This is a genomic window from Algoriphagus resistens, assembly GCF_001442615.1.
GTDB lineage: Bacteria > Bacteroidota > Bacteroidia > Cytophagales > Cyclobacteriaceae > Algoriphagus > Algoriphagus resistens.
Map to the genome: position 1 here is coordinate 1 of NZ_LMXN01000004.1, position 115,343 is coordinate 115,343.

General features: G+C 41.9%; 88 protein-coding genes, 4 tRNA genes, 1 other RNA gene and 2 pseudogenes (1 of these 95 running past the window's edge). 42 read left to right on the top strand and 53 right to left on the bottom strand.

The window, feature by feature from the left end; genetic code table 11:
- Window positions 1–143: 143 nt before the first annotated feature.
- The gene (locus AS141_RS08585; RefSeq protein ID WP_317043019.1) at window positions 144–758 is read right to left on the bottom strand and encodes a tetratricopeptide repeat protein; all 615 of its coding nucleotides are present in this window, start codon (window positions 756–758) and stop codon (window positions 144–146) included.
- Window positions 759–1,013: 255 nt separating this feature from the next.
- On the opposite strand from AS141_RS08585, the gene AS141_RS08590 reads away from it, so the two are divergent.
- The 5 genes from AS141_RS08590 to AS141_RS25955 all read left to right on the top strand — a co-directional run bounded on the left by AS141_RS08590 (window position 1,014) and on the right by AS141_RS25955 (window position 1,719).
- A tRNA-Lys gene (locus tag AS141_RS08590) sits at window positions 1,014–1,086 on the top strand.
- 67 nt (window positions 1,087–1,153) lie between these two features.
- A tRNA-Pro gene (locus AS141_RS08595) sits at window positions 1,154–1,227 on the top strand.
- Between the two features lie 50 nt (window positions 1,228–1,277).
- Window positions 1,278–1,351: transfer RNA gene (locus AS141_RS08600), tRNA-Arg, on the top strand.
- Between the two features lie 47 nt (window positions 1,352–1,398).
- Window positions 1,399–1,471, top strand: a tRNA-Lys gene (locus tag AS141_RS08605).
- Window positions 1,472–1,527: 56 nt separating this feature from the next.
- A complete protein-coding gene (locus tag AS141_RS25955) occupies window positions 1,528–1,719 on the top strand; it encodes a GIY-YIG nuclease family protein (RefSeq protein ID WP_157243414.1) in 192 nt (63 codons plus the stop codon).
- A 353-nt stretch (window positions 1,720–2,072) separates the two neighbouring features.
- Here the strand turns inward: AS141_RS25955 and AS141_RS08610 are convergent, their stop codons facing one another.
- The 3 genes from AS141_RS08610 to AS141_RS08620 all read right to left on the bottom strand — a co-directional run bounded on the left by AS141_RS08610 (window position 2,073) and on the right by AS141_RS08620 (window position 4,878).
- Window positions 2,073–2,426, bottom strand: coding sequence for a hypothetical protein (locus AS141_RS08610; protein WP_057937609.1), 354 nt, complete (start codon window positions 2,424–2,426; stop codon window positions 2,073–2,075).
- A 112-nt stretch (window positions 2,427–2,538) separates the two neighbouring features.
- Window positions 2,539–3,678: an ATP-binding protein gene (locus AS141_RS08615; protein ID WP_232424852.1), complete on the bottom strand. Its 1,140-nt coding sequence runs from the start codon at window positions 3,676–3,678 to the stop codon at window positions 2,539–2,541.
- Between the two features lie 396 nt (window positions 3,679–4,074).
- A complete protein-coding gene (locus AS141_RS08620; protein WP_057937255.1) occupies window positions 4,075–4,878 on the bottom strand; it encodes a LytR/AlgR family response regulator transcription factor in 804 nt (267 codons plus the stop codon).
- Between the two features lie 295 nt (window positions 4,879–5,173).
- Between AS141_RS08620 and AS141_RS08625 the strand changes: the two genes are divergently transcribed.
- Window positions 5,174–5,632, top strand: a complete 459-nt coding sequence (locus AS141_RS08625; protein WP_057937256.1) for a hypothetical protein — start codon at window positions 5,174–5,176, stop codon at window positions 5,630–5,632.
- Between the two features lie 195 nt (window positions 5,633–5,827).
- Here the strand turns inward: AS141_RS08625 and AS141_RS08630 are convergent, their stop codons facing one another.
- A complete protein-coding gene (locus AS141_RS08630; RefSeq protein WP_057937257.1) occupies window positions 5,828–7,990 on the bottom strand; it encodes a glutamine synthetase III family protein in 2,163 nt (720 codons plus the stop codon).
- A 232-nt stretch (window positions 7,991–8,222) separates the two neighbouring features.
- On the opposite strand from AS141_RS08630, the gene mtaB reads away from it, so the two are divergent.
- The 4 genes from mtaB (at window position 8,223) to AS141_RS08650 (ending at window position 13,279) form a co-directional block, all read left to right on the top strand.
- Window positions 8,223–9,542, top strand: a complete 1,320-nt coding sequence (gene mtaB / locus AS141_RS08635; protein ID WP_057937258.1) for a tRNA (N(6)-L-threonylcarbamoyladenosine(37)-C(2))-methylthiotransferase MtaB — start codon at window positions 8,223–8,225, stop codon at window positions 9,540–9,542.
- Window positions 9,543–9,602: 60 nt separating this feature from the next.
- Window positions 9,603–9,956: a DUF805 domain-containing protein gene (locus AS141_RS08640; protein WP_057937259.1), complete on the top strand. Its 354-nt coding sequence runs from the start codon at window positions 9,603–9,605 to the stop codon at window positions 9,954–9,956.
- A 164-nt stretch (window positions 9,957–10,120) separates the two neighbouring features.
- Entirely contained in the window at window positions 10,121–12,133 is a 2,013-nt protein-coding gene (locus AS141_RS08645; protein ID WP_057937260.1) for an alpha-amylase family glycosyl hydrolase, read from the top strand.
- Window positions 12,134–12,334: 201 nt separating this feature from the next.
- Window positions 12,335–13,279 (top strand): succinylglutamate desuccinylase/aspartoacylase domain-containing protein, encoded by a 945-nt coding sequence (locus AS141_RS08650; protein ID WP_057937261.1) that lies wholly within the window; start codon window positions 12,335–12,337, stop codon window positions 13,277–13,279.
- A gap of 144 nt (window positions 13,280–13,423) precedes the next feature.
- On the opposite strand, the gene AS141_RS08655 is transcribed toward AS141_RS08650, so the two are convergent.
- The 11 genes from AS141_RS08655 to AS141_RS08705 all read right to left on the bottom strand — a co-directional run bounded on the left by AS141_RS08655 (window position 13,424) and on the right by AS141_RS08705 (window position 28,243).
- Window positions 13,424–14,467, bottom strand: coding sequence for an ATP-grasp domain-containing protein (locus AS141_RS08655; RefSeq protein WP_057937262.1), 1,044 nt, complete (start codon window positions 14,465–14,467; stop codon window positions 13,424–13,426).
- 49 nt (window positions 14,468–14,516) lie between these two features.
- The gene (locus tag AS141_RS08660) at window positions 14,517–16,352 is read right to left on the bottom strand and encodes a flavohemoglobin expression-modulating QEGLA motif protein (RefSeq protein ID WP_057937263.1); all 1,836 of its coding nucleotides are present in this window, start codon (window positions 16,350–16,352) and stop codon (window positions 14,517–14,519) included.
- Window positions 16,352–16,645: a hypothetical protein gene (locus AS141_RS08665; RefSeq protein WP_057937264.1), complete on the bottom strand. Its 294-nt coding sequence runs from the start codon at window positions 16,643–16,645 to the stop codon at window positions 16,352–16,354. The genes AS141_RS08660 and AS141_RS08665 overlap by 1 nt, the downstream gene beginning before the upstream one ends.
- Window positions 16,646–16,859: 214 nt before the next feature.
- Entirely contained in the window at window positions 16,860–18,170 is a 1,311-nt protein-coding gene (locus AS141_RS08670; RefSeq protein WP_057937265.1) for a peptidoglycan DD-metalloendopeptidase family protein, read from the bottom strand.
- Window positions 18,171–18,260: 90 nt separating this feature from the next.
- Window positions 18,261–20,402 (bottom strand): catalase, encoded by a 2,142-nt coding sequence (locus tag AS141_RS08675; RefSeq protein WP_057937266.1) that lies wholly within the window; start codon window positions 20,400–20,402, stop codon window positions 18,261–18,263.
- Between the two features lie 406 nt (window positions 20,403–20,808).
- Entirely contained in the window at window positions 20,809–21,210 is a 402-nt protein-coding gene (locus tag AS141_RS08680; RefSeq protein ID WP_057937267.1) for a hypothetical protein, read from the bottom strand.
- Between the two features lie 196 nt (window positions 21,211–21,406).
- Complete coding sequence (locus tag AS141_RS08685) at window positions 21,407–22,621, bottom strand: AI-2E family transporter (protein WP_057937268.1); 1,215 nt, start codon at window positions 22,619–22,621, stop codon at window positions 21,407–21,409.
- Window positions 22,622–22,683: 62 nt separating this feature from the next.
- Entirely contained in the window at window positions 22,684–23,964 is a 1,281-nt protein-coding gene (locus tag AS141_RS08690; protein ID WP_057937610.1) for a PQQ-dependent sugar dehydrogenase, read from the bottom strand.
- 180 nt (window positions 23,965–24,144) lie between these two features.
- Window positions 24,145–26,568: a DNA ligase D gene (gene ligD / locus AS141_RS08695; protein WP_057937269.1), complete on the bottom strand. Its 2,424-nt coding sequence runs from the start codon at window positions 26,566–26,568 to the stop codon at window positions 24,145–24,147.
- The gene (gene ku / locus AS141_RS08700) at window positions 26,568–27,338 is read right to left on the bottom strand and encodes a non-homologous end joining protein Ku (RefSeq protein ID WP_057937270.1); all 771 of its coding nucleotides are present in this window, start codon (window positions 27,336–27,338) and stop codon (window positions 26,568–26,570) included. Before ku ends, ligD begins: the two co-directional genes overlap by 1 nt.
- Entirely contained in the window at window positions 27,335–28,243 is a 909-nt protein-coding gene (locus AS141_RS08705) for a diacylglycerol/lipid kinase family protein (RefSeq protein ID WP_057937271.1), read from the bottom strand. The genes ku and AS141_RS08705 overlap by 4 nt, the downstream gene beginning before the upstream one ends.
- A gap of 65 nt (window positions 28,244–28,308) precedes the next feature.
- Here AS141_RS08705 and surE point away from each other — a divergent pair, with 65 nt between their 5' ends.
- The 5 genes and pseudogenes from surE to AS141_RS27035 all read left to right on the top strand — a co-directional run bounded on the left by surE (window position 28,309) and on the right by AS141_RS27035 (window position 34,417).
- The gene (gene surE, locus AS141_RS08710; protein ID WP_057937272.1) at window positions 28,309–29,046 is read left to right on the top strand and encodes a 5'/3'-nucleotidase SurE; all 738 of its coding nucleotides are present in this window, start codon (window positions 28,309–28,311) and stop codon (window positions 29,044–29,046) included.
- Between the two features lie 329 nt (window positions 29,047–29,375).
- Window positions 29,376–30,359, top strand: coding sequence for a 2,3-diaminopropionate biosynthesis protein SbnA (gene sbnA / locus AS141_RS08715; RefSeq protein ID WP_057937273.1), 984 nt, complete (start codon window positions 29,376–29,378; stop codon window positions 30,357–30,359).
- Between the two features lie 33 nt (window positions 30,360–30,392).
- A complete protein-coding gene (locus tag AS141_RS08720; protein WP_057937274.1) occupies window positions 30,393–32,204 on the top strand; it encodes an FAD/NAD(P)-binding protein in 1,812 nt (603 codons plus the stop codon).
- A complete protein-coding gene (locus AS141_RS08725) occupies window positions 32,204–33,643 on the top strand; it encodes a type III PLP-dependent enzyme domain-containing protein (RefSeq protein ID WP_057937275.1) in 1,440 nt (479 codons plus the stop codon). The genes AS141_RS08720 and AS141_RS08725 overlap by 1 nt, the downstream gene beginning before the upstream one ends.
- A gap of 11 nt (window positions 33,644–33,654) precedes the next feature.
- Window positions 33,655–34,417: pseudogene (locus AS141_RS27035) on the top strand (DUF3891 family protein).
- Between the two features lie 3 nt (window positions 34,418–34,420).
- Here AS141_RS27035 and AS141_RS08740 read toward each other — a convergent pair.
- The 4 genes from AS141_RS08740 to AS141_RS08755 form a co-directional block, all read right to left on the bottom strand.
- On the bottom strand, window positions 34,421–35,884 hold the full coding sequence (locus AS141_RS08740) for a RagB/SusD family nutrient uptake outer membrane protein (protein WP_057937278.1): 1,464 nt from the start codon (window positions 35,882–35,884) through the stop codon (window positions 34,421–34,423).
- Window positions 35,885–35,902: 18 nt separating this feature from the next.
- Window positions 35,903–38,971, bottom strand: a complete 3,069-nt coding sequence (locus AS141_RS08745) for a SusC/RagA family TonB-linked outer membrane protein (protein WP_082632235.1) — start codon at window positions 38,969–38,971, stop codon at window positions 35,903–35,905.
- 254 nt (window positions 38,972–39,225) lie between these two features.
- A complete protein-coding gene (locus tag AS141_RS08750; RefSeq protein ID WP_057937279.1) occupies window positions 39,226–40,074 on the bottom strand; it encodes an SDR family oxidoreductase in 849 nt (282 codons plus the stop codon).
- 32 nt (window positions 40,075–40,106) lie between these two features.
- Complete coding sequence (locus AS141_RS08755; RefSeq protein ID WP_057937280.1) at window positions 40,107–40,355, bottom strand: DUF7218 family protein; 249 nt, start codon at window positions 40,353–40,355, stop codon at window positions 40,107–40,109.
- Window positions 40,356–40,562: 207 nt separating this feature from the next.
- On the opposite strand from AS141_RS08755, the gene mscL reads away from it, so the two are divergent.
- Window positions 40,563–41,021 carry a large conductance mechanosensitive channel protein MscL gene (mscL, locus tag AS141_RS08760; protein ID WP_057937281.1) on the top strand — a complete coding sequence of 153 codons (459 nt, stop codon included), beginning with the start codon at window positions 40,563–40,565 and terminating at the stop codon, window positions 41,019–41,021.
- Between the two features lie 85 nt (window positions 41,022–41,106).
- On the opposite strand, the gene AS141_RS08765 is transcribed toward mscL, so the two are convergent.
- From AS141_RS08765 to lpxK, 4 genes are all read right to left on the bottom strand, one after another.
- Window positions 41,107–42,351, bottom strand: coding sequence for an ABC transporter permease (locus AS141_RS08765; protein WP_057937282.1), 1,245 nt, complete (start codon window positions 42,349–42,351; stop codon window positions 41,107–41,109).
- Between the two features lie 106 nt (window positions 42,352–42,457).
- Window positions 42,458–43,069, bottom strand: coding sequence for a tRNA-(ms[2]io[6]A)-hydroxylase (gene miaE, locus AS141_RS08770; RefSeq protein ID WP_198293517.1), 612 nt, complete (start codon window positions 43,067–43,069; stop codon window positions 42,458–42,460).
- A gap of 2 nt (window positions 43,070–43,071) precedes the next feature.
- Window positions 43,072–45,015 carry a putative porin gene (locus AS141_RS08775; protein ID WP_057937283.1) on the bottom strand — a complete coding sequence of 648 codons (1,944 nt, stop codon included), beginning with the start codon at window positions 45,013–45,015 and terminating at the stop codon, window positions 43,072–43,074.
- On the bottom strand, window positions 45,016–46,071 hold the full coding sequence (lpxK, locus tag AS141_RS08780) for a tetraacyldisaccharide 4'-kinase (RefSeq protein ID WP_057937284.1): 1,056 nt from the start codon (window positions 46,069–46,071) through the stop codon (window positions 45,016–45,018).
- Between the two features lie 39 nt (window positions 46,072–46,110).
- Between lpxK and AS141_RS08785 the strand changes: the two genes are divergently transcribed.
- From AS141_RS08785 to AS141_RS08795, 3 genes are all read left to right on the top strand, one after another.
- Window positions 46,111–47,211 (top strand): Nif3-like dinuclear metal center hexameric protein, encoded by a 1,101-nt coding sequence (locus tag AS141_RS08785; RefSeq protein ID WP_057937285.1) that lies wholly within the window; start codon window positions 46,111–46,113, stop codon window positions 47,209–47,211.
- Window positions 47,212–47,214: 3 nt separating this feature from the next.
- On the top strand, window positions 47,215–47,991 hold the full coding sequence (locus AS141_RS08790) for a zinc ribbon domain-containing protein (RefSeq protein WP_057937286.1): 777 nt from the start codon (window positions 47,215–47,217) through the stop codon (window positions 47,989–47,991).
- Between the two features lie 112 nt (window positions 47,992–48,103).
- A complete protein-coding gene (locus AS141_RS08795) occupies window positions 48,104–48,520 on the top strand; it encodes a hypothetical protein (protein WP_057937287.1) in 417 nt (138 codons plus the stop codon).
- On the opposite strand, the gene AS141_RS08800 is transcribed toward AS141_RS08795, so the two are convergent.
- Window positions 48,504–49,127, bottom strand: a complete 624-nt coding sequence (locus AS141_RS08800; RefSeq protein WP_057937288.1) for a histidine phosphatase family protein — start codon at window positions 49,125–49,127, stop codon at window positions 48,504–48,506. The two genes, AS141_RS08795 and AS141_RS08800, sit on opposite strands and share 17 nt — an antisense overlap.
- Before the next feature lie 52 nt (window positions 49,128–49,179).
- On the opposite strand from AS141_RS08800, the gene AS141_RS08805 reads away from it, so the two are divergent.
- The 3 genes from AS141_RS08805 to menD are packed head-to-tail and all read left to right on the top strand — an operon-like array spanning window position 49,180 to window position 52,498.
- Window positions 49,180–49,602, top strand: a complete 423-nt coding sequence (locus AS141_RS08805; protein WP_057937289.1) for a hotdog fold thioesterase — start codon at window positions 49,180–49,182, stop codon at window positions 49,600–49,602.
- A complete protein-coding gene (locus AS141_RS08810; protein WP_057937290.1) occupies window positions 49,602–50,819 on the top strand; it encodes a chorismate-binding protein in 1,218 nt (405 codons plus the stop codon). The genes AS141_RS08805 and AS141_RS08810 overlap by 1 nt, the downstream gene beginning before the upstream one ends.
- Window positions 50,816–52,498 (top strand): 2-succinyl-5-enolpyruvyl-6-hydroxy-3-cyclohexene-1-carboxylic-acid synthase, encoded by a 1,683-nt coding sequence (gene menD, locus AS141_RS08815; RefSeq protein WP_057937291.1) that lies wholly within the window; start codon window positions 50,816–50,818, stop codon window positions 52,496–52,498. Before AS141_RS08810 ends, menD begins: the two co-directional genes overlap by 4 nt.
- Here the strand turns inward: menD and AS141_RS08820 are convergent.
- From AS141_RS08820 to AS141_RS08830, 3 genes are all read right to left on the bottom strand, one after another.
- Window positions 52,476–53,249 carry a helix-turn-helix domain-containing protein gene (locus AS141_RS08820; protein ID WP_157243415.1) on the bottom strand — a complete coding sequence of 258 codons (774 nt, stop codon included), beginning with the start codon at window positions 53,247–53,249 and terminating at the stop codon, window positions 52,476–52,478. The two genes, menD and AS141_RS08820, sit on opposite strands and share 23 nt — an antisense overlap.
- 207 nt (window positions 53,250–53,456) lie before the next feature.
- Window positions 53,457–53,972, bottom strand: coding sequence for a VanZ family protein (locus AS141_RS08825; RefSeq protein WP_082632254.1), 516 nt, complete (start codon window positions 53,970–53,972; stop codon window positions 53,457–53,459).
- 74 nt (window positions 53,973–54,046) lie between these two features.
- Window positions 54,047–54,913: a LysR family transcriptional regulator gene (locus AS141_RS08830; RefSeq protein WP_057937294.1), complete on the bottom strand. Its 867-nt coding sequence runs from the start codon at window positions 54,911–54,913 to the stop codon at window positions 54,047–54,049.
- A 100-nt stretch (window positions 54,914–55,013) separates the two neighbouring features.
- On the opposite strand from AS141_RS08830, the gene hutH reads away from it, so the two are divergent.
- The 4 genes from hutH to AS141_RS08850 all read left to right on the top strand — a co-directional run bounded on the left by hutH (window position 55,014) and on the right by AS141_RS08850 (window position 61,903).
- A complete protein-coding gene (gene hutH, locus AS141_RS08835; RefSeq protein ID WP_057937612.1) occupies window positions 55,014–56,579 on the top strand; it encodes a histidine ammonia-lyase in 1,566 nt (521 codons plus the stop codon).
- Window positions 56,580–56,611: 32 nt separating this feature from the next.
- Window positions 56,612–57,862, top strand: a complete 1,251-nt coding sequence (hutI, locus tag AS141_RS08840) for an imidazolonepropionase (protein ID WP_057937295.1) — start codon at window positions 56,612–56,614, stop codon at window positions 57,860–57,862.
- Between the two features lie 65 nt (window positions 57,863–57,927).
- Window positions 57,928–59,931, top strand: a complete 2,004-nt coding sequence (locus AS141_RS08845; RefSeq protein WP_057937296.1) for a urocanate hydratase — start codon at window positions 57,928–57,930, stop codon at window positions 59,929–59,931.
- A gap of 733 nt (window positions 59,932–60,664) precedes the next feature.
- Entirely contained in the window at window positions 60,665–61,903 is a 1,239-nt protein-coding gene (locus AS141_RS08850) for a DUF1080 domain-containing protein (protein ID WP_262480996.1), read from the top strand.
- A 266-nt stretch (window positions 61,904–62,169) separates the two neighbouring features.
- Here the strand turns inward: AS141_RS08850 and AS141_RS08855 are convergent, their stop codons facing one another.
- Window positions 62,170–62,784, bottom strand: a complete 615-nt coding sequence (locus AS141_RS08855; protein ID WP_057937298.1) for a Uma2 family endonuclease — start codon at window positions 62,782–62,784, stop codon at window positions 62,170–62,172.
- Window positions 62,785–62,907: 123 nt separating this feature from the next.
- Here AS141_RS08855 and hutG point away from each other — a divergent pair, with 123 nt between their 5' ends.
- The 3 genes from hutG (at window position 62,908) to AS141_RS08870 (ending at window position 66,208) form a co-directional block, all read left to right on the top strand.
- On the top strand, window positions 62,908–63,870 hold the full coding sequence (gene hutG, locus AS141_RS08860) for a formimidoylglutamase (protein ID WP_057937299.1): 963 nt from the start codon (window positions 62,908–62,910) through the stop codon (window positions 63,868–63,870).
- Between the two features lie 35 nt (window positions 63,871–63,905).
- Window positions 63,906–65,099 carry a 6-bladed beta-propeller gene (locus AS141_RS08865; protein ID WP_057937300.1) on the top strand — a complete coding sequence of 398 codons (1,194 nt, stop codon included), beginning with the start codon at window positions 63,906–63,908 and terminating at the stop codon, window positions 65,097–65,099.
- A gap of 116 nt (window positions 65,100–65,215) precedes the next feature.
- Window positions 65,216–66,208 carry an SMP-30/gluconolactonase/LRE family protein gene (locus AS141_RS08870; protein ID WP_057937301.1) on the top strand — a complete coding sequence of 331 codons (993 nt, stop codon included), beginning with the start codon at window positions 65,216–65,218 and terminating at the stop codon, window positions 66,206–66,208.
- 449 nt (window positions 66,209–66,657) lie between these two features.
- On the opposite strand, the gene AS141_RS08875 is transcribed toward AS141_RS08870, so the two are convergent.
- The 3 genes from AS141_RS08875 to AS141_RS08885 all read right to left on the bottom strand — a co-directional run bounded on the left by AS141_RS08875 (window position 66,658) and on the right by AS141_RS08885 (window position 73,487).
- Window positions 66,658–67,878 (bottom strand): cupin domain-containing protein, encoded by a 1,221-nt coding sequence (locus tag AS141_RS08875; RefSeq protein WP_057937302.1) that lies wholly within the window; start codon window positions 67,876–67,878, stop codon window positions 66,658–66,660.
- 64 nt (window positions 67,879–67,942) lie between these two features.
- Window positions 67,943–70,189: an outer membrane protein assembly factor BamB family protein gene (locus AS141_RS08880; protein WP_057937303.1), complete on the bottom strand. Its 2,247-nt coding sequence runs from the start codon at window positions 70,187–70,189 to the stop codon at window positions 67,943–67,945.
- 349 nt (window positions 70,190–70,538) lie between these two features.
- Window positions 70,539–73,487, bottom strand: a complete 2,949-nt coding sequence (locus AS141_RS08885) for an FAD-binding and (Fe-S)-binding domain-containing protein (protein ID WP_057937304.1) — start codon at window positions 73,485–73,487, stop codon at window positions 70,539–70,541.
- A gap of 209 nt (window positions 73,488–73,696) precedes the next feature.
- On the opposite strand from AS141_RS08885, the gene AS141_RS08890 reads away from it, so the two are divergent.
- Both AS141_RS08890 and AS141_RS08895 read left to right on the top strand, forming a co-directional pair.
- Window positions 73,697–74,467: a YdcF family protein gene (locus tag AS141_RS08890; protein ID WP_057937305.1), complete on the top strand. Its 771-nt coding sequence runs from the start codon at window positions 73,697–73,699 to the stop codon at window positions 74,465–74,467.
- 25 nt (window positions 74,468–74,492) lie between these two features.
- Window positions 74,493–75,377 (top strand): DUF72 domain-containing protein, encoded by an 885-nt coding sequence (locus tag AS141_RS08895; protein ID WP_057937306.1) that lies wholly within the window; start codon window positions 74,493–74,495, stop codon window positions 75,375–75,377.
- Between the two features lie 210 nt (window positions 75,378–75,587).
- Here AS141_RS08895 and AS141_RS08900 read toward each other — a convergent pair whose 3' ends face one another.
- From AS141_RS08900 to AS141_RS08915, 4 genes are all read right to left on the bottom strand, one after another.
- Window positions 75,588–76,889, bottom strand: coding sequence for a type II toxin-antitoxin system HipA family toxin (locus AS141_RS08900; protein WP_057937307.1), 1,302 nt, complete (start codon window positions 76,887–76,889; stop codon window positions 75,588–75,590).
- Window positions 76,883–77,218 (bottom strand): helix-turn-helix domain-containing protein, encoded by a 336-nt coding sequence (locus AS141_RS08905; RefSeq protein ID WP_057937308.1) that lies wholly within the window; start codon window positions 77,216–77,218, stop codon window positions 76,883–76,885. The genes AS141_RS08900 and AS141_RS08905 overlap by 7 nt, the downstream gene beginning before the upstream one ends.
- Before the next feature lie 166 nt (window positions 77,219–77,384).
- Entirely contained in the window at window positions 77,385–81,254 is a 3,870-nt protein-coding gene (locus tag AS141_RS08910; RefSeq protein ID WP_057937309.1) for an AAA domain-containing protein, read from the bottom strand.
- On the bottom strand, window positions 81,255–82,076 hold the full coding sequence (locus AS141_RS08915) for an SDR family oxidoreductase (protein ID WP_057937310.1): 822 nt from the start codon (window positions 82,074–82,076) through the stop codon (window positions 81,255–81,257).
- Window positions 82,077–82,331: 255 nt separating this feature from the next.
- Between AS141_RS08915 and rlmD the strand changes: the two genes are divergently transcribed.
- Together rlmD and AS141_RS08925 are read left to right on the top strand one after the other, a co-directional pair.
- Complete coding sequence (gene rlmD / locus AS141_RS08920) at window positions 82,332–83,738, top strand: 23S rRNA (uracil(1939)-C(5))-methyltransferase RlmD (protein WP_057937311.1); 1,407 nt, start codon at window positions 82,332–82,334, stop codon at window positions 83,736–83,738.
- Complete coding sequence (locus AS141_RS08925; protein ID WP_057937312.1) at window positions 83,735–84,112, top strand: hypothetical protein; 378 nt, start codon at window positions 83,735–83,737, stop codon at window positions 84,110–84,112. The genes rlmD and AS141_RS08925 overlap by 4 nt, the downstream gene beginning before the upstream one ends.
- An 82-nt stretch (window positions 84,113–84,194) precedes the next feature.
- Here AS141_RS08925 and AS141_RS08930 read toward each other — a convergent pair whose 3' ends face one another.
- Window positions 84,195–85,487, bottom strand: a complete 1,293-nt coding sequence (locus tag AS141_RS08930) for an aminopeptidase P family protein (protein ID WP_057937313.1) — start codon at window positions 85,485–85,487, stop codon at window positions 84,195–84,197.
- Between the two features lie 380 nt (window positions 85,488–85,867).
- Between AS141_RS08930 and AS141_RS08935 the strand changes: the two genes are divergently transcribed.
- The 4 genes from AS141_RS08935 (at window position 85,868) to AS141_RS08950 (ending at window position 90,414) form a co-directional block, all read left to right on the top strand.
- Window positions 85,868–87,097: a M16 family metallopeptidase gene (locus AS141_RS08935; protein WP_057937314.1), complete on the top strand. Its 1,230-nt coding sequence runs from the start codon at window positions 85,868–85,870 to the stop codon at window positions 87,095–87,097.
- A gap of 2 nt (window positions 87,098–87,099) precedes the next feature.
- The gene (locus AS141_RS08940; RefSeq protein WP_057937315.1) at window positions 87,100–87,744 is read left to right on the top strand and encodes an O-methyltransferase; all 645 of its coding nucleotides are present in this window, start codon (window positions 87,100–87,102) and stop codon (window positions 87,742–87,744) included.
- 66 nt (window positions 87,745–87,810) lie between these two features.
- Entirely contained in the window at window positions 87,811–89,397 is a 1,587-nt protein-coding gene (locus AS141_RS08945; RefSeq protein WP_057937316.1) for a lytic transglycosylase domain-containing protein, read from the top strand.
- A gap of 24 nt (window positions 89,398–89,421) precedes the next feature.
- Window positions 89,422–90,414: a DUF3078 domain-containing protein gene (locus AS141_RS08950; RefSeq protein ID WP_057937317.1), complete on the top strand. Its 993-nt coding sequence runs from the start codon at window positions 89,422–89,424 to the stop codon at window positions 90,412–90,414.
- Here the strand turns inward: AS141_RS08950 and AS141_RS08955 are convergent.
- Complete coding sequence (locus AS141_RS08955) at window positions 90,411–90,866, bottom strand: hypothetical protein (RefSeq protein ID WP_057937318.1); 456 nt, start codon at window positions 90,864–90,866, stop codon at window positions 90,411–90,413. The two genes, AS141_RS08950 and AS141_RS08955, sit on opposite strands and share 4 nt — an antisense overlap.
- 119 nt (window positions 90,867–90,985) lie before the next feature.
- Window positions 90,986–92,131, bottom strand: coding sequence for a DNA polymerase III subunit gamma/tau (locus tag AS141_RS08960; RefSeq protein WP_057937319.1), 1,146 nt, complete (start codon window positions 92,129–92,131; stop codon window positions 90,986–90,988).
- Between the two features lie 183 nt (window positions 92,132–92,314).
- Here AS141_RS08960 and ssrA point away from each other — a divergent pair.
- Window positions 92,315–92,716, top strand: a transfer-messenger RNA (tmRNA) gene (ssrA, locus tag AS141_RS25960).
- Window positions 92,717–92,779: 63 nt separating this feature from the next.
- Here ssrA and AS141_RS08965 read toward each other — a convergent pair.
- The 12 genes from AS141_RS08965 to AS141_RS09015 all read right to left on the bottom strand — a co-directional run bounded on the left by AS141_RS08965 (window position 92,780) and on the right by AS141_RS09015 (window position 108,990).
- Window positions 92,780–94,213: a recombinase family protein gene (locus AS141_RS08965; RefSeq protein ID WP_157243417.1), complete on the bottom strand. Its 1,434-nt coding sequence runs from the start codon at window positions 94,211–94,213 to the stop codon at window positions 92,780–92,782.
- Window positions 94,214–94,487: 274 nt separating this feature from the next.
- A complete protein-coding gene (locus tag AS141_RS25965) occupies window positions 94,488–94,679 on the bottom strand; it encodes a JAB domain-containing protein (RefSeq protein WP_232424853.1) in 192 nt (63 codons plus the stop codon).
- 169 nt (window positions 94,680–94,848) lie between these two features.
- Window positions 94,849–96,255 carry a kinetochore Spc7 family protein gene (locus AS141_RS08970; protein ID WP_057937321.1) on the bottom strand — a complete coding sequence of 469 codons (1,407 nt, stop codon included), beginning with the start codon at window positions 96,253–96,255 and terminating at the stop codon, window positions 94,849–94,851.
- Window positions 96,255–96,854 carry a hypothetical protein gene (locus tag AS141_RS08975; RefSeq protein ID WP_057937322.1) on the bottom strand — a complete coding sequence of 200 codons (600 nt, stop codon included), beginning with the start codon at window positions 96,852–96,854 and terminating at the stop codon, window positions 96,255–96,257. The genes AS141_RS08970 and AS141_RS08975 overlap by 1 nt, the downstream gene beginning before the upstream one ends.
- Window positions 96,855–97,319: 465 nt before the next feature.
- Window positions 97,320–97,721 carry a hypothetical protein gene (locus AS141_RS08980; protein ID WP_057937323.1) on the bottom strand — a complete coding sequence of 134 codons (402 nt, stop codon included), beginning with the start codon at window positions 97,719–97,721 and terminating at the stop codon, window positions 97,320–97,322.
- A gap of 154 nt (window positions 97,722–97,875) precedes the next feature.
- Window positions 97,876–98,292, bottom strand: a complete 417-nt coding sequence (locus AS141_RS08985) for a hypothetical protein (protein WP_057937324.1) — start codon at window positions 98,290–98,292, stop codon at window positions 97,876–97,878.
- Complete coding sequence (locus AS141_RS08990) at window positions 98,292–102,926, bottom strand: DUF6443 domain-containing protein (protein WP_057937325.1); 4,635 nt, start codon at window positions 102,924–102,926, stop codon at window positions 98,292–98,294. Before AS141_RS08990 ends, AS141_RS08985 begins: the two co-directional genes overlap by 1 nt.
- A gap of 8 nt (window positions 102,927–102,934) precedes the next feature.
- Complete coding sequence (locus tag AS141_RS08995; RefSeq protein WP_057937326.1) at window positions 102,935–103,381, bottom strand: hypothetical protein; 447 nt, start codon at window positions 103,379–103,381, stop codon at window positions 102,935–102,937.
- A 6-nt stretch (window positions 103,382–103,387) separates the two neighbouring features.
- On the bottom strand, window positions 103,388–106,459 hold the full coding sequence (locus tag AS141_RS09000; RefSeq protein WP_057937327.1) for a hypothetical protein: 3,072 nt from the start codon (window positions 106,457–106,459) through the stop codon (window positions 103,388–103,390).
- A gap of 1 nt (window position 106,460) precedes the next feature.
- Window positions 106,461–107,219 carry a hypothetical protein gene (locus tag AS141_RS09005; RefSeq protein WP_057937328.1) on the bottom strand — a complete coding sequence of 253 codons (759 nt, stop codon included), beginning with the start codon at window positions 107,217–107,219 and terminating at the stop codon, window positions 106,461–106,463.
- The gene (locus AS141_RS09010) at window positions 107,216–108,115 is read right to left on the bottom strand and encodes a hypothetical protein (RefSeq protein ID WP_057937329.1); all 900 of its coding nucleotides are present in this window, start codon (window positions 108,113–108,115) and stop codon (window positions 107,216–107,218) included. The genes AS141_RS09005 and AS141_RS09010 overlap by 4 nt, the downstream gene beginning before the upstream one ends.
- An 11-nt stretch (window positions 108,116–108,126) precedes the next feature.
- The gene (locus tag AS141_RS09015; protein ID WP_057937330.1) at window positions 108,127–108,990 is read right to left on the bottom strand and encodes a hypothetical protein; all 864 of its coding nucleotides are present in this window, start codon (window positions 108,988–108,990) and stop codon (window positions 108,127–108,129) included.
- Between the two features lie 367 nt (window positions 108,991–109,357).
- Here AS141_RS09015 and AS141_RS09020 point away from each other — a divergent pair, with 367 nt between their 5' ends.
- Both AS141_RS09020 and AS141_RS09025 read left to right on the top strand, forming a co-directional pair.
- Complete coding sequence (locus AS141_RS09020) at window positions 109,358–109,675, top strand: helix-turn-helix domain-containing protein (protein WP_057937331.1); 318 nt, start codon at window positions 109,358–109,360, stop codon at window positions 109,673–109,675.
- A gap of 85 nt (window positions 109,676–109,760) precedes the next feature.
- Window positions 109,761–110,693, top strand: coding sequence for an IS3 family transposase (locus tag AS141_RS09025; protein ID WP_057937332.1), 933 nt, complete (start codon window positions 109,761–109,763; stop codon window positions 110,691–110,693).
- A 1,270-nt stretch (window positions 110,694–111,963) separates the two neighbouring features.
- Here AS141_RS09025 and AS141_RS09030 read toward each other — a convergent pair.
- On the bottom strand, window positions 111,964–113,154 hold the full coding sequence (locus AS141_RS09030; protein ID WP_057937333.1) for an ATP-binding protein: 1,191 nt from the start codon (window positions 113,152–113,154) through the stop codon (window positions 111,964–111,966).
- 411 nt (window positions 113,155–113,565) lie between these two features.
- Between AS141_RS09030 and AS141_RS09035 the strand changes: the two are divergent.
- Window positions 113,566–113,859: pseudogene (locus tag AS141_RS09035) on the top strand (IS110 family transposase); the annotation flags it as partial.
- 603 nt (window positions 113,860–114,462) lie between these two features.
- Window positions 114,463–114,741: a hypothetical protein gene (locus AS141_RS09040; protein ID WP_157243418.1), complete on the top strand. Its 279-nt coding sequence runs from the start codon at window positions 114,463–114,465 to the stop codon at window positions 114,739–114,741.
- 187 nt (window positions 114,742–114,928) lie between these two features.
- On the opposite strand, the gene AS141_RS09045 is transcribed toward AS141_RS09040, so the two are convergent.
- Window positions 114,929–115,343: the end of an alkaline phosphatase gene (locus AS141_RS09045; protein ID WP_232424854.1), read on the bottom strand. Its footprint extends 1,304 nt past the window's final position; the window shows 415 of its 1,719 coding nt (coding positions 1,305–1,719); its start codon lies off the right edge, out of view; it ends in the stop codon at window positions 114,929–114,931.

The following is a 115,343-nucleotide window of genomic DNA, read 5'->3' on the forward strand; positions in this document are numbered from 1 at the left end:
AACATCTTAACCCAAGGTATAAAGGCATGGTCTGGTTGCGGGATACAATCGGACCCAAAACAAAAACGGGATGAGGCGTTGCCATTGGGCGAGTCTATGACCCCTGAAGCCCCACCCATCGGCTCCTGCTGTGGGTGGGAAGTTCACAGCCTTGTAACATCTTCTTTTTTGATGTAGGCGCTTTTATCTTTCCACTCGACTTCATACCAGATATCTTTAGAAGACTTGATCCGCACGCGGTGTCCAGGCTCCACCATATCCACTAGTTCACCACCTGCTGTAGGCTTAGTTACGATGAAAGTAGGGCTACTGGTGACAAGCGCTGTAGGAGGTCCGTTCAGGAAGTTATTAGCTACAAATACCAAAAAGAGAAGTAAGATTGTTGGCCAGAATGTTTGGGTCTTTCCTGATTTTCTACCCATGATCCAACTAGTGACGATAGACAGTACCAGAAAGAAGGCTAACACGCCTACGATATAGTCCTGATATTCTGTCAGGAATAGTACAAACCGTTGTCCATCGCTTACCTCATACCCTACAAGGGAACTCTGTCCAGTTAGACTTTTAATCTTGGTAATCGCTTGGGGATTGGGAGCCAGATCATAGTATTTACTCAGGTAAAGGGTAGCTCGTTCATTATCCCCTATCCCCTCCGCTATGAAGGCCATTTTCAGCAGCATTGCTGGTGAATAAATCCCAGATTGGTAGTTAGAATCGTAGATTTCCATTGCCTCTTTGTAGCTTCTGCTATTAAACAAAGAATCTGCTTTTTCAAGAGCAATTACATCTGCTTGACAATGAATACTTTGTAGAGATATCGATAAAAATATCAAAAGTTTTGTAAGAAAGATTGATTTCACGTTTGGCATTTAAAATTTGTCCCCTTATTTTTGCAGTCCAATTACGGCAATGATCTGGCAAAAAGCAAGGCTAGGAAGTCAATTTGAAAGGTTTTAAGCCACTATTTAGTGGTTAAAGTTTCTGAAATATTTCAACGTAATTCAGTGTAATATGATTCCGTAGCTCAGCTGGTAGAGCAATACACTTTTAATGTATGGGTCCTGGGTTCGAGCCCCAGCGGGATCACGAGATGACACCAATATAATTTGGTAAATCAAAACTTTAACTTGTAAGGAGTTAAAAAAGAAAGTTTCGGGGTGTAGCGTAGCCCGGTATCGCGCCACATTTGGGATGTGGAGGTCGTAGGTTCGAATCCTGCCACCCCGACTTTATTATTGTTAGTTTTGGAGCAATTTCATCTTTCACTAATTTATCCAGGTCCTGTAGCTCAACTGGATAGAGCAACTGCCTTCTAAGCAGTAGGTTTCAGGTTCGAGTCCTGACAGGATCACTACTCAAAAGCGGAATCACGTTCCGCTTTTTATTTTACCAAGTACCGATTCCGTAGCTCAGCTGGTAGAGCAATACACTTTTAATGTATGGGTCCTGGGTTCGAGCCCCAGCGGGATCACAAGAAAGCAGTCCAAAACGGGCTGCTTTTCTTATTTTTATACCATCTTTACTCAGATGGCTACAATGTATAATTTGCAGTCTGAAAGACTTGCCAAGTATTATGTAGGTACGTGCATTGACCTTGACCGCAGATTATATGAACGTAACATCGGTCACTCCAAATTCTCCTCCACAGGAATCCCTTGGAAACTGGTTTACCTTGAGAATTTTGACGATCTGATTAATGCCAAACGTAGAGAATTCTAGATTAAAAAGTGAAAGATGAAAAGCAATCAGAAACTTTCGACCCTCTTCTGACTATTCAAGGCCAAGGCAACCAAGGAAGGCAAAGCGCCGATTTTTGTCTGAATTACCATCGATGATATCGGCTGTGCACTAAGGGAATACAGGGAACGGATGAAAGATTACACACTACCTTACGTACCGTTCAGTATACGGCGGTTCCTTGCTTTTACTCCTCGAAGGGAGTGATTGGTGTTGTTTTCAGTTATCCTCTTTGGAATCACTCTTATCTATCCTTCGGATTCCATCCTATTCTTTTGATAAGAAGCCTCGGTTTCGAGCATCTGACCCTCACTTTATTTCTCGGTAACTTTCATTTACTGCCAGACCGCAAGGTTCGGGCCTTCCCAGAACAACCCGTGATCCGGTGCTTCGCCCTCTGCTGACTCCTCACGACTAGTTTTACCCCGTGTTTCTACGCGTCCATGAGGCCTCCCGTGGTAAGACAGCCCACTTTCACTCCATGTCCCCGCCTCATTTACACTCCGATGTCCATATAATCTTTGGACTTCGACTTTTGATGCAGCCTCATCCCATAGGATATGCCTGATGAGGTTCGTGTTCCTCAGGGCAGAGTTTTGCCGCCGGCTTCCTTCAGATTCCACCCCACGATGGACACCCTTGCCTTGGGCTAGTGGTTGACGATTAAACTCCCCACAATGGACTTTCACCACCTAGCTGTGCCATGCACGGCACACATCTTAGAGCCCGGAGCCCCTGGTTCCGGGCTCTTTTTTATTTCAGTCCTAATTCTACTTCATAAGGAGGCAGTCGTATTGTAGCTTAACTCAGCCCTACAAAATCCCTAAAATTATCTCTTGCTATAACCTGAATGTCGGCATTATAGGCATCTACAAAGCTGGATGGAATTTTTATCTTGGCTTTAGGATTCCATTTAAATTCATACCCAACTATCTTTCCGTCCCGCTCTTCGACATAATCTATTTCTTGTTGGCTTTTTGTGCGCCAAAAATAACGATTGACAAATTGTCGATGATAACTTTGGGTCTTTAATCGTTCAGTTATCAAAAAATTCTCCCATAACACTCCCACATCATTCCGGAGTTCAATCGGATTGAAGTTTTGAATGAGTGCATTACGAATCCCATTGTCATAAAAATATATTTTATGATTAGTCTTTATTTCATTGCGTAAATTTCTACTAAATGTAGTTAGGGGATAGATGATATAGGATAATTCTAATAACCGAATATAATTGGATACCGTATTCTTATCAACACCTGTCAGTTGAGCGACTTCATTAAAACTTACTTCACTACCAAGTTGAAAAGCCAATGCCCGAAGGATTTTTTCCAGTGCTTCTGGCTTTTTCAGATTACCCAATGCCAGAATATCCCTAAACAAGTAACTTTGTGTGATTTCATTTAAACTTTCAATTTCCCCGCCCCGGTTATTGATTACATCCGGATAAAATCCAAAAACAAGACGTGCATTCAAATCACTCGATGCAGTGAGGAAGTCACGGGATTTTTCATATTCTTCGTATGATATCGGATATAAAAAATACTCTCGTTTTCTCCCGGTTAGTGACTCGCTGGTCTGACTACGTAACTCAAAGGCCGAAGAACCACTAATAATCAGTTGTACATCTTTTATTTGATCGTGAATAATTTTAGCGGTCAGTCCTATATTTTCTATTCGCTGGGCTTCATCGATAAAAACGATCTTTGCCTGACCTATAATTGTTTCCAACTGAATGGTACTAGGATTCGTTAAATTGGACCGGACTACCGGATCATCCCCATCAAGAAAAAGGAAATCATGGCCCCTTAGTACTTCTTTGACAAGCGTTGTTTTACCGACCTGCCTTGGACCGACAAGAACAATCATCTTACCTTTAAATAGGTTTTCGGACAATGTTTTTTTGAGTATTCGGTCAATCATAATTGCAATTTTACTCACCAAATATACGTCTTTTTGGTGATTTTACTCACCAAAAAGACTGATTTTCGGTGATCAAACTCATCAAAAAATATAAAGTGCCGTAAAAATCAGACCTACTATTGGAAAATTTTAACTGCATTTCATGCTAAATTGAACGATAGCCAGGAAGAAGCCGGATTGGTTAAGGGTCAGAATTAGGAAAGCATCAGATTTTGATAAATCGAGATTGTATGCTCATTGATGAATTATTGAGAAAACAGGAGTTGCTTTTTGTACCTGCTGATTCACAAAAAAGCAATCCAAATTGGCTGATTTTCTTATTTTAACCTATTGATAATACGCTACATCCTCTTTTCCTACCAAACTAAACAAGCTATTTCGGAGATGACCACAGTTCTTTTCTACCTGCATGGATCACGGTAAACCGAGCACCTTGTATACTTCCTTTTTGTAGGACCTCCCAATTGGAATTGAGTACTTTTCCAGTATAATCTGATTGTGTTGAATAGTTTTGATTCTGTCCAGCGCAACCAAATAAGATTTATGAACGCGAATTAGTTTGTTTTCTCCGAGTAGGGTTTCGGTATTTTTTAAAGAACCCTTGACTATTATCTGGTCATCCTCAGTATAGATGATAGCGTAATCCTTTAGTCCCTTTATATGAGTAATAGAGTCCAGATCTGTCATTACCTTTTTGGTGCCAGTTTTCAAAAATACCTGTCTTTCTTGCCCTTCGTTCTCAAAAGCCTCAGTAGAATTACTATTGGCTCCTATTGCACGTCTTTCCTCATAGCGATCCAGACTGAGTTTGAGCCCAGTACTGAGTATCAAATACCAAAGTGTAGTAACAAAATTATAGGGAAAAGCACTCCAAAAATCCCTGCTCCTGATATCCCCTATCACAAAGCCATATAGATAAATATCATAGAGATTTTGTAGGCTCACATACATTCCAAGTGAAGCGAGAAGCAAAAGAGCGTATTTGGGATATTCCCCGTTTCTGAAAAAACGCGGAATTAGGACATTTAGGTGTAAATACACAAGGGAAATCAGTAGAATCATCCGTACTACCACGCAGGCAACAAAATGCTCAGTAAGCTGAAACTTCAGAATAAGGTATCGTCTGTCGTAAAGGAAAATCAGCGTGACGATTGCCCAAAACAGCAGATGGAAGGCATTGCGGGGAATAGGTTGTTTATTGGTAGGGTTCAGATACATTCTTATAGCTGGAGCTTTTGGTATCAATTACGAATAAATACTTTTCCCACATACAAGGAATAGACCAACTGCTGATAATATAGACCAACGGAAAGGTTCCGTGGAATTCCCGAAAATCTAAAACCCAAGCAATTGGTCTACTAATTCACAACTGTCCTTCACTTTTGGATTCCAATCCCGTAAATCTGAAAAAGGAAACTTCCCCAAAAGGATCAAGGGCAAGCATAAGGCTTTGAAAGGTCTAGTACAAGTTAAAAAATACCAATTACAATTACTCACTTAAACAAATTACAACATGAAAACAATGAAGCTAAAATCCAACATGAACAGCATTCTGATAATGTTGGTAGTAGGATTTTCTACTATGGCCTTTTCGCCAAAACTAGGACTGGACAGTTATGAGATTTATCTTAATGATAAGCTTATCATGAAACAGTATGTAAATCAACCTCTGAACCTTCGTACACTGCAACTGGAAAAGACAGCCATGGAAGACGACCAGCTGTGGATCCGATATACCCATTGTACTATAAAAAAAGGGTCGGGCAGTAATAGGGTCCTTTTATTAAAAGATGACAAGGGACATTTACTCACACAATGGAAATTTGCTAACACTGGCACTGAGAACAAGCCAATGAACGTTTCCGTAGCAGCATTACTTAAGTTGGAAAAGGAGCATAAAGACCATCAAATCAGCCTCTATTACAAATCAGCTGAATTGCCAAAAGCAGAAATGCTGGCGTATCTACGTTAACATCCCTCTTTTATTTTCAAAAAGTCAGGCCAGGCAAAATACGGCTGAAACCAGCTACTCGGAGAAAATATAAACCATAGGTATATCCGGCAGGCTACCCCATCAAAAAACCGAGGAAGAAAATCTCCCTCGGCCTCAGGTTTATGCTTTTAAACCTGTCAGTCTATTTGATGACCTGTCAGATGTAGAAAAAACTTATCTAAGAAAAAGCATTTCTCTGTACTTCACCAATGGCCATGATTCATCATCCACCAGAAGCTCCAATTTGTCCACAGCGTAGCGGATTTTATCAAAGTAAGCTTCTTTGACATCAGTCTGGTAGCCCTTGGCCATTTTCACAATATCTTCCTCTTTGTTAAGTTTCTTACGGGCCTCCACCATTGCAGTGATATTGGACTTCAAAGACTCTATGTGCTTAGATACTTCTTTGATCGTCTCTACTGCTGCGGTATTATCCAATCCTAGCCCTTTCAGGCCATTTGCATTTTGGATGATTTTGTTTTGGTATAGAATAGCAGTTGGGATGATATGATTCAATGCCAAATCTCCCATCACACGGCCTTCAATCTGAATTTTCTTAATAAAGCTCTCAAGCATGATCTCATGGCGGGCATGAACTTCAATGCCGTTCATTACATTATGTCTTTCGAAAAGCTCTTTTGTGGCTTTATTAGCATACACGTCCAAAGCGGACGGAGTTGATTTCAAGTTGGACAAACCTCTTTTTTGTGCTTCTGCTGCCCACTCGTCAGAGTATCCATCACCTTCAAAGCGAACCTTCTTGCTATCCTTGATATATTTTCTCAATACATTGACGATCGCAATTTTCTTCTCTTTGCCTGCGTTCATTTCCTTCTCAATGTCCTTGGTCATTTCTGCCAATACATCCGCCACGATCACGTTCAATACAGTCATTGGTCCCGCTACGTTAGCCTGCGAGCCTACTGCACGGAATTCAAATTTGTTACCTGTGAAAGCAAACGGGGAAGTTCTGTTTCTGTCGGTGTTGTCAAGGATGATCTCAGGAATCTTGGAGATACCCAATTTCATATACATGTTGTCACCCTTCTCGATTTTGATGTTCCCGTTTTTCTCAAGCTCATTCAAAACCTCGGTAAGTGTAGCTCCCAAGAATACAGAGATAATAGCCGGAGGAGCTTCATTAGCTCCAAGGCGGTGATCATTACCCGCAGAAGCAATACTTGCTCTTAATAGATCGGAGTGATCATAGACAGCTTTAATAGTCGCTACCAAGAACGTAAGGAATTGAAGATTTTCTCTTGCGGAATTGCTTGGCTGGAAAAGGTTGACTCCTGTATCGGTGATCAAAGACCAGTTATTGTGTTTACCGCTGCCGTTTACTCCTGCAAATGGCTTTTCATGAAGAAGTACTTTCAAATCGTGTCTTTCAGCAACTTTGTCCATCACATCCATCAACAGCTGATTGTGATCAGTTGCTTTGTTGATTTCTTCAAACAAAGGAGCAACTTCAAACTGGCCTGGGGCAACTTCGTTATGTCTGGTCATAACAGGAATACCAAGCTTAAGTGCTTCGTTCTCGAAGTCGACCATAAAATCCTTCACCCGAGTAGGAATAGAACCGAAATAGTGGTCATCCAATTGCTGACCTCTAGCTGGGCTATGTCCATAAACAGTTCTCCCTCCCATTACCAGATCTGGTCTTGCTGCGAAAAGCGCTTTATCGATCACAAAATACTCCTGCTCTACACCTAGAGAAGGCTGTACTTTGCGTACATTTCTGTCAAATAACTGGCAGATATTTACTGCTGCATCATTGATTGCTTCAATTGATTTCAACAATGGAGTTTTGTAATCCAATGCTTCTCCTGTATAGGAAACGAAGATAGTAGGTATACAAAGGGTGTTTTCGAAGATGAAAATCGGAGATGTAGGATCCCAAGCCGTGTATCCTCTAGCTTCAAAAGTTGAGCGGATACCGCCATTTGGGAAAGATGACGCATCCGGTTCTTGCTGTACAAGGGCGCTACCTTTGAACTTCTCCAAACCTCCCAATGCATCAAAAAACGAATCATGCTTCTCTGCCGTAGAGCCTGTAAGTGGCTGAAACCAGTGCGTATAATGTGTTACTCCTTTGGACAATGCCCAAGTTTTTACAGCTGAGGCTACTTCTTCGGCAGTTGCAGCATCAATCTTGGTTCCTTTATCAATCGCTTCCATAACTCTTTTATAAGCTGAAGGAGCCAAAGACACTTTCATTTGAGCTGTGCCAAATGTGTTGGTACCAAAAAAGTCTGAGATTTTGTTGGATGGTGCTTTAACAGTTACTCGCTGTCTTGTTTGCACCATTGCTAAGGCTTGTTGTCTGAGTGTTGCCATTTCTACAATATGTGGTTTAAAATTATACACACAAAAATAGAAAAATATGTATTCGAAAATGCTTTAGACTAATTTTTGACCTCTTTTTTCGAAAAAATTACACTTTTTTCAATAAATCATGGTAAAAAGGCACCGTTTTCAGGAAAATTTAGTGAATTCAGAGAGAAAATTGGAGAATTGAAAACAAGCGAAGATTAATTACCTTTGCAATCTCATTGTCAGAAGCGTAATTGTGAAAAAAGTAGCCTTTTATACACTAGGGTGTAAGCTAAATTTCTCTGAAACCTCCACTATCAGTCGCCAATTTGAAGAAAAGGGCTATTTGAAAGTCGATTTCCAGGAAAATCCCGACATTTTCATTATCAATACCTGCTCGGTTACCGAGAATGCGGATAAGAAGTGTAAGAAGATTGTAAAGGAGGCCAAAAGAATATCCCCAAATTCCTATGTAACTATAATAGGATGCTATGCTCAGTTAAAACCTAAAGAAATTTCAGAAATAGTAGGTGTGGATGCTGTCCTTGGTGCTGCTGAGAAATTCCGGCTGATTGAACTTCTGGATGATTTTGCCAAAGCCCAAGAAACAAAAGTCCTGGCTTCTGAGATCCAGGAAGCAACTGTCTTCAATAATGCCTATTCTATCAATGATCGCACAAGAACATTCCTGAAAGTTCAGGATGGCTGCAATTACGGTTGTGCATTCTGTACCATTCCCCTGGCACGTGGCAAGAGCCGAAGCAACACAATAGAAAGTGTATTGCAGTCTGCCCGCGAGATTGCCGCAACAGATGTCAAGGAGATCGTATTGACAGGCGTAAACATCGGTGATTTTGGAATTGTAGATGGCAAGAGAAATGAGCGATTTGCGGATTTAGTTTATGCGCTTGACGAGGTAGAAGGTATAAATCGACTGAGGATTTCTTCCATTGAGCCCAACTTGCTCACCAACGAGATCATCAGCTTCGCTGCCCAATCCAAGAGATTTGTACCGCATTTTCATGTCCCTCTTCAATCTGGCTCCAACACCATTTTAAGAAAAATGGGCAGAAGATACCTTCGTGAGCTGTATGTAGATAGAGTGACCAAAATCAAAACGCTCATGCCACATGCTTGCATAGGGGTAGATGTAATTGTGGGCTTCCCCGGCGAGACAGATGAGCTTTTTCTAGAGACTTATAATTTCTTGAATGAGCTTGATGTTTCTTACCTGCACGTATTTACTTATTCAGAAAGAGCCAATACCAGAGCGGCAGAAATGGACGGGATTGTTCCTATTAAAAAAAGAAATGAGCGCTCAAAAATGCTCCGGATTCTCTCGGAGAAAAAGAGAAGGAAATTCTATACTGAGAACCTTGGAAAAACCTTCACCGTCCTATTCGAAGAAGATATACAAGATGGTAAAATCCATGGCTTCACAGAAAACTACATACGTGTCGCTGCCAAGTATGACCCCATGCTGATCAATGAATTAAAATCAGCAACCCTTGATCAGATCAATGATAAAGGAAATGTAGAAGTGCTGGAACCTGAAATGGTCTACGACAAGCATTAAACAGAATAAAATTTTATCTCTGGAATTTAAACAACTTTTTAGCCGGATCGTTACTGTGTTATGGGCTCTTTATTTAAACCAGAGGGAAGAATCACCAGAAGAATGTATCTGGTGATGTTTATTGTATTTTACTTTATCAATATCCTGTGCCTGATGTTGCTTTGGGATAGTTTCCAAACACAGTCATGGGCAATTTTTTACGGAGCCGGAACAGCCCTCATTGCATCCATATGCATCTTGTTAATCCAAGCAATCAAAAGACTTCACGATATAGGCATGGATTGGAAATATGCACTTTATTTGCTGATACCTCCACCTGTCAATTTTATAGGGTTTATCTGGCTGGCTGCAAAAAAAGGGCAAGAAGGAGTTAATAAATATGGCCCTGATCCAAGAAAAACCGATCTCTTTTAAAATTTTCAAAAATTAATTTGCCATACTATGGGCTATACCACCAACGAAACAACTTTTTGCCTGACGCTTTTTTATTATTGACATAGGATAGACGGGAAACTCTAAAGTTTCGGGAATTATCCCCATCATTTTTCTAAATTCAAATCGGATAAAAAAAACTACTGGTGGAAGATTCAAATAAAATCGCTTTAGTTCGTCAAGAACCCTGGCTTGCTCAATACGAACCCCAAATCCAGCGAAGGTTTAATCGTTATAGGGAGGCTCTAAGAGAAATCGAGGATTTCAGCGGTAATATCATCGAATATGCCTCTGTCCATACGTATTACGGGATACATTTTGAATCCTGGAGAAAAGGCTGGGTATATCGTGAATGGGCTCCGGCAGCGAAGCAACTCTATTTAGTAGGTGAATTCAATGACTGGAACAGAAGCTCTCATCCCATGAAAAAAAGTCCACGCGGAGACTGGGAGATTTTTCTGCCCTTTGAGCAATACAAAGACACCTTTATACATGCTAGCAAGGTAAAAGTTCATGTGGTGACTGAAAACAGCGCTTTGGACAGAATTCCTGCTTATATCCGGAGAGTTGTCCAAGATGAGCTAACCCATGACGTGGCGGGCCAACTTTGGTTTGTCAAAGATTTTCAATGGACAGACGGCTCCTTTACTACAGAGAATAGCCTGAAACAACCCCTCATTTATGAATGCCATATTGGAATGTCTCAGGAAAAATTCGGGGTTGGCACCTATAAAGAATTCGAAGAACTTACACTTCCAAGAATTAAAGCTGCCGGATATAATACCATCCAGCTCATGGCCGTAATGGAACACCCGTATTATGGATCCTTCGGCTATCATGTTTCCAATTTCTTTGCACCTACCTCACGATTCGGAACTCCGGAAGAATTAAAATCCCTGATCAATAAAGCACACGAAACAGGACTTGCAGTAGTCATGGACATTGTGCATTCCCATGCGATCAAAAATATCAATGAAGGGCTGAATGAGTTTGACGGGAGTGATAATCAATACTTTCATCCGGGGGAGAAGGGTTATCATGAAGCCTGGGATTCCAAAGTTTTCGATTATGCCAAACGTGAAGTACAGCAGTTTTTACTTTCAAATATCCGCTATTGGTTGGAAGAATTCCATTTTGACGGTTTCCGATTTGATGGGGTGACCTCTATTATGTATTCCCATCATGGTCTCTTCATGGATTTTGACTCCGTAGATTTGTATTTCGATCAAAATGTGGATGAGGATGCGATTTTGTATCTACAACTGGCAAATACATTAATTCATCAGCTCAAACCCAAGCGCATATCCATCGCCGAAGATATGAGTGGCATGCCTGGACTGGCCAGGCCGATTGCAGAAGGGGGAGTAGGATTTGACTTCCGGATGGCAATGGGAGTACCGGACTTTTGGATCAAAACGCTGAAACATAAACAAGATGAGGAGTGGGATATGTTTGAACTGTGGCATCAGCTGACCAACCGGCCGGCAGCCGAGCGATCCATAGGCTATGCAGAAAGTCACGACCAAGCTCTGGTAGGTGACCAGACACTAGCTTTCCGACTCATGGATAAGGAAATGTACTTTTCCATGTCTCTGCTTCAGCAAAACCTGATTGTAGATCGTGGAATCGCTCTCCATAAACTGATCCGGTTGATCACACTTACACTAGGCGGTGAGGGCTATCTGAATTTTATTGGGAATGAGTTTGGCCACCCAGACTGGGTAGATTTTCCCAGAGAGGGAAATGACTGGAGCTATCAGTATGCCCGGAGGCAATGGTCACTGGTCGATGACCCATTGCTAAGATACGGACACTTAGGCGCTTGGGACCATGCTATCATCAAGCTTGCAAACGACTACCAACTCCTCTCTTCCGCTCCCGCAGATCAGCTCCATCTTGATCCTGACAAAAAAATCCTTGCCTATGAGCGGGCTGGATTGGTTTTCATCTTTTCCTTCCACCCTACCGAGTCATTTTTTGGATTGCCTGTGCGCATCAAAGAAGCAGGTAAATACAAAATCTTACTGAATTCCGACCAGAAGGATTTCAGTGGTTTCGAGCGGCTTGATCAACGCATAATTTATCCTGCAGATGAGCATCATTGCGTCAACTTATATTTGCCTAACCGAACCGCGATTGTACTTAAGAAAGTGACATGAGGCCTTAAGCCTCCAACCTCATATTGAGGAAAATTGCTCTCACTTATAAACAAAAAACTCTTTTTAGAACAAAGCACAAAATCGTTCGGCTGAATTAATCAGCGTTCACTCTTCCAAAAACGGCATTTTTTTCCATTCTGACTTTCTATTTCTCATGGTATAAAGTTTGGCTATGTCAAGTCACCCCTAACTGATATTGCCATGAAAAAGAAAAGTGAAAGACTAGCGAAAGAAACCCTTACCAGGGTAATCGGTGAATACCCCGCGGAACCAAACAATCAAACCCCCGGTCCTTACCTGCTGGTAAGTGGGGGAATACATGGAAATGAGCCAAGTGGCGTCTTGGCCTTGCAGCGCGTTTTCAGAAAACTTCAAACGACGGAACCTCTACTGAAAGGTAAAATAGTAGGTGTAGCCGGGAATATTGTTGCCTTAAAAAAAGGAGTCCGTCTTATTGACAGGGATCTTAATAGAATCTGCACATTGGATAATGAAAAGCAACTGAAAGCAGGAAAGAAGATGGACTTCCATGAGGCTTCTGAGTTTAATGAATTGTTAAAAATCGTAGAAAAGCTCGAAAACGAAGAATTTAATACATCTTTCCATTTCATGGATTTGCACACCACATCCTCAACTACTGCTCCGTATATCAGTGTAAATCGTAACGAAAGCAGTTTTAAATTTGCCAAGCAGATGCCCTTGCCGGTAGTAAAGGGGATTGAGAAATACATTCCGGGACACTTCGACCATTATCAGACACTCAAAGGTCACATTGGTTTTACCATGGAAGCTGGACAGCATGACGATCCTACATCAGTAGATTACCACGAAGCCGCGATCTGGGTGATTTTGGTGGATACTGGAATGCTGGAAAAATCAGCCATACCTTATAAAGATTATTATAAGACACTGGAAAGTGCCTCACCCACTAATGACAATTTTGAGGTGATTTACAGACAGGAAATCAGTGAAGATCATTACTTCAGAATGGATCCAGGCTATGCAAATTTCACCAAAATCAACAAGGGGCAGCGATTGGCCTGCCTTGATGGAGAAACAATCAAATCAGATACTAGTGGGCGTGTGTTCCTTCCATTGTATCAGAATCAAGGCTCGGACGGTTTTTTTATAGTCAAACCTGTATGAAATTTTGTATGGCTACCGGCAATGATGCCAGTAACCTGAATTCCATATCAAAAAAAGGCTGTCTTCTATACTGTACCAAGAATATCTGACACTTTATGGCCCTAGTCTATGGAAGCAGCCTCTATTTTGTTTTCCGACGAATGCTTACAGATTTAGAGTTGCCAAAAAAGCATTGGGAAGTTTTCCGTCATACTGCTTTTGATATTCTACTTTTCTTTCCAGAGCACGTATTATTTCAGCACCAAAATCCACACCTTCAAGCCTATTCATGGCATTGATAGCACCTGGGCTGTCTAGATTAAGCTCCATGATTTTGTCCCCCACAATATCAATCCCTGCCAGAAACATCCCATCCTGCACCAATTTTGGTCCGACTATATCGCATAACATCCTTACTTCATCGGTAATCTCGGCATGAATAGCTTCACCTCCTGTGTGCAGGTTACTTCTGATATCGTTATCATTTTTGCGATTGACTGCAGCTACTTTTCCCTTTATTTCCAGGATTTTACCATTCATCATGATCACTCGTATATCTCCGTTTTTTGCCGCAGGCAAGTATTGCTGGGCGATCACAAAACCATACCGGTTGATTGTTTCCACGATTTGGTTAAGGTTCTTATCATTGTCAACTAAAAAAACATCCTTGCCACCAGAACCCTGAAGTGGCTTCAGCACAACTTTCCTTTTTTCTTTTTTATAGAACTCCTTGATTTCTTCTGCGTCCCGGCTTATGATGGTTCTTGGCCTTACTGTTTCCGGAAAATGCTGGAAGTACATCTTATTAAAAGAAGACATCAAAGCATAAGGATCATTCACTACAAGAACTCCATTTGCCAAAGCAATCTGACCGAAGACCATCCCCGCAGTCTGTGCCCATGCTCTCTCACCAAACTCTTCACAGGGATTGCTCCTCAGAAAAAGCACATCCAGGTCATCAGAGGAAATATGTATACGTTCAATTTCGGGACTGTGAATAGCTTCAATATATTTATCCAAATTGCGGAACTTCGTTTTAGGGGCTTTCACAGCAATAGCCCCCATTTTACCATCTTCCAGATAGCATAGTTGGCCTACACTGATGATATATACCTCATGCTCTCTGCGGAGGGCTGCTGAAGACAGCATTGTGGTACTGTATCCTGCCGTCTCGGTTTCTATTTGATTTACTACAAATCCAATTTTCATTTTTGTGGTGATTAGTGTTAATAGCCAGCTGGCTAGTTCGGATAAATGGTTAATTGGCTAGTTCGGGTAAGGTGAGTCCTTCCTTTAGTTTTTTCAACCGGTCTTGGGCAAAGTCTGTTTTAAAATAGTGTGGAGTAAGAGGAGAAGGTTTTATGATGTCACGAATACGGAGTTCCTGGATCAATGGAATATGTTTGAATCCAATCTTTCCTACGTATAAGGGCTCCAGCTCCCCCCCGCTTTGTAAATAATCGATCAGCTTAATCAGTCCCCTTAAATAAATAATATCTTTAGTACATCCACCGCCTTGGTAGGCTCTGGCAGTGATCTGGAAGGCCTGTTCAGGCAGTGCGTCATAATCCGAGGTGAGTGTATGATAAGTTTCTTCAAAACTCATCCCTTCGGTCACTGCTCTACCGGCAATTACCCTTGCTGCCAGCGTGCGAAGCCTATTATTGGTCAATCCTCCTACCAGATATTCTGCTAGTACAGCCAAGCCTTCCTGCAACTCATCATAACCTGCAAAACCGCTGCTCATCTGGCCAAAAGACTGCATTTGGCCATTATAAAATGTGAGTACGTGGGTTCCTATTTCATGGTGGACAAGAGCATTGATACGCTTCTTTGGGATTTTAAAGCTTGATCCTATATAGAGCTGGCCCCTAGACACGAGCATTCCTACGATATCATTTTTTACTTCAACCTTTGCCTTTAATTGAGGATATACTGTCCTATATTCTTTTATTTCGTCGGTACATATTTTTGCCATTTCGTAAGCCTCCACATACTCTGCATCCTCGAAATTATCCGGTGGCAGCGTTTTCAACAGGAGTTTAGCCGTCTCATGAAGCTCCACCCCAGGAGAACTATACAATCGTATACTACTGTACATGAAATTCTTGGTCCCCCGTTCCTTTAGCATCGTAATTTGCTTTTCCAGCTCCTCCCGTTTTTCAGTATAGAGAAAAGAAAGTGTAGGATCTTCAATGCTTCTAATATCAATTTGAAAAAGCTCTTCTTTCAGACGATCCGGGTCGATGGGCAAATTTCGGTAAAGGAATTTCGGGTTTTTACGGTGCCTGTTAGCTATAAATTCTTCCTTTGCCTGCATGGTATTGATCGGGGAAATAAGTAGAAGAAATTGGTATTTAGCTTCAATTTCTGAAAGTCGGCGATCTACTTCCCACACTTTTTCATCTACAGTGATGCTACCCAGGCGCTGATAATTCTGAATATCAAAGGATGTCTGCACCCGGATAAATTCATATACTGCCTTTCTCAATAGGCTTGAAAAGGCAATCTTGAATTCTTTGAATACCATGTAATAAAATTCTTTCTTGGCCTTATTCTGGAAAAAAGGTGGAATCTCAAGCCCCATCAAAAATATACCCGCTTCTTGGCATTGCTTTAAAGTCAGGAAGTCAACGAGATGATCGGGGTGGCGAATTATACTCTCTTTTACTTGCACATCCAGCTCCTGGTGAGTATCACAAAACTTCTGTAAACCTGATTTTAGTGCTTTTACGGTATTGGGAGCTTTATCTTTGGCAGTTTTGATTACAAATGAGTTACTCTCTTGTTTCCCTATCCAAACCTCAAGAAGCATCACCGAGCCATACTCCTCTGCAAGTTCTTTCGTTAGCTCTTTTGCTAGTAGGGCGATGTCAGAATTGAAATCCGTGCTGAATTCTGTAATCAGATAGGATGACTCCATTCTTACCAGATCTGGGACTTTGAAGTGATCTTGTTTTTCTTTCCTATAGATCAAAAGAAAAGGCAGCCTTCTTTCTATCCTCAGCCGGCTTTTTTTTCCAAGTGAAAGATCAAGCATTTTCCCTGTCTTTAGGGCCTCAGTGAGTGCTTCCTTCGTCTTTTTGTCTATCATTACTTTTCCTCTTCATCCGCGTTACTGTAGAAATTATTTTCCTCGTCTTCTGACCCGATTCTTTCCTGCTCATCATCCAACTCGCTCCCAGGCACATCCAAATCATCCCCGGTGAAATCTACCTTCCTTTTTCTCTCCAGAAGTTGCTCGTCATCTCCTCCATCATCGCTTAGATTGGCATCTCTTGGCCCGAGAGCTTCCAGATCTTCCTTGGTGACTTTAGCTTCACTGGCAAGGTCCTTCGTAGATTTTTCATCGGTAGCTTTGCTATTCTGTGGCTTAGTAGTTTCCATGGTGTTATTCGTTTAGTTAGGCTTATTATAAAAGGCAATCGAAATGCCTTTAATTGATTTAAGCCTATTAAAAAATCTGAAACAGTCTGATAAGGCAAATAGCCGGGCTTTATTCGTATTGAAAAGATTTAAAGCAAACTTGGCAGCTGAGCCTTAGCTATAGCTGAGTAGAAATATTCCCAATCTGTGTAAGGAAATAGTATCTTCTGGTTTTCTAAAAATTGCCCCTCTTTAAAAACAATAAATTCTCATCCCGGTCCTGAATCATCTCATATTCTTGTGCCGAGCCAAGTTTACTAAAATTCTCCAACTGTATCAGCAATGAATCTAGGACAAATGGATTTGGAGAGGTATAAGCATACACTGTCGAGCTGGCCATCGGGCTGGCCTCAGGCTGTGAAAGTAAACTTTGGGAAAGATACCCATTTATCCCTTCTACAGTTTGTACCTGAACCCAATCAAAAGTAGCTGCTGATACATAAACCAGGGCATTTGCATCTAGCTTTGATATCACTTCTGATTTAGTCGTAGGAAGTCTTCTTAAATTTGCCTGGGATACATTCACTTTCATTACCGGGGGGAATTCCCTCTCGGGAAGTTCTGAAACAACCTCAAATTCAGTTTGAATGGCGGGATAAGGATTGATCGCTCCATGTTGATATATACCAAAGTGCAAATGTGGGGCAGTAGTTCTGGCATTCCCCGAGTTTCCGACCAATCCCAATGTATCTCCAGGATTTACCCGCTGCAGGTTGCTCACGAGTTGACTGTCCAAATGAGCAAAATATAGATTCCAGTTACGCTCTCTATCTCTTACCCACACCTGTTTCCCTCCCAGTCCCCGATTACGAACAGCCGTAACTACACCATCCACAGGAGCCAGCACCGGGGTGCCCCTTGCTGCAAAAATATCCACTCCTTCATGCGATCTTCTTCCAGCATCCCGCGCATCCCCCCAGACACTCTGGATAGCCCTGCTGTTTTTTCCCTGGACAGGAAATACAGCATAAGTTGCAGTACCATATATTCTGACCTGAAAGTTGCCTTCTCCAAGCAGCTCAGGCTGGATTCTGAGTAGGTATCCGCCGGTTTTTTCCGCTTCGAACTTCACAGAATCATTTTGTATTGCATAGGACTTCAGCTCCTCCCATGCTGGTCCATCCAGTAGGTCAACAATTAACTCGCTACTGTCTTTTGCCTGCCATTGGACCAGAATAGTAATGGAAGCGCCCTGCTCCAGCTGGAATCTCCAGGCTTTGGCCTCTATACTTTTAGACTTAAAACTCCCCTGAATAGCTATGGGAATCTCCAGATCAGCAGCGTTAAGTATCGCCTTACCTGCAGCGCTATGCCATTCTTCACCGATTTTGGTTGCCGCAATTCCCGAATTCTCCAAGGTGCTTAGGTACTGAGTTCTGGCAGAACTGGATTTAAAAATTCTAAGAGTCTGATTGTTGCAGGAAGAAACCAACAGCACTAGGACGGATAAAACAACCAGAGGAAATGCTGATGGGTTTCTTTTCATTGTTTCGAATGGGATTGTGTTCCTTGCTGCTAGCTTAATTTTAAGTAAAATATGCAGGCAAAATCAACGTGTGAAATTGCCTGCCAGTAGTTAAACAGGAATTCTCGTGGCATCCTCTCTCTCCCAAATCCTATGCTGGGCAACCCCCTCAATAAACGCTGCTGCATTCTGATCAAAAAGAACCCCTTTCGGATTGGCGTTCTTAGAAGCATAGGTCATATCCCAAAGTTGCTCTCCACCTCCGTTGACAGCGATATACTTGTAATGCTTATAGGCTTCATCCACGAAGCGGATTGCATCAGGATTTTTATGCAATGTCTCCATACTCTTAGCTCCACCGGGTATAAACACTGCATCAAACAGCACAGATGAAGTGGTCAACAGACTATGATCGACTTTAATTGCTGAGCCATTGGAATCTGCGATAGATCCTGCGTGTGCGCTGATGATTTTCACCTGGCCCCCTTCCTTTTCTATGGCATTTTTAAAGCCTTCAAATGACTCGGCATCCACACCGTCATTCGCCAGGGCAGCAATCATCCTGCCTTTGATTCCTTTGCCGGGTCTTGCCATAAGGCTTAGTGCTGGAGATTTTTCTACAGATGGGCTGACATCAATAGGCTGATAATCTTTAGGGTCAGCATCTGCAGGAAAACTATGATTCAAAGGCTCTTTTGGTGTATTTATCGGATTGATTCCGAGTCCTTCAGCGACAGCTTTCGCCAACTCATTGTTGATATACATAAGCATACCTACCATTCGCTCCCTGATTTCCTCACTCTTCACCTTTCCCAGCTCGAACCGAAGGGCGGAGATAATATGATCTTGTTCCATTTCAGTCTGGCTTTCAAAGAAGAGTTTAGCCTGGCTAAAGTGATCCATAAAGCTTCTGCTTCTCTTCCTTATCTTATGCCCTTCGATTTTTTCATGATGCGAGACAAAACCCCCTTCAGACATTTTTGCCTGAAATGGACATCCTCCACCTATATTATTCGGATGGTAGCTACTTTGTCCAGTATTGATCGTCTGCCGCATGTGTCCTCCCCGTTGATTGTTATGAACTGGAGCGATTGGTCTATTGATCGGAATTTCCGCAAAATTGGGACCTCCCAATCGGGAAAGTTGCGTATCAGTATAGGAAAATAATCTTCCCTGAAGAAGCGGATCATTAGTAAAGTCTATTCCAGGAACCAGATGTCCAGGATGAAATGCGATCTGCTCCGTCTCTGCGAAGAAGTTGGTGGGGTTTCTATCAAGGACCAGCTTACCGACCAGCTTCACAGGTACAAGTTCCTCGGGGATGATTTTGGTTGCATCCAGTAGATCAAAGTCAAATTTATGTTCATCCTGTTCAGGCACTAGCTGCACACCCAGCTCCCACTCCGGAAAGTTTCCGCTTTCAATTGCATTCCAAAGATCCCTTCTGTGGAAATCGGGATCCTGCCCAGAGATTTTTTGGGCTTCATCCCAGGTGACAGAATGGGTTCCTGCCACAGGCTTCCAGTGAAACTTCACGAAAAATGATTCATTCTTTTTATTGATAAAGCGGAATGTATGCACGCCAAAGCCTTCCATCATACTGAAACTGCGGGGCAATGCGCGATCACTCATCACCCACATAATCATATGCATGCTTTCTGGCATCAGGGATATAAAATCCCAAAACGTATCGTGTGCAGAAGCTGCCTGAGGAATTTCGTTGTGCTGCTCTGGTTTTACCGCATGGATCAGGTCGGGAAATTTCATTGCGTCCTGGATGAAAAAGACCGGAATGTTGTTACCTACCAAATCGTAATTCCCCTCCTCTGTATAGAATTTCACAGCAAATCCTCTTACATCCCGCGCTAGGTCAGTTGATCCTTTGAATCCAGCCACAGTACTGAATCTGGTGAATACAGGGGTTTTCTTCCCCTTTTCACTAAGAAAGCCAGCTTGGGTGAATTCTGAAAAGTCTCCGTATGATTCAAAATACCCATGCGCTCCAGCACCCCGGGCATGGACTATTCTCTCTGGGATTCGCTCATGGTCGAAATGTGTCATTTTCTCGCGAAAATGAAAATCTTCCATCAATGTCGGCCCCCGCTCCCCGGCAAGAAGGGAATTTTGATCATCGTTGATTCTCATCCCCTGGTTGGTGGTCATAGCTTCCCCGCTACCATCCTCAGTATTCATGTAGAGGTCATCGGTTTTTGGGTTTTCAGCGTTCCTTTCAGCTTTTTCTTTTTCAGTCATGATACAGTGGTTTTAGTGGTTGTGTTACCAAAAGCAACTAAAAACATTCCAAGCCTCAGTTTGTACGGATTAAATCCTTGACAGAACACAAATCGAAGAAATGCATAGCAGTTGAAAAAAATAAATGGCTGACAAGGACCTGCCACATAGGTCGCCATAACAGCGATTCAGGACAATCAGGGCACAAGAAGATTTCGACAAACAGTCCAGCAAATACTTCCTTCCGATTACCAGATAGGATAACCCTTATGAAAAATCAGTTGCCGAAGTCGGTAAATCTTATCATCATGATTCACTAAACTGTCTCGCAAATTCCTCATAATGAGGTCAAAAATTCAATAGACTATCCGATTGATTTGCAAAAAAAGGATGGCACAAGGATCTCCCTCCCCCATCCTTTCCTATATTAATTCTCAGATTTGCGTTTACCTTCTTCATCATAAGTAAAGGTCTGGTTTGGACTTCCCGGTATTCTGAATTCAAGTTCGTAATACGTGATATTATTTTCCACAAATCTTCTTTTGACAACTATACTATCCGGATGAATATCACTGGTCTTTTCGATTACAGTAACCAATTCCTGTGGCAAATTAATAGAATCTGTAGGACTGATAATCACCGGTATCCTTGAACCATCCGTCAATCTCATACTTGTGTCCGTGCCCGCCTTCATCTTTTCCTCTATAGAGGTAGACTCTTCAACTTCCATTGTACCCTCATCGGTGATGCTTCCATATTCCTTTTTTTCGTTACAGGCTATTATCACCGAGGACAAGGCCAATGCAATTAAAATTAGTTGATTTTTCATAATTGGTTGATTTAATTGAATAGGTTGATATTCATTTGATAAACAAAATCCAACCCAAATCTCTTCAACCCCTGCCTTATCAGGCCGCTGAGCGGATCAGGGTTCTTTTTCAGTTGGTTTTTCAAAGAAACCTTAACTGACCCCTTACAAATCTCCCCGGTTTGAGGAATTTCCCCCGCTGTTTATTGCTGATAATTTACCTATTACTGATTTTATCCCATAGTCTCTCACCCCATTTGCTAAGGAAGTTTTGTTCATCTGCGCCCTTTATATCCTCCTCGCCTAGGGCATAGCCCAGTGGGTGAAGTGCCGGAGTTGCGTCAAAAACAATCTTGGAAATACCTGCAATCGGGATACTCAAGATCATTCCGGCTACACCCCAAATCGAGCCACCTACAACTACTACCATAATGGTAACCAGTGGATTGAGCTCTACCTTACTTCCTACTACATAGGGTTCCAGAATATAACTTTCCACGAACTGGGCTACTCCAAAAGTCAGGGTGACTCCTACAAGCCCCCATAATTCAGCACCTGCAAATACAGCCATAATCAATGAAAGTCCGTAACCAATTATATTTCCTACATAGGGGATAAGGGAAAGAACAGCAGCAATTAAGCTAATGAGAATGGCATTTTCTATCCCGGAAATGGACAGACCAATGCTATAAATGATTGCCAAAAAAGCTATCAATGTCAATCTTCCTACAATGAAATTCAGAGCCAGATCGATGGAATGGTTCATGACCTCTTCGGCTTCTTTTCTATTGCCAATACTAAAGAACTTTAAAATAGAACGCTTCACCTTGTTCCTGTACAGCAGCATGAAAAAAAGATAAATCAATGTAAGCGCAGCATTGCCAAGAAAGCCAAAGAAGTTCTTTAAGATCATGCCTATTTCTTGCGAGGCATTAGAAACCAGTTTTTTAGGCGAAGATCCTTGGGATGTAAAATTTCCAGTTGTATCGGACTTTTTATTTGACGCTTCCGTACTCCCACTTTCTTCAGAATTGTCAGAGCTGTTGGCTGCTTGAGGATAAAGCATCATAAATTGCTGCTGAAAATCCAGCCCTGTTTTATCTGAAATCACTTGCTGCATCTCTTCCAGTTTCGGCTTCATTTTTTCTTTAATTTCCGGCCAGCGCCCGGAAATATTCGAAACCTGTGCAGATAGGATCACAAAAAAAGATGCAAAAACCAGTAAACTTAATAGCACACTTAAAAAAGCAGCTCCCCCCCGGGATAGCTTCCAACTTTCTAATTTCCTGCAAAGTGGTATGCAAATTAGAGTCAAAAGAATTGCAACTGCGACAGGTTTTAAAAAGCCAGCTGCTTGCATGGCACCTAAAACAAAAAAATAAGTGCCTAAAACCAGAAGCGTTATAAGTATAAGAATTTCTTTTGACTTCATTTCTTAGTTATAAATCCAATACAGCTCTCTTTTCCAGTAATCTTCAAGTAATACAGGTTTTTCTAATTGCCCGCATAAGCAATTTTCCATAGCGTGTTTCCGCTGTCATCATTGACCAAAAGTGAGCCATCAGGCAAAACCGAGACGTCCACTGGTCGTCCATATACTTCCGAACTTTCCGCATCAGATACAAATCCCGTAAGAAAGTCCTGTGGTTCACCGGCAGGTTTCCCATTCTCAAATGGCACAAAAAGCACCTTATAACCAGAAAGCTTTCTACGGTTCCATGAGCCATGTTGTCCCACAAAAGCGCCGTTTTTATATTCCTCAGGAAAGGTAGATCCATCGTAGAATGTCAGCCCCAATGAAGCGGTATGACTTCCAACCGGGACATCGGGAACAATCGCTTTTTCTACCAGTTCAGGAGCTTCCCCTTCCATCCTTGGATCTTCGATCTGTCCAAAATAGGAATAGGGCCAGCCATAAAAACCACTCTTTTTCACACTGGTAATGTAATCAGGTACCAGATCATCTCCCAATTCGTCACGTTCATTGACAGCAGTCCAAAGCTCCTTAGTAGTGGGATTCCAGGACATCCCTACTGGATTTCTGAGGCCATTTGCATAGATAACTTCACCAGACCCGTCAGGATTGACTTCCAATATTCCAGCTCTTCTATGCTCTTCTTCCATGCCATACTCCGCATTGTTGCTCGCTGATCCTACAGAAATATAAATCTTGGTTCCGTCTTCATTGGCGATCAGATTTCTTGTCCAGTGATTATTATATCCACCAGCAGGCAGATCAACTATCTTCTCCCCTTCCCCATCAAGCTTCAACTGTCCTTCCTGATAGGAAAACCTATATAATCCATCTGTATTCGCTATATAGAAATAGTCGTCCAATATGAGCATACCATAAGGACTGTTTAAACCTTCTTTGAAAACTTCACGGGATTCATATTCCCCGTTTTTATCCTCGTCCCTGAACATGGTGATTCGATCCGCACTTCCTTTTGTGTCGCTTTCGACTACGAAAATATCCCCATTGGGTCCCACATAGGTATTTCGGGGATTATCCAGATTCTCTGCAAATTTGGTAACTGTAAACCCAGCAGGGGCAGTAGGCATTTTACCTTCTGGCCAGTCCACGATTTTGCTATGGTTCTTCACTGATTCCGAAGAATATGGTGCAGGCAAGATTAGTTCACCGATTGCCGTCTGCACAGTATCGGCACTGGTTTGGGAAATCTCTTCTTTCTCTTCCTTAGATACTTTTTGCTGACAGGAAGCTATACTTATTGTTGCCATCAACAGAAACGGCAGTGTAATTTTAGTATTCATGGTGGGTTTGGTTTGATTTTCGGAGTCAAAAAGATCAATCATGCAGCCAAAAAGGGTACCGGCGAATAGTGCGCTTTAAAGACGTGCAAAAGCACCTTTAATCATTAAGAAAATCACCCCCTTTTTTGCACATGTGAAAATTTATTCCCAATTCGGGTTGTGAATCCTACGGCCCAGAAACTAGCTATCCAACCTTTCAACTGCTTTTTCAATTGAAATTCCTCTGCCGAGAATCTCTGTAAAAAGATCAGGGTACTTTTTAATTCTATCCTTGACCGTAAATATGGTGAAGTCATTCTTATCGAGTTTGCCATTCACTTCCTTCCATAACAACGGAGTGGAAACAGTGGCTCCCGGCTTAGGACGTACGCAATAGACAGCAGCAAGTGTCTGTCCTGGACGATTTTGCAGATAATCCAGATAGATTCTTCCTTTTCTGGCTTTGAGCGGTCTTTCCATCGTGGTGAGCTTTGGCAACCGCTCCTGGATGATTGTGCACAAAAGCCTACAAAAATCCCTCCCTTCCCCAAATGTATAATTTGCTCCCAACGGAATGTATATGTGAAGCCCGCTTGAACCTGAGGTTTTGCAGTACCCCTCCACCCTGATATCACTTAGGAGTTGATGGAAAGCCTGAGCAACTTCTATCACTTCTTTAAAATTGTTCTTGTCTGAAGGATCCAGATCCACAACGATGTAATCGGGCCTATCCAATGAACTGATTCTCGCGTTCCACGGGTTTAGTTCTATGCAACCAAGATTTGCCATATAAATCAGTGTGGCCTCATTTTGACAAAGCATGTAATCAATGTCCTTCTCAGAAGATTCTGAGAAGATGCCAGTAGTCTCAATCCAATCAGGGTAACCTTCAGGTGTATCTTTTTGGTAGAACCCATCTTTGTCGATGCCATTGGGGTGACGGTGGAGATTTTGCGGACGGTCTTTCAGGAAGGGCAAAATGTATTCGGAGATCGAAATATAATAGTCGATCAAATCGTATTTGGTGATCCCTTCCTTCGGCCAAAGTGGCTTCTCCAGATTACTTACTGGAACATTGATTCCATCAATTTCGAGGGAATTAGCTGAACTTCGGCTGGATTCTCCCAGGGTTTCAGGGCTTTCGATTTTTAAATCCTGAGGAAACTTATCATTTCGCAGACTCTTGAAAACGGGCTGACGAAGTCGTTTGTTTTCAGTCCATTCCGCAAAGGCCACTTCTGCTACCAGCACTGGATGTAGCCACACAGCCTTCCTTCCATTGAGGTTGATTTTGTCAGTAAAAGGTGAGTTTGTCTTCCTAATTTTATCAAACTGAGAAATTAATTCCCGTTGGTTTTTAATAGAAAAACCTGTACCACAATTCCCCACATAAATCAATTCTCCCTTTTGATGCAATCCCAAAATCAAAGACCCAAAAGGCCGGTTCTCTGATTTGGTGTAGCCGCAGATGATTGTTTCTATACTTTCCTGTGTCTTGAATTTCATCCAAACTTCCGTCCGAGCGCCTGGGTAATAGAAAGAATCAGCTTTCTTTCCGATGATTCCTTCCAGCCCTTTCTGTTTCACTTCTTCGAAAAAAGCTTTTCCCCCTCCCACTATATGCTCACTATAACGTATGTGGGGCAACCCCTTGACCAAGGTTTGGAGTAACTCTTTTCGTTCTTCCAGCTTGAAATGAACAGTACTATGGCCATCCAAATAGAGTAAATCAAAAACCACATAAACCAGCTCCCCTTTGGGGTCATCTGAATAATGCTGTAGCCATTGGAAATTTGAAATACCGTTCTCATCCAAACTCACCACTTCCCCATCGAGAATAGCACTTTTGGGAAGTTGCTTTAAGCTTTCAATAAGCGTAGGATACGTATCAGAATAATCCACCCCTGTACGGGAATAGAGTGCAGTGGAACTGGAGGAGTGGTTACAAATCATCCTATAGCCATCCCATTTGATCTCATAAAGCCAGTTTTTGGAAGGACTGAACTTCAAATCTTTACTCGAGGAAGCCAGCATAGGCGACACTTGATGTTTCAACGTAACTGCCCTTCCAGGTTTGGTTCTCTCCTCTGCTTTGGTCTCACCCAGATGAAGATTTGCATCATATTCCATGTCTGTGGCAAACTCATCCTTCTTTTTGATCAAAAGCCACTGGGGCTGCTTGCCTTCAAACCGGGTTCTGACCAAAGCAAAATCCCCCCTTAACTTGGTTCCGAAGAACGTTATCTTCAGGTCTCCTTCTTCAAACATCTTAAGGGCAGCGTCCTTGCTGTCCGACATGGGTTCATAAGTTCCCGAATCCCAAATGGCCATTTCCCCTGCTCCATAATTTCCCTTGGGAATGGTTCCCTGGAAGTCCAGGTATTTGAGAGGATGATCTTCTGTCTGCACTGCCAGTCGTTTATCTCCCGCGTTCAGTGAAGGTCCTTTGGGTACGGCCCAGCTTTTCAGCACCCCGTCCATTTCCAGTCTTAAATCGAAATGGAGGCGGCTTGCATCATGGCGTTGCACTACAAACCGAAGTTTACCTACTTGCTGACCAAGGTCACCTCTGGGTTCATTTGTTTTCTTGAAATCACGTTTCTTATTGTATTCTTCCAATGCCATCACGATGCTTTTTTACGTTTTTCCAAACTTGCCTTTAACTGGGCCATCAGATCTTTGGCAGGCGTATCCTTGGGCTCAAACTTCTTGACAACAGCCTTCTTTCCTTTTGATTTTGCCTTTATCACTTTCATTAGTTGCTTAGTATACTGGTCTTTATACTTCGAGGGGTCAAATTTTTCGCTGTATTGGCTGATGAGGGACTGCGCCATTTCCACTTCTTTTTTAGTGGCTTTGGAACTGGAAATTTTTAGCTCTGAAGGACTCCGGATTTCATCCGAAAACCTGATGACATGTAGAACCAATGCATTTTCATACACCCCGATCAGACTGAGGTTTTCTTTTTGGCGCATCACAAAGGTGGCCAGCCCCAGTTTATTTGTCTTTTTCAATGCATCGCGCAAAAGATTATAAGCCTTGCCACCTCCCTTCTGGGGTTCAAGGAAATAGGGTTTTTTAAACAACATATCTGCAACATCTGCTTCATCCACAAAAGCTTCGATTTCCACGACCTTGCTTTTTTTGGCATTTGCCTGGTCAAAATCCTCGTCATCCAGAATAATGTATCTGTCGTCAATTCTATAGCCTTTGACTATGTCCTTCCATTCCACCTCCTTGCCGGATTTCTCATTTATGCGCTGATACCGGATCCTGGCATGATCTTTCGAATCGAGCATATCCAGATCTATCCTTCTGCTTTGGGAAGCTGAATACATTTTGATCGGGATATTGACCAATCCAAAACCTAAGGAGCCATTCCATATTGATTTCATGATTTGTTGGATTTAGAGTTATTGTTTTTCAAAATCTTCAACTGATGCTCTGCCAATGAAATCTTCACTGTTGGAATTTCTTCATAGAGCGTCTGATGTTCAAACAATTCATCATCCACGTGAAAAGGCAGATGGGTCGAGATCTCGATTTTTTTGGCTTTGATAGTTTTAAAAGGACTAGGTATCTGGCTCTTTTTTTGAGCCTTCAGAAATTCTTTCAATACTTTCTTTTGATCTTCCTTGATCAGCATCACGTCCAGGAAATCATCACTATGATCAGCAGTTGGCGCCAATTCAAGCTGAGGCCCCAACTGTTTTGTATTCATGATTTCTATCCAGATGTATTCACCTGAATAGTCTTTTTTGTCCAGCTCTATTCTGTAAGAATGTACAGGAAGTTCATTTTCAAGCTTGATCAGGTTTTTGATTCCAAAATCGACCTTTTTATCTTCATTGCCTTTCATTTTCTTGTTCCTGTCCTTCCGAAGCAGCAATGCTGTGAATATCCCCCAGCCTATGCCTTCCACAAACCACCCCTTTCCTTCTTTGGTTTTATATTCACCTATGCTGAGGTATCGATATTCTTTTTTCCGGTACTGGTCCACTATGTTCTTGTAATAATCTGTCAGATCCAGACTTCCTGCGATATTATTGGCATTACCAAAAGGAAGAATTGCTATGGGACATTTGGTATCATGCAGCTGTAACAACGTCTTTTCCACCGTGCCATCGCCTCCTGCGACCATAATCAGGTCGTAACTTAGTTCCAGCACTTTTTCATACCCATCTTCCTTACAATTTTGGGCAAGCACACTCGCGCCTTGCTTTTCAAGTGATTTTGTAATCCTGGTTAGCGGAAATTCTTCATTTCCGGCTTTTGGGTTATAGAGCAATATGATCTTCATGAGGTATATGGTATAAAAGTCCTGCCTGCTATTTGCATGCTAAAAGGAAACCAAACTGACTAATTATGAATATTTTGATCACAAATGACGACGGGGTCTATAGTCCGGGGATTTTAGAGTTGGCCGAAGTTGCTGCTGAATTTGGTGATGTGCGTATCGTAGCTCCGGACGTAGAACAATCTTCCATGGGACATGCCGTGACTGCCACCCGACCCCTATCTTACCGTAAAACTAAGATTGGAGATTTCAATGCCTATCGCGTAAATGGAACTCCGGCTGATTGTGTCTCCTTGGGGAGCTTTCATTGGGAGAAAGTAGATGCAGTACTTTCCGGTATCAACTTAGGGCCAAATCTTGGCAACTCTATGTGGCACTCCGGGACTCTGGCTGGCGCAAAACAAGCTGCTTTGCTGGGAATAAAGGGTATTGCACTAAGCACTCCCACCCAAAAGGAGGAATATAATTTTTCCCATATCAGGCCTTATGCAAGAGAAGTGGTCTCCTACTTACTTGGTCAAGAAGGCCCTAAACTAGTGAATGTGAATTTCCCTTTTAAGCCTAAAGGAATCACTTGGACACGGCAGTCTGTCCGTCAATACGATGGGCTTGTAAAGCCTTCAGAAGATCCAATGGGCAGAAAGCATTTTTGGTTTACGGTTGTACCTCTGGAACCTGCTGAAGAAGGCACTGATCGATATGCGATAGAAAATAATCTGGTCTCCCTTACACCTTTACGATTGGATCTGACAGATGAATCCCAGCTCGTCAAACTTTCTGGGATGAATATTTTTAAGGGAAAATGACACACAATGGGTGGGGTGAATTTTTCCTAGATGTTGTACAGAATTCTACAATTAGCAGGAAGCCTTCTCGCCCTCACTTCCATTTAAGCTCTTTCCCAAAGAAATACGAAAATTCCGGAACATATCAGGAGAAAGCCTTCAAAATCCGCAGTAAAAATCTATCCCGATGAATTTTCAGCCGTAAGTAAGAAAAACCAGGTCCCTCATCAAGCCTTGATTTTGCCACTTGAAAAAATGAAAACTGCAAGCAAATGACCTGACCACGGAAGGGGGAAAGATTGCAGGTTCGGTTTTAGTACTCACAGGCAGAACAGTCAACCAATTCTTATATGACCAATACACATCAGCCTTGGTATTCCAGAATTTTGGATACAGTAGGACATACTCCATTAGTTAGATTAAACAGGTTATTTTCAGAAAGCCATCAGCGGATTTTTGCAAAAATGGAATCCTTTAATCCGGGAGGAAGTATCAAAGACCGCACGGCCTTACAGCTTATTACCCATGCGATGGAAAACGGAAAACTGAAGGAAGGTGATACTGTCGTAGAGTCCAGCTCTGGGAATATGGCTATTGGACTGGCACAAACCTGCAAGTATTTCGGCCTAAAGCTCGAAGTAGTAGTTGATCCAATGATCAATAACCAGAATATAAAAATCATAAAGGCTTATGGCGGGAGAATCAATTTCGTAGATTCTCCGGCACAGAAAGGAGGTTACCTGCAAGCCAGACTTGACAGAGTTCAAGAAATACTGGCCTCAAACCCTAGAAGCTTCTGGACAAACCAATATGGCAATAATCAAAATCCTGCCACCCATAGGCAAACCATGCATGAAATAGTAAAAGACTTAGGCGAAGCCCCTGATTATCTTTTTGCTGCCACCAGCACCTGCGGAACACTGATGGGATGCGCTGAATACATTAAGAAACATGGCCTGAAAACCAAGGTAATCGCAGTAGATGCTGAAGGAAGCGTGATTTTCGGAACGTCCGCCGGTGATCGCAAAATCCCAGGTCATGGAGCAGGCAGAGCATCCCAATTCCTCGACAAAGAGCTAATTCATTCCTATGTCAAAATAGATGACCAGGAATGCATAAAGGGATGCCATAAACTACTTGATTCTGAAGCGATTCTATGTGGCGGATCTTCAGGGGCAGTTGTTTATGCCTGTCAAAAGCTGATTTCCTCCATTCCCTATGGTGCAACCATTGCTATGATATTATGCGACCGTGGGGAAAGATACCTCGATACGATATACAATGAGGACTGGGTAAAAAAAAATATCACTACCTGTGAGACAGTTCTGATTTAAACTCGGACTGACGCTGGAATAAAATACATCAAAATGACCGAAAAGACTGTATTAGATAAAATCGCATTCATTGGCCTTGGCCCTAAAGGGTTATATGGATTGGAACGATTGCTTGCAAATTTAGCTATGCTTAAAGATGCTTATCCGGTCGAGATCCATTTGTTTAATAAATCAGATTCTTTTGGCGCGGGAGATATTTATAATCCAGACCAGCCTTCTTACCTATTAATGAACTATGCGAATGGATTCATAAATATGTGGCCTGAAGAAGAGCCAAAACCCATAGTTTCACAACCCCAATCTTTTGTAGACTGGTTAAAAACCCATTCCGAAGAATTCCCGGAAGCAAATACCAGTACTTATTCTTCCCGCGCCACAGTGGGCAGGTATCTTTCTGAAGGATTTGAAGATCTTCTCAGAAGATGCCCCAGTGAAGTATCTATCCTAACGCATGTAGGTGAGGTGACTGCTATTCAGAAACATGGGGACACATATAATCTTCTATTCCGAAATTCTGCCGCAGCATTAAAAAGTGAAATCCAGGGCTTCCGAACTATTCTGATCGCCACTGGCCATCCTTGTGTCAATGATCCGGAATCACTTTTCCGCCGCAATCATGTGGATTTCATATATCCTGTAAATCGGAGACTTAAAAATATTCCACCGGGCGTAAAAGTAGCCATCAAAGGAATGGGACTGACTTTCATTGATGCCGTTTTGGCGTTGACAGAAGGTAGAAAAGGCAAATTCGATGTAGATGAAAACGGAAGTATATCCTATACCAAATCGGGTTTTGAACCTGGCAGAATCTATCCATTTTCAAAATCGGGTTTGTCTATGATCCCCCGCGGAAATACCGGAGACATCCTCCCTTACAAGCCATTTTATTTTCGGGAAGAATCCTTAGAGTCTATAGCTCCCTTAGATGGCAAATACGATTTTGAGAAACAGCTTTTGCCGCTAATCGAAAAGGAATTTACGACAGTATATTACAGCAAAAAGTTCAGTGAAAATGGTCAGAAGCTTTTCCTATACAAAGATTTCATGCTAGTAGAATCACAGATTAAACGCTTCCATAAACTTTTCCCAAAAACTGAACGATTTGATTTCCACAGTTTTCTGGAAAAACCATTTTCACAGACAAACCTACATTCTGACACACTTGGATTTATTCAGAAAGGTATTCACGAAGCGGAGATCGGTGTGAATCAAAGTGCTTTTGCTGCAGTAGCAGATCTATGGAGACATCTCAGTGTTTTTTTTAATGAACTCTACAAATTCGGGGGACTAACGCCCCAATCCCAACAGGTCTTTCTCGAAAAATATGCAGGTCATTTGAATAGAACCTCCTATGGTCCACCGATTCTAACCATGAAAAAAATACTCGCTCTGGCAGAAGCTGGAATAATTGATTTCTCCTTCTCTAAAAACCCTCAGATTTCCACAGCTGACACCTTCTCTCTGAAAATAAATGGACAGAAAACTATGTCAGTTGAGTATATGGTGGATGCCAGAATACCTAAGGTTCAACTGCATCCTTGTGCGGGGGAATTATATAAAAACATGCTGGCAGAACAGCTCATATTTCCCTATGTAAACAAACAGGAAGGGCATTTGGATTTTAGACCTGGGTGCCCTGCAATCAATGAAAAAGGACATCCAGTAGACGAAACCGGGATGGCAAATGAAGCAATCACCTTTGCAGGCACGCCTACTGAAGGACTCACCTACGATAATGATACCCTGTCCAGAAAAAGGAATGATTTCGTCAGTAACTGGGCGAAAGAGCTGATGCAGCCTATGATATCCTTACAGTCAGAACCCCGATTCAACCCTACCTATTGATGATGACCAACCTACCTACACTGACCCCAATTACATCGCTATGGATGCATCAACTCATGGGGGATAAGAGCATTTTGAATGCACTGGTACACAAGTATGGCTCTCCAGTGAACATTCACCATACCGACTCGATGGAGGAAAACTACAATTCTTACTATAACGTTTTTGCAGAACTTGAGCTCAAACACAAGATTTTCTTTGCCAGAAAAGCCAACAAGACCAAAGTCGTGACCCAAAAGGCTTACGCCTTAGGAATGGGGATAGATACAGCCAGCCTGCAAGAATACACCCAGTGCCTGGATATGGGGATTCCCGCTTCAGCGTTGATCGTAACAGCCGCCGTAAAAAACAGGAGGCTCGTAGAAAAGGCAGTGCACCATGGCAGCTTACTCATTTTGGACAATAAAGATGAGTGCGAATTGGTGCAGGCAGTTGCGCAAGAGCAACATAAGAAGGCAATAGTCGGCTTTCGGATAAGCGGGTTCTTTCTGAATGAAAAAAGACTGTATAGCAGATTCGGATTTGATTTGTTGGCTATTACTGAATTCATCACTGCCAATTTAATAGAATCAGATAACTATAAGCTATTGGAATATCACGGACTCCACTTCCACTTGAACGGATATTCCATTGAAGAGCGGAAATTTGCTTTAACGCAGTGCCTGGCATTTGCACAGCTTCTCTCCAAAAAGGGTTTAAGAACAGATTTCATAGACATCGGAGGCGGAATCCTGATGAATTATTTGAAAAATAAAGCTGAATGGGACCATTTCAACCTGCAGCTCCGCAAAGCAATCGGCGAAAAAACCACAGAGATAACATTCGAAAACCAAGGTCTGGGGCTGGAAGTAGTGAACGGAGTCCTACAGGGAGAATTGAAAACATATCCATTCTGGAGCCCTGTTACCAAAGGGAATTTCGTACGCAAAATCCTCAGCCATCAAACTCACACTGGAGAAACGCTAGGGGATATTTCCAAAAAACTTGGCATAGAAATCCGTATAGAGCCCGGCAGATCCCTACTGGACCAAGTAGGGCTAACGATAGCCAAAGTAGCCTTCCGCAAGCTGGACTCCAGAGATAACTGGCTGGTAGGGTTGGAAATGAATATGACGCAGCTGCTGAGTGGAAGCGCCGATTTTCTGGTGGATCCGGTTGTTCTATACCAGGAACAGGATTTTGAAGGAGAACCTGTAGCTGTATTCTTTACCGGGGCATACTGTCTGGAACGGGATATCATTTTGAAACGAAAAATCGCATTGCCAAAGCTTCCCAAAATCGGAGACTTAGTGATATTCATCAATACAGCCGGGTACATGATGCATTTTTTCGAGTCAAGTGCCCACCTTTTTCCACTGGCTACCAACCTGGTCTGGAATCGAACTGTAGAAAACGGAAAAATAGATTTAGCTCATTTTCAGAATGACGAAAACCTCTAAATGGCTCCAAAATGATAGTTAGTCCAATTGACAAAGGCTGGAAAATATACTTTCATAAAGCACATGCGCTACTGGCTATGAATATAGGACTTGCCTTAGACCGCAGCCTGTGGCCACTCCCAAAATATTGGGCTGCAGGAATTGAGAGCATCGGAGAGCATGACAACAACCAGCCAAAATGGAATGCCCGGGATAATCTCACTGAATCGGGAGCCCCGCTTGATTATCGCGAAAGGCAAAAAGTAAACTTAGACCAAGCCAATTCGGTACTTGAAAGTGTCAAATACAAATCGAGTTTTATGGTGTTAATGGTTTCGGCTCATTTCCAGAAACTATATGGTGATTCCAAGGAGCTGAAAGTCCAGAAGTTTTTGGAGCAACTGAATACCTCTTGCAATAAAATCATACAAAATCATGGATTTCAAAAAAAAAGTAGCACAGTGCTATCAATTTCTTAGATTCTGTGATGATCTCTCGCTTGCTTTATGTCAAAATGATTTCGAAAATCACAAAGAATCTTTGCAAATCGACCCCGTTTGTGGACAGCAAAAGATTTGCCTAACCCAATTGCCCAATGGGGAATTTGAGCTTGATCCTTGGCTTTTTGATGAAGAGAAGAAAGAATTTTATGCTGAATATTATGCCACCGATACGGATTTTTATAGTGAAGATGAAGAGCTTAGAAATGATCTTGATTTACTTCAACCAATGGAAAAAAAATTCGTGTTTACCAAAAAAGGGCATAGCGCTATGCCCTTTTTTCCTGAAAACTGACACTCAATAGCCTGGGTTCTGGTCACTTGGACTCATCGCTTCATTGAAATTGAGCTCTTCCAATGGTATAGGCCATAAATAATGTTTTTCAGAAATCGTAATTCCTTTATTTCGCATTACAAATTCTTCTGCTCTTCCCGTTCTTTTCAAATCCAGCCAACGCTTGCCTTCAAATTGGGTTTCGTAGGCTTTTTCCTGTAGAATCAAATCTAGAAAATCATCTATAGTCAGCTCTCCCATTTCAAAGTCCATTTCTGATTCCATCATCGGGTCCAGCCCAAATGCTCGGCGATGAACCTGGTTGACCGCTTCCAGATTATCTACAGTCAGCCCATCTACACGGGCGGAGGCTTCTGCATAGATGAGCAACAGTTCTGGATATCGGTAAACAGGAAGGTCATTTCCTGCACCAGTATTATCTACTGCTTGGGATTCAGCATATTTTCCATTAACAATAGTTGAATCTCCCAAACCAAAATCGACAATTTGCCAAAGTCCTTTTCTTAAATCGCCATCCTCCCATTCTTTGTGAAAAGGATTAGTAGCATCTCCGTAGTGGGCATAAGCTCCCCCAAAATTGTAAAGCCCGGTGCTCGGATGGTTTAGAATCCACGGAAGACCATTCCCTTGACCTGTCTGTCTGGCAAATTTGAATGAAAATATTTCCTCGCTGGAAGAGATCAAAGCAGCTCCGAAAATCTTTTCCCGTATGTCATCCGCGGAAGAAATTTCCACCAATTGAAATTCCCCACCATCCATGACTTCCTGAGCTTTCATTTTTGCCATTTCATAGTCTTCTAGCTGAAGATAAACATCCGCCAACAGGGTTTTCGCTGACCATTGAGTAGGTCTACCAGATTCTGCAGCAGAAGAAGGAAGATACATTTCTGCATCTGCCAGATCAGCTAAGATTAAACCATAGACTTCAACTGGACTACTTTTAGGCACATCCTTTTCCTCTATATTTAGCTCAGTACGAAGAGGCACCCCACCCCAGTTTCTCACCAGATCAAAGTAAGTGAGCGCTCTAAGAAATTTAGCCTCCGCAGCATAACTGTTTATTTCCTCTTCTGTCAGTATTTCACTAAGTGGTGCCTTTTGAATGACAATATTGGCATTTCGGATACCTTGGTAGAAGCTATTCCACCTTTCGGCAGCAGTATTTATATTCGTGGGATTGAACCCATCAAAGTCATTATACTGAGCGCGGCTTCCCCTTCCATATCCCCAGTCTGTGTGTGCACTTAGAACTGCTACCTGTTCTGATCTCACCATCCGCAATGGGAAATAAATGGCGTTTGTAGCTGCATCAAAATCGGATTTGCTTTGGTAGAAATTCTCTGTAACAATTGTTTTAGGCTCTTCTTCCAACAGATCGCTACAAGAACTCACTAAACCCCCAACAGCTAAAACACCGGCTATCAGAAGTTTTGAATTTAGTAATCTATAGTTTTTTAACGTTTTCATGGCTTAGTTCTTTGAGGGTTAAAAAGTCGCGTTTAGACCTATGGTATAAGACTTCGGAATCGGATAGCTGAAGTGGTCAATTCCCATCCTATTATCCGCCCCTTTGCTGTTTACTTCAGGATCCCACCAGGAGTAATTGGTGAAAGTCAGCAGATTCTGACCACTGGCATAGACTCTGAGACTTTGAAGAAATTTACCCTGGGAGTTTTTTAGAGGGAAATTATAGGCCAATAGCACGTTTTTTAGTCTTAAGTAAGAGCCATCTTCAACAAATCTATCAGACACACGGGCAGTAGCACTTCTACTGATCCTTGGGTATTTTGCATCTGTATTTTGTGGAGTCCAGTGATCAAGTAGCACGTCTTCTGGCATATTCAACCCCTGTCCATAATCCATTGTGCTTGAGATCGCGCTTACATTCATGATATCGTTCCCTTTGCTTCCCTGAAAGAAAAGATCCAGTTGGAATCCTTTGAAACTCATGTTGGAATTGAAGCCATAGATAAAGTCCGGATTAGGATTACCGATGTAAGTTTTGTCATCCTCTGAGATTTCCCCATCGTTGTTCAGATCTTTGTATTTAATAGCCCCGGTTTCGGTATAACCATCTTCCTGATATCCCCAAAACTGTCCCAAAGGTCTTCCTTCTTCCATTATTGAAAAATTATCAGCAACTGTGATCACATTGATGAAATTGGTAAGGATAGGTTGTCCTTCATTCAGGCTCAATACCCTATTTCGGTTGAAAGAGATATTCCCATCCACGCTCCACCGGAAATCTGAGTTTAGAACTTGGGCAAATAGACTTAACTCTACCCCTTTATTTTCTATGGAACCCACATTATCTATTGTCGTCGTGTAGCCAAAAGAACTAGGTAGACGGACTGTACTTAGTAAATCATCGGTGGTTTTAATATAATAATCCGCTCCTAACACAACACGGTCCTGCCAAAGTCCCAAATCCAAACCGAGATCAAATTGCTCGGTAGTCTCCCACTTCAAATCCCCTGGAAGTGTGGAGCCTGGTGCAAGAAAATTATATAACTCATCTCCGAAGACAGTATATCCCGGAAATAGCCTGTTTAACGTAGCATATGGATCAATCGCCTGTGATCCCGTAAGCCCCCAACTTGAGCGGATTTTCAACGTGGAAACAACTTCCTGGCTTTTCATAAATTCCTCTTCAGATACTTTCCAGGCGATGGCTCCAGATGGAAAATAACCCCACTTATTTCCTTCACTATATCTAGAAGATCCATCAGCCCGGAAAGATGCTGTCAGGAGGTATTTATTGGCAAAACCATAATTCACTCTTCCCAAATATGAAAACAAAACTGAATTTGAATAGCCAGAGGTAGGGATGCCTGGTGTCTCCGCAGCACCAAGATTGTCTGTCTGGTAAAGATCACTCAGGAATCCTGCACCACTTCCCGCCAGAAACTTAGTGGTAAAATCCTGGTATGTCAGCCCTGCCAATACATTTAAATCATGCTTTTCATTGAAGACCTTTGCATAGGTAATTGTATTCTCATTCAGCCGACTAACATACTGACTGGTGGTAATACTTGCGTTCCCATTACTATTGATGAAGTTTCTGCTCCTGTAGTTATCTGTTCTGTCATCACGGTTTTCAATACCACCAGATACTTTGATCGTGAGCTCTGGTATTGGATTGTAGCTAATAGCAGCATTGGCCAAAACCACATTTGCCGTGACCACTGATGATTGTTCATTGATAAAATAAAGTGGGTTAACCAAATCCGGTGAGATGAAAGGAAAATCATCTGTTAGATTATTTATAGTACCATCAGAAGTATAGGGGGCTGAAAGCGGGGAAGCTACTAATGCAGCACCGATCATGCTCGCACCTCTTGAGCCACCTTCGCTATCCCTTCTTGCTGTGACTAATTTGCTTAGTGTACTGTTAAAATCGACACTGAATTTGTCACTGATTTTGTGGTTAACATTGGATCTGATCGAGTATCTGTCATAATCAGAGCCCTTGATAATACCATCTTGCTGAAAGATACTTCCCCCAACCAAAAATTGGGTATTCTCACCTCCCCCAGAGATACTAAGTGATGTATTTTTGATCGGAGCTTGTTGGAAAACTTCATCCTGCCAATCCGTCCCTTCTCCAAAACCACTGACTTCAGCATCTGTAAAATAAGGTTCCAGCCCATCATTTTCAGCTTGAATATTCATCAGCTGAGCATATTGGCTTCCATTCATCAGGTCCAGTTTTTCTCTCAATGTCTGCACACTATACGCAGCATCAAACTCCACTACTGTTCCAGCCCCGCTACCACTTTTGGTTGTGATTAATACTACACCATTTGCACCTCTGGAGCCGTAAATTGCTGTAGCCGACGCATCTTTAAGAATTTCAATACTTGCTATATCTGAGTTATTCAGGTTGGTAGGATTTCCGGAGAAAGGGAAACCATCAATCACATAAAGTGGATCATTATCTCCCTGAATAGAATTTGCTCCCCGGATTCTGACCGAGACACCACCTCCCGGAGAACCATTATTCTGGATTACCTGAACACCGGGGGCACGCCCATTTAGCGATTGGAGCACATTGGAGGTGGGAAAAGCATTCAATTCACCTGAATTTACCTGGGCCACAGAACCGGTAAGATCTGCTCTGCGGGCAGAGCCATACCCAATCACTACCACCTCATCCAATTCTTGATCATCGCTGGACAGTATCACATCTAGAGTAGTCTGGTTTCCAAGCTCTACTTCTTTGGACTGAAAGCCCAAAAATGAAAATACCAGCACGACTCCGTCCTGGTCTGCTGGTATTGGTATGCTATAGTTTCCCGAATCGTCAGAGATAGCTCCTGTATCTGTTCCTTTAATCTGTACTGTTGCTCCAGGTAAAGGGCTTCCATCTGAATCTTTAATTGTACCTGTAACAACTCCCTCTGAGGACTCGGCAGAAGGAGGGGGGATTGTATCTCGCGTAGGCACAGTGTCTTGGAGATAACGTGGCGGATTGCTTTCTGCTAGCGTTTCAAGGGAAAGTCCTATTCCCAACGAAATACTAACCAGGATAATGAAGGTTGGAATCTTTTTCATAGTTGGTTGGTCAAAATGAAACAATTGTGGGGTATTGTGCCATTTTTAAGATCAACTACTATTCCAGTATTACGCCTAAACTATAGGTGCCCCTGATTCCTTCAATTAACAGTTTTTACCGTAGAGCAGGATTAAAATCTGATAATTGCCAACTTACCCAGTTCCCGTCAAATCATCAGTATGTGGATTATTGACCTCATACTGTCCTTATCAAAGCCTGGAACACACGAAGGATCACCCCAGGGATTTTTCCACTATCCTCCGATTATTTCTCCACCATTTACATGGATAAACTGACCAGTGATATAAGAACTGTCTTCACCCGCCAAGAAAACATAGGCAGGAGCTACCTCACTGGGTTGACCCGCTCTCTGCAAAGCAGTGTCTTGGCCAAACTTGGTAACATCATCAAACGTGGCAGGAATCAAGGGAGTCCATATAGGCCCGGGCGCCACTCCATTTACGCGTATTTTATCCTTGGCTAACATCAACGCTAAGGAGCGGGTAAAACCTACAATTGCTCCTTTGGTACTGGCATAATCCACCAAATGCTCACTGCCCCGATAGGTGGTCACCGAACTGGTATTGATTATAGTATCTCCTTCTTTGAAATGTGGAACAGCCAATTTTGCCATATGGAAATATGCGAAAATATTTGTCTCGAAAGTCTCGTGAAGCTGCTTTGTAGTGATGGATGCCAGCTCATTTTTGGGAAACTGAACAGCTGCATTGTTTACCAAAATATTTATCCCGCCCAATTCCTTCACACACTGGTTTAGTGCCTTTTTGCAAAAGCTCTCCGACTTGAGGTCACCTTCGATAAGCAAGCATTTTCTCCCTTCCTGTACTACCATCTTTTTTGTGTCCTCTGCATCCTTATCTTCACTGAGGTAAATTATAGCCACATCCGCTCCCTCACGGGCAAAATGGACTGCGACACTTCTACCGATACCGCTATCTCCTCCCGTAATAAGTGCTACTTTATTTTTCAGTTTTCCGCTGCCCTTATATCCCTTTCGGATCACTTCCGGAACTGGTTTCATTTTACTTTGCCTACCGGGCAGGGACTGCTTCTGGTCTTCAAATTCAGTTGGTCGTTTCATGGTGTAAGTGGTTTAGTCAGGTAAGATTTAACTCAGGAATTTCTCAAAGCAGAGATCAGCTCTTTCTTCGTCATTTTGCTACGTCCCCCGATTCCTACTTCTTTGGCTTTGTCATATAATTCCTGTTTTGATCTGTCTTCGTAGTCTTCCGCTTTGCCGCCTTTTTTGCCCGAATCGGGAGTATTTGCAATACGGGCAGCCTTGGTTTTACTCATTCCATCTTTGCGTAGTGCCTCGTATTTTTCATCATTTTTGATCTGTGGGCCATGGTCTTTTGTCATGATTTCTACAGTTTAAAGTTATATAATGTGTTTTTTTGGATGTCTCAAAGCCACTTTGCAAATTGGCTTTTGCTCTGGCATTCAAGTATCCATCCTATTTTAACTCATAAAAAATGCCGAAATCAGCAAGTCGCTTTCGCGGAATCAAACTGATTTTGGCAGCTCAATTGATCAAAGGTTAAGTTCTGGCTTATAGTATAAACAGGTATGAAAATCAAATTGATTCAGGAATTCAAGGAGTTCGCAGTAAAGGGAAACATGATCGATATCGCGATCGGTGTAATAATAGGGGCAGCATTTAACAAAGTAGTTGATGTATTGGTAAAGGAAATTTTCCTACCCCCACTTTCATTCCTTACAAATGGAATCAATTGGGAAAATAAAAAAATCGTTTTGCGCGAGTCGGTGACAGTTGAAGGTGTTACCCATCCTGAGGAAATAGCTATTGGCTATGGAAAATTGCTTGAGGCAAGTGTGGATTTTCTGATCATTGGATTCACCGTTTTCCTTGTCGTAAAGCTGATGAACTCCATACGAAAGAAAGCTGAAGACCCAAAAAATCAAACTGTCACGACTCCAAAAAATATTGAATTGCTCAGTAAAATAACTGAGTTGTTGGAAAAGCAAGTTCAGCTTTTAGAAAGAAAAAACAGAAAGCCAGATTAGAAGTAAGGAATAATAAGGATCGATGGGAAAGAGAAAAGCCCCCCAACTGTTTAATCAGTGGTCTTCACGCTGGCTATTCCGGATGTTACTCGTATCGCAACGATTCAATAGGATCCAATTTGGAAGCTTTGAATGCTGGAAAATAACCCGACATCAATCCTACTACAATACAAATCCCGAAGGCCACTATCATCCAGAGCCAAGGAATAAGGAAACCTCCTACTCCAATCACCAAAGCGATAATATTGCCTATGGAAATCCCTAAAATTACGCCCATAGCCCCTCCCAAGATACAGATCATAATTGCCTCAAGAAGGAATTGCTGCCTGATTCTAAGCGGTGTAGCGCCTAATGCCTTTCTGATACCAATCTCTCTGGTACGCTCAGTCACCGATACAAGCATGATATTCATCAAACCTATTGAAGCGCCTAACAAGGTAATAAAACCAATACCAAAACCACCCATTCTCAGATATCCGGCGACTTCTTCCAGGCTTTCTGCCACAGACTCACTTTTGGTCAAGTCAAATGAATTCTCTTGTGCAACCCGATCTTGTCGGATTTCTCTCATCATGCCGATTGCTTGTCCCATTTCATAATCTATCCGCTCAGGGCCAGATGCAACTCCTGTTACATTGTAATTAAAATTGCCCATTTGATCCAAACGGCTGGCGTTTTGTATAGGAAGCAAAATCTGTCTATCAGCTCCAGAATCTTGTCCCACACCTCCCTGCTTTTCCAAAACTCCTACTATCGTATATGGGCGTCCTAATACTGTGATTTTTTGGTTTAACGGATCTTCATTTCCTTCAAAAAGTGTAGTAGCCAATTCTTCCCCAATTATACAAACATTGTAGCCGTTCTGAACTTCCATTGATGTGAAATTTCTGCCTGACCCCAGCTTCATGGCTTTAATACTCAAATAGTTTTCATCACCGCCGCGAATACGCACATTCGGATTGGTGGTTTTAGATCCTCGCTTAATCTCTGCAGCTCCTGTGACCGATACAAATACCGTGGAAATTCCCACACTACTATACTTTTCTTTGAAATCCATCACCTCTCTAAAGGTAAGCTTTGGATATGTTTTCTCTGTTTTACCGTCCTGAATCGCTCTTCCTCCACTAAATCCTTTGTTCCTGATATCAAATGAGTTTGCCCCAAGACCAGAAAAACTGTCTGCGATCTGGGTTTTTATCCCATCTATAGCGGTCAACATCCCGACCAGAGATGAGATACCGATAGCAATGATAGCTCCTGTAAGAATCGTTCTTAAAAGATTTACTTTTATTGAGCGTATCGCTTCACGTACATTTTCGATCAAATTCATAGTGTGTTCATAATGGAACGGATTTATTGCGCAATTGCGCCAAGCTATCTCAATTATAAATAATTACCGGGGAAATGACTATTCGACTAGAAAATTTAAGATAAACTCAGTGAATTCTGTCGCCCCTAATCTCAAGACTGTTCATCACTTCAGCTTCAAAACTTAACCATTCCTGCCATCGCTTATTCACGCGCTTCGGATCTTCATACTTTCTGGCCAGCTCGATAAATGTAACATAGTGCCCCGCTTCGGATATCATCAGTTCATAATAGAATTTCTGCAATTCCTGATCTTCCAAATGAGCAGAAAGTAATTTAAACCGCTCACAACTTCTTGCTTCTATCAATGCATTCATCAGCAATTGCTCCGTGAGTTGCTGCATTCTGCTGCCTCCTTTTTTTACAAAATTGGCTAGTTGAATAACATATTCGTCCTTTCTGGGAAAACCGAATTTCAGCTTTCTCCTGCGGATCTGTTCAAGTACACGCTCAAAATGCCCCCATTCTTCCGCTACAATAGGTGTCAGCGTATCAACTAATTCCTCCAAATCGTTGAAGCGTAAAATCAGGCTGATACAAGAAGATGCAGCTTTTTGCTCACAGTAGGCGTGATCAGTAAGCACATCTTCCAGCTGCATCTCTGCGATACCCGCCCACCGGGGATCTGTCGGAAGCTTCAGGTGCAGCATTTTCTGTCTGGTACTTTCTTCCCAACTCATAATTAATCAAATAAAAACCAGGTGATCCCAAGATCAATAAATGATTTATACCCTGTGTAATCCGGAGTGACGAAATATCCCTCTTCCTTCATCAAGCCACTATTGAGGTGATTGTATTTCAGCAAAACCCGTGTTCGGTTGATACGGAAATCCAAGAAGATATCCGCCACCGGATAGGCATACACATTGAAATCATTCTGAAGATAAAATTGCTGTGTCCCCGGAAAATATGCTTCTGCATAATAATCTGAATGATAGCGGATATCTATACCCATTTGGACATAGACATTTTCATTAAACATCGGACTATCAAAGTAAAATTTGGTGTTCCCGTAGAATTTCGGAATCCTGAAATTATCACTTGATTCTCCAGTGATCTGAGTGAAGATCACCTCTGTATCCCATTGGAATTTTTGCCCTATGCGCACATTAGCCTTCACTCCAGGAATCAGCATAAAAGCCTCTCCACTGGCTTGTTCGACCAGTTGCTCCTCATTAAAAAACACATAATTATTAATGCGGTTGATCGTCAGTGAAGGCCTAAGCTTTATAGTAGCAAAGTCAAACTTGAAAACACCCCGTACCTGATCTACACCGATATTATCAAACTCATTGTCCCATCTGTAGAAATTGCCATAGTACATCTGCTGCATGGAGGTAGGTTTGTAAACTGCCTTGGTATAATCCACTTCCAGCCAAGGTGAAATAAACAAGCCGTGAAGCCTGAAAGCTCCGGGAATCAGGTATTCCCCATCAGCACTGATGGACCATTTCTCAGAAATCTTCCCAATCAACTCTCCACCCAGATAAACCTCGTTAAAATTATTCTTTCCTGCCCCTGGATAAAACGTGCTTTTCATTCTTCCTGCCCGAAACTTTGCGTGGGCATTGTAATAAAACCCTTTAAAGCTCCCTTTGAATCCGACTTCATTCCCCCATACTTTGAAGTCATTGTAATTCCTCATCGTATCCAACTGCCCGTTAAGACGGGTCTTCGGAAAATAAAGGGAATCACTGCTATTCAACCCTGCAGATAAAGTGAAGTGATTATTCTTCTGATCAAAAACATGGTAGACCTGTAACTCATCACGAATGCTGTATTCGTGGTAAAAACGATATTCCTGGCGCAAATCACTCGCCTGGGTATTGCTCAGCCATACTTTGGCATCTTCATAGGTGAAATAAACTGAGGTACTATCCACCTCTGGCGGAATAATTCCGCCAATTTCATTCACTTTATGCAGCATTCGGGAGAAATTTCCCAAAAACCAATACTTCCCATTTTCTGATCGGTAGTTGGTATGGAGAGAATAGGAATTGTGAACGGTCATATTATCATCGCGGGCATTAGGATTCAGCGTCTTGCGAGCCCGGATAGTATGAAAGCCAAATCCCACATTCCACCTTGGGTTGATATTTCTGGCAAAACCAATGTCCAACATATTCCGCTGACCTCCGCCAAAAAAAGCAGACATCTCTGTAAATGGAGACTTCGTATCGAAATATTTGTTGTTTTCAGGAGCGTGGTAATATAAATCGTAAGCGGAAAAGCCTGACCGGGTTCCGATCACATCCGGAACCTCGTAGAAAACCGATTTGGCAGCACTGCCTATATTCCCTAAATCCTGGTACTTCCAATTGCTTTTGGCTACAGGATCATAATTGTGGAAATTATTCAATGCAGTATCCTGCGGATAAAGAATCAGGTTATTTCTTTTAATATCCTTTTCAAAAAAGTAAAGACTGGTTTTTGGCCCGTAAACCATCCTGGTGCTATCGTCAAGCAGGGATCTTCTACCGACCGTCTCCTCATCCTCATCTGGGTCACTTAATTCTCCTTGTTGATTGGTATTTTGGCGTGGTGGCGGAACAGTACGCTGCGCAAAAGCAAAGTGAACACCCGTGATGCTGAGCAATAATATGAAACAGAGTAACCGTTTTTTCACTTAGATATTGTCCTTTTTGAAGACCTTTTGTTGGATTAGTTGTGCCAAAGTTCGTTCATCAGCAGATGGAAATTTCACTTCAATAGGCAGGACAAAAATCGGAATTTCTTCCAGAAATCCCTTGGGTGCGTTGGATTTAACTTTCACTACATCTTTTTCGGTTGTTAGCACAACGGGATTTTGCGTGGCATGTTGCTTAAACCCGGCCCTGATTTTTTCAAAATCAGCAGCAGTATAATCATGGTGATCTGGATAGCTAAGAACTTCTAGAAGCTCATATTTTTTCATTACATAATCCACCAGCGGCTGATTGTTTGCCAAACCTGTCAGCAATATAATTTTATGTGAAAATGTTTCCGAACCAAGCAAAGAGAGCGGTATTCCATAAGAAATTGAAGAAAAAAGCACCGAAACATTTGATCTGCCATAACCAGAAGCAAGGTTTTCAAATTTGTTCTTCTCAGCGCTATCCATATCTTCCGGACACTTGGTGATTACGATCACATCTGCCCTTTTTGCACCGGACCTACGTTCTCTCAGTCTCCCCATCGGTAATAGAAAATCCGAGAAAAAAGGGTTCTGATAGGTGGTTAGAAGGATTTTCAGATCACCATTCACATAGCGATGCTGGAAGGCATCATCTAAAATTACTACTTCAGGAGAATCAGGGCTTTTGGCTATTTTCTCAAGGGATTCCACACGGTCCTCCCCTACAAACACATTTATTTGCCTGCCAAATTTCTGATAAATCTGGAATGGTTCATCCCCGATCTCTTTTGGGGAAATTTGTGTATTAGCTTTCAGAAAGCCTCTGGTTTTACGTCCATAGCCCCTGCTTAAGGTTGCCAGCTTCCTTTCTTTACTAAGCATTCGAACCAAAAATTCCACCATAGGGGTTTTGCCGGTGCCCCCTACACTCAGATTCCCCACTACTATACTTGGAATCGGAGATGAGGCACTTTTCAGCCAGCCCAGCTCAAAAAACCAATTACGAAGTCTGGTGACCAAATCGTAGAATATGGCAAAAGGATAAAGCAAAAAAGCGTACCAGCGCATTCGAGAATTACTAATTTTGATCAAATAAACAGAAAAATTATGGGATACAAGATTGGCAATGTGATTTCCTATCTGGAACAGATAGCCCCTCCAGCCTATCAAGAGTCATACGATAACGCTGCTTTGATCACTGGAGACAGGAATTCCGAAGTGACAGGCATTGTATGCTCCTTGGACTGCATAGAATCTACCGTAGATGAAGCTATAGAACTGGGAGCCAACATGATTGTAGCCCATCACCCAATAGTTTTCAAAGGACTAAAAAGTCTCACTGGGAGAAATTATGTGGAGCGAACTATCATTAAGGCAATCAAAAATGATATCGCAATTTATGCTATTCACACTAATCTGGATCATGTTGCTCAAGGAGTAAATAAGAGGATATCTGATCGACTGGGTCTTCTGAATACAAAAATATTGAGGCCTAAAAAGCAATTACTGAGCAAACTTGTTTTTTATGTCCCTGAGCCTGAGAAAGACAAAGTCCTTCAGGCAGTTTATTCAGCGGGAGCCGGTAAAATCGGCGAATATTCAGGTTGTTCATTTCAGATGAAGGGCACAGGTACTTTCACGCCTTCGGCAAAAGCGAATCCGACTTTGGGCGAACGGGGCGAAGCCCAAGAAGTAGAGGAAATCAGAGTGGAAGTCTTAGTTTCCAGTCATATTCTACAGAAAGTCTTACAAAAAATGCACGAAGCGCATTCCTACGAGGAAGTAGCATATTATGTGCTATCCCTTGAAAATGGAAACCAAGAGGTAGGGGCCGGAATGATAGGAAACCTATCCCGGGAAATGGAAGGAGAAGAATTTTTGGATTACCTGAAAGCCAACATGAAATTGGAGGTGATAAAACATACCTCACTGATTCCCCGAAAAATCAAGAAAGTTGCTGTTTGCGGTGGAGCGGGAATTTTCCTTCTCGAAGATGCAAAGCGGGCTGGGGCAGATGTCTTTGTTACAGCAGACATAAAATACCACGAGTTTTTTGATGCAGACGGAGCATTAATTCTCTGTGACATCGGACATTATGAGAGTGAAATTTTCACAAAAGAATTACTGCGGGAGTTTTTGTCACAAAATTTTCCTAATATTGCACTCTATTTGACAAAAGTAGTTACAAATCCCTCATCCTACCGATAGTACATGGAAAGTACAGTAGCACAGAAACTCGAAGCTATTCACAACCTTCAACTTTTAGATTCAAAACTAGATGCCATCATTAAGGTCCGCGGGGCTCTCCCAGAAGAGGTTCAGGACTTAGAAGATGAAATAGCTGGATATGAAACTCGATTGGAGAAATTTCAAAGTGAAATAGATTCTTTTGAAAATGAAATAAAGGCGCTTAAAGAAAGCATCAAGGACTCCGAGAAACTGATCAAAAAGTACCAGGAGCAGCAGATGAACGTTCGCAATAACCGCGAATATGATGCGATCACCAAAGAGCTTGAACTTCAGGATCTAGAGATTCAGGTTGCAAAGAAAAAGATTACAGAAGCTGGCTATAGAATTGATACCAAAAAGGTGGACTTGGAGGAATTAAGCGCAGTGAAAAAGGACCGCCAAAAAGATTTGGATCAGAAAAACAACGAATTAACTTCGATTGTATCTGAAAGTGAATCTGAAGAAGCGAAACTAAATACTGACCGTGAAAAAGCTACCAAAAAAGTCGACGAAAGGCTGCTGAAGGCATACAACAAAATCAGAGCTAACGCCAAAAATGGTCTCGCTGTAGTATTGGTAAAGAGAGGTGCTTGCGGTGGTTGTTTCAACACTGTGCCTCCACAAAGACAGGCTGACATCCGTGAAAAGAAAAAACTAATTGTTTGCGAACATTGCGGCAGAATCCTTGCCGGTGTAGAAGATGAAATCATCGAAGAACCAACACCAAAGAAGAAAAGAGCCACTAAAGCTAAGGTTTAATTAAAACCGTTTAGATCTTATATCCAAAAAGAAACCCTGAATTTAAAGTTCAGGGTTTCTTTTTGGATATTTTTTTTGCTTTCAACGCATTAAATTTTCTATATTGAGAGCTATGAAAAGTATTGGAACTCTAGTTATTGCCCTATTTCTGTCTCTTTCTATATTTGCCAAAGAAACAGAATCCAAAACTTTTTTGGTATTATTTAAATCAAAGGAATTAAAATCGCTGAATACCTCGCTAAAAGAAATTCAGTCCCAATTTTCTTCGGCTTTCAAAACCAGAACCTACTCAGGAAATTCGGAATTGGCATTGGTCATTGACATTCCAAAATGCGAATTTGATGCCTGCTTTCTAGGACAGTTTCTAGTTTCACTGGACAATGGTGAAGATATGAAGCTTCAGGAAATTGCTTTCCGCCTGATCGATATGACAGCCAACAAAAAGTCTTTGGACACTTTCATCACTGCTTTTGAGGAAGGTCAGAAAAAGATGAAAAATGACAAGCGAAATACTACACCAGCTCCTTAAGATGAGTAGTATCATTCCTTATCAGCAATTCAAAAGACCCATCTTCTTTCTCTTCAAGTAAATACAGGCAAAGGTTGCTGTGTTCAAACATGTCCATGTGACACAAATCCTGCTTCATAATCAAGCTCAAAAAGATACGCATCGCACGACCGTGCATACATACCAGAATAGTTTCTCCTGGTCCATCAATAATAGTGTCTATTCCCCGCTGCATCCTCTTGGCCACAATATTGGGACTTTCCCCCCCGGCAATACAATAATCTAGATTCCCCTGCTGCCATTGATCAAGCATATGCCGATAATACTGGCTTTCTTCGGGTGACATGGGCAGTCCTTCATAATCTCCCCAAGAGATTTCATTGAGATCCACGGTAGAAATTGCAGGAATCCCCAAATCCAAAAATGACTGGATTGATTGTCTGGTACGTTGTAGTCCTGTATAGTATGCTTGATCAAAAGGAACATCCTTATAAGCCTCAAAAAATGCAGCTGCCTGCTTCTTGCCATTCTCATTGATCGGTGCATCTATCCCGCTTCCCTGCACTACTCCTTTAAGATTGAAATCAGTTTGTCCGTGCCTAACTAAGTAAATTTTTTTTCGATTCAATATTCTCTAATTTTGTCTACGCCCCAAAGAAAACTCATTTACTTTAATTTTCATGGTATTCATTAAAAAGCCTTCCCTTGATCAGCTCAATAAGCAAAGTCAAAATACCATGATTTCCCATTTGGGTATAACTTTCACTGAAATTTTAAATGACAGGCTGTCGGCAACAATGCCGGTCGATGAACGAACAAAACAGCCCATGGGATTGTTGCACGGAGGAGCGAATGTGGTACTCGCCGAGACACTTGGCAGTGTAGCAGCATCTCTGACGATAGATCTGTCAAAGCAGGTTTGTGTTGGCCTCGAAATCAACGCAAATCACCTTAAAGGCGTTAAATCTGGATTGGTTACCGGAACTACCAAACCAATCCATATAGGGAAAAGCACACAAGTCTGGGAAGTTAAAATCAAAAATAGCCAAGGTACGCTCTGCTGCATCAGCCGAATCACGCTGGCGATTTTAGACAAAAAATAATGCTTACAAACGTAGTCACTACCAATACCAACACCGCCATCCTGGAACTCCTGCTTCAACTGGGGCTGACTTCCGGTGGTTCCTTTGCCATCTGGCGGAAACCCAAATCCAATACTGTAGAAATTGCCTTAAATGACACACCTGAACCGGTAAAAGTCACCCTGTCCATAGAAAGTCTTGAGCCAGGATTTATAGTTCATCCTTTCGCCGATCAGGAAGATAAAAAAGCCTATTTCATCAAAGCCAATAAGTATTTTTCCTTTGAACTGGATAAACCGCTGGCAACAGATGAATTGCCTGAATGGGCTAAAGTCCAATTGTACAACCAGGAAAGGCTTTCGCCTGAAGAAATCCGGGAACTGCTCATTAACCAAACCTTAATCAGCAAAACACAAACCTCAAAACTTAGCGAAGATAGAGATCATTTCTTCCAGTTGGTGAATGGAGGGATTAAGGCGATTCAGGAAAATCAACTTGAGAAAGTTGTTCCAGCACGTACCAAAACTATTTTAATCCCTGCTGATTTCAATCTGGGTTGTACCCTTTTGAGCATGATGGAAGCTTATCCGAATGCATTCATCAACTTTTTTCATTTACCGCATGTGGGCACGTGGATCGGAGCTTCTCCTGAGACCTTAATAGAAACCAGGGGGGAGATCTTCACGACCATGTCATTGGCCGGCACGCAAAAAGCCACGGGTGACAATCCTCTCAAATCTGTGGCCTGGACCCAAAAAGAAATTGAGGAGCAGGCACTGGTAAGTAGATACATCGTTTCCTGCTTCAAAAAAATACGATTAAGGGAATACGAAGAGCACGGACCTAAAACGGTTGTAGCCGGAAATCTTTTACACCTACGCTCTGACTTCAGAATCAACATGCAGGAAACAGGATTTCCAGAGCTTGGATCCATTATGCTGGATCTCCTCCATCCTACTTCTGCAGTCTGTGGCATGCCAAGGCGCGAGGCCCATGATTTCCTTCAGGAATTTGAAGGATTTGACCGCTCATTCTTTTCCGGATTTATCGGGCCGGTGAATATTCAGGGAAGCACTTCTATATATGTCAATTTAAGGACAGCAAGTCTTCACGACAACAAAGCAACGCTTTATGCCGGTGCAGGGGTGACAGAAGATTCCGATCCTGAGAAAGAGTGGGAAGAAACAGAACTCAAATGTCAGATCATAGGTAAATTCATTCAAAAACCAAGCGCTTGATTCTCTCCCAGATCACTGATTTAGTAGCTATCTGTGCCGGGAAAGGCATTGAAAACGCAATCCTTTCTCCCGGTTCCCGCTGTGCTCCGCTAACGCTTGCTTTTGCCCGGCATCCTACTATCCACACGCGTACTATCTCTGACGAGCGGTCAGCTGCTTTCATCGCACTGGGAATGGCCCAGCAACTGGATCAGCCGGTAGCACTTGTCTGCACCAGCGGATCAGCAGCTTTGAATTATTATCCAGCTGTTGCAGAAGCCTTTTTCCAGCAAATTCCTTTATTGCTTTTGACCGCAGACAGACCTGCAGAATGGATAGACCAGTACGATGGACAGACAATTTTCCAGCCGGATGTATATGGCAAGCACGTGAAAGCAAGCTTCCAATTACCGGACTCTACTACATTCTCCGACCAAACGTGGCACGTTTCCCGCATAGTAAATGAAGCGATCAATCTCGCAAATCAATTTCCTGCAGGCCCCGTCCATATCAATATCCCTCTGCGGGAGCCCTTTTATCCCGAAAAAGGAGAGGTGGTATTTCCGGAAAAGCCAAGGGGTTTCAGTTTATTGAAAAGCAAAACCCAGCCTACCGACGAATCTCTTATTAAGCTCAAAAACAGGCTGGAGGTTGTTCAGAAAATACTGATAATCCCAGGCCAGCAACGTCCTGACACTCAACTTCAAAGCCTATTAGATAAGCTGGCAAAAAATCAAAAAGCTGTGATCGTTACTGATACAATCAGCAACATGCAGTCCGATCAGACCATAACCTTGCATGATCATTGGCTTGGAAGCCCAACAATTTCGGATGAACTTAAACCGGATCTAATCCTCAGTTTCGGCAAATCTATCATCTCAAAATCACTCAAACTTTTCCTTCGAAAGGCCCAGGCATCCCATTGGCATATTCAGGAAGATGGAAATGCAAAGGATACATTTCAGAGGCTGACCAGAACGATTGCAGCTAATCCCATCCATTTTCTCAACTGGCTTACCCAGAATTTGGGAACCCAAAGCGCTGAATATTATCAGGCCTGGCATAGTTTCGAAAAATCTGTTTCAGCGAATCTGGGCTGGGTATTGGAAAAAGTGGCATTCGGTGAGTATAGCGCCTTATCCTATTGCCTTAGTAAAACACCGGCAGTTTCAAAAATCCACGTAGCCAACAGCATGGCCGTTCGTTACCTCAACTTGCTTGGAAAAAGGAGTCAGGAAGTGATCTGTAACCGCGGTACAAGTGGAATCGATGGGAGTAATTCCGCTGCGGTCGGGTGCACATTTACCACCAAAGAAATCGTGACCTTAATCACCGGAGATATGGCTTTCTTCTACGACCGGAATGCTTTTTGGCATAATTATGCAATGCCAAACCTTCGGATAATCTTACTTAATAATCATGCAGGAGGCATCTTTCGGCTGATAGATGGGCCATCAAATCAGCCGGAATTGGAAGAGTATTTTGAGACCATGCAGAATTTATCTGCCCATCATCTGGCGACAGAATTCGGATTTTTCTACTCAAAAGTCATAGATCAAGAAGAACTGGAAGCATCCCTAGAAGACTTCTACGGAGACTCGCTGCATCCAAAAATCCTGGAGATCGAGACTTCAAGTCCAAAAAACGCAGAAACCTTTAAGTTGGTGAAGGGAAAAATCAAGCAGATACTTGAGCGCTAAAAGTAGAATCGGGAGAAGAACTTCTCCCGATTTTATTTATAGTCCAAAGTAGAAATCCAAGTTCACCGATCTCAAACATCGTCAGAGGAATCAATCCAAAAAGAGCTCCAACCACTGAGAAAATCAATATTCCAGATACTATGCCTAAGGCACCAAGAATTTGAGGTACGTTAGACCATAGCCCTTTATAGCATAAAAATCCAGCCCCCATAAATCCATAGCCTAAACCAAAAGTACCCAGCTTAATGATGTAGTAATCTTCAATCGTGAAACTGGAAGTTGCTAGAGAAATCAGGTCAATTGAATACCACACTCCATTTGCAATCAGCATCACCCAAAGTGCGATCTTAAGGATCTTATTAGGAAATGCTGAAGTCATTTTAATCAATCCAAAAAGGAATAGAGAAAAGGTGATCAGAACACTTACTTTCACCAGCCCAAAATTCATCGTATTGGTTAAATTTCCCTCCATCCACTCGATCTCCATACTTATATCAAAATAGCTCAGCAGGAAATAAATCAATCCCGCAAAAAAGCCAGTGTAAAGCCAGGGAACTACAGACTTAAAGTGATTATCAGGGATCACCCCCATTTCCATATTTTCCACCTTTGCTCCCAATGCTTCAAACAACGCTTTGACCGTATAACTCCTGGGAGTCACCTCCCCTGCTTCGATGCGCTGGATAGTCCGCACATTCAGATTACATAGTTCGACCAACTCCTCTTGGGTCAGTCCCTTTGCTTTTCTCATTTCAGAGATTTTTTTGCCTAGTTCCGGTTGCTTCATTGTGTGTATCGTTTGATTAACCATGGCAATTTCTGTGATTGAATTGTGATTCAGGGCGAAATAAGCTCGGTTTTCACCCGGCATTTACCCGACATTTACATTTAGGACTTAAAATAAGGATTGGGAAGAATAACCAAAATGTTATTTGTAAGTATGTGGCCAAATTTAACTCTATTGATATCTGACAGGCAACATATTCAGTTTCAGTAAAACCAGAAGCGACACAATTAAAATTGTACCTAGAGCAGCGATGGTATTGAGGAATTTTTGAGCTTTATTCGGCGATTTAAATAACTTTTTAAAAGCCGAATAAAGCAAATAGCCGACTATTCCCCCGGATGTATTGGTAAGCAAATCGGTGATATCAAATGTTCCCAATTTAAATGCATACTGAAGCCCCTCTAACATCAAACTGACCAGAAAAAAGAAAAGCAGATTAAAAACAAAAGCTTTATTTCGAAATAACATTCCAGCATATATTCCCAATGGAATAAAAATTACCACATTCAAGAAGGTTTCCATCTTGTCGTAATAGCCATTGGCAAACGGAATCAGGTTGATATTTCTCTCGTCCATATAAGAAAATTTCACTCCAAACTTTAACAATATGATCCAGCCCATGACAATCAGATAAACCACTAATAAAGTTTTTGTAAGCTTGTCAGCATTGTTTTCAGCCTTTCCCATTTCAGTTGTTTGGATTATCCTTATCATCGAATGTGCTAAAATTAGTACTCAGAAAATCAATAATTACTTTTTTTCTACAGCAGAGGCAAAACTCGCTTCAAGGCCGGGTTGCGATTTTCGGCTTTCCAGATAGCTGACAGCTCTGTGAATTGGGGTATATTCGGAATCTGCATAAAGCGCACATTAAGCTCATACCCTTCCTTCAGAGATGTCGGAACTATCGCCACTCCCATCCCATTTTCTACTAATTTGAAAATCGTCAGTGCATGAACAGATTTGTGCCTAATCCTGGGAGAAAATCCCGCATCTCTGCAGATTCCAATAATCTGCTCATAATATAAATTGCTATAATCTGAGGAAAAAAGAACAAAAGATTCATCCCTGAACTGATTCACCCCAATGAATTCCTGCTCTTGAATCGGATGATCTTTTGGTACTACCAACGAAAAACTATCCCTTAGTACAACCTTCATCTCTAGATCGCTTGGCACAGAGGCAAGTCTGACAAAGCCTAAATCCAGTTTATCCTTTTCGATCATTTCCACCTGTACTGAATTACTCAGCTCCTCCAGGCTTGTGCTTACCAAAGGCTGATTCGCATTGAGTTTGGCAAGAAGATCCGGCAAAATCTGATTGGATGCCGAACCCAAAAACCCGATTCTCAATTCCCCTATTTTTCCAGAGGCAATCAACTTTAATTGATTCCGGGTAAGCTCCAGGTGATTGAGGACAAAATCCACTTCGTCTTTCAAATATGCACCGGCAGCCGTCAATTCCACATGCTTCTGATCCCGCTCAAAAAGCTGCACTTCCAATATACCCTCCAACTGCTTGATCTGTCTACTCAGTCCCGGTTGTGAAATAAATAGGCGCTCAGCGGCCTTCCGAAAATTCAATTCCTCCGCAACAGCTTTGAAATAACTTAAATGCCTTAGCTCCATGATGCCTTAAAGTTATCATATATTGACAAAAATGATATCAAAAATTATCATTGAGGATGAATATCTTTGTAAAGACCCTGGAACATTTACCCAAATAGTAATGGAAACTTTCAACTACGGATTAGACCGACTTACAGCTCGGAAAGCTTTAAAGCTGGCCGGCAAAGAGATAAAAGGTGTTTTAAGCCCTAACACGCGGGAAAAAGTTCAAGCCTCTGCTCAGGATGTAGCTTCTATCGCCAAAGGTGAAAAAGCAGTCTATGGAATAAATACCGGATTCGGCCCCCTTTGCACCAGTAAAATCTCTGCTGCAGACACACAGACTTTGCAGGAAAACCTGCTCAAGAGTCACGCTGTAGGCTTGGGTGAACCAGTGCCTCTTGAGATTTCCAAATTGATGCTCGTACTGAAACTTCAGGCTTTGGCTCAGGGGTTTTCAGGGATTCGATTGGACACGCTGGAAAGGATGCTGTGGATGCTTGAAAACGAAGTAATTCCAGTTGTACCTATTCAAGGTTCAGTTGGAGCATCTGGAGACCTGGCTCCACTTTCCCATTTATTTTTGCCGTTGTTAGGTTTGGGAAAAGTCCACTTTGAAGGTACTGTTCAACCTACTTCCTCTGTCTATGAGAAGTTGGAAATGACAGCACTTTCTCTTGGTCCAAAGGAAGGCCTGGCATTAATCAACGGCACCCAGTTTATGGCTGCGTATGGGGTGAAAGTTGTGGATCGCCTGCATAATCTCCTTGTTCATGCCGATATCACCGGAGCTATGATGCTTGAAGGGCTGATGGGGTCTATCAAGCCTTTTTCTGCAGAACTGCATCAATTAAGGCCTTTTATTGGCAATAAACATGTCGCCCAGACTATCTTAAACTTACTTCATAAATCCGAAATAGTCAGTTCTCACCTGGACTGTGCGCGGGTTCAGGATCCCTATTCGCTGCGCTGCATGCCTCAGGTACATGGAGCTTCGAGAAATGCCTGGCTTCACCTGAAAGACACCATAGAGACTGAGATCAATTCCGTCACAGATAATCCAATCGTTTTCAGCGAGGATCATACCATTTCCGGAGGTAGTTTTCATGGTCAACCCATTGCGTTGCCATTGGACTATGCTTGTCTTGCTGCCTCCGAATTGGGAAATATCTCTGATAGAAGAATTTACCTCTCGCTGGCTGGCGATACCCCGGGAGTGCCAAAATTACTCTTAAAGGAGACTGGTCTAAACTCCGGTTTAATGATTCCTCAGTACACTACTGCGGCTTTGGCCTCTGAGAACAAAGGACTTTGCTTTCCTTCATCTGCAGACAGTATCCCAACTTCCCTAGGGCAGGAAGATCATGTAAGCATGGGGTCGATTGGGGCGCGAAAAGCCTTGCAGGTCATAGGGAATGTGGAGAAAATCCTGGGTATAGAGTTGTTTTATGCCGCTCAGGCCATGGATTTTCATGCTCCTCTGAAATCAGGAAAGGTAATGACAGCTATCCATGAACATCTGCGCGCTAGAATCTCTTCAGTGATAAACGACCGGGTGATGACCGAAGATTTGGAGGCTGCTATCGAAATGATCCAAAGCGGAGAATTGGTAGCTATAGCAAATCAAACCGCGAAAGCAGAAGGATTGCCTTATGAAACTGAGTGGAGTGAAATGTTTAATTATTGAAAAATCTGTGATAATCTGCGGGATACACAACTATGAAAAACCTAAAACTAATAGGTCCGATAACCCAGCTTCTTACGCTCGATAAACTTCCAAAAAAGGGAGCTTTGAAGGATGAGCAATTGGAAATTCTGGAAGATGCAGGGATTTTGGTGGAAGATGAAAAGATATTGGAAGTTGGAAGTTTTCATGATCTTTTGAAGAAAGCTAAATCACTCAATGCTGAAACAATTGAACTGAAAGGGGATCTTGTTGCACTGCCGGGGTGGATAGATTGTCATACACATATTTGTTTTGGGGGAAATAGGGCAAATGATTTTGCCATGCGAATCTCCGGTAAATCCTACCTTGAAATCGCTGAGGCAGGAGGAGGAATCTGGGATACCGTCACCCAGACCAGAAAACTCAATCGGGTGGAGCTTGCAGAAAGAACGATCATCAACGCTAACACACATTTAAGTGATGGTGTAACGACGATTGAGGTAAAAAGCGGCTATGGATTAACTGTCGCCGAAGAACTTAAAATGCTTCGTGCAATTCAGCAGGCCAATTCCAAAACCTCTGCAGACCTGATTCCAACCTGCCTGGCAGCTCATATGAAACCCAGAGACTTTGAAGGAACAAATCAGGAATATCTAGAAATGATATCTACTGAACTGTTCCCTATTCTGAAATCAGAAAATCTTGCCGACCGAATCGATTCCTTTATTGAGAAAAGTGCTTTTTCACCCGAGGAAATCGAGAGCTATTTCCAAAAAGCGAAAAATTTAGGCTTTGATCTTACTGTTCATGCAGATCAATTTACTACGGGTGGATCAGCAGTTGCGGTGAAGTTCAATGCAAAATCAGCAGATCATCTGGAGGCCTCTACTGAAACAGAAATAGCTCTTTTGGCGAAATCCGAAACAGTTGCAGTTGCGCTTCCTGGAGCCTCAATTGGCTTGGGTTGTGCCTTCACTCCTGCACGAAAAATCCTGGATCAAGGCGGTTCCCTGGCCATTGGTAGCGACTGGAATCCCGGTTCGGCACCCATGGGAGACTTGCTCACCCAGGCTTCCATTTTGGCAACATTCGAAAAACTGAGTACTGCTGAGGTCTTTTCCGCATTGACTTTCCGGGCAGCCTTAGCATTAGGAGTAGAAGATAGAGGGGTATTAAAAGCCGGCCTTAGGGCTGATTTCATCTTTTTCCCTGCCGCTGACTATAGAGAAATTCTTTATCAACAAGGGAAACTGAAACCATCGCAAGTATGGAAGCAGGGCGAATTAGTAAGTGATAAACAGTAAGTAGTATTCGGAATAAATGAGGTACCAAAGACCTAGTAAATCGTAATTAAAAAAACGTAAATCCAATGACTTTTCAAGAGCAGATACAACAAGGCATCCCTAGTACTCTTCCAACAAAAAAGGGAAGAACCCCTTCCCTGAGCCATGCTCCCAAAAGAAAAGACATCCTTTCATCAGAAGAAAAAAAGCTTGCATTGCGGAATGCCTTACGCTATTTCCCACAAGATTGGCACGTGGAGTTGGCCAACGAATTTTTAGCGGAACTACAGGCATTTGGCAGGATCTATATGTATCGGTTTATGCCTGATTACGAGATGCGGGCAAAGCCAATAGAGGAATATCCGGCAAAGTGTCAGCAAGCAGCAGCCATCATGTTGATGATCCAAAACAACCTGGATCCTGCCGTGGCCCAACATCCTGAAGAATTGATCACCTATGGGGGAAATGGAGCAGTTTTCCAAAACTGGGCGCAATACCTTCTGGTGATGAAGTATCTGTCTGAAATGACAAATGAGCAGACACTCCACTTATATTCCGGTCATCCCATGGGGCTTTTTCCTTCTTCCAAAGAGGCTCCCCGTGTAGTAGTGACTAATGGAATGATGATCCCAAGCTACTCCAAACCGGATGACTGGGAGAAATTCAATGCACTTGGGGTGACGCAATACGGTCAGATGACTGCGGGTTCATTTATGTACATAGGCCCTCAGGGAATCGTACATGGCACTACGATTACAGTGATAAATGCCTTCAGGAAAAAACTTAAAGCAGGAGAAACACCCGCCGGGAAAATCTTTCTGACCGCAGGACTTGGAGGCATGAGCGGAGCACAGCCTAAGGCCGGAAATATCGCGGGGTGCATTACGGTTTGCGCAGAGGTGAATCCGGCAGCGGCCCGAAAAAGATATGAGCAAGGATGGGTGGATGAATTGATCGAGAATCTGGACGAGTTGGTTCTACGGACTCAGCTTGCCAAACGAAATGAGGAAGTGGTTTCTCTGGCCTTCATCGGCAATGTGGTCGATGTGTGGGAGAGATTTGATGAAGAAAATATATTCATAGAACTCGGATCAGATCAGACCTCACTTCACAACCCTTGGGCTGGAGGATATTATCCTGTTGAACTTTCTTTTGAAGAGTCAAACCGGCTGATGGCTGATAATCCTGAAGTATTCAAAGAAAAAGTTCAGGAAACCCTGAGAAGACATGCCACCTCGATTAATAAACATACTGCTAAAGGAACCTACTTTTTCGATTATGGAAATGCCTTTCTGTTAGAAGCGTCCAGAGCAGGAGCTCAAGTAATGGCAGAAAATGGTATTGACTTCCGGTACCCATCGTATGTTCAGGATATTTTGGGACCTATGTGCTTTGACTATGGGTTTGGCCCTTTCCGATGGGTTTGTGCTTCCGGAAAAGCTGAGGATTTAAGGAAATCCGACCAGCTGGCTGCTCAAATCTTGAAGGAAATCATGCAGTATTCTCCCCCTTCCATTCAGCAGCAGATGCAGGACAATATCACATGGATTGAAGAGGCGGAAAAGAATCAACTGGTAGTTGGCTCCCAAGCCCGTATTCTTTATGCCGATGCAGAAGGCCGGGCAAAGATTGCCCAAGCATTTAATGATGCCATTGCGACAGGAATAATTTCAGCACCCATTGTACTAGGCAGAGATCATCATGACGTCAGCGGTACAGATTCACCTTTCCGCGAAACGAGCAATATCTACGATGGCAGTAAGTTCACCGCAGATATGGCTATACATAATGTAATCGGTGACAGTTTCAGGGGCGCTACCTGGGTTTCCATCCACAATGGAGGTGGTGTAGGATGGGGAGAAGTGATGAATGGTGGCTTCGGGATGGTATTGGACGGATCAGCAGATTCTGAAAGAAAGCTAAAAGCTATGCTTTTCTATGATGTAAATAACGGTGTAGCGCGAAGAGCCTGGGCGAGAAATTTTGGGTCTTTGGAAGCCATTCAGCGTGAAATGGATCGCAGTCCAGGATTAAAAGTAACCTTGCCAAACCTGGTGGATGAAGCTGTTTTTGAGCTGGTTAATCAATAGGATATATAGGTAATAGCTTTTCTGGATTTTTCTGAAATACGAAAGATAAAATGCTTTCCTAACCTGTATCTCCAGCAGTTTAAAGATCAGCTTTTAGCCGGACTCACAGACTTTCCTGCCCGAGACCAGCTGGGTGTTTGCCAAACTTCCAATTCCTTCAACTTGGTACCGCACTCCGATAATCGGATTTTCAGCATTTTCATATACCAAGCTCCCGTTGACAAAAAATTGGAGGCGGTCATATATACAACTTACCCCTGCTAAAACCCACTCGCTTGGATTACATCCAAACCCACTTAAAATTTCCGTTTGGCTACTTGCTCTGCACTAAAAGCCGTCAAAAACAAATCCGCTGCATATTCTGGTTTGGAAAGGGAGACGCTCAAGCCGTGCTCGATTTCATGTGATTGTGATTTGATTTTAAAGACCATATGGAATCTCGGACAAGCTCGATTTCATCAGGGATAAAGTGCAATATCCAGAAATGAATGCAATTGAACCAAAATGAACACCATTTGAACAAAGCACAAAAGCTTTTTTAGGTCAATTTGTAAGCATCGATTTAAAAAACAAATAACAACAAATGAAAAAGACCATAAAGCTTGTCTTACTTATGCTCAGCATATCTACTTCTGCTTTCTCCCAATCGGGCAATATGCTTGAAACGAAAGCAGAAAATTTTGATTTCCCTGAAGGGAAAGTTGACTTTCTAACTTATAAAGGGCGCAAAAGCATGAAAATCTCCAATTCTGGCCAAGTGATCATCAAAGACTTAAACTTTAAGGATGGCACAATTGAATTCGATGCAGAAACCATCCTTCCGGGCTTTGCCCAAGGGGTCTATTTTCATCGAAAAGATAACAATGAGCAAGAAATGGTCTATTTACGCGTCACGAAGATTGGCGATACGCTTGCAAATGAGGCCATTCAATATACGCCTTATTTTGATGGGGTGAACATGTGGGATATGTACCCGCAATATCAAGCTCCGGCTCCCCTAAAAAAGGAGGATTGGAACCATATCAAATTGGTAATTTCTGGCAAACAAATGAAAGTATTCGTGAACGATACCCCTGTATTGTACATTCCCAAACTGGAAGGACGTGAAACCGAAGGAAGTATCGCCTTCGAGGGAGCTTCTTACATTAGCAATATTGAAATAAAACCAGGTGAAACGGAGGGTCTTTCTCCATTGGAAGGAGCCGATTTAACGCAGCACGAATCGAATTATATACGCAATTGGGCTATGACAGCAAGCTCCCTTTTACCACAGGGGACAGAACCCACAACATTGTTAAGTGTCCCCAAAAATGACGCCTTCATAGAAAAGATCCAAGCGGAGCGTTACGGTTTAGTTAACCTCACCCGTCGTTTTGGCCGTAATGAGCAGAGAAAAATAGCTTGGCTTAAAACCACGATCACAGCCAAGGAACGCATAAAAACTAACTTACAACTGGGTTTTAGTGACGAAATCTGGGTTTATCTAAACGATCAAATCACCTATACGGATAAAAATATTTTTAGGCAGAACATGAAAAAATATCCTAATGGCCGAATTTCCGTGCAAAATGGGATAACGGAGCTTGAGCTAAAACAAGGAGTTAACGAATTGATGATCGGCATATCCAACGATTTTTATGGCTGGGGATTAATAGCACGTTTGGAAAATATGGAAGGCATTTCTGGCATTGAAGCTTATAGTGCTCCAAAGACGATGAATGTCGAAAATGCAGATCAATTTGTAGGTGAATATGTGCTGGAAGGCTACGATTCCTACAAACTTATGGTAGCTCAGAATGCCGGAGAACTAACCGTGCAGCTTCCCAACCAGCAGGAAATCATCCCCCTAAGCTATCTGGGCAATAATTCCTTTAATGTAGGGCTGGGCATTGTACTTGAATTTAGTCCAGATAGGAAAAAAGTGATGATCAAGGAAAATGGGTTCGAGAATGAATTTGTGAAGATAAATTAAGTCTTGGTCATAGATTTTCAACGCTCTTTTGGCCTAAATCATAAAACCCAACCAACAGCAGGAAGCCCAAAGCTTCATCTCCCGCTTACGGAAAAGGAATACGAAAACCCACTATCAAGCTATCAAAAGTATCAGTGGAGCATTTAAGCTTCTACAAACTGGTTAATCTCAGCTGTATTCTCAGAAATGGCACTTCTTAAGTGGTATTTCTGAGAATACACAGATTAGTCTTAACTGGGTAATAATCCAGATCTATCTTTCAACTATCAAAAAATCTCTTCCAAATCCAATTCAAAGCCAGGAATACCACTGGACTGAATTTTATCTCCTGAGGTAAATAGTTTCGAAGGTTGAAATTTACCTTCAACCAAAGTATAGATCAAAAGGGTGCATTCAGAAGGGTGAATCACCCAATATTCTTTCACACCGTATTCTTGATACAATTCGAATTTATTCTGAAGTTCCACCCGGCTATTTCCCGGAGAGAGAATCTCCACGATCAAATCCGGAGCACCCCAACAGCCCTTATCATCCAATTTGGAAAGGTCGCAAATCACAGAAATATCCGGCTGGACTACGGAATCTGTTTTGGCAAAATCAGGATCTTTGGAAAATCTCACATCAAAGGGGGCAGAATAGACTTTGCAAGCGTGATTTTTCAAATAACTGAAAATTTTATAAAAGACATTTCCTGAAACCTCCTGATGCCTCCGATCGGGAGCCGCTGCTTTTGCAAAGATTTTTCCTTTGATCAATTCTACTATTTCCTCATAATCCCATTTGAGATAATCGGCATAAGAATACCCTGCAAAGGAATCACTTGGCTCCTCAAAAGCATCTAGATTAACATTCTCTTTTTGCGGAATCCTATATTCTTTCATAGCCAGACAGATAGGATTTTGAATTGCATCTTTTGAATATACCTAAAAACGGAATACATTGTTTTTGTTATTTAAAGTATCAATCGGCACTTTTTAAGTTAGTGTAAAAAATCGAAAATCCATATGCTTCATCAAAACCCAAACCCAGCCAACTGGACAGGTAGAAAATCTGAAAAAATCGAATACTGGCATCAAGCGGCTATTTCCGTGAAAGACCTAAAGCTGGACACAAATCAAGAATCTCTAAAAGTGGGTATTCTTGGGTACGCAGGTGAAGAAGGCGTCAAAAGAAACCATGGCCGGACGGGGACAATACTGGCACCGAAATCCATCCGAAACATGATGGGAAGTTTGGCTTACCACTTGCCAGACACGGCAAAAATATTCGATTATGGAGATATTGCGACTATGGATGGAGATATGGAATCCAGCCATCAGCTTATTTCGCAAACCATACAACGGCTTTTAGAGACAAATCATTTTCCAGTAATGCTGGGCGGCGGACATGATTTGGCTTATGCTCATGCATCGGGTATCTATAATTATCTTAAGCCCAAAGGCCAAAAACTCGGAATTATCAATATGGACGCTCATTTTGATTTACGTCCCACAACGGATGGAAAAGGTCATTCAGGTTCCCCATTTCTCCAACTGGCCCAAGAAAATAAAGATGATTTCCATTACTTATGCCTGGGAGTACAGCGCTCCGTCAATCCCAAATCTCTTTTTAAGACTGCCGATGAGCTAAATGCAAAATGGATGGTAATGGAAGATTTCAGGATGAACAACTGGGAAGTGATCCAGGAGAAAATTCTCTGGTTCCTTGACTCCATGGACAAAATCTACCTCAGTGTGGACATGGATGGGTTTTCTTCAGCTTTTGCTCCTGGTGTGTCAGCTCCGTCTCCAATGGGTTTCAGACCGGAATTTGCTTTTAAAGTTTTTGAATTGATCAGCAAGAGCAAAAAGGTTATTTCTATGGATGTCGTCGAACTCAATCCTAATTTTGACCAAGACAACTGTACTGCCAGATTAGCGGCGAGATGTGCTGAATATGTAGTCAGGAAAGTTTTGGGAAATACCTAATCCCTGACAAATCATTAAGCTTAAACACAGTCTATATGTGGATTTCAAAAAGTGGTTTAATAGCCCTTTTACTTGTCTCTATCTCAAATTTCAGTTGCCGTCAAAGCGAAGAAAAAGTGGGACTTCCCACTATTGAAATTTCTGATCAACACCTTGTGGATTTCGATGAGGCTATTTCGTCAATTGAATTCATTCCACTGAAAAATCAAATAGATTCCCCCGTAAATCTCAATTGCAGTGTTTGGGATCTAAAAGTCACGGAAGAATATTTTGTCTATTCTACTATTTGCAATCCAGAAGCCAAAATCCATCTTTTTGATCTAAATGGAGATTACCTCAAAACGTTTGACAAAACTGGAGATGGTCCAGAAGAATATCAGGTTTTACAAGGAATGGATTTGGATAAAGACACACTCAATATTAGTGTCGGCGGGGGAATAATCAAGCAATACAATTTTCCGGATTTCGAATTTATTGGAACAGTCACCTTAAATGAAAATGCTGTTTTCATCCCTAACTTCACCAAGCTTTCCAAAAACAAGTGGCTGACCTCCCCCATGTTTGATGGGAATCTGGATGAAAATGGAAAGTATGGCATCTTTAAGATTCAGGACAGCTACTCAGGAGAAATTACTGAACTGCCCCTCACTGCCACACCTTTAACTGCTGAAATGAGTGAGGGGGAATTTTCAAGGATAAAAGAAAATTCTTTCCTACTAAACTATGCTTTCTCCGACACTATATACCTTTTCGAAAATGAAAAGACCACACCTTTCGTCAGCTTGGATTTTGGAGAAAGAAAGCCAAGTCCTGAGGATCTGAAAATGGGTGCAGATAGATTTGAGACTACTGTCACCAATCAGACCTTCGTGATCAACATTGGCCAAATCTGGCATACCGAAAACACCTCCCGGCTTAAAACCTTTGCCCTGGCCAAAAACCCAAGCATGGATTTGTCCAATATGCGCACATTTCCTGTACATGAAGTTTTTATAGATCATGAAACAAATAAGGCAATTGCATTTCCCTCTATTCCCGGCTGGTCCAATGGAAAAGGATTTGCAAAGGACGGTTACTTCTATGATATCCTAAGGACTGATGATTGGATCTATGCATTGGAAAAAGGTCTATTTGGAAAATATGGTGAGGAGCTGGAAAATATGATTGAAGAACTAAGAGATTTCGAAGATCCTATTTTGATCAAATATCAAGTAAAAATAAATGACTAAGGAATGAATTTCTAATTACCGGCAAGGAATGGAAAGACAAATCTAGCTAACCATACGAAGTAATTGACCTTAGCTAATTATCTCTATTAAAATCTGAATACTTTAAACCTATAACCATGAAAAAACCTATTATCACTTTACTCTCCATTGCTATCTGTTGCACAGTAGGAGCACAGGACATAAAACCTAAAGGAACAGTTGAGTATGTTTCCGAAGAACTTTCCGGCATCATTAAAAAGAATGCGGAAGTAGAAGTGATCGCTGAAGGATTCGAATTTACGGAAGGCCCTGTTTGGATAGCCAAAGAAAAGATGCTTCTGCTATCAGATGTACCCGCCAATACGATCTATAAATGGACTGAGAAAGGTGGTAAAGAAGTATTCTTAACACCTGGAGGTTACACAGACGATGAAGAGCGTGGAGGATTCATGGGAGCAAATGGACTACTCCTTTCCCCGGATGGGAAGCTTTTGATTTGCCAGCATGGAGACAGACGAATCGCGGCAATGGACGCTCCCCTCTTGGATCCAAAACCTAATTATAGCACAGTGGCGGCGGTATATGATGGTAAAAAACTAAACAGCCCAAATGATCTGATTTTATCCAAAACCGGAAATCTATACTTCACCGATCCGTCCTATGGTCTGGAAGCAGGGGCAAATGACCCCGGGAAAGAAATAGGTTTTCAAGGTGTTTATAAAATGAGTCCAACCGGTGAAGTGATGCTACTGCTCGACTCTATCGATCAGCCAAATGGCCTTGCTATGATGCCTGATGGGAAGACTATGATTGTTTCAAATTCTGACGCCGTAAAAAAGCAGTGGTATGCTTATGATATCGCTGAAGATGGCTCTATAGTCAGTGGAAGGATATTCTATGACGCCAGTAATGCGCAGGAAAACGGATTATGTGACGGATTAAAAATTGATAAAAAAGGAAATATATTCGCCTCAGGCCCAGGTGGTATTTGGATATTCAACAAAACCGGAAAGGTACTTGGAAAGATCAAGATTGAAGGTACCACAGCTGCTAACTGTGCGCTCAGTAGCGATGAAAAAACCCTTTATGTAACGGCAGAAAAATACCTGCTTCGAATAAAAATGAGGTAAAACCCGCAAATCAGACCTATTAAAAAACCCTCTGTAAACCGTTGTTTCACAGAGGGGTTTTTCTACCTCCTCACCGAGGCATATCCCTAATAATTCGGGTCAAGGTCATTTCGCCACGCTCATTTTTCACCACTAGCACATTTTCGTTTACAAGTTCACCATTATACTCTATGGTCATTTGGCTGAATGAAATCCCATAGGAGAATTTTTCACCTTCCACTTTATAAAGTGAATTCTATTTCGGCACTGCCGTTGGGGTAGCCCCCTTCCGCTTGCTATCAATAGGATTACTGCACTAAAGTGACGAAGGCTGACAATACTACTAAAGCCAATACATACTTCATAATTATTGGGTTAAGTCGTAATAGGACATTCATAAAATCTTACACCGACAACCCAGAATCAGGTCAGCTTCGATGCGCAAGTTGGTTTCTGAAGTGGAAAACCACTTATCGCTGATCATCATCGCCCATGATATCATACCCTCGCCATTTGAATTCTTTAGCCAACCCAGAAGCTGCCGGCCAAGCAATTTGATGCTGCGGGCTGGCCACCCATTTTCTTCGGTTCTCTTCTGTATCAAATGAAATCTGGATCTGATAATTGAATGTAGTAGGTTCAGCTTCTATACCTTTAGCTACTTCCTCTGGAAAAAGGCGAAGTAATTTAGAGCCAAGATACCCCTGCTGAACGGCCATTGCCGGGACATAAATTGAATGGTACATTTTCTCAAAAGCCGCTGTATTTTCCTGCGATACCACAAAATCCATTTGCAATGCCATGGCTTTAGGCTCAGTCAGTACCTTTTGGAAATCCGAATTCTTATCTGCAGAAGCAGACACACCAATAACCAACAATTCAAGATCCCCGTCTCCGCTATTTTCCAAGGAAATAGTTTCTCCTACCAGCCCAAAAAATGCATCATCAGCTTCCAAAGGCTTGCTTGTCCCCTGGACAGTTAAGGTTCCTGTACCTTTCAGGACGTAATAAACTTCTTCGGCCCCTTCCAATTGACGAGCTTCCATCGATTTCCCGCTAGGGATGAGCAAATGATCTACCTTATTCCAACTTGTACTAAAGACCTCCGGACCAAATGCCCTGCGGGCCAGCACACCACTTCCTGAATAGGGATGATTCTCCTCACGAAGCTTATCTTTTGCAAACTGATAAGACAGGAAAACGGGGACTTGATCCAGCTCTGCGCCCTCACGGGTATCTCCGAGATCAAATGCATCTCCCTGCGCTTTTCTCTCCGAAACGGCATAGTTTAACCAACGTAACGGTTTATCACTTGCATTGTATATAGCATGGGAATCACCTAGTTTGCAAGGCACCGCCACAGGAGCTTTTAGTGTGGAAGTATGCCCATTGACAGTAAACTCCGCTTCCCCATCGAGAAGAATATACATCTCTTCGATTGAATGATGAAAATGGTGACCTATACCGGACCTGGCCTGTATCACTCCAGAATGTAGGTACAGAAAATTGGTGGAAAGATCATTGCGTCCTACCAATTGGGTAAAACCCATTTTACCGGCTCCTGCATGCACAGCAGACAGTTCCCTATACTTTTCAGGGTCATTATGGACTATCAGTTCACGGTTAGCCGGTTGTTGTGCCCATCCAGTGAGGGTCACTAATGAAATAACTAAGGTTAAAATACTTTTCATTTTATTTTAGGTTTAAGAGGTTGATTTGTGAAACAGTGCCATGTAGGCTCATTATCTGTTCATATTATTCTTCTGGGAGGGAAAAAACCACATAGCCTTTGGGCAAAGCACCAGGTCTTTTTGAGAAATCGTAACTCGTAGGATCAAATCCATTGGAAGCATTTATCACCAAATACTGCTTCCCATTTACCGCATACATACCCGGCTGTCCCGTTGATTCGCTATCCAGGGTAGTTTCCCAGAGGATTTTTCCATCATCTGCATCGAATGCATAAACAATCCCTCCCTTACCGGTGGCAAACACAAGGCCTGTAGAAGTGATCACCATTCCTTTTCTAATCGTTCCGCTAGGAGCACCGGTCGTCTTATCTCCTTTAGAAAAAGCAGAATCCAAACCTATAGGCTGCTGCCATTTGATAGTCCCCTGATTGAGGTCATAAGCAAATATAGAAGCCCAAGGAGGAGCAGTTAAGGCTTGCCACTCCGTTCCATATGCAGTAGTGAATCGGTCTGCCGGATGCGCGACACCTTCGGGGTAGTTCTCCATTGGCACGCCACGGGTGGTGTCCTCAGGGATTTTTATTCCTCCGGAAGCTACTACAGGACCTGTAATTTCAGATGCTTCTGTAGTATTCATCCTTCCTCTAAAGCGGTTAGGAGTCCCTCCCAGGTAACGGTACAGCGCTAAAAGGGTAGCTTCCTCTATATGAACAAATGCCGGCATTCTTCCTCTTCCCTCTGACAACAAAGTCTTAAATTCATCATAGGAATACCGCGAACCGACATTGATCAGCGAAGGCCCTGCCCCACTTCCTTTCATACCTTCTCCGTGGCAAGTCTGACACGACCCACCATAGAGTGTGCTTACTTTTTTCTTTTCATCATCAGAAAGAACCGGTTCTACCGGAACTACTTTTGAAAGTTTGTAAATCGAGGCATAATCCTGAGCCATGATGTACATTATACCCTTTTGAGGATCTGCGCCCGTGTTTCCATAACTTGCACCACCTAATGCGCCCGGCATAGTGATTGTTTCATACTTGTCAGAGGGAGGAATATACAATCCTGATTTAGCAGTATCCAACCGCTGATACCACTCTTGTTTTACCTCCTCAGAGAAATAAGGGTTTAGTGTTTCTTTGGTTACTGCATGCCTTGTAAAATCAGGCATTACCGCTGGTATAGGCTGGGTAACCCAGGCATTTTCTCCAGGCATGTCGCTCGCTGGAAATGGTCGCTCTTCTATAGGAAAAACAGGCTCTCCAGTTGCACGGTCAAATACAAAAACAAAACCGTGCTTGGTCGCTACTGCTACCACATCCATCTTTTCACCTTCCTTATTTATTGTCAACAATTGCGGGGCAGAAGCTAGATCATAATCCCAAAGGTCATGATGAACAGTTTGATAGTGCCAGATACGTTTTCCTGTTTTGGCATCTAATGCCACCAGAGAATTCCCAAATAACCCGGCACCTTCACGATCTGCCCCATAGTAATCATAAGTAGGAGATCCTATGGGCAAAAAGACAATTCCCCGTTGTTCATCAACGGTCATTTCACTCCATACATTGACTCCTCCCACGTACTTGTATGCATCCTTCGGCCAGGTGTCATAGCCAAACTCCCCAGGCTGGGGAATGGTATGAAAGGTCCATTCCAGCTTACCGGTCACTACATTAAATGCCCTCACATAACCTGGTGGTGAGAAAAAACTCTCCCCTGGCGCAGAACCCAAAATCAACAAATCACCATAAATAACACCGGGCATCATGGATTGCATTCTGCGTATAGAAGTAGGATCACGATCCAAACCCATACGCAAATCAACGTATCCCCCATTTCCAAAATCCGTTATACTTTGACCAGTGAGCGCATCGATTGCCTGCAGGGAATTATTCAGGGTAAATACCAGTCTTTTATCTTTCTTGTCTTCACTTTCCCAATAGTTTATCCCCCGTCGGGAAACGCCCCGCAAATCAGTATGTATCCACAATTCCTTGCCTGTAACAGCGTTTAACGCAATCAATGAATAATTTTTACCATAGACGAACATCATTGTATCTACGATAATCGGACTGAAGCTATAAAACCCATCGTCTTCAATGGGGTAATTCCAAGCTATTTCCAATTGGCTTACATTATCTTTAGTGATCTGCGAGGAATTGAAATACTTAGACTGATCAGGGCTGCCACCATAATGTGACCAACTGGTATGATCTTTTGCCCGATCTTGCTTGCAGGCGCTGCTGAATATCAGTAGCAACAAAAAATAAAAGCTTCTGGAGATAATTTTGGGCTTTTGTCTTTCCATTTATTTAATAAAAATTATTTTGACAAACATTGATTTAACAATATAATTTTCGTTTAATACAAATCAAACATTGATTATATAATGTACGGACGAAACTTGACCGCCGGAAGACCAAAGCCTTTTTACCTCTGAGGGAATAATATCGAAAATGGATTAATCATACAAATGATAGCTTTTGATCTATTCCTGGCATTTTTCGGCATGCCCTAGCTAGCTCTCTCTGCAAATCAAAAAACAACCCTCACGACATTTTTCGGATTGATTGAACATTGGGTAAAGAAAAAGTCAATAAGCCCAAGCTCTATTCCGCCATCTTTATCAAAAAATATGAAACCTAAAACCTTCCGTCCTAAGGAAGGTTAAGCGCCTCCCACAAAATCTCTACAGGATGCTTGGCTTTTCTGCCCGTACCATCTGCAATCTGATGTCTACAGGACGTTCCAGGAGCTGCTATGATCGTTTCCTCATCCGCTTTTCGAACAGCTGGAAATAACACCAACTCTCCCACTTGTTGGGAAACTCCATAATGTTCAGCCTCATAGCCAAAGCTACCAGCCATCCCACAGCATCCACTTGGAATAGTCTCTACTGAATAATTCACCGGCAAAGACAAGAGTTTTTGCGTCCATGTCATGGAAGAAAGTGCCTTTTGATGACAGTGACCGTGAAGTTTTATCTTTTGGGTTTTGGTGGTAAATGCATCGGATTTGATATTTCCAACCGCGATTTCCTGAGCCAAAAACTCATCAATCAGCTTCACATGAAATTTCAGTTTCTTGGCCGTTTCCACTAATCCAGATTCAACTATCCTTGGATATTCATCCCGGAAACTCAAGATGGCAGAAGGTTCCAGCCCGATCAACGGTGTATTTCCATTGATGAATTTCCCAAAAATCCTCACGTTAGCTTCCGCATGTTTCTTGGCTTTTGGAAGCAATCCCTTTGATAGAGCGGAGCGTCCGCTTTCCTCATGATCTACGATTTTCACTTCGTACCCCAATTGCTTAAGCAGTGAAATTGCTTTAATTCCGATTTCAGTATCGTTGTAATTGGTAAACTCATCCACAAAAAAATAAATAGACTTGATCACCTTTGCCGCTCCGGGAAGGGAAGTATAATTTCTTTTATACCACTTACGAAGGCTGACTTTACTGATTTCTGGAAGGTTTCTCTGAGGAGCTACGCCCAAAACTGATTTCATCATTCCACCTGTAAACCTGTTGCTAAGCATAAAATTCGCCAAGCCACCGGTTTTAGAGCCCAACTCATTCAGTTCATTGATATAGGCAAAAGCCCTTGATCGGAGGGGTATTCCATTTGTCTTTTGATACTGGTACAGGAATTCAGCTTTCATGCTCGCCATATCCACGTTGGATGGACATTCAGCTGTACAGCCCTTGCAGGAAAGACACAGATCCATGGCTTCTTTGATCTCAGGATGGTTGAAGGCATTTTCCTTTTTGTCCATGGTAAGAAATTCCCGAAGTGTATTCGCGCGGCCTCGGGTTGTATCCTTTTCATTCCGTGTGGCCATGAAACTCGGACACATCGTTCCTCCTGACTCAGGCAACTTCCTACAATCACCCGAACCGTTACACTTTTCGGCCAAACGAAGTATACCGCCTACATGGGAAAAATCCATCATCGTCTGATGCGTCGGGGTCTCCATGTCTGGCTCGTAGCGAAGGAATTTATTCATCGGCGCAGCATCCACTATTTTCCCCGGATTGAAAACATTATGTGGATCCCACGTGGATTTTATCCTACGGAAAAGCTCATAATTCTTCTCTCCCACCATCATTGGAATGAAGGCTGCGCGAACCCTACCATCACCATGTTCTCCTGAAAGGGATCCTTGGTATTTCTTCACCAACTCAGCAGAGGCTTTGGAAATCTGGTAGAACTCCTCCACATCTTTAGACTTTTTCAAATCCAAAATCGGACGCAAATGGATTTCACCCGCACCTGCATGGGCATAATGGACAGGCTTTTGGTTAAAGCCCAACATCATCTCATCAACCTCATCTATGTAATCGGCCAGGTCTTCTATATCCACTGCCGTATCTTCTATACAGGCCACGGCTTTGGGGTCTCCTGGAATATTGGCCAAAAGACCCAATCCAGCTGAACGCAAGGCCCAAGCTGCGGAAACCATTGCTGGTTCAATGACCGGATAAGCATAACCCAAACCGGATTTTTTTAGGTCATAAACTAGAGCTTCCCCCTTTGCCATGGCTTCTTCCAAGGTTTTTCCACGAAACTCGACCATCAGCAAAGCCTCTGGATCTCCTTCCACAAAATACCGGTTCTTGGAATATTCTATACTCTCTTTGGTACAGTCCAAGATGATCTTATCCATCAGCTCCACGGCAGTAGCTGGGTGTTTCATGGCAGTTTGGGAAGCAACCATACTCTGATGAATGCTTTCAAAATGTGCAGCAACCACGATTTCAATAGGATCGGGAAGCAGATCAAGACTGAGTGTAATCTCTGTAGTGAATGCCAGGGTTCCTTCTGAACCCGTCAGCAGTTTGCCAAAATTGAATTTTTGATCTCCCTCAAAAACCTCAGAGGGCAGCAGTTCGTCAACTGCATATCCTGTATTCCTCCGGGTAATGGATTTTTTCGGGAATTGGGCATGAATCTCCTTTCTGGCATCTTCCTGCGAAAGCTCATCCCAGATATGCCGGTAAATCTTCCCTTCTAAAGTTTCTAGTTTGCATTTACCCTCAAATCCCTTCTTGTCTAAATCTTCGAAATAAACAGTATTCCCATCGCTCAGGATAGTTTTCAGCTTCATGACTTTGTCACGCGTATTCCCATACACAATCGAAGTTGTGCCACAGGAGTTATTTCCCACCATCCCTCCGATCATCGCACGATTCGCTGTGGAAGTAATTGGGCTAAAGAAAAGGCCATGTGGCTTCAGATAGCGGTTGAGCTCGTCACGTACCACTCCCGGCTGGACCCGGATCCACTTTTCTTCCTTATTGAATTCCAGGATTTTGGTAAAATTCCTAGCCACATCCACCACGATACCATTTCCTACGCACTGCCCGGCAAGCGAAGTACCCGCAGTCCGAGGAATCAAGGACGTTCCGTTTTTCGAAGCGAAAAGTATAAGCTTCTGGATATCTGATTCAGATTTTGGAAAGGCTACAGCCAATGGCATTTCACGGTAAACAGAGGCGTCAGTAGCATAAAGCGTCTTGGTTAGCGTATCAAAATGCAAGGTTCCTTCCAGCTGGGCAGAAAGTTCCTGTAGCAAAGGCAAGAGGTTAAGTAGGCTTGAACTCATGCTCAAAAATAAGTCTATGTGATGGATTTAAGGAAAGTCGCGCAAAAGAAATTTATAATTTGTCAAAATTGTGCTAGACAAAACTTTTAAATCACCATCATTGACCAAAAAAACACATAATTCTGGATTGCATAAAAGCTGAACTTCCAAGACACAAGGAAAATCCCTTCAAACCACTTTTCTTTGCCACTTCAGATTTCGATTAGCCTATGTTTTTCTACCTCTCCCAATTCCTGAGCTTTCTTGCAATGCCGTTGACGGTCATCTCACTTTTATGGGTATTTGGATTGCTCTATATCAAGAAAAAATGGGGCAAAAGATGTCTCTGGATCGGACTGATACTTCTCTGGTTTTTTTCTAACAAGTTTATTGTCAATCAAGCAATGCTTGCCTGGGAACCTGATTTCAAAGATTTTAATAAAATTGAAACTCGTAAATACGGGATTGTGCTTACAGGGGTGACTAACCTCAGCAAAACCGCTTATGACCGCACCTTTTTCAATAAAGGTGCGGATCGCATCACCCATGCACTTCAACTATATCGTGAAGGTAAGATAAAGAAAATCCTTATCACGGGAGGACAAGGTCTTAATCCGGTAAATCCCCAGTCCGAAGCTGAAATTTTACAGCGCTTCCTACTGATGACTGGAGTTCCTCCCGAAGACGTTATGATTGAAGACCAATCCAAAAACACACGTGAAAATGCCCTTTTTACCAAAGAATTTTTAAAAGAAAAAGGGATAGATGTAAATCAGGAATTTATTTTGATCACTTCAGCCTTTCATATGAAAAGAGCACAAGCTTGCTTCGACAAGGTTGGCTTAGTAACAGAAACTTTCCCCACAGATTACTATAGCAATGATACCAAATACGATATTCCTACGCTGCTTTTCCCAGACCCGTATTCCATCTTTATCTGGCACATAGTGTCAAAAGAGTTGATCGGGATTTTGGTGTATGGGCTAGTAGGTTATATTTGAGGTTAGAAACTTCAATTTACTTACTATGAAATTTGGCCGAACAGATCATCCTGAGAATATCGACTTCACACTACCGCCTGATCATCCTGATACGGCTGAGACACTTAAAAAATACAAAAGTGAGGATTCCTTTGAAGTGTACGTCGGCTGCGCCAAATGGAACAAATCAGATCTCAAGGGCTTCTATCCGAGAGGCACCAAAGATGAACTGACCTATTATTCCAGACAGTTTAATTCAATTGAGCTAAATGCGACTTTTTATAATTCCCCTGACAAAAACCAGGTCGTGCAGTGGAAAGAGAAAACTCCTGCTGACTTCAAGTTTTTTCCAAAAATCCCCCAGTCTGTAAGCCATTATCGTAGGCTTAATGATGTCAAGAATCTGACTGATGAATTTGCTGATTCTGTCAGCATGTTTGAAGAAAAGCTCGGGATGGTTTTTTTGCAAATGATTGACAATTTCAAACCTAAATTTATAGATCGGGTAGAAAGTTTTGTGAAAGACTTTCCCCAAGGAGTTCCACTCGCAATCGAGGTTAGAAATGAAGAATGGTTCCAGGGAGAAGTCTTTGATGTATACTATGAAATACTAAAGAAAAACGATATTTCGAATATCATCGTGGATGCGGCCGCACGTAGGGATATGCTTCATATGCGTCTTTCCAATGATGCCGCTTTCGTACGATACGTGGGTGCCAATCACCCAAGTGATTACACACGACTTGAAGACTGGATAAAGAGAGTCAAACAATGGAGATCCCAAGGGCTTCAAAAACTCTATTTTTTCATTCATCAGAATGTGGAAAAGGAATCGCCTCTACTTGCAGAACATTTCATCAAATTACTGAACAAGGAACTTGATCTTTCGCTGAAAATCCCCAATTCCCCCGACAATCCTCTTGGATTTTAACATGCGATTTTAATTATTATTGATTTGAAGATTATGACCTACGTTACGTCACACAGTTTACGTCATGTACTTTGCGTAATTCTGAATCAGTAAAATAATAAAAGAGCCTTCCAATCCATTTGAAATCAATACTTATCAAGGAAAAGACTGTTTTTGTGATCGGGAAAAAGATCTAAAAACACTCATTACCCTCTGATTCTATCCCTTATATCACACCAAAAGTGTAGAAGCGATACTGTCCCGCAATCCAGAATCTACTTTCACTTCCTCAGCAAATTCCTCCCATCTCTTTACCGCTGAGACCACAGCCTTTATCTTTTCTTCAGGCTTTTTAATATTCATCTTACGAGCAACTTCTAAAAAATCAGAATTTTGTATTCCTTTTCTTTTTCCATTGACCATTAAAGACTGCGCACTCACCCATATACTTCCCGGCCGATATGCATGGCAAATATCGTAGGCCTGCGAAAGCTTCCATTTGCCGTCTTTATCCATTAGAAAAGCAAAATTCTTCGTGTGATCATCACAGTTTCTAGCCAAAACATTGAATACCATACGCGTGAACATCTGCTCTGCTTCCGGATACGATAGACGAAGCATCCGCATCGTCTCAAACACCTGTTCGTAGCTGAATTGCCCCACCTGATTGAAATCAAAGTGTCTTAATCCGCACAGGCTTTGCATGTGGATCTTTTCACCATCTTCATGTCTATCAAATCGCCGGGTCATAAAGTGCGCCCTGCCATTTTCTTCCAACAACCGGCATTCATTCATTTCTATTCCTGCCTCCAACGCCATCAGATAATAGGCCATTTCCACTTTCCCATATCCCAGAGTAGTGCCGAATTGAGAATCATGAACTCCATCAAACTTTATAATCCAATATGAGAATCCAGGAGGGGCTTTCTCCTGTCCACTTTTGACTTTCCCTGTATTAGGGTTGTATGCTATTACGGCTTTGGCACGAGCTCCACCAGCGGAAGTACCGATTTTAAGAATATCAGACAATGCAGACTGTTCTTCCCCAGTTAGATTTGACTGAAAATCTGCTCTGGAATTGAGAATTTTGTCAGCAATATTGACCAAGCTGCCTATTTCAATCGAACTGGGTTTGCTGGTTTCATCCCGAAGGGATGGCATGATTTCCAAAGCTCCAACTCCACGTTTTCCTATGAAACAGAGTTGTTCTACAGGATTTAAACTCTCGGCCATTCTGCCATTTTGGACCAACCAAGCATTGATCAGCTGATTTCCATATTTATCCGGCAACATGTCCGCTAGCAAACCCGGAAGTCCCTTGAATGTATCAAAAGCGTCGCCCCTGGATTTTCGCAAGTCAGGAAATCTATAGATCCTTCCTCCCTGGCTCAAGGGCATTTTTGCCGGAGAAATATCCAGCCCTGATTTAAGGAAATCCTGATCGAACTCAAAACTTCCCAATTGCTCTGATTCATCCCAAAGCACAGCCCCGGCAAGCTTATCCCAAATCCAGATTTCAGCCGCAACTACCATTCTGATGGAGGATTTTCCGCAGCCATATCCGAGTTACGAACCCGCTGCCTTTCATGTTTCTTTTGAAGCTTAATATAATCCATCGGACTAATGGTCTTCTTTACCTCAAAAGCGTCAAGCCATTCTAGCTTATCCAACACCCGCAGCACCTGTATTAAGGTAATTAGATTGACTTTTTCTCCACGCTCCAGAAGGCTCAATGTGGATCTGCTGATTCCTGCCGCAATAGCCAGCTGCTCCTGAGACTTATTTTGCTCCACGCGATGATGCTTCACAAAATGTCCAAGCTTATTGAGAATTGCGCTATCGCTCAACTGATTGTAGTCCATGACTTAAATATCATTTATTATCTACAAATATACCCATTAATGAACGAATTATCATACGTTAAACATTCTTTTTAATAAATAAAAAGCAACATTTAGTGAATTATAAATAATTCATTATACCTGGAAATATAATTTAATGAATGATATCTCATTCAAATGAGATGAACTAAATATAAAAATAGCTCCTACTCCATTTCCATTCACATTTCCAGCCTTTATGCTCAAGTAAAATTGGATGATAGGCCAAAGCCGCCTTTGAAGTAGGTGCATTAAAAAATCTCTGATCATCTGTAAGGATGGCCTTTTTGTCCCTGCTTCTTTCTTTGAAAATCAAATCCATTACAGCTGAAGGGGTTTCTGCTGAATAAGAACTATCAGATCTCAGCAGTTTATTCTTCAAACTCCAATCGATCTGATAATTTTCTGTTTTAGCAACTGGAGCTGAAATACCAGGTTTTTTACTTTGCTCTTGAACAAAACCCAAAAACGCTCTCAATAATGCCAAACCGGGATTTTTAAGCTGGCTAGGACGAAAATCCACCACATCAATACTGCTGATAACGTGCATTTTCTTCCTGGCTCGTGTGATAGCCACATTCAGCCGATTCTCAGCTCCGCTTTTTCCAAGCAAACCAAAATTTGTTACCAATTTCCCTTCAGGATTAGGAGCATAACCCAGTGACAAAATCACTTGATCAAACTCATCACCTTGCACATTTTCGATATTACGAACTTTGATCTTAGCATCCTGAAGCCCGGTTTTCCAAAGTTTTTCACGAATCAACTCCATCTGAAAGTAATTTCCAGTCACGATCCCAATACTATCCTCAGGGCAAGCTTCACAAATAGATCCGACTTTCAAAACAACTGCATCAACCTCAGTTTTATTTACCTGATTTGCCCATATCCCCTCTACCTTCTCCCAGGTAAAAGCAGGATTTCCTGCCATAGCAGTGGCATAATCGGGCAAAGTTTCCAAGTGGTTTTCATAGAAGTGTCTATTTGAAAAATGAATCAAAGCCGGATCAGCTGAGCGGTAATGTCCTTTCAATTGATTTTTTTCAAAGAAATTTCCAGTCATTTCCAACAGCGATTCAGCTTCATATTCCAGTCCTTCTTCATCGGATTCCCATCTCACCTGATAGAAATCTGACGGTCTTAGCTGTTTGGAATCCCCCGCCACCACTACCTGCATACCACGAAGCATAGCGGGTAATCCCCGCTCTATCTGACATTGTGAGGCTTCATCGAAAACCACCAGGTCAAAATCCTGATCAAGCGGGAACAAAGCCGAAACAGTCTCCGGGCTGGCAAACCAACAGGGAAGCAGGCGAAAAACCTCTTCACCAAATTCCTCCACCAACTTGCGGATCGGCCAGCGCTGTCTTTTTTTACTCACCTGATGAAACAGATCCCGATAAGTCAGTCGATTTCCCAAACGGTTAAATTCCAGCTCACTTGTGACCTGCTCCTGAAGTCTCAGCAAAGCCATATGTTTGGAAATCTTTCGCTTTTCCAGAATCGCTGTTTTCAATTCCTTCAATTCATGCTGCATTTTCAGGCTACCGGCTTCTGCCAGGACGGGGTTCATGGCTTCCAGATTAGCAATGTGCGCCAAATACCAAGAATTCCAAAAAACCGAAATCTGATCATCCAAAGGCGATAGCGAAAAATCAGATTCCAGTTTCCCGAAAAGAGCACTGGAAGACGGATCCAGATATTCTAAAAACCTGTCAAAGGCAACCAATTCAGAAAAAGTCCGGTTCAGTTGAAAATCAGAACCACCTGCGCGAAAACCATTTTCGAGAATCTCCAGAATCTGGGCATCACTCAGATAAGCTTTCCAGTTAGTTAATCGGGAAATAAGCTCGTTAGAAAACTCGTTTAGCTCATTGAGTTGATTTTTGAGGCCTCCTAAGTTCCAATTGGCAATTGAATGGATATCCTGCTCGTTTTCCCATCGTAAAACCCAATCCAAAACGGGATTCATGATAGCTAGCTGACTTTCAAAAGTTTCAACCGAAAGCCCCGTAAACTCCAATCCCTCAAGACTTGGAAGCTCGATAAGTTCCTTGTTCAACACCTTTAAAACCTCCACTTCAGACCGGATATCAGCAATAGAATTGGCATTAAACGTCAGATCCGCCTTATTAAGTATTTCAAAAGTCAATGGAAAATTACTTTTACTCAGATTTACCTGAATTTTGCCTAACCAAGAATTCGCTTTGACGTGCAATAAATCCAACTCAATTTCCAGTTTGGAGAGATTTTCCGAACTAGTACTAATTTTAAATGACTGCTTCCCAAGCTTTCCGATGGCGGTTAAAAGCCACTTCTGGACTTTGGTAAGACTGGAAAAAAAGTTTGAATCAAAAACAGCCGAAATTGCCAAATCTTGCCTTTCCAATTGATTCAAAGAAGATGTTATATCCTCTAGCTCATCCCTGAAGCCCTGCTTGGTCAGAACCAACTGGGCCAACATTTCAAAGTTTTCAGCTTTTGAACGTGTTCTAAACTCTGAAACTTCCTTTAAAGCCTGTGAAATTCTTGGAAAAACCGTTGGTTCGAAATGTGCAAAGGAAACACGACTTTCCCAAAAAGTCGATTTAAACTGAGACTGGTAAGCATGGAAAACTTTAAAATCACTTTCAAAAGCCAGGGCTTTCTGATAATCTAGCTTTATAAATTCCGAATGCTCAAAAAAAGGCTTCTTCAAATCCGCATTTAGGTACATTGCTTTAATGGGAACACCTGCTTCTTCAGCATCAAAAAGTGCAGTTCGAAATCCCTCAAATTTTTCGGAAAGCCTGGAGATTGTCTTTGAATATTGAGAGATTTCCCTTTCCAATTGAATGGAATCAACTCCTCTGTTAAGCTTTTGATAAGCTTCTATGGACTCTACCTGAGCTTTGATCTTTTGAAAGAGAACTTTTTGATCTGTACGAAAATCATGTACCAGCCCCAGAAAATCCCCAAAGCCAGCAGTTGATAAGCGCTCAAAAACCACATCCAATGCCGCACGCTTTTGAGAAACTACCAACACTTTTTTACCCCTTGAGCAATAGTCCGAAACCAGATTCGCAATCAGTTGAGATTTTCCTGTACCCGGAGGGCCTTCGACAACGAGGCTTTTTCCTTGCCGGACTTTCAACAGGATATTTTCTTGGGAAGCGTCCAATGGGAAAACAGGAAAAAGCTGCTCTTCTCTGGGAATTGGCAGGTTTTCGCAGCTCCCAAAGTGTCGGCTAAATAGTTCTTCTAAGCCCAAACTCCCAAATCTCTTTTCCATATTTTCGTAATCGGAATACAGAAAACTACCTTTTTGAGCAAATAAACCTAATAATGCATAACTTCTTAATGTCAATTTTCCATCCTGGAATAGATTGGAATCTACGCTCAGCTGAGAAACCGGAAATTGAGTGAGTTGATCTTCGAACAGCGATGAACTTAGCTGAATTGAAAAATTATCATTAAGAAGCTTTAAAAGCCCAGTTCTGAATTCAGTCGCATCCGCAGCCAATTCCTGCAAAGCCTGGTTCAAAACATCCGTATTTTGGTTTTTGCCATAGGCATGGCTATACGCTAATAGAAAAGCGGGATTCCATTGCCATTCATCGGTCTTAGTGAGCAACCATTGTCCATCCTCCACTTTCATTTTTACCCCCAAAAGCAGTAATGGCGCTCTTGTAACCTGTCCATTGATTAACTTGCCTTCTACAAATGGCCATCCTAAAAACAAAGCCTGCTCACCCGTTTCTTCATTGATAAGTTGCTCACGGAAGGAAAGTCGGGAAAATATCTTCGAAAAGGTGTTGACATCAGCAATCCGGGGGTCTGATTCTGGAATCAAGAAAATTGACTTCTTGGAAAAAAGGGCCTTCCTGATGATTTCAAAACTGTTTTCACCATTTAAAAAATCTAGTTCTTTCAGATCCACCACACCAAAACCTTCGGACTTTGGCAAATAAAGTGACCTGTTTTTGGAAGAAAGGTCAACCAATCGATTTCGGTAAGTCTGAAAGATTGATTCAGGCATTTAGTGAAAAGGTGAGTCTTTTTCCTTTGCCATTTGATTATAGACGATATGATCCAACCTACCAGGCATCCATTTATTCAAAAAAACCAAAAGCTTACCCTGAGTTGTCAAAACCAGATCACGCTTCCTCTTCAGAGTAGCAGACAAAATCTCCTCAGCCACCTCGTCAGAACTCATCATCTTTGATTCATCCCGAGGCGATTCTCCCTGCGAAGATCCATGCGCAGTAAGGGCATTCTTGCGGATATTTGAGGCAGTAAATCCCGGGCATGCCACCAACACATGCACCCCTTTCTTCATCACTTCAGTCCTTAGTGATTCAAAGAAACCATTCATGGCATATTTGCTGGCTGTGTAGGCAGTCCTGGCCGGAGTACCTCGGAATCCATTGATGGAAGAAATCCCTATAACGGTGCCTTTATTCTCTACTATTGAGGGCAGGCAAAACTTAGTCGCATAGACTGTCCCCCAAAAGTTAGTCTCCATCACCTTATGAAAAACCTCGAAATCAAGATTTTCAAACAAGGCCCGCATAGAAATCCCTGCATTATTTATCAGAATATCAATCTTGCCAAATTTTGCCAGAACTGTTTCCGCCATCCTCCTATTGTCATCCACTATACTTGCATCAGCCAAAATCGCCAAAACGTCTATCCGCTCTGCTTCTAATTTTGCCTTGCTGGCATCCAACTTTTCTTGACTCCTGCCTGTAATTACAATTTTTGCTCCTGCCATGCCAAAAATACGCGCGCATGACTCTCCTATTCCCGAAGTAGCCCCTGTTATGATTACAACTTTATCTTTTAAGCTATCTTGTTTCATTTTACTGTACAAAGATACTGAATTAGTGATTTCTATAATTTGGGTTAGGACATCAAAAAAGCAACCAGATTAATTTACTTCACTGATTCAATCTATGGGGCTCTTTCATGCTCAACCTTTTCTAAACCTAAATTTCAATTTTAAAGTTTTCTACTTGAATAATATTTCTAGCAAAGGACAATTTTACAAACGATATAAATTTCAAGTTAGCTGAGAGATTCCCTATTAAAAGCAAATTTCCCTAATTTTGCGCCCATGTCGCGAAAAATGAAGAACAAAGTGATTACCAACTTACTCATCGAGCGGATTGCCTCGGAGGGAAAATGCCTGGGACATCATGAGGAAAAAGTGGTTTTTGTAACAGGAGTTGCGCCTGGAGATGTGGTAGATGTACGGATTACGAAGGGAAAAAGCTCCTTCATGGAGGGAGAACCAGTAAAATTCCATGCATATTCCAAGGAAAGGATAGATCCTTTTTGCTCGCATTTTGGCACATGTGGCGGCTGTAAGTGGCAGCACATCAATTATGATCTGCAGAAAACATACAAACGCCAGCAGGTTGTGGATCAGTTTCAGCGGATCGCCAAAGTGGAAATGCCTGAAGTGATGCCAACCTTGGGTTCAGAAAAAACCCGCTATTATAGAAATAAGCTAGATTTCACATTCTCCAATAAAAAGTGGTTGACGCTGGATCAAATCCGGTCAGGTGAGGATTTTGACAGAAATGCCCTGGGATTCCACATTCCAAAGATGTTTGACAAAATCATCGATGTGGACCACTGCTATCTGCAGGGAAATATATCAAATGAAATCAGAAATGAACTCCGGGCATTTGCTTTGGAAAACAAACTCAGTTTTTATGATATAAGGAATCAGGTGGGACTTCTTCGAAACCTGATTATCCGAACCACCAGCACGGATCAGGTGATGGTCATTGCGCAGTTCGGTGAGAATAATCCTGAAGAAATCCTACAGGTGATGGGTTTTTTGCATGATAAATTTCCCGCTATCACTTCCCTGCTTTATGTAATCAATACCAAGGGAAACGAAACCTTCCACGATCTGGAGTTGGTCACTTTTGCAGGAAAAGATTACATCGAAGAAGAAATGGAAAGTCTGAAATTCCGGATCGGACCAAAATCTTTCTATCAGACCAATTCAGAGCAGGCTTACGAATTATATAAAGTCGCAAGGGACTTTGCCGGTCTGAAAGGTGATGAAGTAGTCTATGATCTCTATACGGGAACCGGAACAATCGCCAATTTCATAGCAAAGCAAGCGAAGCAGGTAATAGGAATCGAATATGTCCCCGCGGCAATTGAAGATGCAAAACTCAACTCGCAAATCAACGGACTAGACAATACGCTCTTCTACGCAGGAGATATGAAGGATATGCTGAACGATGAATTCATCGCAAATCATGCTGCCCCTGACTTAATCATTACCGATCCTCCAAGAGCAGGAATGGATGAGAAAGTAGTGCAAATGCTTTTGCGCCTAAATGCTCCCAAGATCGTGTACGTATCCTGTAATCCCGCCACCCAGGCCAGGGATGTAGCTCTTCTGGGCGAAAAATACAAAGTCGATAAAGTGCAGCCCGTGGACATGTTTCCACAGACTTACCATGTAGAAAATGTCGTACTCTTAACTTTAAAATCATGATTTCAGATTTCAATGATCCCGAACTGAGTGGAAAATATCTGGGGACAATTACCAGTGATTTTATAAAAATATCTGACGCATTAAAGGAAGCCTCCTATCAGATCCGAACCCGTAAATTCTCTGATTATCCAATTTTCCCCATTTCCAAAGAGATGCAGCCAATAGGGAAAATCTTTGTCGGCAAAGAGGAAAAAGGACTGGACTGGAATTACTTCATGACCTACGTGGATGAGTTTGTCCAGCGAAAATTGATCTCTGAAGAAGCACTTCCTGACTTCCAAAAAGCATACAAAGACCCGGATGAATTTTGTTGTTTGTTTGTCATGGATGGGGCTTTCACCAGTTTCGTTTACATTCCATATCCAAATGATTAATCCGGGGCCTGGACATCAAAAAAGCTTTACCTGCTGATTAGGTAAAGCTTTTTTGTTTAGTTACATGTAGTGAAACGTCTGATTAACTATTCATTAATTCTTCTATCTCCTCTGCTTCAACCGGGATGTTTCGCATCAGGTCAAAATACCCCTTACCCTCTTGTATCACTATGTTGTTTTCCAATCTGATACCAAGACCTTCTTCCTGAATGTAAATCCCAGGCTCAACAGTAAAAACCATCCCAGGCTTGATCGGTCCGTGCATAGTCCCTACATCATGCACATCCAGACCCAAATGGTGAGAAGTGCCATGCATAAAGTACTTTTTGTAAGCAGGCCAATTCGGGTCCTGGTTTTTAATATCTGTTTGGTCTATCAGTCCAAGACCTACCAATTCACTTTGCATGATCAATCCTACTTCCCTGTGGTAATCCTGAATGTTGGTTCCTATTCTCAATATATGGGAAGCTTCCTTTTGTACCCGTAGGACAGCCTCATAAACGGCCCGCTGTCTTTCCGTAAATCTACCACTCACCGGAATGGTGCGGGTCATATCTGCATTGTAATTGCCATACTCCGCTCCTACATCCATCAGCAGCATTTCACCAGCCAGACATTCCTTGTGATTTTCGATGTAATGGAGAACACAGGCAGAAGCCCCTGAAGCTATAATGGGTTCATAGGCGAATCCTTTACTGCGGTTTCTGACAAACTCATGCAGGTATTCCGCTTCTATTTCATATTCAGTTACCCCGGGTTTGACAAAAGAAAGGACTCTTCTGAAGCCTTTCTCGGTAATATCACAGGCGATCTGTAGTTGGTCTATTTCCTCCTTTTCCTTCACTCCCCGCAGCTTGTGCATGATAGGTGCAGATCTATGGTAGGTATGAAGCGGGAATTTTTCTTTGCATTTCTTAATAAACCGGGCGTCCTGGGTTTCCACTATCACGCCGGCACGCAAATGCTCATTGGTGTTCAGGTAGATATTACAGCACAATGCGGCCACGGTGTTGAATACCTGGTCAAAATTGGAAAGCCATTGAATATTTTTGATCCCTGAAGTAGCTTCAGCTTCTTCCTTTGTATATTTATGTCCTTCCCAGATGGCTATGTGTTCGTTGGTTTCCCGTAAAAAAAGCACCTCTCTCATATGAGGGTTGGGGCAGTCAGGTGCCACCAGCAGAATAGTCTCTTCCTGGTCAATTCCTGTAAGATAAAATAAATCGTTATTCTGGCGAAACCGCATAGTACCATCAGCATTAGTAGGCATGATGTCATTGGAATTGAAAATCGCTACGCTGCTCTCAGCGAGTCTGTAGCAAAATTTCTCACGGTTCTTGATGTAAAGTGAACTGGGAAGAGGTTGGTATTTCATATGATTATATTTTGTCTTTTAAGGGCCATATGGAATCTCGCATGCATTATAATCATTCCTCTGTGTGTTGCCTGCAACATGATCGATTTCATCTGCTTATTTTTTATTTCTCAGCGGTCATATGGAATCTCACACTGGAATACATGCTCGATTTCACGTACAAATCATATGGTTTTTACAGGTCATCCCAAGCTAGCAGAAGGAAACTCTAAATTTTCACAAATCGCCTCAAGCAAGGAATTTGAATAATGCTTACTCATGGATTCTTTCTGATTCCGAAATGGAAAGTTACTAATTCTAGGTCAGAAATCAGGTCAGAAATTCATCCGGAACTAATTTCCTGTGTTACTTTGTATATTACCGAAAGGGTAAATTAAAGCATGGAATTAAACATTAAAGAACTAAGCAACGGCATTCGGATTGTCCATCAGGAAGTTACCCATACCAGACTAGTTCATTGCGGATTTATTTTAGATATTGGAAGTAGAGATGAGAGCAAGGAACAAGAAGGGCTGGCTCATTTTTGGGAGCACATGGCCTTCAAAGGCACTAAAAAGCGCAAAACTTTCCACATTCTCAATCGTCTGGAATCACTCGGCGGAGAGCTCAATGCCTACACTACAAAAGAAAAGGTGTGCTTTTACGCTTCTACTTTAAAGGAACATTATACTAAAGCTTCTGAATTACTCTTCGACATTACTTTTAACAGTACTTTCCCAGAAAAACAAATAGAAAAGGAACGCCAGGTTATTCTTGAAGAAATGGCTATGTACCGCGATTCCCCAGATGATGCAATTCAGGATGAACTGGACGAGTTGGTCTTTGAAAATCATGCCTTGGGAAGGAATATTCTGGGAACGGAACAAACCGTAGGGAGTTTTACACAACAGGATTTCTTTGATTTTATTTCCACCCGGCTAGACACTTCCAGACTGGTATTTTCAGTGGTAGGAAATATTTCTTTCTCGAAGGCACTTCACGGGATAGAAGGACCTTTATCCCAGATCCAAACTAAGAGAAGTCTTTACGTCCGTAGTAATTTTAATACCTATGTACCAAAGATAAAAATTCAGGAGCGGGATGTTAGCCAGTCACTCTGTGCCATTGGACGACCGGCTTATTCGCTCTATGACAAAAGCCGGTTTAAGCTTTATCTTCTAAATAACATACTGGGAGGACCAAGTATGAACAGCCGCCTAAACCTTATGCTTCGCGAAAAACACGGTTACGTCTATAGCATAGAATCCAGCTATCAGCCATTTTCGGATATTGGTTTCTTGGGGATTTACTTTGGCACCGAGGGAAAGACACTGAAAAAAGCCCAAGCATTGGTGCTCAAAGAAATGAGTAAAATGGCCAATACAAAGCTGGGCACCCTTCAGCTTCACATGGCAAAGGAGCAGGCGATAGGTCAGATGGCCATGGCAGAAGAGAATTACTCAGCGTTGATGCTTGTGTATGGAAAAAGCCTGCTGGATCATGGGAAAGTAGATCCGTTGGAAAGTATTTTTGATCAGATCAGAAATACAACTGCGGAAGAAATCCAGGAAATTGCCCAGGAAATGTTTAACCCAGACCAACTTACTTTCCTCACTTATATCCCCCAATAATCATGGAATTCATCGACCCTGCTCTTTTAATTTATTGCGAAGATCATAGTAGCAAAGAAGATTCTCTACTTAGGAAAATCACCCGGGAGACTCAGGCCAAAGTGATGATGCCCCGAATGCTCTCAGGCCATCTGCAGGGGAAATTACTGGAGCTTTTTACCAAAATGCAAAACCCCAAAACAATCTTGGAAATCGGCACCTACACCGGATATTCCGGCATCTGCATGGCGAGAGGATTGGGAAAAGGAGGAAAGCTCATCACGCTGGATATCAATGATGAGCTGGAAACGATGGTCCGGGGATTTTTTGAAGAAAGTGGTCTCGCCGACAAAATCGATTACAGACTGGGAAATGCGATGGAAATCATCCCGACACTTCCCGGCCCCTTCGACATGGTTTTTATCGATGCGGATAAAATCAACTATAGCAATTATTACGAATTGATAATTGATAAGATGAATCCCGGCGGCATTATTCTAGCTGATAATGTGCTATGGTCCGGAAAAATTCTGGTAGACAAAAACCAGGCTGTTGACAAGAATACCCAGGCAATTCTGGACTTTAATACCATGATTCAGAATGATCCCCGTGTGGAAAATGCCTTGCTCCCCATACGTGATGGAGTGATGATAGCAAGAAAAATCTAAGGGAGACGAAAAGGGGAATCATTTTTGCTAAAATGAGGCCAACACGACGATGAAAGCCTTTTTCGAATGAAAAAAACACAGATCACCTATTTAATTTTCATCCTGCTAGTTCTTTTTGGGCACGAGTCCATGGCTCAAATCCCTCAGGTTCCTGCTGAACTGGAATTTGCAGACCTCATAGTAAGAATCAACCCTCAGGCCCGTCGGGAAATACAATTGGATGTGGATGCACAGTATCGCAACCCCTCCTATTTTAAAATAAAACAAGAACGGGTCAATCTGTATATGCCGATCATCGAACGGGAACTCAGAAACGTAGGTGTCCCTACAGACCTGAAATACCTGGTAATCCAGGAAAGCGGCCTGATAGGAGATGCGGTATCTACTTCGAACGCTGTTGGATTTTGGCAGTTTAAGCAGGGTACTGCCGAAGAGGTTTTTCTTAGGGTAGACAATCAGATCGATGAGCGGAAAAATATCGTCTCTTCCACTAAAGGCGCAGCACTTTATCTTCAAAAACACAATAATTCATTTGACAACTGGATGTGTGCTTTGGTGTCCTATCAGATGGGTTTAGGCGGAGCCAAAGCTTATTTTGGCACTCAATACAATGGAAAGCGCTTAGTGGATGTGGATCGCAATACCCACTGGTATTTCAAAAAATTCCTGGCCCATAAAATTGCCTTTGGAAGCCCGACGATAATGCTTACAAGCAGTGGTAGGTATATGGTGGAAGAGCGCGTACAAGGCCCTACCACACTGACAGCTCTGGCAAAAAAATATGGGGTAACCGAAAAACATTTACAAGAATATAATCTATGGACACGGAACGGGAAAATCCCCGGAGACAGGGCATATACAGTAGTCTATGTGAAAGATGGATCTGCTCCTATACAACCTGCAATCATCACGGAATCACAACCGAAAACCGGAAACGCAGCAACTGCAAATTCTTCCCCTGCCTATAAACAAGCAGATTCGTACCCGAGAATTTCCGGAAATACAACCAAAGCTTCACAGCCTGATCAGATCAAAGTCAATAACCTTGATGGTGTACAGGCAGCTCAGTCCACTACTCAAAGTACATTTTCAGACAGAGTGGGCCTAAGGGAAAATAAACTAAGAAGACTAAATGATTTGGACAAAGGAGAGCGAATCGAAGCCGGGGAATATTACTATACCGAGAAAAAGAAAGCCAGTGCTGAAGTGGCCACGCATATCGTGAGACCCGGAGAAACCTTATGGAGTATCTCCCAGAAATACGGAATCAAGCTAGCTGCCCTGAAGTCTAAAAACCGAATTAGAAAAGATAGTGATCTGAAAGCTGGAATGGTGCTCAATCTCCAAGAACACCGAAAGCGCGGAGAGGAAATACCAAGAGTAAACTTGAACACTCAAGCACCAACCAGAACGGCAGTGGCCACTACTGCCACTGGCTCTTCGGCTAGCCAGCCATCATCCAGGCCTGCAATCCAAAATAATACTTCGGGATCAGCGTCTTCCAAATTTACCCATACCGTTGTTAGTGGAGAAACACTGTTTGCCATCAGCAAAAAGTACGGTGTCACTGTCAATCAATTAAAGAATTGGAACAATATCGGAACTCAAAACATCATTTCCATTGGACAGAAATTGGTTATCTTTCGTCCCTAATCAGCCATTCCCTAAGCTTTTTAAATGTCAAAGTATCTCCTGATTTTTGGATTATTTCTAGTATGCCTCAGCCAGACTGTTAAGGCTCAGGATAGGCAGTATATCCCCGATACGGTACTTATCAATGGAGATACATTGCTGATGCTGGGAGACTCCCTGTTGATAGATGAGCCCGTAAAGGAGATCTTTTGGAAAACAGGGGGTAATTACAACCTCAATATCCAACAGGTCACCTTATCCAATTGGGCAGCCGGTGGTGCCAGTACGTTTGCGCTGAATTCCGGCCTGAGCCTATTTGCTAATTACAAAAAGGACAACAAAGTGTGGGATACTCAGCTCACCGTCAGTTTAGGTTTCAACCGACAGGAGGATAGAGCTTATCAGACCCGGAAGACTAATGACAACTTCACCTTTGTAAGCAACTATGGTAGAGAGCTTTCAGAGTTCTTCTATCTATCTACCCAGCTAGATGCCAGAACCCAGCTTCTTGCCGGATACAAATACGCAAGACCTTCGGGAAGTGACGTGGAAGTCCGTACCAAAATTTCTGATCTGCTGTCCCCAGGCTATATACAATCTTCGACGGGTCTTAACTACCGGAAAACCTACAAGGATAAAAGTAAAATCTCTGTAATTCTTTCCCCATTTACCGGACGATTTACAATAGTACTGGATGATTCGCTTAGCAGAGCGGGTGCATTCGGGGTAGTTCCCGGGGAAAATGTAAGAGCAGAGGCAGGGGTTTCTTTAGCAGCCTCAGTAGTGGACATCCAGCTGATGAAAAACATCACATGGAAGTCTGACATTAACCTCTTCTCTAACTATGAGGTATTTGGAAATATGGTGGTCAACTTCAATTCCGTGATCCGAATGAAAGTAAACAAGTTTATCTCCACCCGTATAGAAACTGTTTTGATCTACGATGAGGAGGTATTTATCAAACAGGATGATGGCTCATCCAGGCAAGCTGTACAGCTACAGAACCTAATAAACTTCGGAATATCCCTGGATTTCTAGAAGTCTGTCTCCAGGCCAAATCTCCGCTGAAACTCTCCAAGCGCCGCATGCTTGCCCTTCAAAAAATTAAATTTATCCGTACTGGTATAAAGCTTGTTTCGCTCAGACTCCAGTTCTTCCTTCAATTCCAATTCTATTTTAAAAAGATTGACTCTTCCCAGTTCTCTTACAATTCGGATAAGTTCAGGTTTCATCTTCAAAGCAAGTTCTTCCTGGACATGCCCCATTACTTCCAGGACTACCAAGCCATCCTCATTCATTTTCATAGATTCGCCAAGAATTGCCAGTTCCATGCTTTTCCCAAGCTTCTGAAAGTGTTCTCTTACTTTTGGAAATACCTCATCCAATATTTCCTGGGTGAGATCTCTTCCCGCCTGTATTACTTCGACTACCTCTTCACTCACCTTGGCTTTGGCATTCTGAAGCTCGACCTTGGCTTTTTGATCAGCCAATTGCTTGGTATGCCCAAGATTTTTTGGAATAGAAATAGTCTTTAATAAACTAGTCTTGGCAGCACCCGAAGTTGTAGGAAGAGGAATAGGTTCTTTAGGCAGCTCAGGCTCTGAGGCTGTCAGGCTTTTTTTTTTGTGTCTTCAGCTGCCATCATGGACAGACGGAAAGCCTGCGGAAGCTTTGCCATTTTCATCAAAGCCAATTCTACATGTAAGCGCTGATTCTTGGAGGTCTTGTAATGGATATCGCATTGGTTAGCGATGTTCAACGCAGATAGTAAAAACGAGGCCGAAGCAGCTTCTGTTTGCTGCAGATAGCGCTCTTTAGCCGACTCTGATACCTCTATCAATTCCACAGTCGCCGGATCCTTCGCTACCAAAAGATCTCTGAAATGCTCGCAGAGTCCAACTATAAAATTGTGACCATCAAACCCTTTCTTCAGAATCTCATCAAAAATCAATAAAACCTGAGAAAGATTCTCGGAAACCAAGGCATCTACGACTTTAAAATAGTAATCGTAATCCAGAATATGAAGATTGCCTATAGTCTCATGATAGGTCACTTTTTTACCCGCGGAATAGGTCACTATCAAATCGAACATCGACAATGCATCCCGAAGCGCCCCGTCAGCTTTGGTGGCGATCAACCGGAGGGCCTCCTCCTCATAATCTACGGTTTCCTTCTCCGCGATGTACTTTAGATGTACTGCTATATCCAGAATTTGAATCCTGTTGAAATCAAAAATCTGACAACGGGAAAGAATAGTAGGTATGATTTTGTGTTTCTCGGTAGTAGCCAAAATAAAGATGGCATACTTCGGAGGTTCCTCCAAGGTCTTCAAAAAGGCATTGAAGGCCTGGTTTGAGAGCATGTGAACCTCATCAATGATATATACTTTGTACTGCCCTTTCTGAGGGGCATAACGTACTTGATCTACCAGGTTACGGATATCATCTACCGAGTTATTCGAAGCCGCATCGAGTTCATAGATGTTGAAGGAGCTGTTGTTTTGAAAAGAAACACAGGATTCGCATGTACCGCAAGCTTCGAAATCCGTCTGGAGATTTGTGCAGTTAATTGTCTTCGCCAGGATGCGGGCGCAGGTAGTTTTACCCACCCCACGTGGACCACAAAACAAAAAAGCCTGCGCTAAGTGATTGTTTTTTATGGCATTCTGCAGCGTGGTAGTGATATGCTGCTGTCCTACTACGCTTTTGAAATCTGCCGGTCTGTATTTTCTTGCCGAAACGACGAAATTTTCCATCACCGCAAGATATAAAAAACTCCATACTCAGGAAGCCCAAAGTATGGCATTTTCAGACAATTTTCGCCAATTATTTGATTTACAACCCCATGAAAATTCAAATTAATAAAGGTTTTTCAGAGGTGAGAAAACTCTTCACCAAGGGAACCAAAATTGTATTACTTTTGTCATCCTATTTCAAATGGGGCTGACCGGTTTTGACAGTAAGTGTAAAGATCGGGCTCGCATGCAGGCTGGAGTATGTACGGCCTTGAAAAATTCATATGCACTATAAATGGCGAAGAATCTTACGCTATGGCTGCCTAATCTTACCTTAACAGGAAAGAAAGCTTAAAGGGTTGAGTTACGAGAGTAATTCCCCGGCCACATCTCACCGCCCGTTGTCTGATCCGGGTGGATCTGAGGTGTCGACTTGATCGGACTGCTGCCTGTGATGCTATTAAGCAGGTATAAGACAAATAGCTAAGCCGGATTCAGGTGTGTCACCCAGCATAATCCGGTCGAAAACCCAACAGGTGACTAAGCATGTAGACGGTACGGTGTTTCCTTATCTGGACCAGGGTTCGAATCCCTGCAGCTCCACCTGACGGCACAAATCCGATTTTGAAGGATTTGTGCCTTTCTTTTTTGAAGACAATCCCTTATTTATCAGATAGATAAGATTAACAAACTTGTTGACTTCGGGGGTTCGAACTTTTTCGCCCTGAAAACTGATTTTTTAAAAAAAGTCGAACTCAGTATAATTTTCTTCTCCTCGACACTCGCATTTTCATATAACTCTCCAAGCCTACCCATCACCATCAAACCCCTGTCTATCATTACCTTAAAGTCTTTTTTAGGGGTTAGCTTCAATGCCGAAATCTGATTTTCACTGCTGTCAATTTCTCTTTGGCACTCTCTTTTTATTGAATTGAAATCTTCTGAATCAATCTTATCCTCCATAAGAAGATCCCTCGCTTTTTTTAATTTGCTGTTTGCCTTCTCAATCTTCGCCATCAAACCATCACGATTCTGATTGTTATGGTTAAGCTTTATATTCAGCAACCCGGTGATTTCGTCCTTAATAAAAGAAACTATCTCTGGTCTTACAGTGAAATCATTTAATAATTGTGAAATACTATTGTTTGCAATTTCTGCGCGGATCCTGAATTTACAGGGAGACTTGCAATGATAATAGTAATGGTACTTTCCTGTTTTGCTCTTACTTCCACTTCCAGAAATATTCTTTTCACAAATGGGGCAAAAAAGAAAACCTCTTAGCGGCAAACGATCACTAAGTAAGGGTTTCGATTTTCTAATCTTTGCACTTCTTTTTCCATCCAAAATATCCTGTACGTTTTTAAAAGTGAGTAAGTCAACAATCCCATCATGCTGCCCTTCAACGTAATGGGCATCCTCATCTTTAAATGCTGCAACAAAGATCTTTCCTATGTAATGTTTGCTTCTTAGCATTCGCCAGAAGTTCGCCTTGCTCATTCTTAATCCTTTCTCCCTCATACTTCTAAAAACATGTTCGACAGAGAAGTCACCTGTAGCTACTAAATTAAATGCTTCACGAATTATCCCAGCTTCCTTATCAACAACATCAATGAATTTAGTGCCGTCTTCTTTTGCTTTATTTTTGTATCCATAGGGCGCTTTCTTTAGATATCTTCCTTCTTTAGTCGCTCTCCTAATCCCATAAAAAATATTTAGGGCTCTTCTATCATTCTCTACTTCAGGCGTGGCCAAGTATATAGCCAACATTATTTTGGATTCGGGAATCGCCATATCCAATGGTTGCTCTATGGCCTGGGGCTCAATATTACTCACCTTCAACAGATTGATCATCGTATATGCATCTCCAGCATTTCTACTGAATCTATCCCATTTTGTAAAAAGTATTAGGCCCTTTTTTCTACCTCTATTATTTTTAATTCGACTAAGGTATTTCTGCCATTCTGGACGATCAAATGTTTTTGCACTGTGATCCTCGTAAATCACATGCCTGACCTTATAAAAATTTTGCTCACAATGCCTTGTAAGGACTTCAAATTGAGACCTTTGGGAATAACCCTTATCAGCCTGTTCGTCAGTACTCACACGAATATACAAATCAACCTCCACTTTATTTAACTATTTGATTTACAGCTAATTTACAAAATTTTCTTATAAGTTCGTAGACTTTCTCCAGGTCATCTTGTGTTAATTCTATGTCTCCGGATTCAAGACATTTTCTTAACTGATCTAACCTCTTAAATCTTGAGAATTCCTTTGTCTTCATAAGTATGAAGAAACTAGCAACATAAGGAATTATCTCACACTGAAATCAGAAGTTGGAATGCTTACAGTCAGTTCAAATAATAAAAAAGGAAACCTAAAGCTCCCCTTCATCAGCAAAGGAATAATACCCATCTGCAGTAACAATGATATGATCTAGAACAGAAAGATCCAGTTCCCTGCCGATTCTAACCAGCTTTCTGGTCAGCAGTTTATCCTGTTCAGAAGGCAAACGATTTCCTGAAGGATGGTTATGCGCCTGATGTAAAGCTTTACATGTTATCGGCAAAAAATCGTTTTTGTTCACTGGATCCCATCAGACAGCATAGATGGCTGCAGGAATGCTGCAAAAAGAAAAACATCAATAAATTTGTATTAAACAGACTGAACATGGTACATAAAATAAAACCTACTCCTAAACTGCCTACAATACAATAATCAATAGGACAATCCACGCCTTATAAAAAATCGGACTCCCCAACATCCTTCAGATAATACTCTACCTTTTCTTCCCCTTTATCTTTCAGTTCATCAATGGGGATTAGCTCCTTGACTTCCTTTTTGATCTTCCTGAAGGAACCGATCTCAAAGCCGATCTTCAGCTGTACCCTGCTTTTGTACAAGCTGGATCTTTTGTCAAAGAACGGATCAACAGAACCCATCACCACTGAGCGGATTGTATTGCCCATCGGGATGGTCCTTCCAACCGCAAAGGCGGAAGCCCAGGCTTTCCCCTCAAAATCCCTGGACTCATAGCCTTTCGGGTTGGCGACGGTTACCCGGTTCCGGTTTACTGTGCCCTGTGCAAACCAGTTGCCTTTGGCAAAACGTACTCCCGTAAACATTCCCACACCTTCTCTCCTCAATTTCTCCTTATCGTCAAACTGCTTTTTCCAGCTCACCCCTCCCAGCAGGGAGAACTGCTGGGAAAAGGAATAGGACAGTCCGTAATCCAGCAGCAGTCCATCACCAAAGGAGGTCAGCGGATCATACCACAGCATCATCCCGATCCGGTGGACAACAGGGACTCCTTTTAACCGGTTTGGCTCAAAAAATTCTTTCTTCTTGTTTTTCAGCTCGGAGGGAATCGTCTTTATATTCCCAAGTGAATCGATCTTCAACTTGGAAAAGTCCTTTCCTGCCTGTTGGATGTATTCATCACTGATATGCTCGGCCTTCTCTTTCGCAAGTTCCTTGGCCTGCTCAAAAGGAATATCCGAGGGCAAGCCATTTTTAGTCAGCTCTGCCAGGGCATCCTTACCGTAGAAGTCCGGGAGCTGTGCGCTCCTGGGGTCAACCCCTTCTTTTACTATTCCTGTAAGCTGTTCTTCCACTTTGGGCATGAGCCATTCATTGGTCAGTGCCTTGAGGTTTTCGTTGTTCTGGTCCACCAGGGATTCCAGATCAGCAACTTCATGGATATCTTCTATCCTTGCTTTGGATTCATTCACCCGCTCCAGTGTGTTTTTTGTGGCATTCTTGATTTCTTCTCCGGGGATATCCTCGCTTTGGACCAGGCTTTCCAGTGTTTTGCTTTCCTGTTCCAGCACTTCCCTGCTCCTATCCTTGGCCAGGTTAAACAGGCTGTCCCTTTGTGTGCTGTCAGCAGTGATTTCCCTGAGGTCTTTAAGTTCCCTGCGCAGGGAATCATAAGACTTCTTCAGTGACTGGATCTGCTTAAGCTCTTCCAGGTAAGGGATTTCAGGTTTGGCGGGAAGCTTGGGAAGTGATCCGGAAACAGATGGGGCAGGGAGTTTTATCTTATTCCCTGGAAATGACTGTGCAGCAACAGTACTACACATCAATACCAGGAAAAGGCAAATAATCGCCCCATTGACAAATCCTGTTCCTTTAGAAAAAACCATTATTCCCTGTTTAGCAACTTTTCGATCAACAGATCCTGTTCCTTTATTTTCTTTTCCATGGCGATCATGTAGAGGGTAAGCTCTTCTATTTTCTGGAGGAGTTTTGCATCCATTGCCCCCAGTTCAATTCCGTTCGCCAGTACTTCGCTTTCACTGGGGATATCGGGCAGGTGCCTGTTTGCAAGTATAAAGGATTCCACCTCGGACAGGGAGCGTAGGCTGTATGTGGGCTCAAAAACAAAGTCTGGCCAGCCTGTCAGTTCCAATTTCACCTCATGGGCCCTTATGTTTCCATTTACCGAAAGTCTGCTGGTTGGATTTGAGGTACCCACCCCAAGGTTCCCGTTGACGATCACCTTTCCCGGCTGGGGTGGTATTGCATTATCGAAATATTGCCAAATCTCAAGCGCTGCATCTCCCTGGTGACTATAATCAGTCCCGACTCGCATATGGGATGTCGATGTACTGTTACCATTTGCCCACAGATAAAATGGATTCCCACCACTGTTATTTGGAACCGTGATGGCCTGGCCTTTAACAAGGGCCGGACTTAAAACCGCAAGAAGTCCGGCGGCAATTCTAAAAACTGTTTTCTTCATATTTGTTATCTCGAATACTTTAATCTTAAACTTCTATTACTATATAAAACAATTCTATTACAATCATTCAAAAATGCTAAACAAACCACCTATCATCATCACTATCAAATAAAAAAAGTCATGAAGTTCAGAAACGGAAGACTTGAGCATATATTGAGTTCAAACATGTATCATTTTCAGAAGGTAATATCTCTATATCTAATATAAGCTCACTTATTTTCTCATCTCCTATTTCACATTCCAACTCATACTCATTATTAGATCTTCTTTTTACTCGAAGTGGATATTCAAATTTTCTTGTAGAAAATTTCAAATCTCATTAAAAGGAAAATCATTTCGAAGAACTATGGTCGTAGTTTTTTCATTTTTCCTTTTTTCAACTTCAATAAGCTTAAAAGTATTATAGGTCTTTTGATTATTTTCATAACTCGCAAAATAAATTTCCCTATCATTATAATAAACCGACTAATGCTTAATATCCTGTTGTTTTATAATATTTTTAATTTCAGTATTATTATCTGATGTGGTAACTTGTTCCTTAATTACTCTATTATCAAAATCTTGAGAAACAGACTCACCCTTATTAGGGTATTTTAAAGATTGTAAAGTTCCATTAGGATTATATTTAAAATTAGTAAACAAATTCCCATCATCACTTAAAATCCCATATTCGGTCAAAAACCACAAAGAATCATTAAATTCAAAATTATAAATATTACCATCATACTTGAAAATGGCCTTATTCTGACCACTTTCTGCTATGATTTGAAATTGGTCTTGCATATTTTCATAACAGCAGAACATGAGTTGGCACGCTGAAAGTAATCCTATAAATTTCGTTAGTTTAATCAAATTTTTATTTATCATTAGTTTTTTTGGCAAATTTTGTACTTGATTTACCCTCTGATCAACGACATGATTTGTAGAGCTAGCAAAATAAATTATTTATTACGTGTAGGATATCATTTTTGCATATACTCAACTATTCCTTACTATCATAAAACGAAAAATTTAATCTTTTCTATTTTTTATTTAATATGTTAAGCATAGGATTTAATGAAATGTTGTTAGAATGAACAACCCAGTATGAAGAATCAATTAGTTCAATAGTAAAAGTACACTCTTTATGCATAACATCATCATTCAAGTATCTTTTAACTTTTAATTCATCTTTATCTGCAATTATTAAAATCTCAATTACTTGTGAAAATTTTAGGGATAGATTTATTAACTTCTTCCAACTTATTTCATAGCCATTAATTGAATTATTTACTTCCCTTTCAAATTTCAGCATTGTCTTATCACCTAAGTCGCCAATAGCTTCAAGCCACAATATCTTCCAATATAAGTTTTGGCCATTTTCAATACAGTTTAAAATGTCAAATAGAGAAACTGACAACACCATGTCGTCATTTCCATGTATTTCAATTTTTTCCATTATAAATTATCTGTTTTAACTGGTTCAGCTTTTTTAGATCTCATAGGTGTTCCCCCAGAAGGATTAGGTTTATACACATGTTGATGAGGATTAGGATGATTACTCGGCCTTCCATGGTCAGTAAAGTCTATATCTTTTAAAGGATTACCACTCTGGTCGAATTCCCTAGCCTGTCTATAATTACCGTTTCTTCCCTCTTTAGTGCCCAATTGAGTATGTGGTCCAGTTGCCTTAGGATCCGCTTGAGGTTCTCCATTTGGTTTTCGAGAAAGCCCTTCTTTTGGAGCATATCCGTTTCCCTCAGCATTTAGTCTCCCTTTCTGATTTGTGAGATTATTATAACCAGAAACAGCCAAAACAGTGCCTTCGAGCACTGCTGCCGCTCCACCAGCCACCGCTAATCCAGACCCAGGTGTTAAAGTACCGCCTGACACCAAGGTGACAGCAGTTCCACCTGCAACAGCAGCACTACCACCGTCAACCAATCCTACACCCGTAGTAATGCTGTAGATATCTCCTGCGTCCTGGCCGAGATTATAATCCGAAGCCCCTCCCTGACTGACAAACCTTGCACCCATTTGACGGACATCAGTGAAGCCCCCAGAGGCATTGTCTACAACAGCCACAAGGAAGCCCAATACTTTGTCTCCTGGGCCCTCTCCGTTTGTGTCCTCATACCTAATTGGATTGTTTGCTCCATATAGATAAGGGGACCATGAATTGTATGTCTCCGTTTTGGGATCGATTGTATGAAAGCGCCCTATGACAGGATCGTAATAACGTGCCCCATAATCATATAAACCAAGATTTAGGTCATCCAGAAGCTCCTTCCCGTTGTAAAGGTACTTATTCGCCTTGATCCCCCCATATTGAAAGCCTAGTCCTTTCAGCTCCAAGCCCCAGGGGTCATAATGGGTCTCCTGCACGATGGCCGAATTAACACTCATCACCATCATATTGTCAAACCAGACATCCTCTGCCGTTTCGTTTACCACAAAGGTTTCCATATATCCGTCTTTGGAAATATACATATTCTCTTCCAACACCTCGTGTTGGTTTGCCGCATTTTTAGAGAGGACTTTCTTTCCTACCTCATACCTGTTGCTGTCCTGATCGTAGAGCGCATACATCAAGTAGGCCTCAGGGGCTTCCTTCTTCTGCAGATCCTTAGCCAAGATATCAGCAAGGTTCAGTAATGCTATCGGGTTGGCACCGCCCGCACGCTGGGTACTAACCGCCAGCTCGTTCAGGTCAGTCACCAGTCTTTCCTTCCCTCCTGCCGCCATAAAGCTGGCCGCACTGGCTTTCTGTTTCTTGTCTTCTAGGTACTTGCCGTGGACCTGCAGTTTCAGGCTGTCACCCGCATAGATCTCCTGGGTTCTTCCGGGGCCTACCATTCTGCCTCTACTCGCATTCAGCCAGGCCACCTTGTTTCCGCCTTCGGTCACGTTATGCTCCGGTTCGGTCTGTCTGGATTCAGATACCATCGAAAACTCAATCTCTTCCGTTTCCGCACTCTGTGTCTCCATGGTGGCTAAAAAGACCTGACTAACTGGGCTGCGCAGTACCTGACGCACATTCCCCAGGTGATCCTTTACATAGAACTCACCCCAGAGCTCTCCGTCTTCAGCAACAAACCTTCCTTCCTCATGCATTAGGTAATCAAGACCTCCGTTTAGAAGAACTGTTTCACCGATGTAATCCTGTGTCTTGGTCAAGGACCCACTGCTGTTGTAAACCTTCTGCGTCAATTTATTCCCCTCGGCATCATAGGCAAATTTTAGTTTGGCTCCTGCAGTGAAACTGATCTCAGCGGGTAAGTTCAGATGGTTATAGGATATTAAGCTTATCTGCTTATCCAGATTACTTTTCTGGTTTCCGTTGGCATCATACCCATACCCTGTGGTACTTCTTTCCTTAAAATCCTGAGAGAGATAACCTAAAACTGTATTGATATCTCTTACCTGCGAAAGACGGTTGCCGCTTGAGTGATAAGAATAGACCAGGTCGTCTACAATAGACCAGGTTGTAGAAGTCCTCTGGTTATTCCGCTTCATGGTCTTGATGTTCCCGTTCCCGTCATAGGTGATCGCACTCAGGCTAAAATTCTTTGAAGCATCCCCTGAGAAGGTGGCAGCCTTTATCCTGTTTGCGTTATCATAGGAATAGGTATAGGTGCGGGAAGTAGCATCTTGTCCTCCTGTCCATGAGATCTGAGCAATGTTGCCGTTATTGATCCCTGTGGAATTATAACTGAGTGATTGGGTGAAGATTCCGTCAAACCCTTTACCGAGTGCAGTCAACCAGCCCCTGATATTATAGGTGCTTTTCTGGGTTGCATTAGAGGCCACGGTCGGAAAGGTTTTCTCTGTCTGCCTTCCCAGATCATCGTAGGTGTATTGTACCAGGGTTTTTACGGCACCATCCCCCACTTTATGAGTAACGGTGGATAGCTCCCCTATCACGTTGTAGGCATAGGTTCTCAAAACCGTATACTTGGAAGAAAGGGAATTGGTGATCAGACTTCTGGTCGGCTGATCTTCAAAGTTGTAGGCAGTAGATGACCTTACCGTCCCTCCTACCTGGTGCTGTCCCAGCGTCTGGATCACCCTTCCATCATCGTCATAAAAAATCGCAGTGGTATAAAACTCCCCGGTCTCGAGGTTTTTTACCTTTTTGCCCGTTTGCAGCCCATGGATCCGGATACTTGCCTGGGGAGCAAAATTTGTAGCCGCGCTATACGTCATTCCTGGCAGAAACTGGTAGGAATCGTAGTAATTTACTGTAAGGATTTCACCCTCATCTGCTGGCCATGCGCTTGCCGAACCGGAAGCGGGTGGTGTGCCGATCCTGGCCGTGAAGCTCTGGTTTCCCGTTGCCTTCATGCTGAATCCGTCCTTGAGGGTGATCGAGGTAGAGGCCACATACTCCTGATAGCCGTCATATTTGGCAGAAGTAATGGTTGTTCCCGTTTTAATTTTTGCCGTATTTGCTTTCACTGAAGCATTATTGTTCCCTGTATTCAGGGCTGCCTGGAGAACATTCATGGAGTCCGTGCTTGTGGTTAGCCCCGTAAGCACCGCTCTCCCTAGTCCGTCATATTTGGTGTATAGCCACTGCTTTTTACTCCGCAGGTTACCGTCCTGAAAACCTACCTGCCTATCCTGGCTGTCATAGAGATAATATTCTACACTTTTCCCGGGCAGGACTTTTTTGATTTGCCTGCCCCTGCCGTCATAGAAGTACCTGAAATATAACTCTGCAGATGTTGTCTCATTTGTACTGGATGCAACCGTCCATCCTGCCTTTGCTATCAGTTCTACCGCCAAGGGAGGGATTACCACTCTGAGCTGTCCCAAGTCATCGTAAACATAATAAGTACACAGCCAACCTCCATGCCCTTTATATACTGCCGCGGCTGTATTCTGTACTTTCTTCAATATAACCCTATCTAGATTATCGGTATATTCAACAACTGTTTTGTTGTCCTCATCCTGGACAGTTTCAACCCAGAGCGTATTGGCGGCATACAGTGCACCCGGAACAGGGTACCCAGCAGCATTAACCGTGAAAATCCTCACACTATCCCCGGAAGCACCTGTGACATTAGGCCTTCTCAAGAATTTTGTCTCTTTCCCGGATCCCATTTTCCAGGCTGCGCCCGGGGCAGCCTGTTTATCCACCCTGTTCAGCGGGGAAGGCTCAAATTTCTTTTGCGAATAGCCAATGGGATTGGTCTGGTAAAGGGATGTATAATAACTGTTTTGTTCGGAGATGGCAGAGGGACGAAAATTCCCTGATTCCGTTCCATTTGCCCGGGCATAAGGGAGATACTCTTTTTCCTGCCTACCGAACTGGTCGTAAGCTGCAGGAGTAATTAGATCCTTACCTGAAATGGTTGACTGTTTAAGTACCGTCTGGGATTGTCGCCCCAGCGCATCAAAATAATCAAACGTTTTATACGAAGTGCTCGCGCCTCCTGTAATCAATGTGCTTTTATTCGTACTGGGGATCCTGGCTGAATATTTTTTTACGGAATTATAATTGTTGATCAGAGCCTTTACAGGAACCAGATCAGAAATACAGTTCGTGGCCGTATGCTTATATCCTAAATAATACGTTTTAGAGGTGGTGAGAGTGGGTGTGGGGAAATCCTTTGCACTGTAAACCAGCGTCGTCTGGTTTGTATCATACCAGACATAGGAAAAACCGGAAGGAGCGGCATCAGCACTAAGCTGAACAATTCCAGGCCCCACTCTGCTCCCGTCCGGTGCCGAAGCTGTTACGTTCGAACAATAATCGCCTACGATGGTTACAGAAATACTAGCAAAATAGTAATTTCCGGCATTCGAGTATTCATATCCAATTAGTAAAGTACCTGGATAGCCAAAATACCCTGTCAATGAATTCATAGAACTGGAAGAACCGGACAATCCGCCATCCTCCCAAAAATAGCTGCCGCCTGACGGAGGGGCGATCTGGTTCCCATTGCTGTAAAATAATACCTGAAACTGGATAGTTTCTCCGACATTGGCTTGGGATGGGCCCTGGATCACTACATCCGTTACGCCTTGCCCAAAAGAATTTGAGCAGATGATTGCCAACAGCCCCAAAAGACAGATAAAGTTTTTCATCTTAAAAATTATTGTTTAATCAATACAAACCTTTTTACCTGGCCTTTCTCCTGCCCTTCAGGAATCATCAACAGGATATCTTTTTCAATAAATTCAATCGTGTAGACCAGATGGGTGTCACCTGTGTGGATTTGAAGTTTTGAATTGTCATCAATATGCCATTTACCTTCATCTTGGTAGCTGTTCTCACCATATTCCCAATCCACTTTGAAAAATCCGTCGTTTGAAAAAACGTATTCCCTGGAGTCCAGTGATGCCTGAAGTCTTTTGAACTGGTCTGATGTCAAGGAATTACCCTTTCCGTAGTTCAGATATTTTGCTTCCATCGGAAGGTGGCTGTTTTCATTGCTTATCTTCCAAATCCCTGCAAGCATAGCTGCTTTATCCTGTGCATAACCAATACCACTTGAAAGAAGCACCGCACAAAAAACACTTACACTTAAAATTATTTTCATAGTATTTCAATTGCTAAACATGTATTCATACTCTACCGCTTCTTTATAGAAACCTTTATCATCCTTTATAGAAATCAGCCTGCCCAGACTGTCATATTCGTAATAGAAAGTCCTGTTTTTGCTGTCAGTATAGCTGGAAATCCCCTGTAATGGCAGATAAGTATAGGTGTTAAAAGTAGAGGTAGCCGGATGGAACCGGAGTTCATCAATTAGAACACCGCTGCCACTGAGCGTAAAAGAGCTGGTGGTGATATCACGCTGGACCAGTCTCCACTCCGTATCACTGAGAGCTACAGTGCTGCCCAGAATATTCCAGGATGTTGGGCCGGATGAAGTCCTTTTGGCCCAAAACGTCAATTTGAAAACATTGGAAATGCTGCCACCAAAGCCTGTTTTAGTGATGGCCCCACTACCAAGGTTATAGTATTTCTTACCTGTTTTGGAAGCACCTGTAGATGTATTCGCTTCAGAATAAGTCCAGTTCAAGTTGTCACCTGTCTCAAAAGAAGTGTACGCAACATTTGAAAGAGATGCGTTTGCGACAAAAAGTATCGGATACTCATTCCCATAACCCCATTTAATACTAGAAACAGAGTAGTTGTTCTTTGTAAACATAGTAAGCCTATTGTTGGTATAGGTGTTAAAGACAAGCCTTGATTTAAACCTTGAATCCTTCGAATAATTCCCGACTGTTCCGGAAGGAAATAAGCTGCCGGTTCCCCTGCTGCTAAATTTAAACGATGCACTCGGGATCGGATCGACTATCTCAAGATGGTATTCATTGTCTTTTAATCCTTTTCCATCAGACTTGAATTCCCTTGAAATACCACCTGTAATTAAATAGGAACTACCGCTGCTGACTGCCGAAACCTCTTCAACAACCAGGTTAAGAATATGATTGGATTTCAGTAAGTTGATTGTAGCATTTCCGGTGGAAAAATCATGTGGATACTGATAAAACTTCCACTTCTTTCGGGAATCACTCAAAGTTTCAGACTCTTTGGTAAGTTGCTTGTGCGTAGAATTATCATAATAATAAATAGATAATTTCGTATGATTAAGGACACCCGTTGTATCAAACTTCATCACTTTAGTTGTATCAATATATTTCCAATTTGATACTATGGAAAAATCAAGAGAAGCATAACCGTTTTCCTTATACTTTGGTAAAAGTATTTTTGCATTAACGGTAGTATTGCTTACAATTTTTACAGAATTAATTCCTTCTTCCACACGGGTATATACAGAACCATTCTTTTTAGAAATCACATAGCGGTTCAAAAAACCATTTTTATTTTCAATAAAACGCGGAAGACCTGGATATACCTGTGTAATTACAGCCTCATTGAAAAAATAATAATCCTTTTTCCCATTATCTACTTGATTTAAATAAATCTCTGACACCTGACCGTACCCAATTTCGTATCCTCCTGCTCCAACGGCAGCCGAGTAGTTAGACGATGACATTAGAGAGCTATAGAAGCGCGTGACATCTGCAGCAGCATATATCGGCATACCATTACTATCTATGCCCTGATATATACATTGATCAACTCTAATTTTATCCTGGCTCCCCTGTCTATACCTACTTCCGTTCATCCTTTTTCCATCAAAATACTTATATTCTTTAAAACCTAAGGATATATTTAAGTGATCAAACTGTTCAATTTTCGCTATTCTACACCCAGGACCTATTTTTCCTCCATAAGGACTATTTGGAGGACTCTCTCCCTCCATTAAGGATGAGTTAAAGTTCAAGTAATTGTTTGATTCAAAGGTATAAGTAACTTTAGCACCTGTAGGGTAAACTATGGACCGTAATAAATTAGCTTGCACATGAGCCGATGAAGGCTCTCTATTCGTAACAAGATTAGGATTTGCCGTCTTTCCATTATAAAAACCCCAATAATCAACGGCGGGGGAATCCTTATCCGGAAGATTTAATGTATTATATGCAAATGAATACGTTTTAACTGTTTCAGTATTCGACTTTTCATACAGCCCCTGGAGTTGAAGCCGTTTTGAAAGTTTATCCGAACTTCCAGAGCCACTGCTAAAATAGTCATGTTCAAATTCAATCTCTTTATAAAAGCCAGAAGCATTGGATTGTATTAGTATTTTGGAATACTTCAACGGTAAGCTTGACCCTTCATAATCCAAATCAACCCGGGAACTCGTCTGAAATTGAATATATCCGTTAGGAAAGTTAACTCGATTCAAAAGCAATTGATCTGTACTTGTTCTTACAGTCGTATGACTAAAAATGGCCGGTGTATTGGGAGGTGGACATGCCCCAGTATAGTCTGCTAAAGAGATATGATGTGTACTTTTGTATTCATTTTTTACCTTTCTTGGGTTCGTAATATATTGAAAGGTGATTTCATCTCCTACAGGACTTTTTAAGCTACTGAGAAACCAACTGGAAATATAATTTGTCGTAGTGCTACTACCTGCGCTTGGTAACACCTCGCTTTTAGTATTCTCAGTAGAATTAAAGCTATAAATATTACCCGAATCATCAGTTACCTTAAAGGTTGAATTAATCAATTCTATCTTGAAGGGGACTTGGTTAAATATCACAACTTTATAATTCCCAGGAGACGATGGATCATAGTTCAGAACAAATTTCCCTGCAACCCCCAAAAGATTAAAACTAAATATATCAGGAGAGCTATCCCGACCTTTACCTGGTTCAAAACTTGCCGGGTCTAGCTTGTAAAACCCTTTTACTGACAAGTCATCTATCCCCCGTATTTCCCTAGTAATTACCCCAGTTGCATTAAGTATCCATCCTAATCCCACTGCAGAGGCTTCTTCATTAACTTTTAAGCCCTGTGCATTGTAGGAAAGTCCAAGATTATAACTCAGTGAATTTCCTGAATATTCATATAATGGAATAGATATATCAGGAATACCGGAGTATGTCGCATCTGGGTAATTTGAAACCTTTGTTAAAGAACTGGCTTCAGGTGATGGAGGAACAACTATTGGATCAACTAAGGCACTCCCTGTTTGAGCACTTGCTAAATTTGATAGAAAGATTGCGACTCCTAAAAACCAATAATATTTTATTTTCATATTAAAAATCTTTTGAATCAATTTTCTTTTCCAATTCTATTACATATAGCGTCAGCTCTTCCACCTTCTCCAGCAGTTTCACATTCATTTCAGCCAGATTGACCCCGTTTTCCATTACCTCGGCTTCAGTGGGAACATTTGGAAGGTGCCCGTTCATTTGTATAAAGGCTTCCACTTCTGACAAAGGCATCAGCTTGTATTCTGGTTTGAAAACATAGTCCGCCCAACCCGTAGTGGTGACATTAACTTCCCGGGTCTTGATGGTGCCGTTCACCTCAAGCTTCTGTGAAGGTGAAGAAACCCCTATTCCCAAATTGCCTGTTGGACCTAGCACCATCAGGTTGTTGGTATAGTTCCTCCACAAAAAAACATTCCTGTTCGAGACAAAGGATCCGCTTGATCTTGCATCAAAGACTACTACCGAAGAACTACCGTTATCATTGGCAGAAGTTATTTCCCCTCCAAAAAATATAGCAGACCGGTTATCTCCAGTGTAATACCCTTTTATTGATGGGATAAAAAGATTTCCCAAACTTGTAGCATTTGAAAATTCTAAATAATCATCGGGGGAATCTGTCACCCTGAGACGAAGGATTTTTTCAACACCCGAAACCGCCGAGGAAACAACATCCAGTTTAGAAGTTGCCGGGCTGACCCCTAATCCTACATTTCCGGATGCAGGATAATTATTTGTCTGCCCTAGGACATTATTCGCCAACAGGATGAACAGCGAAACACTTAAAAATAAATTTGTTCTCATTTATCGTATTTATTAGATTCAATTTTTTCCATTCTGTATAATAGGTTATCGATTTGTTTTTCCTGGCTCTCAATTTTAGATCCTTGGGAAAGTATATACAGCGTCAACTCCTCTACCTTCTCCAGCAACTTCACATTCATCTCTGCCAGATTGATCCCGTTTTCCATTACCTCGGCTTCTGTAGGAACATCTGGAAGGTGTCCGTTCATTTGTATAAAGGCTTCCAGTTCTGATAAAGGCATCAAATTATACTCAGGGGTGAATACATAGTCCGGCCAACCGGTTGTAGTGAGATTGATTTCATGGGCTTTTATTTTTCCATTAACAGATAGCTTTTCCGAAGGTGAAACAGTTCCAATACCTACATTCCCATTTGAAAGAATGCGCATCCTCTCATAATAGGCACTTCCATCATTTGTAACCATACGGATTGCCTTACTGGGACCCGACATAAAAAGGGCATCGGTACCATTTACAAACACACCTGCCGATCCTGAATATCCCAAGGAACCTGAACCATAATCAACTATATCGATTGTAGATGTACCATATTCAAACCTTGATCTTGCAGTTGCAGACGCCTTAAGGTGAAATGGGTAAGCAGGAATACTCAATCCCAGTCCTACATTACCAAGCGTATTAATTACAAAAACATCTTTCCAGGTAGCGGAGTTATGCCTGGCCTGAAAGTTTAAAGTAGTAGAATTTCCCGGATCGATATTTATGATCCTGTGGCCAAAACCTGAACCGTAAGTAGACGTATTCCAAGTGATTCTTTTCTGTGAGCCAACATTGGAGTCCATAACATCGAATGTGGTGGTTTGCCCAACTGCATCAGGAGTAAATCCGATTAAAACCGAAAAGGCAATGCCCAGAAGCGTAAAATTTTTCACCATATTTTTTTAAGTTATTTGCTTGCCTTCAAAGCATTCAATTCAGCTTGCATTGCTTTCATTTTAACATTTTGCTCCACCAGATAAATAGTCAGTTCCTCTACTTTTTCCAGCAGTTTAACCGTCATTTCAGAAAGGTTTACCCCATTTTTCAACACCTCTTTTTCGGTGGGGATATTTTCCAGATGGCCATTGCTCTGATAAAACTCCTGCACTTCTTCCAACGTCTTCAAAGAATATCCATCCTCAAAGACATAATCCACCCAGCCGGAGGTGGTAACATTGACTTCTTTTGCCTTGACCGTGCCATGGATCTGAATTCCTCCTGAACGAAAGATTGCCTGTACCCCGTCATCTGCATAACCCCGGATCAGCCAGCTTAAAGTCGTCCCATCATTCGCATACTGCCTGATATACTGTCCATTTGCATTTGAATTGATTTCGGTGTAACCGGAGCCGCTACCGTTAAACCTCCCTGAACCAACCACATGGAGTTTATGGGCTGGAGAACTTGTACCAATGCCAATATTCCCGTTTGCCAGAATGCGCATCCGTTCGGCATACCCTCCACTGTTTGTAATAAAACGTAAATTATTTCCGGCACCGGTCATGATAAACCCATCCTGCCCACTCATAAAAATCCCTCCGGCATTTCCATAGGGTTCAGTTGTGGTGCCATAACTTGCTATATCCACTGTTTTGCCCCCAAACTCAAACCTCGCTCGGTTTGCTGAAGTTGAAGTTTTAACGTGTAAGGGAAGTGCAGGGCTCAATGTGCCTATGCCGACATTCCCTGAAGCCGGAAAGGTATTGGTCTGGCCAAATAGACTTATTGAGCCTAAAAAAATGACAATAGCCAGAAGCGGGGTTTTTAGCATATAGATCGTTAATATCCAGAGATTTGCTGCAATACAAACCAATTCCCATCAAATAAAAAATACCCTGTACAGGGTATTTCTTTTGAATTAAAAAATACATAAGCCTCTACAGAATCTTAATTTGGATGTGTATCACACTTTTAATTATTTGAAAATTTTCATACTAACTAAATATTTTTTTTCGTTAGGGGATTTTTAATACTTTTTCAACTGAAAAAAAAAAAAAAAAAAAATAGTTTAAAGTAGCCCTTACTCTACAAAAGAAATTTACCTGTGGCGGGATCAATTTGTCCACGCGGGTTGTTTTACTCCAGCATTTTAGTCACTGTCTCGTCCTGAAATAGCTTGACAGTTAATCAGGATAACTATGAAAAAAGAAAGACAAACTTACCGGAAAAGCATCAGTAGAAAAGGTGTATCTTATCAAGCAAGCGATAAGCAGTTAGTGATCAACAGCGTACTGGTCGACAGGATCAGTGTGAGGGAAGCCTCCAGAAGGTATGGGGTTAACAGGAGGACGATTGACAGTTGGTTGAGTGCATTCAAATATTCTAATGTCGAAAAGATCCAGGAGGACCTACATGAAATGGGAACCACCAATGAAACAGATAAAGATCAGTTGAAGCTTCTAAAGAAGCAGGTACTGGAACTTTCAAAGGCGCTTGAAAAAAAAGGGTTAAGGTAAAAACACTGGAGACCCTAATTGAAGTCGGCGAAGAGACGTTCAAAATCAAAATCAGAAAAAAGTCTGGAGCCAAACGGTCTATAAAATGACAGAGCACTATCCCCGTGTAAGCGTGGGAGAGCTTTGTAGACTGTTTGGCTATAGCCGACAGGCGTATTATGAAAGGCAAAAGGAGCTGGAAAAGACCTCTATAGCGCATATGTTGGTTTTAACCTTTGTACGTGAACTTCGCGAAGATTTGCCCGGTATAGGGGTAAGGAAACTCCTTAAAATGCTCTATTACAAATTAGAGGAGCATAAAATCAAAATGGGAAGGGACAAGTTGTTCAGCCTGTTGGGTTTTCATGGATTGCTGGTGAAAAGAAGAATAAGATCAGTTAGGACTACCCAATCAGCGCATTGGTTAAAAAAATACCCTAACCTGATCAAGCAGCTGGTAGTAGAATGTCCCAACCGGTTATGGGTAAGCGATATCACCTATATACGTACAGCAGAAGGGTTCAGCTATTTAAGCCTGCTCACAGATGCGTATTCCAGAAAGCTGGTAGGGCATTGCCTGCACGATAGCCTGGAGGCGGCAGGCTGTATGGAGGCCCTGGAAATGGCCTTGGATTCCCTGCCGGACAAGAGAAGGCCCGCTGACCTGATCCATCACTCAGATAGGGGTGTGCAGTATTGTTCGGAAAAATATGTTGAGTTATTAGCGGAAGCAGGCATTGCCATAAGCATGACCCAATCAGGAAACCCTTATGATAATGCGCTGGCAGAAAGGGTTAACGGGACAATTAAGAATGAGTTTTTTCCTAACAAACTCTACCTCAATCACCGGGAAGCCAAGAAAGCTATCGACAAAATTGTAATGGCTTATAATCAGAAACGGCCGCATCTTAGCATCAATTACCTGACCCCAGATCAGGCTCACCTCATGGAAGGGAAACTGAGTAAAAGGTGGAAAGTTTATAAGAAGTACGCCAAGCCATCTGTTCTGGAACCTGTTTCAGGTTGGGGGGATCAGTGAAAACCAATGTGCAATGTTAAGGTGTAAAATAATTTTAGGACGAACAATAAAACCTGTCAAGAACATTCAGGACTATTGACTAAATTGTGTCAACTTTTTTCAGGACGAGACAGTTTTAAAAACGATGAAATATCGCTATGGATATGAAAAATTTCCAGCTGTTCATTTACTATCACACTAGCTGGTGATTTTTCGAGCATTAGAATTTGAACGCTCAGTAGAAAATCTGAAACTTCAGCATCAGGATTATCCCTACTATTGATGGATTGGGTATATTATACGGTTACATCACTTAAAAATAATTTTGCCTTATTAGGTGAACTAAAGAAAAATATAGCGCATTGGAAACTGTCTATCAGTAGATTAGAAGGCATGGTTCAAATACTGACACACCTATCCATTTATGCCATAAAAATTCACCTTAGAGTCTACCTTATAATGATATTGACATAAAACTTCATAATCCCTCAAACTTTCTACACAGAAGAACCTCTTACTATTGCATTGTAAAATTATGTCCTAAAGAGATTTAAACAACCTAGCTAAAAGCTCCAAATCCTCCTCAAAATGGTTCGGCTTCTGTATTGCCAGCTCCAGAATACAAGCATTAGCTCAAATCATTTAAAGATTAGATTTCTGAATCCAGTTTCAAAACTCTTTCAAAATCTTCCATAAATTGGTTCGATATAACTACAGCATTGCCAAACGTCAAGTTTTCAGGGAGGATCAAACCAATTAAACGCCTTTTTTTACTTACGTCTCAGGAAAATAAAATCAAGGTTTCCGGTGAATTGAACACAAAGCAGAATTCGTGTCAAAGCTATCAAAGCAATAAAGATAAGATATCCCTTCTACCGGAAGATACTTAGGGACTCCTTCCCTACCCTATTCATCTACCGGAATATACTTCAGTGTATTGTCTTTACGCCTCAAGCGAGAATGACTAGATAAATAGTATATGTTTTTCATAAAAGTGCCAACAAAAACATTGAAAACATAATTTCACCATAATCAATCCTGAATTGGCGAAATAGAGATCTTAGGTACAAAAAAATCAGATTCATATAAGTCTTACGCTTGCCTGGAATAACAAAAATCAAAATAGCTGCATTTCTTGCAAATCGGTTTCTTCAGCAATGGGCTTTACGCGATCAGTTTCCCTCCGCCACCACTTGCGAGGTGTGTTCCATCTGTATCACATTGGAAAAAACCAAAGCTTCTTACGGCAGGTATGGAGATAGACGATATGATTGCCGGTGATTTGCATTGGTTAATAAAGAAAGCCGAATAGCCATAAGGGGATTTTGTTTTTATAGCCTATTTCGATGTTTTCTGCTACAATAAAAGCGTTTTGTTCATTTTGGATTTGTTTTTGGGATTTTGACTTTCCTCCAAATTCAAATATATTTTCACCGACCTTAAAATCACCCTTAGCTGAATATCCTATTGGATATTGCACTGAAAGTTGGTTGATGAAAAAACTTTCCCGAATACTTCCTATATCTGCTTCTTGATAAGAAAGGGCGTAAAAAATATTGGGATGATTGAGGTAAAGTTTTTCTGGTTTTTGTAAAAGCCCTATTCCTTTGGTATCCGCATACAAACGTTTGACAATTCGTAATTCCTCCAAGTAACGTAGAAAATCAAGCAAACTATTCCGAGATACACCTATACGTTCACTAAGTTTCGTGATATTAGGTTTGAACGGAACACTTTCGGCCAATATGTACAGCAATTGCTTGATTTTTTCTACACTTGCATAGCTAAGATTGTAACTCGAAGGAAGGTCGGTACTCAATGCAATAAGAATAGTTTCCATCAACTTTTGCAAGTAGGCATCTTTATTTTCAAGAAAATAAGGGTAGTAACCGTAAGTCAGGTAATCTTTGAAATACGATAGAGGTTTTATCTTACTTACGATGGGTCTAGCGATCTCCACATGATGGTTCAATAGATCTTCCAAAGTCAATTTATCAAAATGGTCTAGCTCTTTGAATGCCAAAAACTCACGGAAAGATAAGCCATGGAGTTCATAGACGACCGCTCTACGGCTAAGGTCTCCACGGGCTTTTTCTATGTGAATCAGGGATGATCCTGTAAATACTACCTGCAAGTCGGGAAAGTCATCATAAATATTTTTGAGCTCAGAGGACCAATTGGCATATCGATGGACTTCATCTATCAAGAGGTGCTTTCCACCTTCATTTACAAATTGCTCAGCCAAGCTGAAAATGCTGTTTTCAGTAAAATACAAATCATCCAGACTAACATACAAGGTTTCTTGAGCAGGAAGCTGTTTGAATAATATATACTGGAAGAGAAGGGTGGTTTTACCTGCACCTCTGGCTCCTTTGATACCGATAAACCTATTTGACCAATCAATCTCAAGCATCTGTGACCTTACCTTAAGTAGTTGGGCGCGGTCAAGCTTTTGATAATATTTTTGAAGAATCTTTTCCATTAATGTTTTTTCTATTCAACAATAATAGGCGAAAACGTTGTTTATAAAAAACGTTTTTTTTTGTTGATCTCAAATATTCCGATCGACCGATCAGAAGAAGACCCTAATCCAAATACCTACCTACTTTCCGGAAAATCATTTCCAAAGAGTGACATAAACCCTTCAAACTAATCACATCATAATAACCTACTATACTATCGTGAATTTATATTAAACAACCTAGCCAAAAGCTCCAAATCATCCTCAAAATGTTTCGTCTTCTGTATTGCCTGCTCCACCTGACGGCACTAATCCGATTTTGAAGGATTTGTGCCTTTCTTTTTTAAAGGTAACCAGCTATTTATCAAATAGATAATCTTAACGAATTTGGGCAACTACTCAGATACTAACTAAGTAGTTGCCGGACATGAATGTCTGGTGATCAATCCAGCTGATCTTCCTACTACCAATAAAGAAAATAGTGAAAAAACTGATCCTGTAGATAGTCATAAAATGGCCAAAGCCCTTCGTGCAGGACTGCTAACAGGAATACACGTCCCAACCCTGGAAACAGAAGGGTACCGCCAACTTTTCCGTTATCGGAAAAGGCTCTATACAGACTTGGTCCGGGTGAAAAACAGGATCAAAGACAAGCTGCTTCAAAACGGGATAGAAACACCTCAGAAATATGATAATCCTTATTGTACTAAGGACTTTCTGGACTAAGGACTTTCTGGACTTCAAAGCATCAGGATCACCATATATTTCTGTTGCTGCAACACTACTACACAATGATCTTATGGTATGTAAGCAATATTTAATACATACAAATCATGTAGCACAAACAAAACTAAGGTACTCCCCGGTTTCAGATGATTAAAAGTCAAATATACAGCGCTTTAACGATTTTTGACGTTGAAAGACTACGTTCTTCTATAAGGGTTGAAATGATTTTATCCTGGATAAATATAAGTGGCCGTTTTATTAGCTCTTGATTCATTCACTCTGCTTTGTATAAATTTGAATGAATGCTGAAAATTAAACCTAGAATTGATTTAACCCAGAATGGATGATCGTGGCCATCTAATAGATAAAGAGATTCATTATTTAAAATTCTTAGCAAATAAATTTTAAATCAACGAAATGTTCGCTATTTCTGATTGTTCGCTGAGCGCGAACAATTAAATAAAACGAACAAATAATCCTTACAGAAAGTGAAATTGTTGGAAACGCATTAAAAAACTTAGAATCTAATATTGGTATTAGAGGTTACTGGAAGTCTAAGAATAAGCCGTACAATAATGGCATCGACGGTCAATCAAAATAACTATGGGAGAAACCACAGTTACTTTTAACACCGAGATGAAACGGGAGTTTCGTGAATATCACTTGGACAAACTACTTCGTCAAGCTGAATTGAATAAGCCATTTATGCTTGTTGCAGATAAAGTATATCCAGCGCAGAAGCAGCGTCTGCGCGAGAACGGCATTGCCTATCTGGATACTTCCGGGAATATTTATGTCTCCAACGGCAATCTACTGCTGTGGCTGGATGGGCATATAGACGTGAAAAAAAACAAACAGAGCCTTCACCAAGGCCGGTCTTAAGGTAGTTTACACTTTCTTACAAAACCCCGAGGCACAGCTGAAAGAAAACCTGGATACACCTATAAATAAGAACAATCTATCAAAAACTAACAGATAAAGACAGGGGATTCATACTAAATTTGGCAAAGGAGCAACAGATTGGTGTACTTATGAGCAATCATTTTTAAAAGCTTAAACTGATTACTCCTTATTTCTGCGCCTTTTTGACTAGCTCCATTAGTTTCTGGAAGACAAAGGTATTTTCATAAATACCCGTAAATTCTTCAGCATGGGTCCCATATGCCAATAATGGAACCAAAATAGCTGTATGATCCTCTGTTTCAAAGTTTAATTCAACTTGACCACTTCCCATATTACCTTGAGGTATGGTCACTCCCCCTGTTTCATGGTCGGCAGTGATTAACACCAGGGTCCCAGGATGCTGATCAGCAAATTGTATTGCTATTCCTACCGCCTTGTCAAAATCTATCACTTCTTCCACTACCGTCTCTGCACTGTTCCAATGCCCACCAGTATCAATCATCGCTCCCTCAATCATTAAAAAAAATGGCTGATCCCCACTACTAAGAAACTGCAAAGCACCGGTTGTAGCTTGACTTAGA

Bases quoted from the DNA above. Each gene is read 5' to 3' on its own strand.
- ligD (WP_057937269.1), bottom strand. From the start codon at position 26,568: ATGGCATTGGAAGAATACAATAAGAAACGTGATTTCAAGAAAACAAAT.
- AS141_RS08855 (WP_057937298.1), bottom strand. From the start codon at position 62,784: ATGAAAGAATATAGGATTCCGCAAAAAGAGAATGTTAATCTAGATGCT.
- AS141_RS08900 (WP_057937307.1), bottom strand. From the start codon at position 76,889: ATGGTAGTTGCGGCTGAAATCTGGATTTGGGATAAGCTTGCCGGGGCT.
- AS141_RS08690 (WP_057937610.1), bottom strand. From the start codon at position 23,964: ATGAATACTAAAATTACACTGCCGTTTCTGTTGATGGCAACAATAAGT.
- AS141_RS08820 (WP_157243415.1), bottom strand. From the start codon at position 53,249: ATGAGAAAAGCAAAGGGACTGACCCAAGAGGAGTTGGTCGAACTATGT.
- AS141_RS08960 (WP_057937319.1), bottom strand. From the start codon at position 92,131: ATGGAAAATTTCGTCGTTTCGGCAAGAAAATACAGACCGGCAGATTTC.
- sbnA (WP_057937273.1), top strand. From the start codon at position 29,376: ATGACCAATACACATCAGCCTTGGTATTCCAGAATTTTGGATACAGTA.
- AS141_RS08945 (WP_057937316.1), top strand. From the start codon at position 87,811: ATGAAAAAAACACAGATCACCTATTTAATTTTCATCCTGCTAGTTCTT.
- hutI (WP_057937295.1), top strand. From the start codon at position 56,612: ATGAAAAACCTAAAACTAATAGGTCCGATAACCCAGCTTCTTACGCTC.
- AS141_RS08630 (WP_057937257.1), bottom strand. From the start codon at position 7,990: ATGGCAACACTCAGACAACAAGCCTTAGCAATGGTGCAAACAAGACAG.
- AS141_RS08870 (WP_057937301.1), top strand. From the start codon at position 65,216: ATGAAAAAACCTATTATCACTTTACTCTCCATTGCTATCTGTTGCACA.
- AS141_RS08985 (WP_057937324.1), bottom strand. From the start codon at position 98,292: ATGGAAAAAATTGAAATACATGGAAATGACGACATGGTGTTGTCAGTT.
- AS141_RS09025 (WP_057937332.1), top strand. From the start codon at position 109,761: ATGACAGAGCACTATCCCCGTGTAAGCGTGGGAGAGCTTTGTAGACTG.
- AS141_RS08910 (WP_057937309.1), bottom strand. From the start codon at position 81,254: ATGCCTGAATCAATCTTTCAGACTTACCGAAATCGATTGGTTGACCTT.
- AS141_RS08915 (WP_057937310.1), bottom strand. From the start codon at position 82,076: ATGAAACAAGATAGCTTAAAAGATAAAGTTGTAATCATAACAGGGGCT.
- AS141_RS09000 (WP_057937327.1), bottom strand. From the start codon at position 106,459: ATGAAAATAAAATATTATTGGTTTTTAGGAGTCGCAATCTTTCTATCA.
- AS141_RS08825 (WP_082632254.1), bottom strand. From the start codon at position 53,972: ATGGGAAAGGCTGAAAACAATGCTGACAAGCTTACAAAAACTTTATTA.
- AS141_RS08865 (WP_057937300.1), top strand. From the start codon at position 63,906: ATGTGGATTTCAAAAAGTGGTTTAATAGCCCTTTTACTTGTCTCTATC.
- AS141_RS08670 (WP_057937265.1), bottom strand. From the start codon at position 18,170: ATGAAAAGAAACCCATCAGCATTTCCTCTGGTTGTTTTATCCGTCCTA.
- AS141_RS08795 (WP_057937287.1), top strand. From the start codon at position 48,104: ATGAAAAGTATTGGAACTCTAGTTATTGCCCTATTTCTGTCTCTTTCT.
- AS141_RS08935 (WP_057937314.1), top strand. From the start codon at position 85,868: ATGGAATTAAACATTAAAGAACTAAGCAACGGCATTCGGATTGTCCAT.
- AS141_RS08675 (WP_057937266.1), bottom strand. From the start codon at position 20,402: ATGACTGAAAAAGAAAAAGCTGAAAGGAACGCTGAAAACCCAAAAACC.
- AS141_RS08680 (WP_057937267.1), bottom strand. From the start codon at position 21,210: ATGAAAAATCAACTAATTTTAATTGCATTGGCCTTGTCCTCGGTGATA.
- AS141_RS08990 (WP_057937325.1), bottom strand. From the start codon at position 102,926: ATGAAAAACTTTATCTGTCTTTTGGGGCTGTTGGCAATCATCTGCTCA.
- AS141_RS08650 (WP_057937261.1), top strand. From the start codon at position 12,335: ATGAAAAAGAAAAGTGAAAGACTAGCGAAAGAAACCCTTACCAGGGTA.
- AS141_RS08890 (WP_057937305.1), top strand. From the start codon at position 73,697: ATGTTTTTCTACCTCTCCCAATTCCTGAGCTTTCTTGCAATGCCGTTG.
- AS141_RS08705 (WP_057937271.1), bottom strand. From the start codon at position 28,243: ATGAAGATCATATTGCTCTATAACCCAAAAGCCGGAAATGAAGAATTT.
- AS141_RS08740 (WP_057937278.1), bottom strand. From the start codon at position 35,884: ATGAAAACGTTAAAAAACTATAGATTACTAAATTCAAAACTTCTGATA.
- AS141_RS08995 (WP_057937326.1), bottom strand. From the start codon at position 103,381: ATGAAAATAATTTTAAGTGTAAGTGTTTTTTGTGCGGTGCTTCTTTCA.
- AS141_RS09040 (WP_157243418.1), top strand. From the start codon at position 114,463: ATGGGAGAAACCACAGTTACTTTTAACACCGAGATGAAACGGGAGTTT.
- AS141_RS25955 (WP_157243414.1), top strand. From the start codon at position 1,528: ATGGCTACAATGTATAATTTGCAGTCTGAAAGACTTGCCAAGTATTAT.
- AS141_RS08720 (WP_057937274.1), top strand. From the start codon at position 30,393: ATGACCGAAAAGACTGTATTAGATAAAATCGCATTCATTGGCCTTGGC.
- AS141_RS08785 (WP_057937285.1), top strand. From the start codon at position 46,111: ATGGGATACAAGATTGGCAATGTGATTTCCTATCTGGAACAGATAGCC.
- miaE (WP_198293517.1), bottom strand. From the start codon at position 43,069: ATGAGTTGGGAAGAAAGTACCAGACAGAAAATGCTGCACCTGAAGCTT.
- AS141_RS08640 (WP_057937259.1), top strand. From the start codon at position 9,603: ATGGGCTCTTTATTTAAACCAGAGGGAAGAATCACCAGAAGAATGTAT.
- AS141_RS08885 (WP_057937304.1), bottom strand. From the start codon at position 73,487: ATGAGTTCAAGCCTACTTAACCTCTTGCCTTTGCTACAGGAACTTTCT.
- AS141_RS08905 (WP_057937308.1), bottom strand. From the start codon at position 77,218: ATGGACTACAATCAGTTGAGCGATAGCGCAATTCTCAATAAGCTTGGA.
- AS141_RS08850 (WP_262480996.1), top strand. From the start codon at position 60,665: ATGAAAATCTCCAATTCTGGCCAAGTGATCATCAAAGACTTAAACTTT.
- AS141_RS08725 (WP_057937275.1), top strand. From the start codon at position 32,204: ATGATGACCAACCTACCTACACTGACCCCAATTACATCGCTATGGATG.
- AS141_RS08745 (WP_082632235.1), bottom strand. From the start codon at position 38,971: ATGAAAAAGATTCCAACCTTCATTATCCTGGTTAGTATTTCGTTGGGA.
- AS141_RS09010 (WP_057937329.1), bottom strand. From the start codon at position 108,115: ATGGTGAAAAATTTTACGCTTCTGGGCATTGCCTTTTCGGTTTTAATC.
- AS141_RS08845 (WP_057937296.1), top strand. From the start codon at position 57,928: ATGACTTTTCAAGAGCAGATACAACAAGGCATCCCTAGTACTCTTCCA.
- AS141_RS08940 (WP_057937315.1), top strand. From the start codon at position 87,100: ATGGAATTCATCGACCCTGCTCTTTTAATTTATTGCGAAGATCATAGT.
- AS141_RS08810 (WP_057937290.1), top strand. From the start codon at position 49,602: ATGCTTACAAACGTAGTCACTACCAATACCAACACCGCCATCCTGGAA.
- AS141_RS08950 (WP_057937317.1), top strand. From the start codon at position 89,422: ATGTCAAAGTATCTCCTGATTTTTGGATTATTTCTAGTATGCCTCAGC.
- AS141_RS08970 (WP_057937321.1), bottom strand. From the start codon at position 96,255: ATGGTTTTTTCTAAAGGAACAGGATTTGTCAATGGGGCGATTATTTGC.
- AS141_RS08805 (WP_057937289.1), top strand. From the start codon at position 49,180: ATGGTATTCATTAAAAAGCCTTCCCTTGATCAGCTCAATAAGCAAAGT.
- AS141_RS08980 (WP_057937323.1), bottom strand. From the start codon at position 97,721: ATGATAAATAAAAATTTGATTAAACTAACGAAATTTATAGGATTACTT.
- rlmD (WP_057937311.1), top strand. From the start codon at position 82,332: ATGTCGCGAAAAATGAAGAACAAAGTGATTACCAACTTACTCATCGAG.
- surE (WP_057937272.1), top strand. From the start codon at position 28,309: ATGAATATTTTGATCACAAATGACGACGGGGTCTATAGTCCGGGGATT.
- AS141_RS09020 (WP_057937331.1), top strand. From the start codon at position 109,358: ATGAAAAAAGAAAGACAAACTTACCGGAAAAGCATCAGTAGAAAAGGT.
- AS141_RS08790 (WP_057937286.1), top strand. From the start codon at position 47,215: ATGGAAAGTACAGTAGCACAGAAACTCGAAGCTATTCACAACCTTCAA.
- AS141_RS08930 (WP_057937313.1), bottom strand. From the start codon at position 85,487: ATGAAATACCAACCTCTTCCCAGTTCACTTTACATCAAGAACCGTGAG.
- mscL (WP_057937281.1), top strand. From the start codon at position 40,563: ATGAAAATCAAATTGATTCAGGAATTCAAGGAGTTCGCAGTAAAGGGA.
- AS141_RS08755 (WP_057937280.1), bottom strand. From the start codon at position 40,355: ATGACAAAAGACCATGGCCCACAGATCAAAAATGATGAAAAATACGAG.
- AS141_RS08975 (WP_057937322.1), bottom strand. From the start codon at position 96,854: ATGAAGAAAACAGTTTTTAGAATTGCCGCCGGACTTCTTGCGGTTTTA.
- AS141_RS08765 (WP_057937282.1), bottom strand. From the start codon at position 42,351: ATGAATTTGATCGAAAATGTACGTGAAGCGATACGCTCAATAAAAGTA.
- hutH (WP_057937612.1), top strand. From the start codon at position 55,014: ATGGAAACTTTCAACTACGGATTAGACCGACTTACAGCTCGGAAAGCT.
- ku (WP_057937270.1), bottom strand. From the start codon at position 27,338: ATGAAATCAATATGGAATGGCTCCTTAGGTTTTGGATTGGTCAATATC.
- AS141_RS08925 (WP_057937312.1), top strand. From the start codon at position 83,735: ATGATTTCAGATTTCAATGATCCCGAACTGAGTGGAAAATATCTGGGG.
- AS141_RS08625 (WP_057937256.1), top strand. From the start codon at position 5,174: ATGAAAACAATGAAGCTAAAATCCAACATGAACAGCATTCTGATAATG.
- AS141_RS08685 (WP_057937268.1), bottom strand. From the start codon at position 22,621: ATGAAGTCAAAAGAAATTCTTATACTTATAACGCTTCTGGTTTTAGGC.
- AS141_RS08665 (WP_057937264.1), bottom strand. From the start codon at position 16,645: ATGGAAACTACTAAGCCACAGAATAGCAAAGCTACCGATGAAAAATCT.
- AS141_RS09030 (WP_057937333.1), bottom strand. From the start codon at position 113,154: ATGGAAAAGATTCTTCAAAAATATTATCAAAAGCTTGACCGCGCCCAA.
- AS141_RS08660 (WP_057937263.1), bottom strand. From the start codon at position 16,352: ATGATAGACAAAAAGACGAAGGAAGCACTCACTGAGGCCCTAAAGACA.
- AS141_RS09015 (WP_057937330.1), bottom strand. From the start codon at position 108,990: ATGCTAAAAACCCCGCTTCTGGCTATTGTCATTTTTTTAGGCTCAATA.
- lpxK (WP_057937284.1), bottom strand. From the start codon at position 46,071: ATGCGCTGGTACGCTTTTTTGCTTTATCCTTTTGCCATATTCTACGAT.
- AS141_RS08830 (WP_057937294.1), bottom strand. From the start codon at position 54,913: ATGGAGCTAAGGCATTTAAGTTATTTCAAAGCTGTTGCGGAGGAATTG.
- AS141_RS08655 (WP_057937262.1), bottom strand. From the start codon at position 14,467: ATGAAAATTGGATTTGTAGTAAATCAAATAGAAACCGAGACGGCAGGA.
- AS141_RS09005 (WP_057937328.1), bottom strand. From the start codon at position 107,219: ATGAGAACAAATTTATTTTTAAGTGTTTCGCTGTTCATCCTGTTGGCG.
- AS141_RS08875 (WP_057937302.1), bottom strand. From the start codon at position 67,878: ATGAAAAGTATTTTAACCTTAGTTATTTCATTAGTGACCCTCACTGGA.
- AS141_RS08895 (WP_057937306.1), top strand. From the start codon at position 74,493: ATGAAATTTGGCCGAACAGATCATCCTGAGAATATCGACTTCACACTA.
- AS141_RS08620 (WP_057937255.1), bottom strand. From the start codon at position 4,878: ATGTATCTGAACCCTACCAATAAACAACCTATTCCCCGCAATGCCTTC.
- AS141_RS08880 (WP_057937303.1), bottom strand. From the start codon at position 70,189: ATGGAAAGACAAAAGCCCAAAATTATCTCCAGAAGCTTTTATTTTTTG.
- hutG (WP_057937299.1), top strand. From the start codon at position 62,908: ATGCTTCATCAAAACCCAAACCCAGCCAACTGGACAGGTAGAAAATCT.
- AS141_RS08750 (WP_057937279.1), bottom strand. From the start codon at position 40,074: ATGAAACGACCAACTGAATTTGAAGACCAGAAGCAGTCCCTGCCCGGT.